The sequence below is a fragment of the Mesorhizobium salmacidum (SeqCode) genome, from assembly GCF_037179605.1.
Classification (GTDB): Bacteria; Pseudomonadota; Alphaproteobacteria; order Rhizobiales; family Rhizobiaceae; genus Mesorhizobium; species Mesorhizobium salmacidum.
In genome coordinates this window covers 280262-383028 of record NZ_JAPYKS010000002.1, presented here as the reverse complement: position 1 = coordinate 383028, position 102767 = coordinate 280262, and the positions used below count along the sequence as shown (strand labels likewise).

General features: G+C 64.7%; 109 protein-coding genes, 1 tRNA gene and 6 pseudogenes. 57 read left to right on the top strand and 59 right to left on the bottom strand.

What is annotated here, in order from left to right; translation table 11 throughout:
- Positions 1-135 (top strand): annotated as a pseudogene (locus tag O7A60_RS04520) (histidine kinase); the annotation flags it as partial.
- A gap of 54 nt (positions 136-189) precedes the next feature.
- Here the strand turns inward: O7A60_RS04520 and O7A60_RS04515 are convergent.
- A pseudogene (locus O7A60_RS04515) lies at positions 190-728 on the bottom strand (DUF6428 family protein).
- 42 nt (positions 729-770) lie between these two features.
- On the opposite strand from O7A60_RS04515, the gene O7A60_RS04510 reads away from it, so the two are divergent.
- From O7A60_RS04510 to O7A60_RS04490, 5 genes are all read left to right on the top strand, one after another.
- Positions 771-1124: an ArsR/SmtB family transcription factor gene (locus tag O7A60_RS04510; RefSeq protein ID WP_140509414.1), complete on the top strand. Its 354-nt coding sequence runs from the start codon at positions 771-773 to the stop codon at positions 1122-1124.
- Positions 1121-1828, top strand: coding sequence for an MIP/aquaporin family protein (locus tag O7A60_RS04505; RefSeq protein ID WP_337105191.1), 708 nt, complete (start codon positions 1121-1123; stop codon positions 1826-1828). Before O7A60_RS04510 ends, O7A60_RS04505 begins: the two co-directional genes overlap by 4 nt.
- Positions 1825-2238 (top strand): arsenate reductase (glutaredoxin), encoded by a 414-nt coding sequence (arsC, locus tag O7A60_RS04500; protein ID WP_337105190.1) that lies wholly within the window; start codon positions 1825-1827, stop codon positions 2236-2238. The genes O7A60_RS04505 and arsC overlap by 4 nt, the downstream gene beginning before the upstream one ends.
- A 35-nt stretch (positions 2239-2273) precedes the next feature.
- Positions 2274-2612, top strand: coding sequence for a hypothetical protein (locus tag O7A60_RS04495; protein ID WP_337105189.1), 339 nt, complete (start codon positions 2274-2276; stop codon positions 2610-2612).
- Positions 2613-2748: 136 nt separating this feature from the next.
- Positions 2749-3630, top strand: coding sequence for a DMT family transporter (locus O7A60_RS04490; RefSeq protein WP_337105188.1), 882 nt, complete (start codon positions 2749-2751; stop codon positions 3628-3630).
- Between the two features lie 44 nt (positions 3631-3674).
- On the opposite strand, the gene O7A60_RS04485 is transcribed toward O7A60_RS04490, so the two are convergent.
- Positions 3675-8393 (bottom strand): autotransporter domain-containing protein, encoded by a 4719-nt coding sequence (locus O7A60_RS04485; RefSeq protein ID WP_337105187.1) that lies wholly within the window; start codon positions 8391-8393, stop codon positions 3675-3677.
- Between the two features lie 231 nt (positions 8394-8624).
- Positions 8625-8726, bottom strand: a pseudogene (locus tag O7A60_RS04480) (AraC family transcriptional regulator); the annotation flags it as partial.
- Positions 8727-9069: 343 nt separating this feature from the next.
- Between O7A60_RS04480 and O7A60_RS04475 the strand changes: the two are divergent.
- The 3 genes from O7A60_RS04475 to O7A60_RS04465 all read left to right on the top strand — a co-directional run bounded on the left by O7A60_RS04475 (position 9070) and on the right by O7A60_RS04465 (position 11873).
- On the top strand, positions 9070-9429 hold the full coding sequence (locus O7A60_RS04475; RefSeq protein WP_140762141.1) for an SPW repeat protein: 360 nt from the start codon (positions 9070-9072) through the stop codon (positions 9427-9429).
- 282 nt (positions 9430-9711) lie between these two features.
- Entirely contained in the window at positions 9712-11115 is a 1404-nt protein-coding gene (locus O7A60_RS04470) for an NfeD family protein (protein WP_337105186.1), read from the top strand.
- Positions 11112-11873, top strand: coding sequence for a slipin family protein (locus tag O7A60_RS04465; protein ID WP_337105185.1), 762 nt, complete (start codon positions 11112-11114; stop codon positions 11871-11873). The genes O7A60_RS04470 and O7A60_RS04465 overlap by 4 nt, the downstream gene beginning before the upstream one ends.
- A gap of 50 nt (positions 11874-11923) precedes the next feature.
- Here O7A60_RS04465 and O7A60_RS04460 read toward each other — a convergent pair whose 3' ends face one another.
- Entirely contained in the window at positions 11924-12853 is a 930-nt protein-coding gene (locus O7A60_RS04460; protein WP_337105208.1) for a LysR family transcriptional regulator, read from the bottom strand.
- Positions 12854-12951: 98 nt separating this feature from the next.
- Between O7A60_RS04460 and O7A60_RS04455 the strand changes: the two genes are divergently transcribed.
- Entirely contained in the window at positions 12952-13962 is a 1011-nt protein-coding gene (locus tag O7A60_RS04455; RefSeq protein WP_337105184.1) for a zinc-dependent alcohol dehydrogenase family protein, read from the top strand.
- A gap of 191 nt (positions 13963-14153) precedes the next feature.
- Here O7A60_RS04455 and O7A60_RS04450 read toward each other — a convergent pair whose 3' ends face one another.
- The 6 genes from O7A60_RS04450 to O7A60_RS04425 form a co-directional block, all read right to left on the bottom strand.
- Positions 14154-16448 carry a xanthine dehydrogenase family protein molybdopterin-binding subunit gene (locus O7A60_RS04450; protein WP_337105183.1) on the bottom strand — a complete coding sequence of 765 codons (2295 nt, stop codon included), beginning with the start codon at positions 16446-16448 and terminating at the stop codon, positions 14154-14156.
- Positions 16445-17428 (bottom strand): FAD binding domain-containing protein, encoded by a 984-nt coding sequence (locus tag O7A60_RS04445; protein ID WP_337105182.1) that lies wholly within the window; start codon positions 17426-17428, stop codon positions 16445-16447. Before O7A60_RS04445 ends, O7A60_RS04450 begins: the two co-directional genes overlap by 4 nt.
- On the bottom strand, positions 17425-17907 hold the full coding sequence (locus O7A60_RS04440) for a (2Fe-2S)-binding protein (protein WP_027146334.1): 483 nt from the start codon (positions 17905-17907) through the stop codon (positions 17425-17427). The genes O7A60_RS04445 and O7A60_RS04440 overlap by 4 nt, the downstream gene beginning before the upstream one ends.
- Before the next feature lie 90 nt (positions 17908-17997).
- Positions 17998-20256, bottom strand: coding sequence for a xanthine dehydrogenase family protein molybdopterin-binding subunit (locus O7A60_RS04435; RefSeq protein ID WP_337105181.1), 2259 nt, complete (start codon positions 20254-20256; stop codon positions 17998-18000).
- Entirely contained in the window at positions 20246-21304 is a 1059-nt protein-coding gene (locus O7A60_RS04430; RefSeq protein WP_337105180.1) for an FAD binding domain-containing protein, read from the bottom strand. The genes O7A60_RS04435 and O7A60_RS04430 overlap by 11 nt, the downstream gene beginning before the upstream one ends.
- Positions 21301-21798, bottom strand: coding sequence for a (2Fe-2S)-binding protein (locus O7A60_RS04425; RefSeq protein WP_337105179.1), 498 nt, complete (start codon positions 21796-21798; stop codon positions 21301-21303). Before O7A60_RS04425 ends, O7A60_RS04430 begins: the two co-directional genes overlap by 4 nt.
- A 245-nt stretch (positions 21799-22043) precedes the next feature.
- Between O7A60_RS04425 and O7A60_RS04420 the strand changes: the two genes are divergently transcribed.
- Positions 22044-22661, top strand: coding sequence for a TetR/AcrR family transcriptional regulator (locus O7A60_RS04420; RefSeq protein WP_337105178.1), 618 nt, complete (start codon positions 22044-22046; stop codon positions 22659-22661).
- Positions 22662-22715: 54 nt separating this feature from the next.
- On the top strand, positions 22716-23714 hold the full coding sequence (locus O7A60_RS04415) for a bestrophin family protein (RefSeq protein WP_337105177.1): 999 nt from the start codon (positions 22716-22718) through the stop codon (positions 23712-23714).
- 15 nt (positions 23715-23729) lie between these two features.
- Here the strand turns inward: O7A60_RS04415 and O7A60_RS04410 are convergent, their stop codons facing one another.
- Together O7A60_RS04410 and O7A60_RS04405 are read right to left on the bottom strand one after the other, a co-directional pair.
- Entirely contained in the window at positions 23730-23987 is a 258-nt protein-coding gene (locus O7A60_RS04410; RefSeq protein WP_337105176.1) for a hypothetical protein, read from the bottom strand.
- Between the two features lie 97 nt (positions 23988-24084).
- Entirely contained in the window at positions 24085-24831 is a 747-nt protein-coding gene (locus O7A60_RS04405) for a DUF899 domain-containing protein (RefSeq protein WP_337105175.1), read from the bottom strand.
- A gap of 299 nt (positions 24832-25130) precedes the next feature.
- Between O7A60_RS04405 and O7A60_RS04400 the strand changes: the two genes are divergently transcribed.
- From O7A60_RS04400 to O7A60_RS04390, 3 genes are all read left to right on the top strand, one after another.
- Positions 25131-26351, top strand: a complete 1221-nt coding sequence (locus tag O7A60_RS04400) for a helix-turn-helix domain-containing protein (RefSeq protein WP_337105174.1) — start codon at positions 25131-25133, stop codon at positions 26349-26351.
- Between the two features lie 70 nt (positions 26352-26421).
- Entirely contained in the window at positions 26422-27054 is a 633-nt protein-coding gene (locus tag O7A60_RS04395) for a Vgb family protein (RefSeq protein WP_337105173.1), read from the top strand.
- Positions 27055-27142: 88 nt separating this feature from the next.
- Entirely contained in the window at positions 27143-27973 is an 831-nt protein-coding gene (locus O7A60_RS04390) for an aldo/keto reductase (RefSeq protein WP_337105172.1), read from the top strand.
- A 15-nt stretch (positions 27974-27988) separates the two neighbouring features.
- On the opposite strand, the gene O7A60_RS04385 is transcribed toward O7A60_RS04390, so the two are convergent.
- The gene (locus O7A60_RS04385; protein WP_027146346.1) at positions 27989-28297 is read right to left on the bottom strand and encodes a hypothetical protein; all 309 of its coding nucleotides are present in this window, start codon (positions 28295-28297) and stop codon (positions 27989-27991) included.
- Between the two features lie 198 nt (positions 28298-28495).
- Here O7A60_RS04385 and O7A60_RS04380 point away from each other — a divergent pair, with 198 nt between their 5' ends.
- Positions 28496-29206: a glutathione S-transferase family protein gene (locus tag O7A60_RS04380; RefSeq protein WP_337105171.1), complete on the top strand. Its 711-nt coding sequence runs from the start codon at positions 28496-28498 to the stop codon at positions 29204-29206.
- A gap of 337 nt (positions 29207-29543) precedes the next feature.
- Positions 29544-31046, top strand: coding sequence for an ATP-binding protein (locus O7A60_RS04375; protein WP_337105170.1), 1503 nt, complete (start codon positions 29544-29546; stop codon positions 31044-31046).
- A 101-nt stretch (positions 31047-31147) separates the two neighbouring features.
- Here O7A60_RS04375 and O7A60_RS04370 read toward each other — a convergent pair whose 3' ends face one another.
- Positions 31148-31426 carry an usg protein gene (locus O7A60_RS04370; protein WP_337105169.1) on the bottom strand — a complete coding sequence of 93 codons (279 nt, stop codon included), beginning with the start codon at positions 31424-31426 and terminating at the stop codon, positions 31148-31150.
- A gap of 342 nt (positions 31427-31768) precedes the next feature.
- Here O7A60_RS04370 and O7A60_RS04365 point away from each other — a divergent pair, with 342 nt between their 5' ends.
- From O7A60_RS04365 to O7A60_RS04345, 5 genes are all read left to right on the top strand, one after another.
- The gene (locus O7A60_RS04365; RefSeq protein ID WP_015316962.1) at positions 31769-32083 is read left to right on the top strand and encodes a co-chaperone GroES; all 315 of its coding nucleotides are present in this window, start codon (positions 31769-31771) and stop codon (positions 32081-32083) included.
- Between the two features lie 57 nt (positions 32084-32140).
- Positions 32141-33772 carry a chaperonin GroEL gene (gene groL, locus O7A60_RS04360; RefSeq protein ID WP_337105168.1) on the top strand — a complete coding sequence of 544 codons (1632 nt, stop codon included), beginning with the start codon at positions 32141-32143 and terminating at the stop codon, positions 33770-33772.
- A 61-nt stretch (positions 33773-33833) separates the two neighbouring features.
- Positions 33834-34058, top strand: a complete 225-nt coding sequence (locus tag O7A60_RS04355) for a hypothetical protein (protein ID WP_027146351.1) — start codon at positions 33834-33836, stop codon at positions 34056-34058.
- A 97-nt stretch (positions 34059-34155) separates the two neighbouring features.
- Positions 34156-34446, top strand: coding sequence for a DUF982 domain-containing protein (locus O7A60_RS04350; RefSeq protein ID WP_140509472.1), 291 nt, complete (start codon positions 34156-34158; stop codon positions 34444-34446).
- A gap of 113 nt (positions 34447-34559) precedes the next feature.
- A complete protein-coding gene (locus O7A60_RS04345; RefSeq protein ID WP_337105167.1) occupies positions 34560-35162 on the top strand; it encodes a cupin domain-containing protein in 603 nt (200 codons plus the stop codon).
- 320 nt (positions 35163-35482) lie between these two features.
- Here the strand turns inward: O7A60_RS04345 and O7A60_RS04340 are convergent, their stop codons facing one another.
- A complete protein-coding gene (locus O7A60_RS04340; protein WP_337105166.1) occupies positions 35483-35713 on the bottom strand; it encodes a hypothetical protein in 231 nt (76 codons plus the stop codon).
- Positions 35714-35919: 206 nt separating this feature from the next.
- On the opposite strand from O7A60_RS04340, the gene O7A60_RS04335 reads away from it, so the two are divergent.
- Positions 35920-36141, top strand: a complete 222-nt coding sequence (locus tag O7A60_RS04335) for a hypothetical protein (protein WP_140509479.1) — start codon at positions 35920-35922, stop codon at positions 36139-36141.
- Positions 36142-36210: 69 nt separating this feature from the next.
- Positions 36211-36519: a DUF1236 domain-containing protein gene (locus O7A60_RS04330; RefSeq protein WP_140509481.1), complete on the top strand. Its 309-nt coding sequence runs from the start codon at positions 36211-36213 to the stop codon at positions 36517-36519.
- 187 nt (positions 36520-36706) lie between these two features.
- Here O7A60_RS04330 and O7A60_RS04325 read toward each other — a convergent pair whose 3' ends face one another.
- The 9 genes from O7A60_RS04325 to O7A60_RS04285 all read right to left on the bottom strand — a co-directional run bounded on the left by O7A60_RS04325 (position 36707) and on the right by O7A60_RS04285 (position 47069).
- A complete protein-coding gene (locus O7A60_RS04325) occupies positions 36707-37681 on the bottom strand; it encodes a nucleoside hydrolase (RefSeq protein WP_337105165.1) in 975 nt (324 codons plus the stop codon).
- A gap of 57 nt (positions 37682-37738) precedes the next feature.
- Entirely contained in the window at positions 37739-38719 is a 981-nt protein-coding gene (locus O7A60_RS04320) for an ABC transporter permease (RefSeq protein WP_337105164.1), read from the bottom strand.
- 229 nt (positions 38720-38948) lie between these two features.
- On the bottom strand, positions 38949-39920 hold the full coding sequence (locus O7A60_RS04315; protein ID WP_337105163.1) for an ABC transporter permease: 972 nt from the start codon (positions 39918-39920) through the stop codon (positions 38949-38951).
- The gene (locus O7A60_RS04310; protein WP_337105162.1) at positions 39917-41461 is read right to left on the bottom strand and encodes a sugar ABC transporter ATP-binding protein; all 1545 of its coding nucleotides are present in this window, start codon (positions 41459-41461) and stop codon (positions 39917-39919) included. The genes O7A60_RS04315 and O7A60_RS04310 overlap by 4 nt, the downstream gene beginning before the upstream one ends.
- A 249-nt stretch (positions 41462-41710) precedes the next feature.
- Entirely contained in the window at positions 41711-42745 is a 1035-nt protein-coding gene (locus O7A60_RS04305) for an ABC transporter substrate-binding protein (protein WP_027141426.1), read from the bottom strand.
- 90 nt (positions 42746-42835) lie between these two features.
- Positions 42836-43750 (bottom strand): sugar phosphate isomerase/epimerase family protein, encoded by a 915-nt coding sequence (locus O7A60_RS04300; protein WP_337105161.1) that lies wholly within the window; start codon positions 43748-43750, stop codon positions 42836-42838.
- Between the two features lie 35 nt (positions 43751-43785).
- Positions 43786-45318, bottom strand: a complete 1533-nt coding sequence (locus tag O7A60_RS04295; protein ID WP_337105160.1) for a mannitol dehydrogenase family protein — start codon at positions 45316-45318, stop codon at positions 43786-43788.
- Positions 45315-46097, bottom strand: a complete 783-nt coding sequence (locus tag O7A60_RS04290; RefSeq protein ID WP_337105159.1) for an SDR family oxidoreductase — start codon at positions 46095-46097, stop codon at positions 45315-45317. Before O7A60_RS04290 ends, O7A60_RS04295 begins: the two co-directional genes overlap by 4 nt.
- Positions 46098-46175: 78 nt before the next feature.
- The gene (locus O7A60_RS04285) at positions 46176-47069 is read right to left on the bottom strand and encodes a MurR/RpiR family transcriptional regulator (protein ID WP_337105158.1); all 894 of its coding nucleotides are present in this window, start codon (positions 47067-47069) and stop codon (positions 46176-46178) included.
- 303 nt (positions 47070-47372) lie between these two features.
- On the opposite strand from O7A60_RS04285, the gene O7A60_RS04280 reads away from it, so the two are divergent.
- Positions 47373-48557, top strand: coding sequence for a Gfo/Idh/MocA family protein (locus tag O7A60_RS04280; protein WP_337105157.1), 1185 nt, complete (start codon positions 47373-47375; stop codon positions 48555-48557).
- Between the two features lie 31 nt (positions 48558-48588).
- Here O7A60_RS04280 and O7A60_RS04275 read toward each other — a convergent pair whose 3' ends face one another.
- From O7A60_RS04275 to O7A60_RS04260, 4 genes are all read right to left on the bottom strand, one after another.
- Positions 48589-51225 (bottom strand): bifunctional diguanylate cyclase/phosphodiesterase, encoded by a 2637-nt coding sequence (locus O7A60_RS04275; protein ID WP_337105207.1) that lies wholly within the window; start codon positions 51223-51225, stop codon positions 48589-48591.
- 179 nt (positions 51226-51404) lie between these two features.
- Positions 51405-51668: a hypothetical protein gene (locus O7A60_RS04270; protein WP_337105156.1), complete on the bottom strand. Its 264-nt coding sequence runs from the start codon at positions 51666-51668 to the stop codon at positions 51405-51407.
- 53 nt (positions 51669-51721) lie between these two features.
- Positions 51722-52252, bottom strand: coding sequence for a class I SAM-dependent methyltransferase (locus O7A60_RS04265; protein WP_337105155.1), 531 nt, complete (start codon positions 52250-52252; stop codon positions 51722-51724).
- A 277-nt stretch (positions 52253-52529) separates the two neighbouring features.
- Complete coding sequence (locus tag O7A60_RS04260; RefSeq protein WP_337105154.1) at positions 52530-52994, bottom strand: NUDIX hydrolase; 465 nt, start codon at positions 52992-52994, stop codon at positions 52530-52532.
- 184 nt (positions 52995-53178) lie between these two features.
- On the opposite strand from O7A60_RS04260, the gene O7A60_RS04255 reads away from it, so the two are divergent.
- Positions 53179-53712, top strand: coding sequence for a sterol desaturase family protein (locus O7A60_RS04255; RefSeq protein ID WP_337105153.1), 534 nt, complete (start codon positions 53179-53181; stop codon positions 53710-53712).
- Between the two features lie 63 nt (positions 53713-53775).
- Here O7A60_RS04255 and O7A60_RS04250 read toward each other — a convergent pair whose 3' ends face one another.
- Positions 53776-54159: a YkvA family protein gene (locus tag O7A60_RS04250; protein ID WP_337105152.1), complete on the bottom strand. Its 384-nt coding sequence runs from the start codon at positions 54157-54159 to the stop codon at positions 53776-53778.
- A 385-nt stretch (positions 54160-54544) separates the two neighbouring features.
- On the opposite strand from O7A60_RS04250, the gene O7A60_RS04245 reads away from it, so the two are divergent.
- The gene (locus tag O7A60_RS04245; RefSeq protein WP_337105151.1) at positions 54545-54736 is read left to right on the top strand and encodes a hypothetical protein; all 192 of its coding nucleotides are present in this window, start codon (positions 54545-54547) and stop codon (positions 54734-54736) included.
- Positions 54737-54978: 242 nt separating this feature from the next.
- On the opposite strand, the gene dinB is transcribed toward O7A60_RS04245, so the two are convergent.
- Together dinB and O7A60_RS04235 are read right to left on the bottom strand one after the other, a co-directional pair.
- Positions 54979-56223, bottom strand: coding sequence for a DNA polymerase IV (dinB, locus tag O7A60_RS04240; protein WP_337105150.1), 1245 nt, complete (start codon positions 56221-56223; stop codon positions 54979-54981).
- A 116-nt stretch (positions 56224-56339) separates the two neighbouring features.
- A complete protein-coding gene (locus O7A60_RS04235) occupies positions 56340-56756 on the bottom strand; it encodes a winged helix-turn-helix transcriptional regulator (protein WP_337105149.1) in 417 nt (138 codons plus the stop codon).
- A 121-nt stretch (positions 56757-56877) separates the two neighbouring features.
- Here O7A60_RS04235 and O7A60_RS04230 point away from each other — a divergent pair, with 121 nt between their 5' ends.
- The 6 genes from O7A60_RS04230 (at position 56878) to O7A60_RS04205 (ending at position 61876) form a co-directional block, all read left to right on the top strand.
- Positions 56878-57750 carry an NmrA family NAD(P)-binding protein gene (locus tag O7A60_RS04230; RefSeq protein ID WP_337105148.1) on the top strand — a complete coding sequence of 291 codons (873 nt, stop codon included), beginning with the start codon at positions 56878-56880 and terminating at the stop codon, positions 57748-57750.
- A 36-nt stretch (positions 57751-57786) separates the two neighbouring features.
- Complete coding sequence (locus O7A60_RS04225; protein WP_337105147.1) at positions 57787-58374, top strand: dihydrofolate reductase family protein; 588 nt, start codon at positions 57787-57789, stop codon at positions 58372-58374.
- Between the two features lie 123 nt (positions 58375-58497).
- Positions 58498-59367, top strand: a complete 870-nt coding sequence (locus tag O7A60_RS04220) for an SDR family oxidoreductase (RefSeq protein WP_337105146.1) — start codon at positions 58498-58500, stop codon at positions 59365-59367.
- 108 nt (positions 59368-59475) lie between these two features.
- Positions 59476-60414, top strand: a complete 939-nt coding sequence (locus O7A60_RS04215; RefSeq protein ID WP_337105145.1) for an alpha/beta hydrolase — start codon at positions 59476-59478, stop codon at positions 60412-60414.
- Positions 60415-60416: 2 nt separating this feature from the next.
- Positions 60417-60947 (top strand): dihydrofolate reductase family protein, encoded by a 531-nt coding sequence (locus O7A60_RS04210; protein WP_337105206.1) that lies wholly within the window; start codon positions 60417-60419, stop codon positions 60945-60947.
- Complete coding sequence (locus O7A60_RS04205) at positions 60944-61876, top strand: sigma-70 family RNA polymerase sigma factor (protein ID WP_337105144.1); 933 nt, start codon at positions 60944-60946, stop codon at positions 61874-61876. Before O7A60_RS04210 ends, O7A60_RS04205 begins: the two co-directional genes overlap by 4 nt.
- Positions 61877-62177: 301 nt before the next feature.
- Here the strand turns inward: O7A60_RS04205 and O7A60_RS04200 are convergent, their stop codons facing one another.
- From O7A60_RS04200 to O7A60_RS04180, 5 genes and pseudogenes are all read right to left on the bottom strand, one after another.
- Positions 62178-62921, bottom strand: coding sequence for a 2OG-Fe(II) oxygenase (locus O7A60_RS04200; protein ID WP_337105142.1), 744 nt, complete (start codon positions 62919-62921; stop codon positions 62178-62180).
- Positions 62918-63469, bottom strand: a complete 552-nt coding sequence (locus O7A60_RS04195; RefSeq protein ID WP_337105141.1) for a methylated-DNA--[protein]-cysteine S-methyltransferase — start codon at positions 63467-63469, stop codon at positions 62918-62920. Before O7A60_RS04195 ends, O7A60_RS04200 begins: the two co-directional genes overlap by 4 nt.
- Before the next feature lie 173 nt (positions 63470-63642).
- Entirely contained in the window at positions 63643-63870 is a 228-nt protein-coding gene (locus O7A60_RS04190) for a hypothetical protein (protein WP_337105140.1), read from the bottom strand.
- A 12-nt stretch (positions 63871-63882) separates the two neighbouring features.
- Positions 63883-64980, bottom strand: a complete 1098-nt coding sequence (gene ada, locus O7A60_RS04185; protein WP_337105139.1) for a bifunctional DNA-binding transcriptional regulator/O6-methylguanine-DNA methyltransferase Ada — start codon at positions 64978-64980, stop codon at positions 63883-63885.
- A gap of 66 nt (positions 64981-65046) precedes the next feature.
- A pseudogene (locus tag O7A60_RS04180) lies at positions 65047-65738 on the bottom strand (winged helix-turn-helix transcriptional regulator).
- A gap of 174 nt (positions 65739-65912) precedes the next feature.
- Here O7A60_RS04180 and O7A60_RS04175 point away from each other — a divergent pair.
- The 3 genes from O7A60_RS04175 (at position 65913) to O7A60_RS04165 (ending at position 69258) form a co-directional block, all read left to right on the top strand.
- On the top strand, positions 65913-66239 hold the full coding sequence (locus O7A60_RS04175; RefSeq protein WP_027141451.1) for a DUF1330 domain-containing protein: 327 nt from the start codon (positions 65913-65915) through the stop codon (positions 66237-66239).
- A 115-nt stretch (positions 66240-66354) separates the two neighbouring features.
- Positions 66355-66891 (top strand): hypothetical protein, encoded by a 537-nt coding sequence (locus O7A60_RS04170; RefSeq protein ID WP_337105138.1) that lies wholly within the window; start codon positions 66355-66357, stop codon positions 66889-66891.
- A gap of 261 nt (positions 66892-67152) precedes the next feature.
- Positions 67153-69258, top strand: coding sequence for an EAL domain-containing protein (locus O7A60_RS04165; RefSeq protein ID WP_337105137.1), 2106 nt, complete (start codon positions 67153-67155; stop codon positions 69256-69258).
- Positions 69259-69362: 104 nt separating this feature from the next.
- On the opposite strand, the gene O7A60_RS04160 is transcribed toward O7A60_RS04165, so the two are convergent.
- Complete coding sequence (locus tag O7A60_RS04160) at positions 69363-69557, bottom strand: hypothetical protein (protein WP_032934891.1); 195 nt, start codon at positions 69555-69557, stop codon at positions 69363-69365.
- 265 nt (positions 69558-69822) lie between these two features.
- On the opposite strand from O7A60_RS04160, the gene O7A60_RS04155 reads away from it, so the two are divergent.
- The gene (locus O7A60_RS04155) at positions 69823-70548 is read left to right on the top strand and encodes a 3-keto-5-aminohexanoate cleavage protein (protein WP_337105136.1); all 726 of its coding nucleotides are present in this window, start codon (positions 69823-69825) and stop codon (positions 70546-70548) included.
- Positions 70549-70680: 132 nt separating this feature from the next.
- Positions 70681-71244, top strand: a complete 564-nt coding sequence (locus O7A60_RS04150) for a cytochrome b (RefSeq protein ID WP_337105135.1) — start codon at positions 70681-70683, stop codon at positions 71242-71244.
- A 6-nt stretch (positions 71245-71250) separates the two neighbouring features.
- On the opposite strand, the pseudogene O7A60_RS04145 reads toward O7A60_RS04150, so the two are convergent.
- The 3 genes and pseudogenes from O7A60_RS04145 to O7A60_RS04135 all read right to left on the bottom strand — a co-directional run bounded on the left by O7A60_RS04145 (position 71251) and on the right by O7A60_RS04135 (position 75371).
- Positions 71251-72346: pseudogene (locus O7A60_RS04145) on the bottom strand (serine hydrolase domain-containing protein).
- A 193-nt stretch (positions 72347-72539) separates the two neighbouring features.
- A pseudogene (locus tag O7A60_RS04140) lies at positions 72540-74188 on the bottom strand (ABC transporter substrate-binding protein).
- Positions 74189-74237: 49 nt separating this feature from the next.
- A complete protein-coding gene (locus O7A60_RS04135; protein WP_337105134.1) occupies positions 74238-75371 on the bottom strand; it encodes an NAD(P)/FAD-dependent oxidoreductase in 1134 nt (377 codons plus the stop codon).
- A gap of 142 nt (positions 75372-75513) precedes the next feature.
- On the opposite strand from O7A60_RS04135, the gene O7A60_RS04130 reads away from it, so the two are divergent.
- Together O7A60_RS04130 and O7A60_RS04125 are read left to right on the top strand one after the other, a co-directional pair.
- Positions 75514-76131, top strand: coding sequence for a helix-turn-helix domain-containing protein (locus O7A60_RS04130; RefSeq protein ID WP_027141459.1), 618 nt, complete (start codon positions 75514-75516; stop codon positions 76129-76131).
- A gap of 305 nt (positions 76132-76436) precedes the next feature.
- Positions 76437-77141: an SDR family oxidoreductase gene (locus tag O7A60_RS04125; RefSeq protein WP_337105133.1), complete on the top strand. Its 705-nt coding sequence runs from the start codon at positions 76437-76439 to the stop codon at positions 77139-77141.
- 199 nt (positions 77142-77340) lie between these two features.
- Here the strand turns inward: O7A60_RS04125 and O7A60_RS04120 are convergent, their stop codons facing one another.
- Positions 77341-78561, bottom strand: coding sequence for a cytochrome-c peroxidase (locus O7A60_RS04120; RefSeq protein ID WP_337105205.1), 1221 nt, complete (start codon positions 78559-78561; stop codon positions 77341-77343).
- Between the two features lie 211 nt (positions 78562-78772).
- Between O7A60_RS04120 and O7A60_RS04115 the strand changes: the two genes are divergently transcribed.
- Positions 78773-80308 (top strand): acid phosphatase, encoded by a 1536-nt coding sequence (locus O7A60_RS04115; RefSeq protein WP_337105132.1) that lies wholly within the window; start codon positions 78773-78775, stop codon positions 80306-80308.
- A 51-nt stretch (positions 80309-80359) separates the two neighbouring features.
- Here O7A60_RS04115 and O7A60_RS04110 read toward each other — a convergent pair whose 3' ends face one another.
- Positions 80360-80986, bottom strand: a complete 627-nt coding sequence (locus O7A60_RS04110) for a DUF922 domain-containing Zn-dependent protease (protein ID WP_337105131.1) — start codon at positions 80984-80986, stop codon at positions 80360-80362.
- A gap of 58 nt (positions 80987-81044) precedes the next feature.
- Here O7A60_RS04110 and O7A60_RS04105 point away from each other — a divergent pair, with 58 nt between their 5' ends.
- From O7A60_RS04105 to O7A60_RS04095, 3 genes are all read left to right on the top strand, one after another.
- Entirely contained in the window at positions 81045-81536 is a 492-nt protein-coding gene (locus O7A60_RS04105; protein ID WP_337105130.1) for a hypothetical protein, read from the top strand.
- A 310-nt stretch (positions 81537-81846) separates the two neighbouring features.
- A complete protein-coding gene (locus O7A60_RS04100; RefSeq protein ID WP_337105204.1) occupies positions 81847-82305 on the top strand; it encodes a GNAT family N-acetyltransferase in 459 nt (152 codons plus the stop codon).
- Positions 82306-82489: 184 nt separating this feature from the next.
- On the top strand, positions 82490-83659 hold the full coding sequence (locus tag O7A60_RS04095) for an aminotransferase-like domain-containing protein (protein ID WP_337105203.1): 1170 nt from the start codon (positions 82490-82492) through the stop codon (positions 83657-83659).
- 6 nt (positions 83660-83665) lie between these two features.
- Here the strand turns inward: O7A60_RS04095 and O7A60_RS04090 are convergent, their stop codons facing one another.
- Positions 83666-83920 (bottom strand): hypothetical protein, encoded by a 255-nt coding sequence (locus O7A60_RS04090; protein WP_337105129.1) that lies wholly within the window; start codon positions 83918-83920, stop codon positions 83666-83668.
- A 172-nt stretch (positions 83921-84092) separates the two neighbouring features.
- Between O7A60_RS04090 and O7A60_RS04085 the strand changes: the two genes are divergently transcribed.
- The 5 genes from O7A60_RS04085 (at position 84093) to O7A60_RS04065 (ending at position 88272) form a co-directional block, all read left to right on the top strand.
- Positions 84093-84512: a VOC family protein gene (locus O7A60_RS04085; protein WP_140713722.1), complete on the top strand. Its 420-nt coding sequence runs from the start codon at positions 84093-84095 to the stop codon at positions 84510-84512.
- Between the two features lie 238 nt (positions 84513-84750).
- Entirely contained in the window at positions 84751-85710 is a 960-nt protein-coding gene (locus O7A60_RS04080; RefSeq protein WP_337105128.1) for an AraC family transcriptional regulator, read from the top strand.
- Positions 85711-85954: 244 nt separating this feature from the next.
- Positions 85955-86470, top strand: a complete 516-nt coding sequence (locus tag O7A60_RS04075; protein WP_337105202.1) for a hypothetical protein — start codon at positions 85955-85957, stop codon at positions 86468-86470.
- Between the two features lie 81 nt (positions 86471-86551).
- Positions 86552-87169, top strand: coding sequence for a C39 family peptidase (locus tag O7A60_RS04070; protein ID WP_337105127.1), 618 nt, complete (start codon positions 86552-86554; stop codon positions 87167-87169).
- Positions 87170-87192: 23 nt separating this feature from the next.
- Complete coding sequence (locus O7A60_RS04065; RefSeq protein ID WP_337105126.1) at positions 87193-88272, top strand: D-alanine--D-alanine ligase family protein; 1080 nt, start codon at positions 87193-87195, stop codon at positions 88270-88272.
- A gap of 54 nt (positions 88273-88326) precedes the next feature.
- On the opposite strand, the gene O7A60_RS04060 is transcribed toward O7A60_RS04065, so the two are convergent.
- Positions 88327-89328 (bottom strand): aldo/keto reductase, encoded by a 1002-nt coding sequence (locus tag O7A60_RS04060; protein ID WP_337105125.1) that lies wholly within the window; start codon positions 89326-89328, stop codon positions 88327-88329.
- A gap of 548 nt (positions 89329-89876) precedes the next feature.
- Entirely contained in the window at positions 89877-90185 is a 309-nt protein-coding gene (locus O7A60_RS04055; RefSeq protein ID WP_337105124.1) for a hypothetical protein, read from the bottom strand.
- A 264-nt stretch (positions 90186-90449) separates the two neighbouring features.
- Between O7A60_RS04055 and O7A60_RS04050 the strand changes: the two genes are divergently transcribed.
- Positions 90450-90692: a hypothetical protein gene (locus tag O7A60_RS04050; protein ID WP_337105123.1), complete on the top strand. Its 243-nt coding sequence runs from the start codon at positions 90450-90452 to the stop codon at positions 90690-90692.
- Between the two features lie 91 nt (positions 90693-90783).
- Complete coding sequence (locus O7A60_RS04045) at positions 90784-91851, top strand: sensor histidine kinase (protein ID WP_337105122.1); 1068 nt, start codon at positions 90784-90786, stop codon at positions 91849-91851.
- Between the two features lie 58 nt (positions 91852-91909).
- On the opposite strand, the gene O7A60_RS04040 is transcribed toward O7A60_RS04045, so the two are convergent.
- The 8 genes from O7A60_RS04040 to O7A60_RS04005 all read right to left on the bottom strand — a co-directional run bounded on the left by O7A60_RS04040 (position 91910) and on the right by O7A60_RS04005 (position 96813).
- Entirely contained in the window at positions 91910-92155 is a 246-nt protein-coding gene (locus O7A60_RS04040) for a DUF982 domain-containing protein (protein ID WP_337105121.1), read from the bottom strand.
- Positions 92156-92263: 108 nt separating this feature from the next.
- The gene (locus O7A60_RS04035; protein WP_027141476.1) at positions 92264-92470 is read right to left on the bottom strand and encodes a hypothetical protein; all 207 of its coding nucleotides are present in this window, start codon (positions 92468-92470) and stop codon (positions 92264-92266) included.
- A gap of 277 nt (positions 92471-92747) precedes the next feature.
- Complete coding sequence (locus tag O7A60_RS04030) at positions 92748-93038, bottom strand: hypothetical protein (protein WP_337105120.1); 291 nt, start codon at positions 93036-93038, stop codon at positions 92748-92750.
- Between the two features lie 171 nt (positions 93039-93209).
- Positions 93210-93455 (bottom strand): hypothetical protein, encoded by a 246-nt coding sequence (locus O7A60_RS04025; protein ID WP_337105119.1) that lies wholly within the window; start codon positions 93453-93455, stop codon positions 93210-93212.
- A gap of 1106 nt (positions 93456-94561) precedes the next feature.
- Positions 94562-94993, bottom strand: a complete 432-nt coding sequence (locus tag O7A60_RS04020) for a GNAT family N-acetyltransferase (protein WP_337105118.1) — start codon at positions 94991-94993, stop codon at positions 94562-94564.
- Positions 94994-95111: 118 nt separating this feature from the next.
- Positions 95112-95185, bottom strand: a tRNA-Gln gene (locus O7A60_RS04015).
- A 35-nt stretch (positions 95186-95220) separates the two neighbouring features.
- Entirely contained in the window at positions 95221-95517 is a 297-nt protein-coding gene (locus O7A60_RS04010) for a hypothetical protein (RefSeq protein ID WP_140510659.1), read from the bottom strand.
- A gap of 393 nt (positions 95518-95910) precedes the next feature.
- Positions 95911-96813: an alpha/beta fold hydrolase gene (locus O7A60_RS04005; RefSeq protein ID WP_337105117.1), complete on the bottom strand. Its 903-nt coding sequence runs from the start codon at positions 96811-96813 to the stop codon at positions 95911-95913.
- A gap of 73 nt (positions 96814-96886) precedes the next feature.
- On the opposite strand from O7A60_RS04005, the gene O7A60_RS04000 reads away from it, so the two are divergent.
- The gene (locus O7A60_RS04000; protein ID WP_337105116.1) at positions 96887-97042 is read left to right on the top strand and encodes a hypothetical protein; all 156 of its coding nucleotides are present in this window, start codon (positions 96887-96889) and stop codon (positions 97040-97042) included.
- A gap of 126 nt (positions 97043-97168) precedes the next feature.
- A complete protein-coding gene (locus O7A60_RS03995; RefSeq protein ID WP_337105115.1) occupies positions 97169-97465 on the top strand; it encodes a hypothetical protein in 297 nt (98 codons plus the stop codon).
- Between the two features lie 117 nt (positions 97466-97582).
- On the opposite strand, the gene O7A60_RS03990 is transcribed toward O7A60_RS03995, so the two are convergent.
- The 4 genes from O7A60_RS03990 to O7A60_RS03975 form a co-directional block, all read right to left on the bottom strand.
- Positions 97583-97828, bottom strand: coding sequence for a DUF982 domain-containing protein (locus O7A60_RS03990; RefSeq protein WP_140510665.1), 246 nt, complete (start codon positions 97826-97828; stop codon positions 97583-97585).
- An 11-nt stretch (positions 97829-97839) separates the two neighbouring features.
- Complete coding sequence (locus O7A60_RS03985; RefSeq protein ID WP_337105114.1) at positions 97840-98076, bottom strand: DUF982 domain-containing protein; 237 nt, start codon at positions 98074-98076, stop codon at positions 97840-97842.
- Between the two features lie 125 nt (positions 98077-98201).
- On the bottom strand, positions 98202-98645 hold the full coding sequence (locus O7A60_RS03980) for a GFA family protein (RefSeq protein WP_337105113.1): 444 nt from the start codon (positions 98643-98645) through the stop codon (positions 98202-98204).
- Between the two features lie 212 nt (positions 98646-98857).
- Positions 98858-99037, bottom strand: coding sequence for a DUF3606 domain-containing protein (locus O7A60_RS03975; RefSeq protein ID WP_337105111.1), 180 nt, complete (start codon positions 99035-99037; stop codon positions 98858-98860).
- Positions 99038-99689: 652 nt separating this feature from the next.
- Here O7A60_RS03975 and O7A60_RS03970 point away from each other — a divergent pair.
- Positions 99690-100118 (top strand): DoxX family protein, encoded by a 429-nt coding sequence (locus O7A60_RS03970; RefSeq protein ID WP_140713693.1) that lies wholly within the window; start codon positions 99690-99692, stop codon positions 100116-100118.
- Positions 100119-100172: 54 nt separating this feature from the next.
- Here the strand turns inward: O7A60_RS03970 and O7A60_RS03965 are convergent, their stop codons facing one another.
- Entirely contained in the window at positions 100173-100478 is a 306-nt protein-coding gene (locus tag O7A60_RS03965; protein ID WP_127870393.1) for a hypothetical protein, read from the bottom strand.
- An 83-nt stretch (positions 100479-100561) separates the two neighbouring features.
- On the bottom strand, positions 100562-100831 hold the full coding sequence (locus O7A60_RS03960) for a hypothetical protein (protein WP_140510672.1): 270 nt from the start codon (positions 100829-100831) through the stop codon (positions 100562-100564).
- 456 nt (positions 100832-101287) lie between these two features.
- On the opposite strand from O7A60_RS03960, the gene O7A60_RS03955 reads away from it, so the two are divergent.
- The 3 genes from O7A60_RS03955 to O7A60_RS03945 are packed head-to-tail and all read left to right on the top strand — an operon-like array spanning position 101288 to position 102720.
- The gene (locus O7A60_RS03955) at positions 101288-101674 is read left to right on the top strand and encodes a hypothetical protein (RefSeq protein ID WP_337105110.1); all 387 of its coding nucleotides are present in this window, start codon (positions 101288-101290) and stop codon (positions 101672-101674) included.
- Positions 101667-102068 carry a hypothetical protein gene (locus O7A60_RS03950; RefSeq protein ID WP_337105109.1) on the top strand — a complete coding sequence of 134 codons (402 nt, stop codon included), beginning with the start codon at positions 101667-101669 and terminating at the stop codon, positions 102066-102068. Before O7A60_RS03955 ends, O7A60_RS03950 begins: the two co-directional genes overlap by 8 nt.
- Positions 102025-102720 (top strand): terminase large subunit domain-containing protein, encoded by a 696-nt coding sequence (locus tag O7A60_RS03945; RefSeq protein ID WP_415926796.1) that lies wholly within the window; start codon positions 102025-102027, stop codon positions 102718-102720. The genes O7A60_RS03950 and O7A60_RS03945 overlap by 44 nt, the downstream gene beginning before the upstream one ends.
- The last annotated feature ends 47 nt before the right edge of the window (positions 102721-102767 follow it).

Here is a 102767-nt window from a genome sequence, read left to right as displayed (position 1 = left end):
AAGCGAGGCAAGCTCGGCGCGCTCATCGCACAGTCGCTGAGCGAGAACGCCAAGGCGGAGTTCCATGTGACTTCCAGCGCTGACGAAGGCACCCGGGTCACAATCGTGTTCAAGCGCTCTGCCGCTGCAGCCTAGACTGGATACTGAAATGGCGCTTCACCCACGCTGGACCGGCCAGCCTGCTGTGATCTATCCGCAGCAAGGTTGCGAGCCGGCGGAAGGCTCGCAACAGGCCTTGGCTTTCCGCTCTTCCTCCAGCCAACGGTCGCGCGGCTTGCAGCTTGCCGGCCGGGGCGAAAGCTCGACATGCACCGCGCCCTCGACGAGCCGGGGAAGGGCGGCCCGATAAAGCGCGATCGGGCGCACACCGTCGCTGACCTCAAAGGTCAGCCGGGCGGAAGGGTCGAGGTCGACATGCTCCGTTACCTTGCGGATGATCGCGGAGAATTTCCCGGCCGGCATATGCGTGCGGTCGCCCTCGTCAACGTCCCAGAGCTGCACGAAGATCTCGGCCCAGGCTTCCGGATTGGCCCGCAGTCCAGCGCCGCGAACGTGCCCGCCTTCACCTCGGTGACGTGGTAGCCGGGTTTTACCGGCCGGCCATCGTAGAAAAACACCAGCGGCCTGTCCTTGTGGCCGGCCAGAAACCCCAGCAGGCCAGCGATGGTGATGTCCTCGGGATCGCTGACGATGGAGAGTTCAAATTCCCGATTGTCAGAGGCAAGCATGTGCGGTAATCCTTGTTTCAACATTTCTAGGATTGTTGAAATATGGATGAACGTCAAGCCCTGTCCGCCTTCGCGGCCCTTTCGCAGGAGACGCGTCTGCGCATCCTGCGGCATCTGGTGATCGCGGGTCCGGATGGTATTGCCGCAGGCGCTATCGCCGAGAAGGTCGAGGTCTCGGCGTCGAATGTGAGCTTCCACCTGAAGGAACTCGAACGGGCTGGGCTGGTAAGCGTGCGCCGCGATTCCCGGTCCATGGTCTACAGCGCCGAATATGAAGCGCTGAGCGGGCTCATCCGCTTTTTGATGGAGGATTGCTGCTCCGGACGGCAGGAGATTTGCGCGCCGGCGCTGGCGCCGGGCTGCTGTGCGGCCGACGCGCAAGAGACGGCTCAATGACAGTCGAGCGCCAATTCGACCTGCCGCGCCGCCTGGTCGCCGAGAGCCTCGGCACGGCGCTGCTGGTGGCTACGGTCGTCGGTTCAGGCATCATGGCGCAGTCGCTGACGACCGACGGCGCACTGGCACTTCTGTGCAACACACTGCCAACCGGTGCGAGCCTGGTCGTGCTGATCACAATCCTCGGCCCAATATCCGGTGCCCATTTCAATCCGGCCGTGTCGCTCACTCTCGCTCTTTCGCGCCGCCTGTCGGCCAGGGATTGCACCTTGTATATACTGGCCCAGCTTGCCGGCGGCGTTGCCGGAACGATGATCGCGCATCTGATGTTCGGGCTGGCGCCGCTGGCGCTGTCGACGCATGGCCGCACCGGCGCCGCGCAATGGCTTTCGGAAGGCGTTGCGACTTTCGGCCTGCTCGCCGTCGTCCTGGCCGGCCTGCGCTTCGAACGCGCGGCCGTGCCCTGGCTGGTCGGCCTTTATATCACCGCTGCCTACTGGTTCACCGCCTCGACGTCCTTCGCCAACCCGGCGGTCGCGGTGGCGAGGGCGTTCACCGACACGTATTCCGGAATCAGCCCGGCAAGTCTTCCCGGCTTCATCGCCGCCGAGTTCGCCGGCGCCGGCTTGGCCTTGGTCCTGATGACCTGGTTGCTGCAGCCGCAATCCGAAATCCAACCTCTTGCCGTCAAGGCCGCGCCATGACCGTCACCATCTACCACAATCCCGACTGCGGCACCTCGCGCAACACGCTTGCCATGATCAAAGCGAGCGGCGAGGAGCCGGTCGTCATCGAATATCTGCAACATCCGCCCAGCCGGGACCGCCTGCGCCAGCTTATCGCCGCCATGGGAATTCCGGTGCGCGCCTTGCTGCGCGAAAAGGGCACACCCTATGCCGAGCTTGGCCTGGCTGATCCCGAATGGACCGACGAGCAGCTGCTCGATGCCATGCTGGAGCATCCGATCCTGATCAACCGGCCGATCGTCGAGACGCCCCGGGGGACGCGGTTGTGCCGGCCATCCGAGCTCGTGCTCGACCTGCTCGACCATCCGGCGACCCACTTCACCAAGGAAGACGGCGAGGTGGTAACCGGTGACCGTGGCATCAAGTGATCGGGGCCTTTCCGAGCTCGATGCCTCGGAGCCTGATGACAACCGGTGTGGTCGTGCTGGATAGCACCGCGCCTTCCATCGCCGGGGCCATGGCGTTCGCCGTCATCTTCGGCATGGGCAACGGGCTTTTCAGCATCGTCACTGGCTCGCTGCCGCTCACACTGTTCGGCAGCGAGGGCTACGGCCGGCTGCAGGGGCGGGTCATGTCGGCCCGGCTGATCGTCTCGGCCGTGGCGCCCTTTGCCCTGGCATTCGCCATCATGCATATCGGCATTGCCTGGTCGCTCGGAGCGATGGCGCTTCTGGGCGCCGCCGCGCTGCTCGTCCTGGTGGCGATCACGAGACTGCCGAACGCCCGCAGCGACCGGGTGTGATGTCCGATAGCGTTGCCCGCCGGTTATGGCCGTGCCCTCATCGAGGCATCCGCGCTGTCTCACGACAGCAAGGCCGGTTCACCCTATTGCGTTGCTGCCGGGCAGGTTCGCCTCGCGGCATGGAGGATGAACCAAAGTGACATCAATGCCGGTTGCTAGCCGCGAAGCAGCACCCTTGCCGATCGCGGCGCTGATGGGCGCCATGGTGTCGATCCAGATCGGCGCCACCTTCGCCAAGACGCTGTTCCCGGTGATCGGCGCGCAAGGCACGACGACGCTCAGGCTGGTCATCGGCGCGCTGATGCTGATCGCGGTGCTGCGGCCCTGGCAGACGCGGCCCTCGCGCGCTACTCTGCCGTGGCTCGTCGCCTATGGGGTGACGCTGTGCGCGCTCAACCTTCTGTTTTACGCGGCACTTGCCAGGATCCCGCTCGGCGTCGCGGTGGCGCTGGAGTTTTCCGGTCCCCTGCTGGTGGCGACGCTGACCTCGCGGCGGGCCAGCGACTTTGCCTGGATCGCACTGGCGGTCGCCGGCATCGTCCTGTTGTCGCCCTTCATCCGTTCGCTGCAGCCGCTTGACCCGATCGGCGTGATGCTGGCGCTGGCGGCTGGCGGCTTCTGGGCGCTCTATATCGTGCTGGCGCAGAAGGCGGGCGCGGAACTCGGCACCCGCACTACCGCCTATGGCATGGCCATCGCCGCCATGCTGGTGCTGCCCTTCGGCGTCGCGGAAGCAGGATCGGCGCTGCTCGCGCCCTCGATCCTGGTCAGCGCGCTGCTCGTCGGCCTGTTTTCCAGCGCGCTGCCGTTCTTCCTGGAGATGGTGGCGCTGACCCGCATGCCGGCGCGCATCTATGGCACGCTGACCTGCCTGGAACCGGGGCTCGGCGCGCTGGCCGGGTTTTTATTCCTGCGGGAAAACCTGACCATGCCGCAACTGGCCGGCATCGCCGCCGTGATCGTGGCCGCCGCCGGCACCGCGCTGACCTCGAAGCCGCCGGTGCCTTCGCCGGAGTAGGGTGGGTCGAGGAAGGCGCAGGCTCACGCTGCACGGCCGGTTGTTCAAAACCGCAGGCCCAGATTGATCTTCGCGCCCTGGTCGACCGTGCCGCCGCCGAACTGCCCGGTGTAGGACAGGCCGAGCGTCGCATTGGCCGACATGTCGAGGTCGAGGCCGGCCTCGATCACCGCGGCGTCCCTGGCGACAGGCACGCCGGCGATCGTGAAGGCGTCACCGCCGGTGAAGGCGAAGCTGGACGTCGGCGTGACATCGCCGAAGGCGTGGCGCCATCCGAGCATGCCGCGCGCGGTGGCGTCGATGCCGCCAAGCATGAAGCCGGTCGAGCCCCGCAGGCCCAGTGTGGTGAAGGTGGCGTTGGTGCTTGCGCCGGTGCTGGTCAAGGCCGCCGCACCACCCGTTTCGGTGAAGCCGTCGCTATGCACACTGACATAAGCGAGATTGGCGAAGGGTTCGAACTTGAAGCGCCCGGCATCGGCCTTATAGGCGAGTTCGCCGAACACTTGCGCCGTGCCGGCGTCGTAGTCGGCCGAGAGCTGATCGGCAAAACCGTTGAAGGCAACCGAGCGTTTTGTCGAGAGGCTGTTCCAGCTGTAGGCCGCACCGGTGCGGAAGGCGATGGCACCCCAATTTGTGCCGCCATAGAGGCCGAGATGGTAGCTGTCGCTCTTGCCGGATGACTGACGCTCATCCACCTCAAAGGAGGAATGGCTGTAGCCGCCGATGAGGCCAATGCGCCAGCCGCCGACCAAAGTGTCGGCACCGGCCAGCAGGCCACCGGTCGAGCGGTCGAAGGCGGCGGCGTTGCCGTCGGAATCCGTCTTGCCCCAGGAGCCGAAGCCCTGGCCCCAGACGGCGAAGCGGTCGGTATCGGCGGCGACCATTTCGGGCCCGCCTTCGCCATAAGCCATGACCGGCAACGCTGCCGCACCAATATCGCCGAAGGCGGCGCTGATGCGATTGTTGGCGGCGTCGCGGATGAAGCGGCTGTCCTCCAGCAGCATGCCCTTGGCCGAGGCGTGAATTTCGCCCGAAAGCTGGTCGAAAGCGTCCTGGGCGGCGGCTTCACTCGGCAGGGCGAAGATGGCATCAAACAGCGGATTGCCGCTGCCAAGGCTTTCGGCGCCGCCGCCGGTGGCGATCTGATTGGGCGTCAGGCCGACGTCGGCGAAGGCCTTTGCCTGCATCACGTCAAGATAGACATGCGTCGGGTCGTAACTGGCGAAAAGGCCGCTGAACGGGCCCAGCCCGCTGATCGTGTAGGTGCCGGTGACGCCGGCGTCGGCCTCCAGTACCGTATAATGCGTGCCAACCACGTAAGGCGCGGCGTCCGTCTTGACCAGGTCGAGAATGGCGCCGGATGCGATGGTCGCCGTACCCGTCGCATCAATAAGATCGGACTGGCCGGTCGAGGTCAGCTCGACTTGGTAAATCGAGCCCGCCGCCTGGTCGAGACTGCCCGCGACATGCAGCGTGCCGATCGAATTGCCCGGCGCGATGATGCCGCCCGATTGCGCCGTGATGGCGCCCACCGTGCCGTTGCCGCCCAGTGTGCCGCCAAAGACTGTCACCAGCGAGTTGGCCAGCGAACCGTTCACGGCCAGCCGTCCGCCGCTCACGTTGGTGGCGCCGGTGAAGGCGCTCGAATCGGCGGTGAGATTCGTATTGCCGGCGATCTGGTTGATCGAGCCGACGCCGCCGATCGCCGCCGCGAAGGCGTAGTTCGTGTCGGTGTGGTTGAAGTTGATCGCACCCGCGCCCGATCCGAACTGGATGCTCGCCGCATTGAGCGTACCCGCGCCGGTCGCCGGCGATCCGCTCGCCGCACCGATGTTCAGCGTGCCCACCGAACCCGCCAGGACGGCGATGTCGACCGCGCCGCCGGCGGCCACCGCGCCGCCATTCGCAATCGTCAGCGCGCCTGTGCCACCAGCGCCGAGATTTAGATCTCCGCTGCTGGTCCAAACCGAGCCGGTGCCGCTGACGTTAGCCGTACCGATGGACCCGGCATCAAAGCCCAGATAGCCATCGCTGTTGGCGACGTTGCCGCCGTTCGAGATGGTCAATGAGCCCGTACCACGCTGACCGACGAGAAGGAGGTTGCTGCTGGTCCAGGTTGAGCCCGCGCCGCTGACCATTGCCGTACCCATGGACACGACCTCAAAGCCCAGATAGCCAGCCGCGCTGGCGACCGTACCGCCGTTTGAGACCGCCAGCGTGCCGGTGCCGTTTTCGCCGACATAGAGGGAAGAATTGTTGGTCCAGACCGAGCCGACACCGTCGACCGTCACGGATCCGATGGCGCCCACGGCGGAGCCTACGGTGCTCACCAGATTGACGACGCTGCCGCCGTTCGAGATCGTCAACTTGCCCGTGCCGGAATCGCCGATGCGCAGGTCCGAGAAATTGATCCAGCTCGAGCCCGGGCCGTCGACCGTGGCGGTGCCCATGGAGCCCGCGGCATTGCCCACATAGCCGATTTGATTGCTGACGGAGCCACCGTTCAAAATGTTCAGTGTGCCAGTGCCGAAATTACCCACAGACAGATCGACACTATTGGTCCAGGTCGACCCGGTACCTTCTATTGTTGCCGTACCGGTTGATCCGACCAGATCACCGACATTGCCATCAGTGTCGCTGACCGCGCCGCCATTACTCACAACCAGCGTGCCGGTGCCGAATTCGCCAACATCAAACCAACCCGACCCAGTGAATGCTGATCCGGCACCATCGACCGTCATTGTGCCGTGCGAAGCCGCGTCATATCCCAGGCCTGTCTGCACAGCCACGTTGACTTGGCCACCGCCACTGATGTCCAGCGTGCCGGTGCCGGTGCCATAATTGCCCACATACAAACTGGCTGTGTTCCAGACCGAGCCGCCACCATCGACGGCGACATGGCCAACGCCGCCCGCAAGGCCGCCAACCTCACCGTTGATACTGCTGACCGCGCCGCCATTGGCGATGTTCAGTGTGCCGATGCCAGAATTGCCGACGACCAGGTTATGCGAGTTCGTCCAAGTTGACCCAGTGCCATCGATGGTCGCTGTGCCGGTCGAGCCCGCCGAATAGCCAAGATAGGCCATGTCGTTGCTGACGGCACCGCCATTGATGATCGTCAGGTTGCCGGTGCCTTGGTCGCCCACGGTCAACGACCCGCTGTTGGTCCAGGTCGAACCCGCGCCGTCGACCGTCGCCGTGCCGACGGAACCTGCATTGTAGCCAACGAAGCCCGAGCCACTGCTGACCGCGGCGCCGTTCGAGATCGTCAGCATGCCCGTGCCAAGACCCCCGACATAGAGGTCACCGCTATTCGTCCACTTCGATCCCGCGCCGTCGACCGCCGCCGTGCCGGTCGAACCGGCAATGTAGCCAAGATAGGCCCATCCATTGCTGACCGTGCCGCCGTTCGAGATCGTCAGCATACCCGTACCGTAGCCGCCGACGAACAGGTCCGAACTGTTGGTCCAGGCCGAGCCGAGGCCATCGACCGCCACCGTGCCGATTGTGTCCGAGTACATGCCCACATAGCCCGTATTGCTGCTGACGGCGCCACCGTTCGAGATCGTCAGCATGCCCATGCCGTGATTGCCGACGAACAGGTTGGAAGAATTTGTCCAGGTCGAACCCGTACCATCGACGGTCACCGTGCCGGTGGAACCTGCATTGAAGCCAACGAAGCCCAGTTGATTGCTGACCGCGCCGCCGTTCAGGATGGTCATCGTGCCGGACCCCTGATCGCCGACGAGCAGGTTGGAGCTGGTCCAGGTCGAGCCGACACCATCGACGGTGACTGTGCCCGTGGAGGCTGAACTTTTGGCAATCGTCCCTAGGTCGTCGGTCACCTTGCCGCCAGCGGAAACGACCATCGCGCCCGTGCCATTCTGTCCGACCGTCAAATCGCCGCTATTCGTCCATGTCGATCCCGTGCCGGAGACATTCACCGTGCCATGGGAGCCGGCATTCGCAGCCACGACGCCGGTCACATCCGTTGCGGTGGCACCGGTGAATATGTCCAGAAAGCCGGTGCCCTGATCGCCGACGGTCACTTGGGAACTGTTCGTCCACGTCGATCCGGGACCTGTCACCACAACGGTGCCGAATGCCGAGAAATCTCCGCCGATATTGGCAAGATCGTCCGACAACAAGCCGCCATTTGAAACCGTCACCGAGCCGGTGCCGCCGAAACCGACATAGAGATTGCCCGTGCTGTTCCATTGCGACCCGACGCCGTCGACCGTGGCCGTACCAGAGGAGCCGGAAACGTAGCCGACATAACTATTGAGGTTATTCACAACGCCGCCGCTGGCCACGTCCAACGTAGCGGTGCCGCCATATCCGACTATGAAATTGGCGAAAGTACTCCACGAGGAGCCGGCACCCGTAACAGTTGCCGATGCATTGGCGGTTGCCGAATATGCCAATGTACCGTCTTGGCTGGTGAGAGTGCCAGCATTCGAAATGGTCAGATCACCGGTCGAAGAAGAGCCATTTGCTATGGTGACACCGGCGGCAAAAGCATTTGCGCCGTTGATGACGGTCGGGTTGACGGCGCTTGTGTTGATAGTGACATTATCCGCCGCTGTCGGCACCGACGTTGGGCTCCAGTTTCCGGCCGTGAACCAGTTCGTGGAGGCGGCGCCGGTCCAGACCTCGGCTGCCGATGCAGGGATCGGCTGGCCAAGGCCGATCAGCGCCGTCGACGTCAGCGCCAGATATTTCAACGCCTGCGCCTTGCGGCCTTCAAATCCATTCTGCGGCATTCAATCCCCTGACATGACAGTCATTTCGCCCTGAGGCTGACATGTCATCGACGCCCGGCTGTTGTCTTGGGCAAGGCCGCACTGGAATTGGACTGGAGTGAGGTGCCTTGCCTTTTTCGCGCATTGTGGCGGTTTGGCCCACTGATTGCCGCTGGTGCCCTGGCTTTCGGTCTCTCACGGAGGGAATCGGGCATGGCCGCGTCGGTTCACCAGTCGCGGAGGTGCCCGGGTCTATCTGGCGCTCGGCGGCGTACGGCCGAACCGGCGGCGGAAGCAGCGGTTGAAGTACGACACATCGCTGAATCCGCTTATCATGGCGATGTCGCTGACCCGCATGCCGGCGCGCCTCCATGGCACGCTGACCTGCCTGGAACCGGGGCTCGGCGCGCTGGCCGCAACTGGCCGGCATCGCCGTCGTATCGTGGCCGCCGCCGCACCGCGCTGACCTCGAAGCCGCCGGTGCCTTCGCCGGAGTAGAGGAGAGGCCGTCTCTTCGTCGCCGATCTCCGACGTCTGCTCCTTCATGGACTTCGCAAGAATACAACCCCACCTACGCCGGCCGAGGCTGCCGCCGAGCAGGTCTTGAAGGCCACGCGAAGCATAATTACATCAATGACTAAGCGTGCGTCGCACGCGAATGTAATGCTTTGGTCAAGCTTCATCTATGGAGGTTGTCATGGCTAATATGCTCATGGAAGGAAAGAAGGGTCAGGACTGGCTCAATCTGGTCCTTGCCATCTGCCTGTTCATCTCACCTTGGGTAATCGGCTTCGCTGCTGAAACCGCGCCTGCATGGAACGCCTGGGTTGTTGGCGTCGTGCTGGGTGTCATGGCTCTGGCAGCGCTTACCGCGTTCGCCGAGTGGGAAGAATGGGTGAGTGTCGTTCTCGGGCTCTGGCTGATCGTTTCGCCCTGGCTACTCGGTTTCATGGCGAACACACATGCGATGGCCACTGACGTCGTTCTCGGCGTGCTGGTGGTTGCCGTATCCGGCTGGGCCGTCTGGGACTTCCGTCACCCGCACGCGCACGCGTGATTGGGACGGACCAAGGGTGGGGGCTCGGCGCGCGAGTGACGGGCTCCTCCCGCAGATATGGAATGCGCGTCCAAGGTATGCGAAATTTGGGCTGGCGCCCTGGTGCCGCGAGGGCGATGGATGACGCTGTAAAAGTTCGGTCACCGCCCCGATTTTGTGAATGTCCGCCGGCATCCGTTTGCCGGGTCCGCCCGTGCCGATCTGGCCACCCGCTTGCGATCGGGAGGCCGCGCCCATGGATTTCGGTGAGATCGAACCCATATCTTGGGTAGGAGTTTGAGCGTGACCTTCGCGCGGGTGGCCCTTTTCGCCGCGGCTTTCGTCGCCGTGGCTGTCGTTTCTCTCTTCCCTTCGGCCGGGAGCGAGAAGGTTGCGTTGAGCGTCGCCATTGACGGCGCCATCGGGCCGGCAAGCAGCAGGCAGCTCAAGGAAGCGCTCGATGCCGCGGCCAGGCGGGACGCGGCGGTCCTCATCCTGCAGCTCGACACGCCGGGCGGGCTGGTCACCTCGATGCGCGAGATGATCGCCGACATCCTGGCGTCGCCGGTGCCTGTCATCGGCTATGTCGCACCGGCCGGCGGCCATGCGGCAAGTGCCGGCACCTATATCCTCTATGCCACCCATGTCGCGGCGATGGCGCCCGGCACCAATCTTGGTGCGGCGACGCCGATGGAGATTGGCGGCATGCCGTCGCTTCCGGGCGGCGACAAGGGCGATCAGAAGGACGTGGGTGACCAGAAGGGCGGGGGCGACCAGAAGGAAACCGGCGGGCGGCCGGCGGGCGACGCGATGATGGCCAAGGTGACCAATGACGCGGTCGCCCTGATCCGCTCTCTTGCCGAACTGCGCGGGCGCAACGGCGACTGGGGCGAGAAGGCCGTGCGCGAAGCGGCGAGCCTTTCGGCCAATGCGGCATTACAGGAACATGTGATCGATTTCGTCGCCCGCGACACCACCGAGCTGCTGCAACTGGCCGATGGGCGCACCGTCGATGTGGCGGGCAAGAAAGTGGTGCTGGCGACGAAGGGGCTGCCGGTCGAGACGCTGGAGCCGGGCTGGTTCATCCAGCTGCTTTCCGTCATCACCGATCCGAACACCGCCGTCATCCTGATGCTGGTCGGCGTCTATGGCATCGTCTTCGAGTTCACCAGCCCGGGCGCGGTCGCGCCTGGCGTCATCGGCACCACCTGTCTCGTGCTCGGCCTCTATGCGCTCGATTTCCTGCCGATCAACTATACCGGCCTTGCCCTGATGCTGCTCGGCGTCGTTTTCCTGATCATCGAGGCCTTCAATCCCACCGTCGTGCTCGGGCTCGGCGGCGTGGCCGCCTTTCTGTTCGGTGCCGCCATGCTGCTGCGGGTCGAGGGGCCGGGCTTTGCCCTGTCATGGGCCGTCATCGGTCCCGCCGCCGCGCTGACGCTTGGATTGGCGCTGCTAAGCGGCACCTATCTCTGGGCGGCGCGCCGGAAGCCGCCGCGCGTCGGCGGCGAAGCAATGCGCGGCCAGCCGGCCGAGATCCTCGACTGGCAGGGCGGCGAGGGCCATGTGCTGGCCTTGGGTGAGCGCTGGCGGGCCAGGGCCGATGAACCCGTCGCGGCCGGCGACAGCGTCGAGGTGACCGAGATCGCCGACCTCGTGCTGACCGTGCGACGGCGCGACGCGGGAAGGAATGGAGCAAGGCAATGAACATCGGTTATGTGGCCTACTTGGTACTTGCGCTTCTTGTGGTCATGTTCCTGTCCGCGGCTATTCGCATCCTCAGGGAATATCAGCGCGGCGTGGTCTTCACGCTCGGCCGCTTCACCGGGGTCAGGGGACCCGGCCTCATCGTTCTGATCCCCTTCGTCCAGCAGATGGTGAAGGTCGACCTGCGCGTGGTGGTGCAGGACGTGCCGCCGCAGGATGTGATTTCGCGCGACAACGTCTCGGTGAAGGTCAATGCCGTGCTTTATTTCCGCATCGTCGACGCCGAGCGGGCGGTCATCCAGGTCGAGGACTACATGGCCGCCACCAACCAGCTGGCGCAGACCACGCTGCGATCGGTGCTCGGCAAGCACGAACTCGACGAGATGCTGGCCGAGCGCGACAAGCTCAACAGCGACATCCAGGAAATCCTCGACCAGCGCACCGATGCGTGGGGCATCAAGGTGTCCAATGTCGAGATCAAGCATGTCGACCTCAACGAGAACATGGTCCGCGCCATCGCCAAACAGGCCGAGGCCGAGCGGCTGCGGCGCGCCAAGGTGATCAATGCCGAAGGCGAGCAGCAGGCGGCGGCGAAACTGGTCGAGGCGGGCCGCATGCTGGCGGCCGAGCCGCAGGCCATGCAGCTGCGCTATTTCGAGGCCTTGCACGACATCGCCGGCGAGCGCTCGTCCACGGTGGTGTTCCCGCTGCCGGTGGACTTGCTCAGCCAATTCCTGAAGCACGGGAAGAGCGCGTAATTCCCCCACGAGGGGGCGATCGGCGGCTTCGCCAGTCCCGCCACTTCACTTCACCGCCGCCAGGGCGGCTCCGGCGCGAAGCGCTTGCCGATCCAGTCTGTGAAGGCGCGGGTCTTGGCGGCTTTTCCCTTGGCCGAGGGCGTGACGACGTAGACCGCGCCTTCGTCCGCCAGCGTCCACTCCTCCAGCACGGGCACCAGCCGTCCGTCGGCAAGCTCACGGCCGACCAGCCAATCGGTGCTCATCATCAAGCCGACGCCTTGCACGGCGGCGTCGACCAGCACCTCGGCATCGTCGGTGACCAACGGCCCCGAAACCTCGATGCGTGCGCGCCGGCCCTCGCGGTCGGTCATCTCCCAGGCTGGAAAGGTCTGGAAGCCCGAGAAGCCCAGGCAGGCGTGGTCGAGCAGCGCCTGGGGTGTCTCCGGCCTGCCCTTGCGGGCGAGATAGGATGGAGCAGCGCAGAGCAACCGGCGTCGCGTCGCCACCTTGCGTGCCACCAGGCGCGAATCCTCCAGGCTGCCCAGTCGCACGGCCACATCGAAATTCTCGGCGACCAGATCGGTGAAGCGGTTGGAGAATTCGGCCTCGATGCGGACATCGGGAAATTCGGCGAGGAACCGAGGCAACAGCGGCCCGATCCACATGCGCCCGAACGTGCCGGGCAGCGCCAGCCTGAGCACGCCGCGCGGGCCGCCCCCGGCATGCGCGGACGCGACGGCCTCAGCCTCGTCGACGGATGCGAGGATGGCGCGCACACGCACCAGGAATTCGGCACCCGCTTCGGTCAGCGACACGCTGCGCGTCGTGCGCGAGAGCAACCTCACCCCAAGCCGCGCCTCCAGCGATTGCAGGCGCCGCGACAGGATGGTCGCGTCGCGCCCGACACGTGCCGCCGCCCGGGTGAAGGAGCGCGCCTCGGCGATAGCGGCGAAGGCGGTCATCTCGGCAAGGGCCGCGGGTTCGTGAGATTGCTGCATCATTCACAGTTCTCAATTGCAGAAAGCAAGGATTATCCAGAGATAGCGCAGCAAATAGGTTCACTCAATCGAACAAATTGTCCCACCGGAGTGAAACCATGAAAGCCATCGAACTCAGCCAGCCCAGGCTGGACGCCTTCCGCGCCGCCATCGTTGCAACCCCTGAACCGCAGCGCGGCGAGGTGCTGATCCGCCAGCGTGCGGCGAGCCTCAATTTCGTCGATGTGGCGGTGGCGAGCGGCAATTATCCCGGACCGAGTTTCCCGCTCATCCCCGTCGCCGACGGCGCCGGCGAGATCGTCGCGCTGGGCGAGGGCGTTACCAGATTCGCCATCGGTGATCGCGTCGTCGCGCATGCCAAGCCGCGCTGGATCGGTGGGCCGCCGCGGCCCTACGAAATGACGCAGATGCGCGGCGTCTCGATGCCGGGATCGCTGGCCGAATATGTGGCGCTGCCGGCCAATTCGCTGGTGGCGGTCCCGGCGCATCTCTCCTTCGAGGCGGCGTCGACCCTGCCGATCGCCGGCACCACCGCCTGGAACGCCATCCGCGCCGCCAATGTCGGGCCGGGCTCGGTCGTGGTGCTGCTTGGCACGGGCGGCGTCTCGATCTTCACCCTGCAGCTCGCGAAAGCCGCCGGCGCCATCGTCATCATCACCTCGTCGTCGGACGAAAAGCTGGAGCGGGCGAAGGCGCTCGGTGCCGATCATCTCATCAACTACCGCGCGACGCCCGACTGGGACGGCAAGGTGCTGGAGCTGACCGGCGGCCTCGGCGCCGACCTCATCGTCGAGACCGGCGGAACCGCCACTTTCGCCCTTGCCGTCAACGCCACCGCGCCCGGCGGCACGCTGTTCACCATCGGCTTCGTCACCGGTGCGGAAGCCACGATCAATCTGCTGCCGATCATCATCAAGGCGCTGAAGGTGGTCGGCAACAACACCGGATCCGTATCCGATCTTTTCGACGCCGCCCGTGCCATCGGCGCGGCCAGGATCGAACCGGTTGTCGACAAGGTGTTTTCACCTGATCAAGCGAGCGAAGCCTACACCCACATGGCCGCCGGCGGCCTGCATTTCGGCAAGCTGGTGTTCGGGCTGGAGTGGTGAAGCAGCTGATCTCCCTCTCCCTGGGGGAGATGCCCGGCAGGGCAGAGGGGGCGCGAAGGATCGCGGCCTTTCGGTCAATCTATAAGCGCTGAGGAGCTTGCGCTTCGCAACCGCTGAGACGCCGGCGGGACAGCGCCCCCCTCTGGCCTGCCGGCCATCTCCCCCTCAAGGGGGAGATGGCAGTTCCACCCTCAGATCAGCTTCTCCAACGTGATGGGCAGATCCCGGATCCGCTTGCCCGTTGCGTGGAACACGGCATTGGCAATGGCCGGCGCCATGCCGACGATCGCCAGTTCGCCGACACCCTTGCCGCCGAGCACGGAGGAGTGCAGGTCGGGGATGCCGACCGAGATCACCTCGATCTCGGGGACGTCGGCGTTGGTCGGGACGAGATAGTCGGCGAGGTTGTTGTTGACGATGCGGCCGTGGCGGCGGTCGACGATGCCTTCTTCGAGCAGCGCCTGGCCGATACCCATGATGATGCCGCCTTTCCACTGGCTTTCGGCCAGCTTCGGATTGTAGAGCCGGCCCGAATCCAACGCCGACACCACGCGCGATACGCGCACCGTGCCGAAATCCTCGTCGACGCGCACCTCGACGAAATGCGCGCACCAGGAGTGGCGGGAATAGTCGCCCTCGGTGTGCGGCAGCGCCATGGCGATGGTGGTGTAGTTCTTGTAGCGATCCTCTGCCGTCGAATTGGCCGGCATGGTGTCGGCGGTCGCCTCGATGCGGTCGCGGTCGATGCTTTTGAGCAGTTCGGCGATCGAGACATCGGGACCGTCGCCGCGAGGCGCGCCGATGCGGCCATTGGCGACGACCAAAGTGTTGGCCTGCAGCGTGTGGAAGGGCGAGCGCGGATCGCTGATGGCCAAGCCGATCAACTGGTCGAGCGCCGAGGTCGCCGCCTTGTAGACCGCGCCCGTCATCACGCCGGCCAGCCGTGAGCCGCCAGTGACGCCGGCGCGGGGAAACCGGGAATCGCCGAGCTTCACCACGACGTCGTCTGCGCTCACGCCAACCGTTTCGGCGGCGGTCTGCGCCAGGATGGTGTAGGTGCCCTGGCCCATGTCGATCGAGGAGCTCTCGACCTCGACCGAGCCGTCGACCAGAATGCGCACCATCGCTTCGCCATAGGCGCGCCGCACCGGATAGGTGCCGGCGGCGACGCCCCAGCCGATCAGCTGGTTGCCATCGCGCATCGAGCGCGGTTCGGCTGTGCGCCTGGCCCATCCGAAGCGTTCGGCGCCTGCTGCGAAAGCTTCGCGCAACTGTCTGGTCGACCAAGCTTTTTTCGCGTGCGGGTCCTGTTCGGCGTAGTTCTTCAGCCGGATCTCCAGCGGATCGATGCCGACCTCGTAGGCGAGCTCGTCGATGGCGCTTTCGATGCCGAAGGCCGATGGGTTTTCACCCGGCGCGCGCATGGCGCCCGGCACCACCGAATTCACCCGCACGACATTCTGTTTCGACGAGAAGTTCGGCGTCGCGTACATGATCGAGGTGACCGAACCCAGCGGCTCGACCCACATGCCGTCGATGGACGTTTCGTTGACGCCGCGATGCACGATCGACTGGATCATGCCGTCACGGTGGGCGCCGATCGTCACCGTCTGGCGGGTTGCGGCGCGGCCGCCATAGCCGGTGAAGGTCTGCGGCCGCGTCATCACCAGCCGCACCGGCCGGCCGAGCATTTTCGCGGCACTCGCGGCAATCGCGCCATGGCTGAGCGCCAGTGCCTTGGAACCGAAGCCGCCACCGATATAGGGCGACACCAGCCGCACATTCTCGAACGGCACGGCGAACCATTCGGCATAGGTGCGCGCCATGCCATCCAGCCATTGGCTCGGCTCCCACACGGTGAGGTGGTCACCCTCCCAGCGGGCGATCAGGCCATGCGGCTCCATCGGCGCCTGGTATTCGCGCGGCGTGTTATAGGCGGCGCAGATGCGCACCGGGGCGGAGGCGAAGGCGGCGGACGCGTCGCCCCATTCCTTGGTCATGGCATCGACCGGAATGCCGTCGCCGGCCTTGCCGTCGCTGAGGTCGACGATTGCCGGGGTCTCGTCATAGCTGACCTTGACCAGCGCCGCCGCGGCGACCGCCTGCTCGAAAGTCTCGGCGACGACGGCGGCGACGTGCTGGCCCGAGAAGGTGATGTCGCGCGCCAGCGGGCAATAGGGTTTGTCGGGCGGCGGGGTGCCGAACCAGTCCGAGGCGGTTCTCAGGCTGATGATTGTATCCGGGGTCAGCACCTTGAGTACGCCCGGTGCTGCCTCGGCCGCCTTGCTGTCGATGGCGCGCACCTTGCCGGATGCGATGGTGCTTTCGACCAGTGCGGCGTAGGCGAGGCCTTCGAGCTGCTGCTCGACGGCGTATTTGGCGGCACCCGTGATCTTGGCCGGACCGTCGACGCGCGATAGCCGGCCGCCGACCGCATCCGCGCCGCCGTCGAACGCATCGCCATGTCTGATGTTGTGAACGGTCATGCCGTTTCTCCCATCTTGAGAATAGCCCGTGCGACGACGCGCGGCGCGAGCTCGATCTTGTAGTGGTTGGCGCCTTGGTCGACGGCGCCTTCGACGGCGAGCAGGCTGGCGGCGCGAACAGCTTCGGGCTCCAGCACCTTGCCTTTCAGCGCGGCTTCCACGGCTCGCGCCCGCCAAGGTTTGGTGGCGACGCCACCGAGCGCCACGCGCAGGTCGCGGATGGTGCGTCCGTCGGATTCCAGTTCGAGCCCGACTGCGGCACTGGCCGCCGCGAACTCGTAGGACTGCCGGTCGCGGATCTTCAGATATGTCGAGCGGCGAGCGGCTGCGGAGGAGGGGATTTCGATGGCGGTGATCATCTCCCCCGGCTCGATCGCGTGTTCCCTGTCCGGCGTCGTGCCGGGCAACAGGAAGAAGTCATCGACCCGGATGCGCCGATCGCCGAGACGGATTGTCGCGTCGAAGGCGACGAGCACGGTGGCGAGATCGCCTGGGTACATGGCGATGCAGGCGTCGCTGGTGCCGAGCACGGCATGGCCCCTGGTGACGCCGCCGATCGCCGAACAGCCGCTGCCTGATACACGCTTGTTGCAGGCCGAAAAGTTCGAGGGATCGCGGAAATAGGGGCAGCGCGTGCGCTGCATCAAATTGCCGCCTATGGTCGCCATGTTGCGGATCTGCGCCGAGGCCGCTTGCCATAGCGCCTCCGAGATGGCGGGGAAGCGGCTCTTGATATCGTCGTGGTCGGCGACATGGCCCATCCTGGCGAGCGCGCCGATGATGGCGCCGCGCTTGCCGATCTCGATCCGGTCCAGTCCCTTGAGATGGGTGATGTCGACCAGCATGTCGGGTTCGGCGACGCCGCATTTGGCGAGGTCGATCAGCGTGGTGCCGCCGGCGAGCAGCATCGCGCCGGGGAGCGCGGCCGCCTGGCGGGCGGCGTCGACCGAAGTGGCGCGAAGATAGGAAAAATCCCTCATGACGCGGCCTCCAGCGCTGCCTGGCGCACGGCGGCGACGATGTGCGGATAAGCGCCGCAGCGGCAGAGATTGCCGGCCATGTATTCGCGGATTTCCTCGTCCGAGCCGGCATGGCCCTCGCGAATGCAGGCCACCGCCGACATGATCTGACCTGGCGTGCAATAGCCGCACTGGAAGGCGTCCTGTTCGAGGAAGGCAGCCTGCACGGGATGCAGTTCGCCCTCCCGTGCAAGCCCCTCTATGGTGGTGATGGTGCGACCCGCGGCCTGTGCGGCCAATGTCAGGCAGGCCAGCACGCGCTCGCCGTCGACATGGACGGTGCAGGCGCCGCACTGGCCATGGTCGCAGCCCTTCTTGGTGCCGGTCAGGCCGAGCCTGTCACGCAAGGCGTCGAGCAGCGTGACACGCGGTTCGAGTTCCAGCGTGTGACGCTGGCCGTTGATATCGAGATGGACAGGAATTGTGGTCTTGCTCGTCATGGGCGTCTGGCTCCAGTTGCTTGACGCTTGGGGGAATGAATTGGAGTTAGGGTAGGGAGGCTCCAACCGTTGCTTCGGACGGACCGCTCCTCACCCCAACAGGTCCTCGATCCGGATCGGAAAGCGCCGGGGGCGCACGCCGGTCGCGTGCCAGACCGCATTGGCCACGGCGCCGGCCGTGCCGGTGATGCCAATTTCACCGACGCCCTTGATGCCGAGTGCGTTCACGTGAGGGTCGTCCTCGTGAACCAGCAGCGCCTCGACCGACGGCACGTCGGCATTCACCGGGACATGGTATTCGGCGAGGTTGGCATTCTGGATCCGGCCGGAGCGCCGGTCGGTGACGGCTTCCTCATGCAGCGCGAAGGAAACGCCCCAGATCATCCCGCCATAATACTGGCTGCGCACCAGCCGCGGATTGATGACCCGTCCGGCAGCGAATGCGCCGACCAGCCGGGTGACGCGGATCTGGCCTAAATCCGGGTCGACCTTCACCTCGGCGAAGACGGCCCCATGCGCGTGCTTGGCGTAGGTCTCCTGCGACGCCGGATCAGGAGCGCCCTTGCCATGGCCTTCGATCTCGGCAAGACCCGCGCGGGCGAGGATCTCGGAATAGCTTTCACCGCGGCTTTCGTCGTCGCGCCGGTAGAGGCGTCCGCCGCGCGCCAGGACACCTTCATTGCCGGCGCCGAACAGCGGCGAGGCTTCGTTGCCCGTGGCGAGATCGGCAAGCCTGGCGATGACGGCCGCACCCGCATTGTGGATGGCCATGCCGGCCGTCGCCGTGTGACCCGACCCGCCGGCGATGCCCGCATTGGGCAGGTCGGAACTGCCGGCCCTGAAATCGACCTGGTCGATGTCGAGCCCCAGCCCGTCTGCCGCAATCTGGGCAAAGGCCGTCCAGGCGCCTTGGCCCATGTCCTGAGCGCCGGTCTCCATCAAGCCGCTGCCGTCGGCCCTCAGCACCGCGCGTGCCTCGGCCTGGAACATGAGCGCCGGGAACGTCGCCGTGCCCATGCCCCAGCCGGTAAGGAAACCGTCCGCGTCACGCATCCGCCGCGGCTGCAGCGGGCGGCTCGCCCAGCCAAACACCTCGGCCGCCTGTTCGTAACATTCGCGCAGCGCCTTTGAGGAGAACGGCTTGCCCGTCATAGGCTCGACTTCGGCATAATTCCTGAGCCGGAATTCCAGCGGGTCCATGCCGCAGGCATGGGCCGCCTCGTCTATGGCGCTTTCCAGCGCGATCGATCCGGTGGCCTCGCCCGGCGCCCGCATGAACAGCGGCGTGCCGGTGTCGAGCCGCACGGCATCGTGCGAGGTGGCGATGGCCGGACTGGCATAGAGCGTGTGCGAGGCGTCCGCCGCCGGTTCGAAGAAATCGTCGAACGTGCTCGATGTGGTCCGGGCGTGATGGGAGAGCGCGGTCAGCCGCCCTTCGCCATCCATGCCCATGCGCAACGTCTGGCGGGTCGGGGCGCGATGGCCGACCGGGCCGTACATCTGCTCGCGCCGCAGCACCAGCTTGACCGGGCGGCCGACGAGACGCGCCGCCAGGATGCCGAGCACCTGTGGCCCGGAGATCATGCCCTTGGAGCCGAAACCGCCACCCAGGAATGGGCTGCGGATGTGGACGTTCCGCGGCGCGATGCCGAACAGGCCGGCGATGCGTCCTTGCGCCATGGCAAGGCCCTGGCTCGGCGTGTCGATCGACAGCTGGTCGCCATCCCAGGCAGCGACGATTGCGTGGGGCTCCATGGCGTTGTGATACTGTGCCGGCGTCTCGTAAGCCGCCTCGATCCGCGTCCTTGCCGATTCGAGGCCGGCCTCGACATCGCCCTTCTCCTGCACCGCCGGGTTGCCGACGCCGACGCCGCGCGGCACGAAGCTTTTGCCGCCATCGAGACCGACCCGCGCCGGCAGCGTTTCATAGCGCGGCGACAGCAGCGCCGCGCCTTCGGTCGCCGCTTCCAGCGTCTCCGCGATCACCACGGCAATGCTCTGGTTGGGATAGCGAACCCCATCGTTCTGCAGCAGGTCGAGCCGGAACATGAAGGGATGGTCCTTGGCATCCGGATCGACGGCGAGCGCCGGCCGGTTCAGTGGCGTCATCACCTCGACCACGCCCGAATGCGCCTTGGCCGCCTCGATATCCAGCGACACGACCCGGCCGCGCGCGATGCTCGAGACGGCGAGCACGGCATAGAGCATGCCGGGCGGGTGGTTGTCGGCGGCGTAACGCGCCGCCCCGGTGACTTTCAAGAATCCGTCGCGGCGGGTCAGCGGCTGGCCGATGCTGGAGCCCTGCCGCGTATGGGCGGGTTGCTGGTTGAGGCTGAGTTCAAGCGTCATGGCGCACTCCGGGAATGGAGGAAAAGGGGGAGGCAGGAAGAGCCGGCATCCGCTCGGGTGTTCCGGCCTTTGCGGCCATCAGCGCCCTGACGACAATGCGGCGGGCAAGCTCGATCTTGAAGGCATTGTCGCCGGAGGGGCTGGCGTCGGCCAACGCGGCATCCGCGGCGCGAACGAAGCTCGCCTCGTCGGCATCGGCGCCAAGGAGCGCTGCTTCCGCCGAACGCGCGCGCCACGGCTTCGCCGCCACGCCGCCCAGCGCCAGCCTTGCGCCGCGGATCTTGCCGCGATCGACGACAAGTGCCGCGGCCGCCGAAACGACCGCGAAGGCATAGGAGGTGCGTTCGCGCACTTTCAGATAGCGGGCGTGAGCGGCGAAGGAAGCTGCTTCCGCCGGCAGGCGCACCGCAACGATCAGCTCGCCCGGCTCCAGCACGGTCTCGCGCTGCGGGGTGTCGCCCGGAAGCCGGTGAAATTCCTCCAGCGTCACATGGCGCCGGCCTTCCTTGCCCTCGATCTCGACCACGGCGTCCAGCGCCACCAAGGGCACGCAGAAGTCGGAGGGATGGGTGGCGATGCAGGCATCGCTCCAGCCCAGGATGGCATGCAGGCGGTTCTCGCCGCCAAGGGCCGAGCAGCCGGAACCGGGTTCGCGCCTGTTGCAGGCGCTGGCGGTGTCATAGAAGTAACTGCACCGCGTGCGCTGCAACAGATTGCCGCCAACAGTGGCGGCGTTGCGAAGCTGCGCCGAGGCGCCCGACAGCAGCGCCTCGGCCACCGCCGGATAGGCTTTGGCGAAGGCCGGATCGTGTGCGAGATCGGCATTGCGGACCAGCGCGCAGATGCGCAGGCCGCCATCATCGAGCGTTTCGATGCGATTGAGTTCCGGCAGCCGGGTAATGTCGACGATCCGTTCGGGGCTGGTAATGCCGCCCTTCATCAGATCCAGCAGATTGGTGCCGCCGGCGAGATAGGCCGAGCCCGGTCCGGCCGCCGCCGCTATGGCGTCGGAGATGGTGGCCGGCCTGATAAAATCGAAGTCCCTCATGCCGCGGTCCTCCGGTCGGTTCCGGCAAGTTGTTGCCGGGCCTCCAGAACGGCCTCGACGATGCCGGCATAGGCCGCGCAGCGGCAGATGTTGCCGCTCAGCCCCTCGCGGATACGCTCGGGATCGTCTCCAGCCTGTCCTTCGGCGATCAGGCCGAGCGTGCTCATGATCTGGCCGGGTGTGCAGAAGCCGCACTGGAAGCCGTCATGGGCGATGAAGGCGGCCTGCACCGGATGCAGTTCTTCACCGTGGGCGACGCCTTCGATGGTCAGCACCTCGGCGCCGTCATGGCTGACCGCCAGCGCGAGGCAGGAGTTTATGCGCTTGCCGTCGACCAGCACCGTGCAGGCGCCGCACTGGCCGCGGTCGCAGCCCTTCTTGGTGCCGGAGAGCTCAAGCCGCTCGCGCAGCAGGTCGAGCAAGGTGACGCGGGTGTCGACCTCGAGTTCGTGGCGGTGTCCATTGACGGTAAGCGAGATGGGAAGGGTGGTCATGGGCGTCTGGCTCCAGTTGCTTGACGCTGAGGGGGATGATCTGGCGCTTGGGAGGACAAGGTCAGGCGGCAGCCAATCCGCCGCGGGTGGGGAAGGTGACAGCTTGCGGCTTCTAAAGACGTGACATACCGGGCTTCCTGATTATATGATAAAGGTGCTCCACTAAAACGGAGGCGCCTCCGTTTATTTACGTGGGGGCTGGCCGGGCATGGTTCAAGCCCCCATATCCCTGGTGGAGAAAAAAATTGGCTTTTGAGCCCGTCACAACTGTCGACCAAAAACCCGCCGCCGCCGAAAAGCCATTGCGGGCGGATGCGCGGCGCAACCGCGACCGGCTGGCCGAGGTCGCGGCGGCCGTGTTTGCCGAGCGCGGCATCGATGCCTCGCTGGAGGAGATCGCGCGCCGCGCCGGCGTCGGCATCGGCACGCTCTACCGGCATTTCCCGACGCGCGAACATCTGGTCGAGGTGGTCTACCGCCGCGAGGCGGAGGCGCTATGCGCGGCGGCCGGCGAGCTTGCGGCGAAACATCCCTCCGATGTCGCTCTGGAAGAGTGGATGCACCGCTTCGTCGACTATATCGCCACCAAGCGCGGCCTGGCGACCAGCCTGCGCATCCTGTTCACCACCAATTCGACGCTGTTCTCCGACACGTCGGGTAGGGTTTCGCAGGCCTTGCGGCAACTGGTCGAGGCGGCGGTGGCCGACGGCACGATCCGCGGCGACGTCGATGCCTCCGATGTGCTGCATGCGCTCGGCGGCATCTACTCGGCGCCCGACACACCTGAGTGGCGCGACCGTTCGCGTCGGTTGGTGAAGCTGTTGATGGACGGCTTGCGGTTCGGGGCGGGGAAGGCTGGGTGAACGGGGACAATGGCCGCGCAACCGTGCGCGACAGGATGAGTTGAGGGGCATTCAATGTATGTAGGCCGTTCCTACAAGGTGGTCGATTTCGCGCTGTGGTCGCGGCGCAGCGTGCTCTACATGGTGGTGGTGAGCGGGCTGGCCGTGGCGGCCTACCGCCTGCCGGGCATTGCCGGGTTCTCCGTGCCATGGTCGGTGGTGCTGGTGCTCGGCACCACCGTATCGCTCGTCGCCGGCTTCAAGAATTCGCAGGTGCTCACCCGCAGCGGTGAGGCGCTGCAGGCTTTCACGCAGATCACGGCCAGCAGCCGGATGTGGTCCAATTTCTGCCGGGACTTCCTCGATGCGCCGACGGCTCGGAAGCTCATCTACCGCCACATCGCCTGGATGACGGCGCTGCGATACGCGCTGCGGCGGCCGATGCCGTGGGAATCGATGGGGAAGCCCGCCAATATCGAATACCGGCGGCGTTACCACATCCAGGAGGACGGGGGCTCGATCGCCGACGAATTGCGTCCGCTGCTGGGCGACCAGACCGTTGATGTCCTGAAATCGCCTCGTCCGGCGATAGCCTTGCTCGAATTGCAGTCGGTCCAGGTCAACGGACTGCTCAAGGACGCCAAGGTTCCGGCGCAGGTCTATGTCGAACTGACGAAGCTGATCCGCGACTTCCACGACCAGCAGGCGCGCTGCGACCGCATCAAGAACAATCCCTATCCCCGGCAATACGCCATCGTCAGTTCCATGTTCGTGATGATCTTCTGCACGCTGCTGCCGTTCGGCGTGGTTCCGGTCTTCGCCGATATGGGCAAACTGGACGGCATGCTCGGCTCGATCGCCATCTGGCTGACGATCCCGTTCAGCACGCTGCTGGGCTGGGCCTACATGTCCCTCGACCAGGTCGGCGAGAGCAGCGCCAACCCTTTCGAGGGCAACGCCAACGATGTGCCGATCTCGCAAATCTGCCGCGACATCGAGATCGAGATGCGCGCCGGGCTCGGCGAGAGCGACCTTCCCAAGCCCTTGCTGCCGGTCAATGACATCGCGATGTGAGGCAGGAGCAGGCGCCTACCGGCGGGAGATCACCCGCAGCCAGGGCGCCAGGTGGAAAGCGCTCATCAGCAGATACATGGCCGGCATTCCGGTCAGGATTGGGCCGGCCAGCGGCGAGGCGCCCATGCATGGCATGGCGGTATCGCCGCCTTGAAGGCGGGAAAGCAGCGCCATCAGTGCGAAGGTGGGCGCTGCTGCCAGGCACAGCCAGTCGGCGATGCCACGAGGGGCGGCATTTTCGGCGCTGCCGATGCCGGAATGGATATCGCTCATGGTCTTATTCCCTTGGTGGATTGCGACCCGTCAGGACCTGGGTCCTCGGCCCTGCCGAAGGCGGGAGAGGAACCCAGGCTGGACAGGCTTGCGCCGGTTACTGCTTGTCCTTGTCGCGGAAGGCGGCTTCGCCGGCGGCGGACACTTCGGCCCATTTCTTGTCGGCTCCGGCTTCGTAGTTGTCGTGCCAGTTCCACCAGCTGTAGAGCGGGGTCTGCGGGTAGCCTTCGGGCGAGTCTTCCCAGACCTCCTGGCGGCCGAGCGGCGTGACGTCGAGATAGCTCCAGACGGTGCCCAACGCCTCGTCGCCGCGGTTGTTGATGAAATAGGTGCGGAAGATGCGGTCGCCATCATGAATGAACACGTTGTGGCCGTGCCATTCGTCGACGCCGAAATCCTTGTCGAAGCTGTCGGTGATCGTGTACCAGGGCATCTCCCAGCCCATCCGTTGCTTCAGCCGCGCAATGTCGGCCTGCGGCGCGCGCGAGGCATAGGCAAGCGTGGTGTTGCGGGCGTTGAGATGGGCGAGGTGGCCGACCTGGTCGGCGCCGAGCGAGCAGCCACGGCAGGCGTGCTCCGGCCAGCCATAGACGCCAGGCTCGAAGAAGGCGCGGTAGACGATCAACTGGCGGCGGCCTTCGAACAGGTCGAGCAGGCTCACCTTGCCGTCGGGGCCCTCAAAGACATAAGCCTTGTCCACTTCCGTCCATGGCATGCGCCGGCGTTCGGCCGACAGCGCGTCCCTGGCGCGCATCGTCGCCTTCTCCTTCACCAGCATCTTTTGGTGCGCGGCTTCCCAATCTTGCCGTGAAACGATCGGCGGGGTCTTCATCGTCATGGTCATTGGTCTTCTCCTTTGCCAGTCGTGGCGTCGTTGCGGTGTGGTGTTGCCTGGGCAGGTCGGGGTGCCGCAGGCGCGGCGGAATCCAAGAGATCCGATCCGGCGCAGCAGGGGTGGCGTGCTGCGTGCTTGGCCGTATCATTGGCCGTGTCGAGGTCGAGGTCGGTGGAAGCAGGCATCTTTGTATCTCCTATGCGTGCCGTCATTGCCGACTTGCTGGGCCGACTTGCTGGTTGACGGTACTGACGTAAGTTAGGGCGGCTCGGTGCCGAGGTGGGAGTTACAAGTGTGACGGGATTTGAATGGACTCGCTGATCACCTCGGCAGCGCTGGCGCTGGCGGCCGGCGATCCGCTCGGCGCGCTCGACCGCGTCGCCCTGCGCGAGGATGCGCCGGCGCTGGCGCTGCGCGGCATCGCCATGGCGCAGCTCGGCGATTTCGATCGCGCCAAGCTCTTGTTGCGGCGGGCCGTGCGCGCCTTCAGCCCGAAAGAGGCGGTCGCGCGCGCCAGATGCGTCGTTGCCGAGGCCGAGATCGCGCTGGTCTCGCGTGATCTCGGTTGGCCGGCCAAGGCGCTCGACGCGGCCCGCACGGCGCTGGAAAAGCACGGCGACCGGTTGAACGCGGCGCATGCCGGCCACCTCAAGGTGCGGCGCCTGCTCCTGATCGGCCGCCTCGACGAGGCCGAGCATGTGCTGGCCGGGCTCGACCCGGCGCCGCTTCCGCCGGCGGCCAGGGCCGCGCACGAGCTCGCTGTCGCCGGCATCGCCATGCGGCGCCTGCGGACCAGGCCGGCACGCGCGGCACTGGAGTGGGCGCGACATGCCGCCCGCAAGGCCGGCATTCCCGGCCTGATCGCGGAGGTCGACAGCGCATGCCTGGCACTGGAAACACCCGCGGCGCGATTGATCACGCAGGGCAGGGAGCAGCCGCTGCTGCTTGAAGAGGTCGAGGCGCTGCAGGGATCGCCGGCGCTGGTCGTCGATGCTTTCCGCTACGCCGTGCGGGTTGGGCGGACCACGGTTTCGCTGGCAAGCCGGCCTGTGCTGTTCGCCTTGGCGCGGACGCTCGCCGAAGCCTGGCCGGGGGATGTGTCGCGGGGCGAACTCGTGGCGCGGGCCTTTGGCGGCAGGCGTGCCGATGAATCGCATCGCGCGCGCCTGCGCGTCGAGATCGGGCGGCTGCGTGCAGAGCTTCGCGCACTGGCCGGCATCAGCGCCACCAAGCATGGCTTCACGTTGGCGCCGCGCCAGGCGCGCGCGGTGATGGTGCTGGCGCGGCCGATCGAGGAGCGGCACGCGGCCGTGCTGGCCTTGCTGGCCGACGGCGAGGCCTGGTCGAGTTCGGCCCTGGCGCTTGCGCTTGGAACCGGCCAGCGCAGCGTGCAACGGGCGCTCGAGCCGCTTGCCGAGGCCGGTAAGGTCCAGTCCTTCGGCCAAGGCCGGGCGCGCCGCTGGATGACGCCGCCGGTGGCGGGTTTCACGACCACCTTGTTACTCCCGGCGCCGCTGCCAAACGGCTAAGTGTGTTGATATTCAGGTGATGCCGGCCTGCAAGGTCAGCGGGATGACGACCACACTAAGGGATCAGGAAATGAAACATTCAGCGGCCGAAATTTTGAGGGAATACGGACCCTTTCCCGGTGCCAAGACGGTGGCCGGGGTGAGCTTTGACGGCAAGAACGTCTGGTTCGCCTCGGGCGACAGGCTGAACGCCTTCGACCCGGAGAGCGGGCAGGCCTTGCGTTCGATCGATGTCGCGGCGCACGCCGGCACCGCCTATGACGGCCGGCATTTCTTCCAGCTCGCCAAGGACCGCATCCAGAAGATCGATCCCGACACGGGCGAGGTGCTTTCCACCATTCCGGCACCCGGCAATGGCGGCGATTCCGGTTTGACCTGGGCTGAAGGCACGCTGTGGGTCGGGCAGCACCGGGAGCGCAAGATCCACCAGATCGATCCCGAGACCGGGGCGATCCTGCGCACCATCGAATCCAATCGTTTCGTCACCGGGGTGACCTGGGTCGATGGCGAATTGTGGCACGCCACCTGGGAGGGCGACGAAAGCGATCTGCGCCGCGTCGACCCACGGACGGGCAAGGTCCTGGAGAAGCTCGACATGCCTGCCGGCATGGGCGTCTCGGGGCTGGAGTCCGATGGCGGCGACCGCCTCTTCTGCGGCAGCGGAAACGCGGGCGTGGTGCGGGCGGTGCGCCGGCCGAAGTGAGGGACCGCGAATTTTCCCTTGGCGACTGGCCGTTGCGCGATCTCGGGCCTAGATAGGCTGGACCATCCCCCCGCAAAAGGACCAGATCATGCCCGAACAGATCACGTTGAACGACGGCGCCGCCATTCCCCAGCTTGGCCTTGGCGTGTGGCAGGTCGATCACGACATCACCGCGCAGGTAGTGGGCTGGGCGATCGAGGCCGGTTACCGGCTGATCGACACCGCCGAGGGTTATCAGAACGAGGAAGGCGTCGGCGAGGCGATCCGCGCCGCCGGCGTGCAGGCAAGCGAGCTGTTCATCACCTCGAAGCTGCGCAACGGTGCTCACCAGCGCGATGCGGCGCTTCGTGCCTTCGACGACACGATGCAGAAGCTCGGCGTCGAGCAGCTCGACCTGTTCCTGATCCATTGGCCGGTGCCCAGCCAGGACAAATATGTCGAGGCGTGGAAGACGCTTGTCGAACTGAAGCAGGCCGGCCGCATCAAGTCGATCGGCGTCTCGAATTTCAATCCTGATCATCTGGAACGCATTATCGGCGAGACGGGCGTGACACCAGTCGTCAACCAGGTCGAGTTGCATCCGCGCTTCCAGCAGCGCGCGCTCAGGGAGTTTCACGCCCAGCACGACATTCATACGGAAAGCTGGAGTCCGTTGGGCAGCGGCCGCCTGCTGAGCGATCCGACCATATCAGGCATTGCCCGCAAACACGGCAAGTCCGCCGCGCAGACGATGATCCGCTGGCATGTCCAGCAAGGGCTGATCGTCATTCCGAAGTCGGTCCGCCAGGACCGTATCGCGGCCAATTTCGACGTCTTCGATTTCGAACTGGACGCGCAAGACCTGGAGACGATCGGCGGCATGGATGCGGCCGACGGCCGCAACGGGCCGAACCCGGCCACGGCTTCCTTTTTGTTCTGAGTGTGCGAAGCGGCGTTAAATCCCCGAGCCGTCCAGCTGTTGCGCGTCGTCGCCTTCCCATGGCGCCGGCATCGAGGCGCCCCGGCTGAGATTGGCCGAGGGCATCGGCATCCAGCACTTCAGCTCCGGCTCGGCGTATTCGACGACGCGGCCGGGCGAGGAATCGGAGGCGCGCCAGCCTTCCTCGCCGAACTGATCGGCGCGTGACCAGTAGGCGAGGTCGACTTCCGCTGGCCCCTGTTCGGACGGGCGGACCGTAACGAGTATCCGGCTGCCGTCTTTTGGCGCGCTGGACATGTGGCGCCAGCGGTCGGGCTCATCCATCGTTTTTCCTCCTGCCTTGCTGCGGGATGAAGTGTCGCCTCGCCATCGGAGGCGGTCAACCCAAACTTTGCACGATCCGGCCTGTTTCAATGGGCTGCTCGTTCCGGCCGGTCCGCCGGGAATGTATGATTTGTAGGATTGCACCAGCCGTCTTCGTCCTTGATCTGGCGATGGTCGCCGGAACAAGGAGAGGCATTCATGAGTGACAAGGTCGAGCCGACGCCGGCTGGGGTGGAAACAAAACTGTACTTCAGCCGCAACCCCAATCCGCGCCTGGGGGTCGCGGTGGCGCGTCATCTCGGGGCGAAAGTGACCTTCGAATTCGCGTCGCCGTTCGCGCCGGGGCAAGCGGAGCGATTCCGGCCGCTCAATCCCAACCTTTCCCTCCCCATACTGGCGTGGCCGGGCGGCAGCCTGTGGGAGGCCGACGCCATAGCCTGCCGGTTGTCGCGCGACATGGGTTCGGATTTTTGGCGCACCGGCGACGATGAGCCCGACATGATCCGCTGGCTGAGCTGGGGCAAGGAGAATTTCGTGCGGGCCTGCGACATGGTGCATTTCGAGCGCGGCACCAAGCAGCGCTATCACATCGGGCCGATCGATCGGGAAAAAGTCGCGGAGGGACTTGCAGAATTCCCCAAGGCCGCCGCGATCCTGGAAGCGGTGCTTGCCGACCAGCCATGGCTGGTCGGCAATTCAGTCTCCTATGCCGACTTCCGCATGGCGACGTTCTTGCCGTTCAACGACGTCGCTGGGCTGCCGCTTGGTGATTATCCCGCGCTCACCCGCTGGTACGGGCGGCTTGAAGCCATCGACGCCTGGCGTGATCCCTTCGAGGGTCTGGAAGCGCCGCGATTGCCGCCAGTCCCAGGACAGATCGAGCCGCATGAGGCGGCACCGAGGCTGTAACCGAAAGGGGTGGCGACCGGCGTATACGTTTGGAGAGAAACTTGAAGACGCCGGCCGCCATTTGGGGGCGTTGGGTGCATCACGTTGGGGCACGATGCAGGGTCAGGTTAGGCGGATGCCTGGTGTCCGCAATCGGAACACCGGCCCATGGTGAACAAATGGTTACTATCCACAGGTCAGGGCTGTAAACGGCAGGCGGCCCGCCGGTTTCGGCCGTCCATCGCGGCCACGTCGTCGTTGTCTCGGCTGTGCGCAACGCGAATCGCCGGCCATGCCACGCTCGACGGGCCGCGATCGGGTTGATAAGCCCGTCTGCGAAGGAGTTGATGAGTCTGGCATGACCGTTGCGATCGAGATGGGACACACGACGGCGGGCGACCGGGCGATGCTCGATCTCGAGGAATTGCTGGCGACCCGCCTTCTGGTGCAGGGCAATTCGGGCTCCGGCAAGTCGCATTTGTTGCGGCGGCTCCTGGAGCAGAGCGCGCCTTGGGTGCAGCAGACCATCATCGACCCCGAAGGCGACTTCGTTTCGCTGGGCGAACGCTACGGCCATCTGGTCATAGATGCCGAGGAGCATACCGAGCGCGGGCTGCAGGCGGCCGGCGAGCGGGCGCGTATCCATCGCGTCTCGACCGTGCTCAACCTGGAAGGGCTCGATGCAGAGAACCAGATGCGGCGGGCCGCCGCCTTTCTCGGCGGGCTGTTCGAGGTCGCGCGCGACCACTGGTACCCGATGCTGGTGGTGGTCGACGAGGCGCAGCTTTTCGCGCCGGCGGTGGCCGGCGAGGTGTCGGACGAGGCGCGCAAACTCTCGCTCGGCGCCATGACCAATCTGATGTGTCGTGGCCGCAAGCGGGGGCTGGCTGGCATCATCGCCACGCAGCGGCTGGCCAAGCTCGCCAAGAACGTCGCGGCGGAAGCCTCCAACTTCCTCATGGGCCGCACCTTCCTCGATATCGACATGGCGCGCGCCGCCGATCTCCTGGGCATGGAGCGGCGGCAGGCGGAAGCCTTTCGCGATCTGGAGCGCGGGCAGTTCATGGCGCTGGGGCCGGCGCTGTCGCGCCGCCCGCTCGGCCTGCGCATCGGCCCGACCGACACCAGCCCGCGCAACGGCACGCCCAGGCTGATGCCGCTGCCGGAGGCGGGGCTCGAGGATGCCCGCGCCATCATCCTGGCCGCCCCGCCGCCGGAGACGATGCGCGCGCCACGCCGGGTGGCGTCGCCGGACCTGCTGGAGCAGCTGATGGCGGCGAAATCGGCGCCGCGCGACATCCGCCCCGAACCGGCGGAGCCGCAAATCAGCGCCGAGGATCTGGCGGAGCGGCGCGAGCGGGTGGACCGCGTGCTGCGCGCTATTCTTGCACAACCTGACGCAGGCTTCCGCGTGATCGGCGTGCTCTACCAAGAGTTCGTCGTACGCTGCCGCATCGAGGGTCTCGCCTCGGTCGTGCCTGATCTGCCCGCATTCCGCCGCATGTTGACGCGCGCCCGTGCCGGGCTGGGGTCTGAAACTAGCGAGGACGATGTGTGGCGCGACGTCTCGGTGCGCGCCTCGCTGCTGCCGGAGGACATGCAGGGCGTGTTCATGATGATCGCGCGCGCGGCGAAGGAGGGCTGGCCGTGCCCGAGCGATGGCGCGATCGCCCGCGCCTATGGCTCGCACTCCATGCGCCGGGCCCGGCGGCTGCTCACCTATATCGAGGAGCAGGGTCTCATCGTCTGCCAGCTCGACGGCGCCGGCCGGCGCACCGTGACGCTGGTCGAACTCGCCTGGGCCACGGCGCCCGGCGACCCCAACGCCGAGGAGGCGGAGCAGGGGAGCCTTGCCCTTTGAGAGGGCTATGAAGCGTTCAACCTCGGGCTGACCAGCAGGCACCTTGGCAGCACCGGCCGGTCGCTTATCGTTCCGGTGAGGGTCAGCCGTGCGAGGACGCTTTACTGGATGGTGATGACGCCCTCGATGGCTCGCCATTCCGATGGGGTGATCAGCCGGTGGTGGGCGACGCGGACGGAGTGAAGCGGTCCCTCGAGTTCGCGCTCCCAATAGGAGAGGAACCCCTTGAGTTCGGGGAACTCCGGCGCTAGGTCGTAGTCCTGCCAGACATAAAGCTGCAGCAGGCTCGGATGGTCGGGCAGGCGATAATGAATCTGCGCCGTGGTCAGGCCATAGCCTTCCATCTGGAGGCGGAACTCCTTGCTGACATTTTCAACCATTCATGTCTCCTTTCGGCGGCCGTCTTCAACCAACTCCCTGAGCGGGCGAGCGGTTCCGGCGCCCGCGATTGCGCCGGCCGCGGATATTTTGTTGAACCGCGGCGGAACTTCAAGCGGCAGCTCCCGGCGCGAGGCAGAATAACCACGCGATAACAGCCGGTTGGCACTCTCTCAGGGTGAGTGCTAAAATTTTTTGGCCGACCTCTTGAAACCCAAAAATGGCAAGACTAGCTCGATATGCGCGCGCGATGCCTGACAAAGGGTCGCCGCACCCCGCACCGGTCCAATTGCCGGTCCGGTGCGGAGGAACCTCAAACCTGTTTGTCCCAAGAGGAGAACGACATGGCGTTCCGTCCATTGCATGACCGTATCCTGGTCCGCCGCATCGAGGCCGAGGAAAAGACCTCCGGCGGCATCATCATTCCCGATACCGCCAAGGAAAAACCGCAGGAGGGCGAAGTCATCGCCGTCGGTCCCGGCGCGCGTGACGACAGCGGCAAGCTGACCGAACTGGATGTCAGGGTCGGTGACCGCATCCTGTTCGGCAAATGGTCCGGCACCGAGATCAAGCTCAATGGCGAGGACCTGCTCATCATGAAGGAAAGCGACGTGATGGGCGTGATCGAACAGACCGCGCAAGTGAAGAAGGCCGCCTGACGGGTTCTTCGAAAATCCACCAGTCAACGAATGCTGCCTAGATAGAGGAGTGATCCAATGGCTGCCAAAGAGGTAAAATTCCATACCGAAGCGCGCGAGAAGATGTTGCGCGGCGTCGATATCCTGGCCAATGCGGTGAAGGTGACGCTCGGCCCCAAGGGGCGCAATGTCGTCATCGACAAATCGTTCGGCGCGCCGCGCATTACCAAGGACGGCGTCACCGTCGCCAAGGAAATCGAGCTCGAGGACAAATTCGAGAACATGGGCGCGCAGATGGTGCGCGAAGTCGCCTCCAAGACCAGTGACATTGCCGGCGACGGCACCACGACCGCGACCGTTCTGGCTCAGGCGATCGTCAAGGAAGGCGCCAAGGCCGTTGCCTCGGGCATGAACCCGATGGACCTGAAGCGCGGCATCGACAAGGCGGTGGAGGCTGTCGTGGCCGAGTTGAAGGCCAACGCCCGCAAGGTGACCCACAACGACGAGATCGCACAGGTCGGCACGATCTCCGCCAATGGCGACGCCGAGATCGGCCGCTTCCTCGCCGAGGCGATGGAGAAGGTCGGCAATGAAGGTGTCATCACCGTGGAGGAAGCCAAGACCGCCGAGACCGAACTCGAAGTCGTCGAGGGCATGCAGTTCGACCGCGGCTATCTCTCGCCCTATTTCGTCACCAACCAGGACAAGATGCGCGTCGAACTCGAAGAGCCCTACGTGCTGATCCATGAAAAGAAGCTTTCCAACCTGCAGGCGTTGCTTCCGGTGCTGGAAGCGGTGGTGCAGTCGGGCAAGCCGCTGCTGATCATCGCCGAGGATGTCGAGGGCGAGGCGCTGGCGACGCTGGTCGTCAACAAGCTGCGCGGCGGCCTCAAGGTCGCGGCCGTCAAGGCGCCGGGCTTCGGCGATCGCCGCAAGGCCATGCTGGAGGATATCGCCATCCTCACCGGCGGCACGGCGATTTCGGAAGATCTCGGCATCAAGCTCGAGAATGTGACGCTGGAGATGCTGGGCCGCGCCAAGAAGGTGGTGATCGAAAAGGAAAACACCACCATCGTCGACGGCGTCGGGCGCAAGGAAGAGATCCAGAGCCGCGTCGCGCAAATCAAGGCCCAGATCGAGGAGACCACCTCGGACTATGACCGCGAGAAGCTGCAGGAGCGGCTGGCCAAGCTTGCCGGCGGTGTCGCGGTGATCCGCGTCGGGGGCTCGACCGAGGTCGAGGTCAAGGAGCGCAAGGACCGCGTGGACGATGCCCTGCACGCGACCCGCGCGGCCGTCGAGGAAGGCGTGCTGCCCGGTGGCGGCGTCGCGCTGCTTCGAGCCAGCAAGGTGCTCGATGCTGTCCAGACGGACAATGCCGACCAGAAGACCGGTGTCGAGATCGTGCGCCGCGCCATCGAGACGCCTGTTCGCCAGATCGCCGAAAATGCTGGCGCGGAAGGCTCGATCATCGTCGGCAAGCTGCGCGAAAAGAGCGAGTTCGGCTGGGGCTGGAACGCCCAGACCAATGAGTTCGGCGATCTCTATGGCCAGGGTGTGATCGATCCGGCCAAGGTGGTGCGCACGGCGCTGCAGGATGCCGCGTCGGTCGCCGGCCTTCTGGTGACCACCGAGGCGATGGTGGCCGAGAAGCCGAAGAAGGAAGCCGCCGCTCCGGCGATGCCCGCCGGCGCCGGGATGGACTTCTGAGGTCCCGGTCAGTCCGCCCGCTCCCTCGACAGGGAGCGGGCATCAGTTGAGGGAGAGAGACATGGATGCAATGGCTGGCCTTGGGCCCGTGCCCGCGCCGACACATCAGGCAAAGGAGTTCCTGGCCTATGAAACCGAATGCCGCAGCGTGCTGAAGCCGCTGCTGGCGGGACTGCTCGACATGGCCGAAGCCGCCGGCTGGAAGCGGCGCACCGCTGCCGCGACCCTGATGTTCCTGGCGGCGAAACAGGTGTCGGAGGAGTCCGAGACATCGGCTAGCGGCTGAACGCCAAAAGGCGGCCAATCACCCTGTCCGCGGCGGGCCGCGCTTTCCGGTATTCGGTCCGCCGCGGGGCCTGCACAATCGAAAGGAGGCACAAGCCATGAATCGCGGGCAGTTTGAAGAACCGGTCACCCTTCTGGTCGGAATGGGCTTTCCGAGGAAGATCGAAAGCGTGATGGAAGCCTACGTGCTGTTGCAGGACTGGCCCGCCGTCAGCCGCAACGGCGCCCATGCCATCGCTCTCAATGCCTGCAAGGCGGGCATCGCCGGCGAGATCGACCCGGAGACGGTGCGGGCGACGCTGGTCACCTTCGCACGCCGCAACGACATATTGCTGCCGGATGCGGTTTCGCCGGCCGCGGCGATGGGCAATGAGATGCATGCGGGGTGAGGCGGTCGGTCCGTCCGATGTGCGGCGATCGGTTCCCGGCTTCGCGGGCGCCGGGAACCAGCGACGGCCACGCAGGTTGAATCAGCGTTGGTTTCCCGAGGCGAGGCGACGTCATGAGCATCGTGCAAAGCATCAAGAAAGCAGCCGAACAGGTCACCGGTGCCGCAAGACCGGACAGGCAACACGCGGCCGATCTTGTCAGGCCACGAAAATCGAACGAGTTCAGGTTTGGGGATGATGGCCTGGTGCCCAACCATCCGTCCTGGCCGCTGGTGGTTTATCGCGGTGCCGTCATGCTGCCGGAGGACTTCGATCCCGCGGCCGTCATGGAGGAGCTTTTCTCGGCCAATGGCTGGGGGGAAAGCTGGCGCAACGGCATCTACGACTATGTCCACTACCATTCGCGCATCCACGAAGTGCTGGGCGTGGCGCGCGGTACGGCGAAAGTCCGGTTCGGCGGCAAGAAGGGACGAACGCTGGCGCTGAAGGCCGGCGATGTCGCGGTTCTGCCAGCCGGCACCGGGCATCAGCGCATCTCCGCCTCAGACGACTTTCTCGTGGTTGGCGCCTATCCGCCATCCGGCACCTATGACGAATGCACGACCACCGCCGACCACGCCAAGGCAGTGGCGACGATCCCCAGGGTCGGCCGGCCGCGCAAGGACCCGGTCTACGGAAGCAAAGGCCCGCTGCTGGCGGCGTGGAAGAAAGACTGAATTCGCAGAAGCCCAGGAGAGCAAAACTCATTGGCGCAAGCCCTGCCTCGGCACGAGCGCCCGAGCGGATCGACGCAATAGTCATCACGTCGGTGGAACGCTCTCGGAGATTGGAGGTTGGTAGGCGTCGATTGCTTCATTGGACTGATAAACAGAGAGCGTCCGTCTTCGGTTAACGCCGGGCGGGTTCTTTTTTCAGTCCAGGCTTCTCCGGGTGACCACGGCGTGCGGAAAACATGTCCGGCAGCCAGGCGCAAATATTGGGAGCAAAGCATAGATTGCGCCTGCCTCGAAAGGCGGAAGACGCCGGATTATATGGTCTATATTCCGTAGGTCAGGGCAACATAGATCACAGGGATAAGGGCCAGGCAGATCGCCATTCCCACGACAACCGCAATGGCCAAGCGCTCGGTTCGCCTGACAAGATCGGCAATATTGGCGTCGTCACTCAAAGAGACGTGCAGGGCCGGAGGCATTTCCGGAACCTGAGCATCATTGTCATTTGCGGGGTGATTGTCGTCGCGGGTAATCGGTCTCTGGGCTGATGTCACTGCTTGCCTCGCTCTCAAAATATCCGGCAGTCCAGCTCCGTCCGTGAGGGTGGGCGACCGGCAATCGTAACGTGTGGGCAAGACATTGGGTTGCGCCATAAGACTTCAGTCGGATCATTTCCTGGACCTAAGCCTTGCCGGGGAACGCAATGCAGCGGAAGTCGTTGCTCATCGGTGACAACTCAAGAATAGGAGAGGAGAAAGCCATGGCTGACGGCCCAACTGTTGTTAATTCTGGAGGTGGCGGCGGCACTGCGGTCGCTATTGTTCTTGCAATCATCGCCATCGTGGTCCTGCTGATATTTACCGGTGTCATCAATATCCATGGCGGCGGAAAGGATATCAACGTGAAGGTTGAAGCGCCAAAGGTGGAAGCCCCGGCCACTTCAGCGCCGGCGAAGCCCGCAGCACCGGCCAATGGCGGCTGATGTGGCGGCAGTAGAGGCCAGAATAGTTCTGGCATTCGCTTCTCAATTCACAACAATGAAGGACTTGTCATGAAAAGATATCTTGCCGGCGCAGTCGCCGCAGTCGCATTTGTGGGTGGAATTGGCGCTTCCTACGCGGGAGACGTCGTAGTTCTCAAGCCTGAGCAGCAGACGGTCGTTCGCGAATACATCCACAAACAAAAGCTCGCATCGGTCAGCCTGCTCGGTGTCGAACTCAACGTCGGCTCCGCTCTCCCCGACACTGTCGAGCTTCACACAATCGACGTCCCCGACGTCAGGTACAAATATACCGTCGTCGGAGATCATGCGGTCCTGGTGGACCCCGATACACGCAGAGTCGTGCAGATCATCGAGTGATGCCGGTAGTTAGCCCCTGATCGGCAGGGGACGGCCCGCCGTCGCCGCAAATGGCACGGCGGGTTTACTATTGGGGAGCCACTTCATCCCTATGAACATCGCGGGGGGCCCGTTTGCGAGTGCATGTGGTCTTCAACCGAGAATGGGCTGCCTGTTACCCGCCCAGGTCTGCGGGTAACGCGAGCCGTCATGCCTTGCTTTTGGTCAGGCGCTCGAGCGCATCGACGATCAGGTCGCAGAATTTCGGATGGTCGAGCTTCATCGCCACGGTATGGCGGAAGTCGACCTGCTCGCTTGCCGTGCCGCCGAAATGGTGCATGCCGCCCATCTTCTCGAAATTGCAGACCGTCATGCCCTTGGTCCACCGGCCGGCAATCTCGACGCGGATATCGGCCTTCTCGGTGGTGAAGACGGTCGGGTCGATCATGGCCGCGACGCAGCATGCATCATGGATGGCGGGATACTCGATCTGCAGGAGGCCTCCATGCGTGGTCGCTATGAACTCCCAGATATCGAGGATGAACCTGGCAATCGGGCCGCCGACCGCGCGCACCCTGTTTTGCAGGTCCGGAGTGGCCAGCGCCTGGTGCGTGAGGTCGAGCCCGACCATGGTGACGTCCCAATCGGCGCGGAACACGACGTCGGCGGCCTCCGCGTCGGCATAGACGTTGAACTCCGCCGCCGGCGTGATGTTGCCGCGTGTGTAGGCTCCGCCCATCGCGACGACACGCTTCACCCGCCCGATGATGCGTGGATCCTTGCGGATGGCGAGCGCGATGTTGGTGTAGGGACCGACCGGCACGAGCGTGATGGTTTTCGGCTCGTGCGCCATGACGGTGTCGATGATGAAGTCGACGGCATGCCGCTTGTCGAGTTCGAACGAGGCGGGCGGCAGGACGGGGCCGTCGAGCCCAGTATCGCCGTGGATCTCGACGGCCAGCACCTGGTCGCTGATCAGCGGGCCGGGGGAGCCCTTCGCCACCGGCACTTTGATGCCGTAGGCGGTGCATACGGCAAGAGCATTACGCGTGGTGTTCTCGACATTGTGGTTTCCCGAAACCGTGGTGATGCCGAGAAGGTCGATATTCGGGTTCCCCGCAGCGAGCAGGATGGCGATGGCGTCGTCGTGCCCGGGATCGCAGTCCAGGATGATCTTGTCCATGATGGCATCTCCCTTGTCGCCTGCGGCGATTATTGTCGAGCGGCCGAATATTGCCCGCTACCGCTCCTCGATAATCCGCAAATACGCCGCCGTCACGAACAGCACGATCAGCCCAAACAAGATCCGCCTCGCACCTTCCGGCATTTGCAAGATGGTGAGCAGCGTGGTCAGCACGGTGAGGATCAGCGCGCCGATGATGGTGCCGGTGTAGCCGCCGCGGCCGCCGAAGATCGAGGTGCCGCCGATGACGGCCGCCGCCACCGAAGGCAGCACCAGCGGCTCGGCGAGCGAGAGCGAAGGGGCCTTGATCAGGCCGATATAGAGCAGGCCGGTGATGCCGGCGAGCATGCTGGAGGAGATGTAGAGCGCTGTTATGACCTGCCAGTACTGGACGCCGGAGAGGCGGGTCGCGCGCTCATTGTCGCCGACGGCGTAGAGCAGGCGGCCGAAACCGGTGCGGGCGAGCGTGAAGACGATGAGGGCGGCCAGCGGCACGAACAGCAGCAGGGCGTTTGGAAAGCCGGAGGTGACGCCGGTGCCGAGCCAAGCGAGGAAGTCGGGGACCTTGGCGCCCGACGCGATCACCGTGCGCTGATAGACCTGCAGGCAGCCGGTGCCGATCAGGCTGGTGCCCAGCGTCATGATCAGCGGGTGGACGCGGAACACGCCGACGCCGATGCCGTTGACGAGGCCGATCAGCACCGCCGGTAGCATCGCCAGCAGGAACGCCACCGCCGGGTCCTGGTTCATGACTTGCGTTGCCATGATGAAGGCGCTCATCGTCGCCACCGTGCCGACCGACAGGTCGATGCCGCCGGTCAGCATGGTCATGGTCTGGCAGCCGGCGAGGATCGCCAGCGGGATGGCGAACTTGATCGTGTTGGCGATCCAGCGCTCGTTGACGATGCCTGGGCGCAGGATCTGCAGGATCACCACCAGGATCACCAGCAGGATGATCAGCGGGATAAGGGGCCGGTCGGCCATGAAACGCTTCAGGCGGCGGCCGAAGGGAACGGGCGTGATCGCGGTGCTGCTCATGGCGCGGCTCCTGCTCGCGATGGGGTGGGATAGGTGGTGCACGCGACGCATTTCTCCCTTCTCCCCTTGTGGGAGAAGGTGGATCGGCGCGCAGCGCCGAGACGGATGAGGGGTGTGTGACGGAATGAGGCGTTTGCGTTCCCTGGAACACCCCTCATCCGACCTCGCTTCGCGAGGCCACCTTCTCCCACAAGGGGAGAAGGAAGAAGGGCGCGTCGATGTCCACTCATCATTGCCGCCCCCTCATCGTAATAAACGCGCCGAACATCACCACGGCGACCATGATCAGGCCTTCGATGATGGCGGTAACGTTGGGGTCGATGGCGAGCAAGGTGAGATCGGTGCGCACCAGGCGCAGTACGAAGACGGCGACGATGGGGCCGAGCAGGCCGCCCTTGCCGCCGCCGAGCGCCACGCCGCCCAGCACGACCGCGGCGACGCTGGCGAGCAGATAGGGGCCGGGGATGGGCGCGCCGATGCCGGTGCTCATGGTCAGCGCCAGCCCGCCCATGGCCGCGAACAGGCCCGACAGTGCATAGGCGATGACCCTGGTGCGGGCGACAGGCACGCCGCTGCGGAACGCCGCCAGTTCGCTCGAGCCGATGGCATAGATGGAAAGGCCGAGGCGCGAGCGCCGGAGCGGGATCCAGATCACGCAGAGGCAGACGACCAGCACCAGCAGCGCCTTGGGCAGCCAGGCATCGATGGTATCAGGCAGGCCCGGTATCGGCACGGTGCCCAAGATCAGCGCCTTCAGCCATTCGGCCGCCGCGCCGCCCGGCGCGCCGAGCACCAGAAGGGCGGCGCCCTGAAGCACGAACAGCATGGCGAGCGTGACGACGATGTCGGGCACACGGGTGACGACGATGAGCAGGCCGTTGAGCGCGCCCAGCACAAAACCCATGGCGAGCACGAAGGGCACCACGAACAGGGCGTATTCCTCCGAGGCGCCGTTCATCATCGAGGCGGCGGTGACGCTGGTCAGCGCCATCATGGCGGCGACCGAGAGGTCGATGCCGCCGGCGATGACGACAACGGTCTGCGCGGCGACGGCAAAGGCGTAGGGTAGCACGGCCCGCGCCAGCGAGCCGAAATCGCCGCTGCCATAGCCGGGCTGGATCAGTTTTGTCGCGATGAACAGAACGATCAGCAGGGCAAACAGGCCTGTTACCCAGCCTTGGCGGCGCAGGAAATGGCTCATGGCGTCGCCCGCGGCGCATCGGAGGTGTTGGCGGTGGGATCGGCCAAAATGCCGATATCGGCCTTGGCGCCGCGCGGCAGGCCGTAGGCGGCGCGCATCAGTGCCGGTTCATCCGCTTCCTCGACAGGGAAGACATCGACGAGGCGGCCGCCGAAGATGACGATGACGCGGTCGCAGACGCGCTGTACCTCTTCGAGTTCGGAGGTGTAGAACAGCACCGACTTGCCATTGCCGGCGAGCTCGCGCAGCAGCTTATAGATCTCCTGCTTGGTGCCGACATCGATGCCGCGTGTCGGGTCGAAGCAAAGGATTGTGCGGGCATCCGCCGCGATCCAGCGGGCGATGGTCACCTTCTGCTGGTTGCCGCCGGAGAGGCGTTGCACCTCGCCCTGAGCGCGAGTATCGATCTGCAGGCGCTGGATGGCGCTCGCCACCGTGGCGCGCTCCTTGCGCATGGCAATTGGTCCCCAGTTGCGCAGGGCGGCGCTGAAGGGGAGCGCAATGTTCTCGCGCACCGAGCGCTGCATGGCGAGCGCCTCGGACCGGTCGCCCGGCACATAGGCGATGCCGGCGCGGATGGCGTCGATCGGGTGGGCGAACTTCATCGGGCTGCCGTCGACCTCGATCGTGCCGCCCGACGGTTTGATCGAACCGGCAAGAGCGGCGAACAGCTCGTCCTGGCCCTGGCCTTCCAGCGCCACCACGCCGGCGACCTCGCCATCCCCGAGATCGAAGGAGACGTCGCTGAGCTTGGTACCGACGCGCAGGTTGCGTACGGCGATACGCGGACGGGCAGGGGGGCGGGCCTTCTCGCTGGCGCCGCGGCCGGCGACATGGGTCTTGAGAATGCGGCTGCCGAGCATCAGCTCGACGATCTTTTCTTCCACGCCCGGCACGATGTCGACGACGCCGACGGTTGCGCCGTCGCGCAGCACCGTGGCGCGGTCGCATAACGCGGCGATTTCGACGAAGCGGTGCGAGATGAAGATCACGGCGCGGCCGGCGTCGCCCTGGCGGCGCACCACCTCCAGCACTTTTTCGGCAAGGTTGGCGGGCAGTGCCGCCGTCATCTCGTCGAGCAGCAGCACGTCGGGCTCGACGGCCAGCGCACGGGCAAGGTCCAGCACGCGCAGTACGGCCAGCGGAATGTCACGCGCGGTGTCGCGCAGGTCGAGGTCAGGAATGCCGAGCTCGCGCACCCAGGCGCGGAACGGCTCGACCGGCGTGCCGGTCAGCCGCAGATTGGACAGCACGTCGAGATCGGGGATCAGCGAGGGCTCCTGGTAGACAGGCAAAAGCCCGGCGCGCCTCGCGGCGGCGGGCGAGCGTATGTCGCGCGCCTCGCCACGGATCAGGATGCGGCCCGCATTGGCTGATATGGCGCCGGTCAGGATCTTCACCAGCGTCGACTTGCCGGCGCCATTGGCGCCCATCAAGGCGTGCACCTCGCCCGGCAGGACGGAGAGCGACGCGTTACGGAGAGCCGCAACCGCGCCGTAATTCTTGGCGACGCCCGTGGCGTCGAGGAGGAGATTGGTCAAATCGTGTGGTTCTCGATTTATGTGGCCTGCTTAATGCAGCAGTGCGCCACGCTTGCGCGCGGCGTACTGCTGAGTGGGAAACCCCTTCTCCCCTTGTGGGAGAAGGTGGCCTCGCGAAGCGAGGTCGGATGAGGGGTGTTCCAGGAAAACACCGACGCCTCACTCCGTACCGCACCCCTCAACCGTCTCGGCGCTGCGCGCCGATCCACCTTCTCCCACAAGGGGAGAAGGAAGAAGCGTGTGCAGCCCTTACTCCCCCGGGCCCTTGCAGGCCACGATCTGGTCCTTGGTGTAAGTCGTCCAGTCCGGGATCGAGATCGAGACCGGCCATTCCGGGCTGAGCGACGGGTCGGCGGCGGCCTTCAGCTTGGCCTTGCCTTCGTCGGTGGCGTTGTCCCACAGCTGCGGGTCGACCAGCACGGTCTGCTGGGCTGGCTTCTTGCCGTCGAGGATCTGCAGGGCGAGCGTTACACCCGCACCGCCGATCGAGCCGGGGTTGGTGACGGCAGCGCCGACGAGGCCCTTGACGGAGCTCAGCTGGCCGACGAAGCCGGCATTGTCGGCGCCGACCACCGGCACCAGCGGCGCCTGCGATTCGACCAGCGCGTCGACGATGACGTTGTCGATGCCCGACGTCCACACGCCGTTGAACGGCGTGCCGGTGGCGAGGAACGACAGCATCTGCTGCTTGGCCTGGTCCTGCTGCCAGCCGGTGAAGACTTCCTGCGCGACCTTCACGTCGGGGAATTCGGCCAGCGCCTTCTTGAAGCCTTTGTCGCGATCGCTATCGGCGGACGCACCGGCCGCACCGCGCATATAAAACACCTCGCCCTTGCCGCCCATCTGGCCGAACAGCCATTTGGCGCCGAGATAGGCATATTGTTCCTGGTTGTTGGAAATGATGTAGGCCGACGGTTCGGTGACCGCCTGGTCGACGGCGACGACGACGATGCCGGCCTTGGTGGCTTCTTCCAGGCCGGCCTTGATGCCGGCCGGATCGGCGGGGTTGACGACGATGGCGTCGACCTTGGCGCTGATCAGGTTGCGAATGTCTTCGAGCTGGCCGGCGGCATCGGTGTTGCGGTGGGCGATGTTGAGCTTGGTCACTTCGCCGGAGGCGAGCGCCTGCGCCTTCATGGCGCACACCATCTCTTCGCGCCAGCCATTGCCCTGCACGGTGTTGGAAATGCCGATCGTGTATTTGCCGGCGGCGGACGACACGCCCACCGAGGCCAGCAGGGCCGCGCTGGCAAGCAGCGGGACCATGGTCAGATATTTCTTCATTTCAGTCTTCCTCCACATTTGTTTTTCAGTTCAGTTTTAATCCGTTAAGCCGCACCACTCACAAACAGAGTCAAGTGGCCCGCTAAGCTGTCACTTGACGAAGGGACGCAGCACGTCGCGGGCGAGCAGAAAGCCCCGCTTCACCTGATCGTCGCTGCCTTCAAATCGCCTGTCCTCGTGTTCGATGATGACCGATCCGTCATAGCCGGCGCGATAGAGGTCGGAGAAGAAGCCGCTCCAGTCGACATCGCCCAGCCCCGGCATGCGCGGCACCTGCCAGCCTATGCCGGACGAAAGGATTCCGCGCTCGTACAAACCATCATGATCAATCATCAGGTCCTTGGCGTGGACATGCAGCATGTAGGCGCCGAATTCCCTGATGAAGCGGGCTTGGTCGATCATCTGCCAGACCAGGTGCGAGGGGTCGAAATTCATGCCGACATCGCCGCCCCAGGTCTCCAGGATGCGGCGCCAGACCTGCGGCGAATAGGCGATGTTGTGCCCGCCCGGCCATTCGTCATAGCTGAAGATCATCGGGCAGTTCTCGAAAGCGAGTTTTACCCCGTGGTCGCGCGCATGGGCGACGATTTCAGGCCAGACTTTCAGCGCGTCCTGCCAGTTGACGTCGACGGTCTTGGACGCATCGCCGCCGCAGAAGGTGTTGACCACTGATACACCCATGTTTGCGGCCAGCACGATGACCTTTTTGAGGTGGCCGATGACCGCCTCGCGGTGCGCGGGATCGGGATGCAGCGGGTTGGGATAATAGCCGAGGCCGGAGATGGACATGTTCTTTTCCGCCAGCGCGGCGGCAATCTCTTTTGCCTGCGAGGCCGAGGTGCCGGCAGCGTCGATGTGGCTGGTCCCGGCATAGCGGCGGGTCGCGCCGGAGGTTTTCGGCCAGCAGGCGATTTCCAAGGCCTCGAAGCCGACGGAGCTTGCCCAGCCGGCGACCTCGCCAAGCGGCGTCTCCGCGAACGGTGCGGTGAGCAGTCCAAGTTTCATCATGCCTCCCCTGACCGCGAACCCGCGATCGATGCCTATAATGCCGATTGTTTGGATCGCTTCAACCTTGAGACCTCGTCTTGTTCGAGACCGTGACGGACTGCCGCCATCGGATCGTCCGACAGCAGTTCGCCAAGCGCCGAAGCCGCGGCCTGCCGGAACGTCTCGTTTGCGGCAAGGTCGGGATCGAAAATCGTGTCGATGGCCAGGATGGCGGAAGCCAGAGCCGGCGCATCGTTGCCCGTCGCGTCGGCTATTGCCGCGACCTTGCCGGCATAGGGATCCGACACCGGCCAGCCTTTGCCGAAACGGGCCGAGGCCAGGATCAGATAGGCCATCCAGCCGGCGACCGGCACCGACAAAAGGCCGATGCTGGCCCCCTGGTTCAGCCGATCGCGGATCGGGTTGAGCAGGCGCTGGACGATCTTCTGCGAGCCATCGGTGGCGATCTGGTGGTTGCGGTGGCGGATGGCGGTGTTGCGCAAGCGGCCGAGGCTCTGGTCGACATAAGCCAGCGGCTCCATGCCAGGCACTGGCATCAGCGTCGGCAGCGTTTCCTCGACCAGCATGCGCCTGACGAAGACCGACAGCAGCGGGTCGGCGATGGCATCGAATGTGTGTTCCAGCCCTGCCAGTACGCCGAGCGTGGCGAGTGTCGTCTGCGCGCCGTTCAGCACCCGCATCTTGAGATGCTCGAAGGGCGTGACATCGTCGACGAAGGTCGCGCCGGCCAGGTCCCAGCGGGGCACGCGGCCGGCGAACTTTTTCTCGATCACCCATTGCCGGAACGGTTCGCCGACGGCGACGGCGGCATCGCGGTAGCCGAACCACTGTTCGACGCTGTCGAGGTCGTCCCGCGTCACCGCCGGCGCGATGCGGTCGACCATGGCCGAAGGGAAGGTGGCGTTGGCGGCGACCCAGTCGGTCAGACCATTGCCGCGCTGTTCGGCAAAGCTCCGCACGACATTTTCCAGGATGACGCCGTTGGTCGGAATGTTGTCGCAGGAGAGCAGTGTCAGCTTCCGGCCATGCGTGGCCCGGCGCATCTCCAGCGCCCGTGTGAGGATGCCGGGCACGCTGCGCGGTGTGTCCGGGTTGGCGAGGTCATGGACGATGTCGGGATGGGCGAGGTCGAGTTCACCGCTCGACGGGATGTGGCAATAGCCTTTTTCCGTCACCGTCATCGTCACCAGTTCGATGTCGGGCGAGGCGAGCGCGGTGAGCGCCGGTGCGGCGCTGTCCTGGCTGTCGATCACCTTCACGATGCTGCCGATGACGCGTGCCTCGACATAGCCGTTCTCGCGGATCAGCCTGGTGTAGAGGCCGCCTTGCCGGCCGAGCGTGTCGGCGAGGGCGGGCGGGCGGATGTTGATGCCGACAATGCCCCAGCGGTCGAATTGCAACGACAAGAGGTCGTCGGTGTATTCGGCTTGATGGCAGCGGTGGAAGGCGCCGACGCCAAGATGGGCCATGCCGGGTGACAGCGACGCCCGGTCATAGGACGGCCTTTGCACGGCGCCGGGCAGCCGCTCCAGCAGCCCAGGGTCAAGTGTTTCGATGGCATTCACCGGTTCGCCCCGATCACCGACTGCTCCTGGTCGATCACCGCACCGGTCATCGGCCCGGCCGCGTCGGAAAGCAGGAACACGGCGAGGTTGGCGATATCGTCCGGCCTGAGTAGCCGGCCAAAGGGCTGCGCGGCATTGGCGGCGTCGAGCCAGCCCGGGCCGTTGCCCAGCGTCTCGGCCTGCATGATGCGTTCGGCCGGCGTGTCGGTCCAGCCGACATTGATGCCGTTGACGCGGATGCGGTCGAAGCGGTGGGCGTTGGCGGCATTCTTGGTCAGCGTCGCCAGCGCGCCCTTGGTGGCGGAATAGACGGCAAGCTCCGGCGAGCCGCAATGGGCGTTGATCGACAGGATGTTGACGATCGCCCCGCTTTGGCCGCGCTTCTTCATGTCGGCGATCGCGGCCTGCATCAGGAAGAAGGGTGCGCGCGCATTGACCGCGAACAGCGCCGCCCAGTCGTCCAACGACGCGTCGAGAAAGGAGGCGCGGTCGGTCAGACCGGCGGCGTTGACCAGGCCGTCGATGCGGCCGAAGTGGTCGATGCAGGCCTGCGCCAGAGCGGCGGGGGTTGCCGGATCCTCCAGGTCGGCGGCGACGAAGAGCGTCGGCGTACCCAATCGCGAAAGCTCCGCCGCCACGGCATTGCCGCGCTTGCTGTCGCGCCCCGTGATCAGCAGGCCAGCAGCGCCGGAACGCGCCAGCGTCTCGGCAATGGCGCGGCCGATGCCTTGCGTCGACCCGGTGACCAGTATCACCTTGCCGTCGAGCCTGGTCTCCATTCCTCCTCCCGGAACAAAGTTTCTATTTTTTGAAATATGGAACGATAATTCCCGCTAGTCAATTGTGCCAGCAGCGCCTCATGCACCACGGCGCGCGGCGACGCCTTGGACCAGCGCCATGCCGACCGCCAGCGATGCCGCCAGCGAGCGGAAACCGGCGAAGTCGGATTCCACCACCTCCAGCCAGCTGTCCGAGAGCTGGATCAGCGGGGAGAAGGTGCTGTCGGTGATGGTGACGATGCGGGCGCCGCGTTCGTGCGCCACCGCGACGAGGTCGGGCGTGATTGAATTGTAGGGGCTGAAGGACACCGCCAGCACCGCATCCTGCCTGCCGATGCAGCCGACCTGGTCGAGCGCGGTGGAGCCGACATTGTCGACCAGCACATTGCGTACGCCTTGCTGCGAAAGCGTCAACGACAGGTAGGTGGTGACGGGGAAGGCGCGCTTGGAGCCGATGACGTAGATCAGGTCCGCTTGTGCCAGCGTCCCCACCATCTTCTCGAAGCTTTCGACATCGAAGCCGCTTTCGATGCGGCCGAGCGAGGCCTGCGAGGCGCCGACCATGCCGTGCAGGAAATGCAGGGCAGCGTTTGGCTCGGTCTCGGCGCGCTGCTCGCCGCGTCCTTCCGGCCAGGATCCCTTGATGTGGTCCTTGAACAGACCCTGGAAATCGGAAAAGCCGGAATAACCGAAGATCTGGGCAAAGCGCACCAGCGTCGAGGGCTGCACGCCGGCCTGCGCCGCCACCTGGGCGATGGTGCCGAACGCCACCTCGCTCGGATGCTGCCACAGGAAGATCGCCACCTGGCGCAGGCGCTTGGGAAAATGCACCGTGCCGGAAGACAGCACGGCGCGCAGCTCCTCATAGTTTCGCGGCTGTATATAGCCAAGCGCCGCCAGGGAACGCCCGCGCTTGCGCGTCGCGGCTTCCTCGGCACTCGATCGTCCGGATGGTTTTCTTGCCCCGCTCATGAATTCAGGCTAGCGCGATACGATCGTTTTACAATATGGAAATTGGAAATCCTGTTCGAAGCGTGTCTTGGAGAGGGATGTAAACGGTTCAAAGTGGGCGCTCTACGAGGCCCCCCTCTGTCCTGCCGGACATCTCCCCCTCAAGGGGGGAGATCGGACGTCGCCTATGCTTTCGCCAACCATGAGCGTTGCAGGAAGGGCGCCGCGATCAACGCTGCAAATCTCCCCCGAAGAGGGGGAGATGTCCGGCAGGACAGAGGGGGGCGCCGTAGAACTCGACGGGGATAGCCAGGAGGAGAAAACATGGTCTACGCAACATCGGATGGATCGACGCGCCAGCGTCTGCGGGTCGGGATGGTCGGCGGCGGCCGCAATGCCTTTATCGGCGCCGTGCATCGGCTGGCCATGCGCCTCGACGACCAGATCGCGCTGGTTGCCGGCGCGCTATCGTCCGACCCGGACAACGCCGCCGCCTCGGCCGCCGAGATCGGCATCGCGCCGGAGCGCAGCTATGCCGATTATCGCGCCATGGCCAAGGCAGAGGCCGCGCGGCCGGATGGCATCGAGGCGGTCGTCATCGTCACGCCCAACCATCTGCACGCGCCGATCGCCACCGCCTTCCTCGAAGCCGGCATCGACGTGATCTGCGACAAGCCGCTGTCGACGACGCTCGGTGACGCCGAAGCGCTGGTGGCGCTGGCGCGCGCGAAAAAGCGCCGCTTCGTCGTCACGCTCAACAACACCGGCTACGCCATGGTGCGCCAGGCGCGCGAAATGGCGATGGCGGGCGAGCTTGGCCGGATCGTATCGGTGCATGGCGCCTACATCCAGGACTGGCTGACCAAGCCGATCGACGCCGACGGCCAGAAGCAGGCGGAGTGGCGCACCGATCCGGCGAGGGCAGGGCAGTCGGCGGTGCTGGCCGATATCGGGGTGCACGCCTTCAACCTGGCAAGCTTCATTTCCGGCCGCGAGGCCGAGACGGTGTCGGCCGACCTGTTCACCGCGGTGCCCGGACGCCGGCTGGACGACAATGCCCACGTGCTGGTGCGCTGGACCGACGGCGCGCGAGGTACGATCCTGGCCAGCCAGACATCGCCCGGCCATTACAACGACCTCTCCGTGCGCATCTATGGCGACAAAGCCGGGCTCGAATGGTCGGGCGCGCGGCCGGAGGAACTGCGCTTTTCCGTCCATGGCGAGGAAACCCGCACGCTGGTGCGCGGCGGTCATGGCTCGACGGCTGAATCCCGCCGCGTGTCGCGCATGCCGGCGGCACACCCGGAGGGTTATATCGAGGCCTTCGCCAATTTCTACCGCGACGCCGCCGACATCATCCGCGCCCACCGTTCTGGTGGCGCGGTCGATCCGGCGCGCGCGGCGCAGGTGCCCGACGTGATCGATGGCGCGCGCGGCGTGAAGTTCGTCGCCGCCGCGGTGGAGTCGAACGCGGCCGGCGGGGCGTGGACGGCGGCACGGTTCGGGTGAGGTCACTCCAAGCCTAGGACTTGGAACGGAATTAGCCGGCGACGGACAACCGACGAGATCGCACGAATCTTCTCAGTCCGTCGGAATCCAAGGGCTGCCCGAAGGCATAGCCTTGCAGAATGTCGCAGCCAAGCGCTTTAAGCAGACGGGCGTGCTCCATCGTCTCCACACCCTCCGCTACGATCTCGATGCCGAGGGATTTGCCGATTTCGATGATCGAAGACACGACTTGCCTCTGCTGGGGCGAATTCACAATTGGATCGACCAACTGGCGGTCTATCTTCAGGCGGCGAGGTTGCAATTTGAGCAGACTGACGATTGAGGCGTAGCCGGTGCCGAAATCGTCGATTTCGATGTCGATGCCGAGTTGCTTGATCTGCTCGACGTTCCATGTGACCAGGTCATCGTTGTCGTCGAGGAAGATGGATTCGACGAGCTCAAAGGAGAACGTTCCCTTCCTGATGTTGAGATCTCGCAAACTCGCTATGAGTTGCTCATCGTGAAGGCGTCGTGCCGAAACGTTGACTGACATGCGCGGAACGCCAATCTTCTGCGCGGACCATGCTTCGAAATCCAAAAGCGATTGCTGGAGGATTTTCTGGTCTATTATCGAGACGACGTTCAGTTCTTCAGCGGTCTTCAGGAAAACGTCGGGTGTTAGAATGCCCTTCTCAGGGTGGTTCCATCGCGCCAGCGCTTCAACTCCCACGATCTCCCGCGTCCTGGCGCTAAATTGAGGCTGGTAGAATACGATAAATTGATTTCGTTCGAGGCCGGCGAGAATTTCGTCGGCAATTCTCTTCGTGTTGACGATTTCGCTTTGCAACTCGCCGCTGAAGAATTCATGCCGGTTGCGGCCACGTCTCTTGGCCCGGTAGAGGGCGATATCGGCATTTACCAGCAGCTGTCTGGTATCGGCGCTCGTACCGTCGTCGATTGCAATTCCGACGCTGACGCCAAAACGGCACTGGTGACCGTGGTAATAAACGGGCCTGCGCATCTCTTCGATAATGCGGTCCGCGAGCGCGGCCGCCTGGGCATCGTCATCGTCTATCGTGCAGAGCACGATGAATTCGTCTCCTCCAACCCGAGCGACGAAACCTCGATCGCCGACGTTGGACTTGAGAACGGATGCCGCATGCACCAGCATCGCGTCGCCCGCTGCGTGGCCGAGCGTATCGTTGATGTGCTTGAAGCGGTCCAAATCGACGTGAAGCAGTGCGGCATGGCCGCCATTCAGCCTGGCCTTTGCCGCGTAATCATACAGTACCTGGTCCAGGTAGCGCCGATTGGGCAAATCCGTCAGCGAATCGTGCATGGCGACATGTTCCGTGCGCGCCTTGGCAACTTCGAGTTCCCCATTTTTCGACTCGGCCAGCTGTTTTGCGCGAACCAGATCGGTGTTCAGCATTACATCGGATGTCACGTCCCATTCGGCCCCCACCATTCGTGGCGAATTGTTCGCGGTCTCATAAAAGATCGCCCTGGACCGGACATGGCGAATTTCGCCGTCTGGACGAACAACCCGGTATTCCGATGAATATGTGCCTCGCCCGGTCACGGCACTTTCGAAGTCTGTAAGCGCCTGAGGCAGATCGTCGGGATGAATGGCCCCGGCCCAGTCGGAATATCCGCGCGGTCCGCCATCAGCCTCCCTGCCATATATCTCGTTGACGCGGTCGTCCCAAGCAAGATGGTTGGTTTGGAGGTCGTGTTCCCAAACGCCAATGGCCGAGGCCTCCAGGGCAAGTTCCAGCCGTCGCGACAGCCGATTCAGTTCCCAGTAGTTTCGCTGCCTTTCATTGATCAAGCGGCCCGCCGCCAGGAAGGGAATCAAAATCAGCGCCGCTGCTGCCGCCATGAGCGCCCGGAGCCGCCAGGCGTTGGCGGGCGTGGCGGGCCAACCGCCCTTGGGAATCGCAGCGATCTGCCAGGAGCCCGATGGAAAAAGAACGTCGGCTGTCACCGGATCGCTTTTGACAACCTGTTCGTCACCAAAGAACCGCATTCCTTTAGTGCCAAGGGCGTCATTGCCGATGAGGGCTATGTCGATCCCGAGCTCCTTGTCGAGAAGACCGCTTGCCTGGTAGAGGCGCTGCACGTCGACGACTGCGGAAACGATGCCCCAGAACCGTTCGGTGTTGCCCGCGCTTTTAACGAACACCGGAAATCGGCCGATGAAGGCCTGCCCTCCCTGCGCCAGATCGACCGGGCCGGCAAGAATGAGCTTGCGCTCGTCGCGCGCACGCAACGCCGCCGCACGCTGCTGGTCGTTATTGCGGTAGTCGAGGCCGATAGCCTTCTCGTTGCCGGCCATCGGGTACATCAAGGAAATGACCAGGTCGGGCGCGCCGGCAATGTTGCGAAGCTGGGACTCTTCGTTGAACAGTCTGCTGGCAAGCTCAGTGAAACGTTGCTGTCCCATGTAGGGTTCGGTCGTGACTGCCGCGACCAGTCCTCGCGCCAGCTGAAGGTTGCCGTTGATCTTCCCTTCGAGCTTGGCGCGAACGACATTAACCTTGGCCAGGACGTCCGCGCGGGCGACCTGATCCGAAACGATCTTGTTTTGGTGGTCGGCGAGCACCGCGCAAACGGCAATAACCACAACCGCGATCGCCACCGGAATCCTTGCCGGTGAAAAGACGCCCGCCTTAACGCGGGCGGTCATACTGGCGAAAAAAGCCAATAAAGCAATGTTCCCTGTGCTTCTCAGGCCCTCTGGTCGAGCCTCATCAAGGGAATATTAGTTCGCAACAACTTAATTTTGACCTTCACAATCTTTAAAAATTTTCCGCCTTCGGAGGCTGCTGCGTGGAGAACGCACACCAGAACCTGCCAAATACGGAACTAGTGGCTGTCGAGCTTCTTCTTGACGATCCGATACGTCCCGACGCCGCGCTTGGTTGCCCCGATTGAATAGGCCATCGGAATCTTGGGAGCGTTTTCGGGAAGGCCGTACATATCCTTGCCGGCCCTTACCGCGAATGAAAAGTGCTGCCAGGAAACAGTGTCGTGCTCATTGAGGAAATCAAGCGTCAGGCCCGCAGCGATCAAGGCGTTCACCACGTCGCTGATCGGATGAATCCATTCATAATAGCGGGGATGCTTCAAGGTGCGCTCATCGCCGGTGTAGGTTCGCTTCTCGTTCCAGACGAGCGGTCGCGCTACAGGCGTTCGCCAACGTCCTTCAATTCGAGCGCAGCAGCCTTGCGATTGCACTGGAACATCAAGGGATGGCCTTCGGCCATATAGAGCCGGCCGCCGGGACGCAGAAGATCGGCAACCACCCGGGCCCAACGGAAGACATCGTCAAGCCAGTTCACCGATCCCCAGGTAACGTAGACGATGTCATAGGTCCGGTCGAGCGCTTCGACAGCCTCGTACAGTGGCGCTTCCACGAAGCGAACGTCGCTGCCCGCCTTGGAGGCGAAAACTCGCGCCGCGGCTATCGCCCTTGGTGAAAAGTCCAGGCCGGTCACACTGCCCGCGCCGAGATTCCTGAGGCTGATCGTGTCGAGCCCGATGTGGCACTGCAGATGGACGATGTCCTTGCCGAAGAAGTCACCGATCTCGCGCGTTTCCAGCTCATAGAGATTGGATCCACCAGCCAGCACGTTCTCGATACGATAGCTGCCGGTTCTGTCGGTCGCGTGCAGTTCGGCCCGATCGTCCCAATTCAGGAGGTTCGTATCCATGAACGGTTCCAAACTGACCCCCGATCTCAGCCGCGGCATGGTAAACAGCTGGTTAACGCAGATTGCAGTGGGCGGGCGTGCACGTCAATCCCAGCGCCTTGCGATGTGTCACAACTGGCAGGGTAACTGGCGCGGTCATCGCAGATGCGGCGCCCGGTGCCACTTCCGCCGGTACGTATCGCGCATGCCGATGGCGCACTGGGACGGGGCGACGAAGTTTGGGGACGACAGCCAATCTCCCGCTCCTAGGGGTGGTTGGCAGCTTATCGCGACCGCATCAGGCCGCCCCTAACTGCCCTGCCAGATCCGTCAGCATCGGGCGCTGGCCCTTCAGGATCTTCACCTCGGCTTCGGCCAACGTGAACCAACCGGCTCTGTCGACCTCCGGGAATTCCTTCATCCTTCCGGACCTCGGCGGCCATTCCATGGTGAAGATGTTGCTCTTGACAGTGGCCACGTCGATGTCGGCCTCGACGGACCAGGCCATGACGAGCTTGCCGCCCGGTTGCCGGTAGTCGCCAAGGCGGGCGAAGGGGCCTTCGACCTTTATACCGAGCTCTTCCTCGGCCTCGCGTCGTGCCGCCGCCAGTTCGTCCTCACCCTCGTCGACAAGGCCCTTCGGGATCGACCAGGCGCCATCGTCCTTCTTCGCCCAGAACGGGCCGCCGGGATGGACCAGCAGCACCTGGATGCTATTGCCGCCGCGGCGATGGATCAGCAGGCCCGCGCTGCGTTTTGCCATGTTTGCACGTCCGTTTGCGGCACTGGTGCGAAGCCGGCCGATCCTGCGTTGACCATTGCCGACCTTGCACCGGGAAATTGCGACGCTATGTCAGTCGCGTCTGCATTGCACCTCATGCGCGAGTCCGGCAATCTGATAGCATCGTTTTTTTGGGGCGGCGTCGAAAGTCAGGTGAGGCGTCTGAATGCAGCTGGGTCTGATCGGCTACTACAGCGACTTCGTGGTCTATCCCCTGGTGATCGCCATATTGGGCGTGGCCGGGCTGATCGAGGCCGGAGAGGAAGGCGCGCCGGACTGGATCGGCACGGCGCTGATCTGCCTTGGCCTGTGGACGCTGATCGAATACGTCCTGCACCGGTTCGTGCTGCACCACGTCCCCTGGATCAGGGACCTGCACGACCGTCACCATGTCGAGGAGCGCAGCCCGGTGGGCACGCCCACCTGGCTCAGCCTCGGCGTGCATGCGCTGGTGGCGTTCCTGCCTGTCTGGATGGTCTCGGACTTCGCGACCGCCAGCGCGGTGAGCTGCGGGTTGATGTTGGGCTACCTCTGGTACATCAGCGTCCACCACATGATCCATCACTGGCATCCGGCCCATCCGACCTATCTCTATACGCTCAAGCGTCGCCACGCGGTGCACCACCATATCGACGACAACGCCAATTTCGGCGTGACGTCGATATTCTGGGACCGGATTTTCGGCACCGCGCGGCTTTGACGTGGGTCTTTCGACAGGCCACCAACATCATTTGTGGTCCGCCGTGCGGTCGAGCGATGAAATTTAATCCGAGCGATCTGGCCAGAATAGCCAGATGAGCGCGGCGGCCATCAGAATCCAGATTCCGACGATGAATGCGAGGCCGCCTCGGCTGGTCGGTTTGGATCGGCGAATGGCCTCCGCGCGAAACTCCGCCATCAGATCGGCGGGGATCAACTTCACCGCAAGCAGGATGCCGAGTGGTACGATGATCAGATCGTCCAAATATCCGAGTACGGGAATGAAATCGGGTATCAGATCGATAGGACTGAGCGCGTAGGCGGCGACCGCGCCGGCGGCAAATTTGGCGTACCAGGGAACGCGAGGATCGCGGGCGGCCAGCCACAGGGCTACCACATCGCGCTTGATGGCCCTCGCCCATTGCTTTGCCTTGTCAAGGACAGTCAAACGGCAACTCTCTTTTTGTAGGACCCAAACCGTAGGCGTCTCCGCTCCTTACAGCATGTCGCGGCGAATAGGATTCGCCCGACCTGCCACAAGATTCTGATTTGATGCTTGTCGTTATCCCGAAACCGAGGACACTTCCGGGTGACATGCATTGCTTCGATCATTGCAAGGATGTCCGCGATCCGCAAACTGAGCCGCCACCCAACTTCGGTAGTGGGTCAGTTTGAAAATTCAGACGCTCGCAGAGCCTCAGACTTCAGTCCCATGGAATTGACTCGTTTCTGACTTTTTCTGGGTGTATCTTTTCCATGTCGTCCGCACCGAGTAGAGGCAAGCGGACGGTTGGGAGCGGCTATTATGCTTTCGCCCTATGAGGGAGGCAGGCATGTTGCCATACGGAGTGGCGGATTCCGCCGATCTGGAAGCTCTTGCGAACGTTTTCAACGACTACTGCGCCAAGCATCGAATTGTCAGAGAGGACGAGCGCGAACAGGTCGCGATCAAGATCATGTGCCTTTTCAAGCGTGGCATCATTGACCCTGACCGGTTATCGGCGGAACTTGAAAGGGTAGGCTAGACTAGGCAGCACTCGCCTTACTGGGCGTCCGGCCGGCAAATCCTGTGTCACCTCGCTGACCCACTATCCAATTTCGCGTCTTCTTGACAAGCCGTCCCTGCCGGATGGCTTGGGGAGTTGCCGTGAAGAAGACATATCAAAGCCGGTGCTGGTGAAGCGCGAATTGCTATCGGCCGTGACCGCCGCCGCGCCGGCTGGTTCCGGACCCGGAAGGTAGCGGCGAGGGGCTGAGGCTCCTTCGCTCACAGTTCCTTCTCCGCCAACTCCCTGAATTCGTCGGGCACCGAGCGAGCCGCTTCCAGTGCCACCGTGCCGTAGCCGACCGCCTGTTTGCCGAAGCGCTCGCGGATCTTGTCGATGGCGCGGTCGGCGCCGAAGCGCGCCAGGCCTTTTTGGCTGCCCGGGCGGCGCTTCTCGTCGGCGAGGCCGAGCGGCAGGTCGAGCTGCAGTTCGGCGCTTTCCTCCAGATGTGACACCGAGATCGCCAGCAGCGAGATGGTCTCCCGTGGATGATCGGCGAGCACGCCGCGCACCAGGTCGCCGGCGATCTCGGCCAGCATGGCGGTCGCCGAGATCGGCTGCTCCAGCGTGATCGAGCGGGTGACGGCGCTGAGATCGGCGAAGCGCACGCGCACCGTCACCGTGCGGCCGGGGCGGTTCCTGGCGCGCAGCCGGCTGGCGACGCGGTCGGCCAGATGCAGCAGTGTCGGCACGATCACCCGCGCCACGGCCGGTTTTTGCCCGAGCGCCGACTGCGCGCCGGCCGAGTGCGCCCGGCGCTTCGTCTCCAGCTTGCGCGGATCGCGGTTCCAGGACAGGGCCGCAAGCTTTTCGCCGGCGGCGGGGCCGAGCAGCCGGGTCAGTGCGCCGCTGTGCGTCCGGGCCAGCTCGCCGATGGTCTCGACGCCGATCTCGGCCAGCCGCGCCCTGGTTGCCGGCCCGACGCCCCACATCAGCGCGACCGGCAAATCGTGCAGGAAGGCAAGTTCGGTGCCTGGATCGACCACCACCAGCCCGTCGGGCTTGGCGACCTGCGAGGCGATCTTGGCCAAATGCCTGGTGCGCGCCACGCCGATCGAGATCGGCAGGCCGAGTTCGGCCCGCACACGGCGGCGGATCACGGTCGCGATCTCCCGGGGAGAGCCGAACAAATGCGTGCAGCCGGCAACATCGGCGAAGGCCTCGTCGATGGAGATGCGCTCGACCACCGGCGTGAAATCGTCGAGCACCTTGATCGCCGCGTCCCCCAGCCGCTGGTAGTGGCTGAAATTGCCGCCGACGAAGATCAATTGCGGGCAAAGCTCGCGCGCCTTGCGCCCCGGCATGCCGCCGCGCACGCCGAAGGCACGGGCCTCATAGGAGGCAGCGAGCACCACGCCGCCGCCAACCGCGATCGGCTTGCCGCGCAGCGTCGGGTCGAGCAACTGCTCGACCGAGGCATAGAAGGCGTCGAGATCGGCATGCAGGATGGTGGCCGTCGTTTCCATCCTGTTCCGCTCATCCGCGATTGCTGATAGACCGAAACAAATAGAGAACAAATGCAGATCGTTGTCAATGCGGGGCCGTAGGATGCGTCCTTCTTCCACAGGGGAGGAGGAAAGGCCTAGACAATATGCTCCGCCCGCAGCGCTGCCTTCATCCGTTCCAGCGCCGGCTCGCCGCCGGCCGCCAGTTCTTCTGCGATGCGGGCAAGTTGACCGTCGGCCTTGCGGTGCCTGCTGCCCCACGCGCCAAGCGTGGCCAGCACCGGCAAGAGGTCGATGCCGGCTTCGGTCAGCCGGTAGATCGCCTTCAGCCCGTGGCTGGGATCGTCGCTGCGGGTGAGGATGCCTTCACCCTGCAGCGTCTGCAGCCGCTCGGCCAATGTGCGCGAGGAGATGCCTTCATCGGATTGCAGGAACTCGCGAAAATGCCTTTTGCCGGCGAAGACCAGATCGCGGATGATGAGCAGCGTCCAGCGGTCGCCGAGCAGTTCCAGCGACAGGTTGATCGGGCAAGCGGATCTTTCACGCGTCGACATCTCTATGGTTCCGTTTTTATAGCACTTTACTATTGACACCATTATCCATTTGCGTCAAATGGTTCCATAAGTAAATCATTTTCGGCCGAAGAGCTCGCGGTCTCGACAGGAGGAAGACATCATGGACCAGGGGAAAACCAGCGCGCCAAGGACCGTCGTGGTTGTCGGCGCCACCAGTGAGGTCGGCGCGCAGGTCGCTTCCGTGCTCACGGGGCAGGGGCATGCGGTGCGCGGCGTGGCGCGCGGTCTGGGTGTCGCGCTCGACGATGCCGCGGCACTCGCATCCGCCTTCTCCGGCGCCGACAGCGCCTATGTGATGATCCCCTTCGATGTCACCGCGCCGGATCTCCACCGCTTCGAGGACGAAGTCAGCGGGCGCCTGGCGACGGCGATCAGGACTTCGGGCGTGCGCCGCGTCGTGCTGCTCAGCGGCCTCAATGCCCATCTCAGGATGGGGACTTCGCTGGGCGCCGCGAGGATGGAGGAGCGGCTCGAGGCACTCGGACTCGACGAGCTGGTGTTCTTGCGCGCCTCCTTCTTCATGGAGAACTTTGCCAGAGGCATGGGCTTTGTCGAGCAGGCCGCTTCCGGTGTCTTCGCCACGCCCTTCCGCGGCGACCTGCCGATGCCGCTGATCGCCACGCGCGACGTCGGTCAGCGCGCCGCCGCCTTGCTTGGGTCGGAGCATTTTCCGGCCGGGCGCGTCGTCGAGCTGCATGGTGGCGGGTATCATCCTTTCGAGAAGGTGACCGAAATTCTCGGCAAGGCGATCGGGAAGGCGGTGAGCTACCATGCGGCACCTTTCGCCGATGCTCGCGCCGGCATGATCGCCGGCGGCCTGTCGGCGAGCTTCGCCGATGCGCTGGGCGAGACGGCGGCGAGCTTCAACAAGGGCGAGCGATGGGCGTTGGAAGCGCCGTCGCCCGACAATGCCACGCCGACTACTTTCGAAGCCTGGGCGCGCGACTTCGCCCGCTCGCGTGGCGCTGCCTGATCCCTCCCATACTGAATCCGGAAACGAGGACACCCGATGAAAAAGCTCATTCTTCAGATGCAGATGTCGGTCGACGGTTTCGTCGGCGCCGATGCTGATCAGCCGTGGCAGCTCTGGGAGTGGGGCGACGACAATGGCTGGGACGCCGAGCTGAAACAGGATTTCAACGCCGTGTTCGCCGGCATCGACACCATCCTGCTCAGCCGCAAGATGGCCGAGGAGGGTTATCTCACCCATTGGGGCAATGCGGCGAGGAAATATCCGGCCGATCCGTTCTATGCCTTCGCCCGGCGAATCGTCGACGCGCGCAAGGTGGTGCCGAGCGACAGGCTCGAGGCCTCGCGTTGGGAGCGCACGACAGTGGTGAGCGGCGACCTGCCGCGCGAGGTCAACGCATTGAAGGCGGGCGACGGCGGCGACATGGCCGTCTTCGGCGGCGCCGGCTTTGCGTCGGCGCTGATCGCGGCCGGGCTGATCGACGAGTTCCAGCTGTTCGTCAATCCTGCCGTGCTGGGAGCCGGCCGTCGCATCTTCGACCAAGGCGGGTTCCGAAACCTGCGGCTGCTCGGCTCGAAGGCCTATGCCTGCGGCATGGTGGTCAGCCGCTACGCGCCGGCAGGCTGATCGGCGCACAGCCCTCGCGCCGACAAAAAGACGTTTGGGCGGAATCCTTTGCCCGGTTCTCTTCGTCTTCAAGGTGCGGTCGTCGCAAGGGCGGCCGCATCAATCTGAATGGAGAGACAGACCATGATCCTGGTGACAGGCGCCACCGGCTTGAACGGCAAAGCAATCGTGCGCGAGTTCGCGCGGCAGAAGCATAAAGTGAGAGCGCTGGTTCGCGATCTGGACCGGGCATCGGCGGCGGGGCTCGGCGGACTTGCCGGCGTCGACCTGATAGAGGGCGATATGCGCCGGCCGCTTGGCGCGGCACTTAGTGGCATCGATCGCGTGTTGATGATTTCGACCGCGGCCGAAGACATGGTCGAGACGCAGTGTCGTTTCATCGATGCCTGCAAGCAGGCCGATGTCGCGCATGTGGTGAAGTTTTCCGGCGCCGAATCCAACATCGGCTATGACGCGACGAAGTTCCGCTTCACGCGCATGCATGAGGAAATCGAGCGCTATCTCGAAGCGGCCGGGATGGCGTGGACCCACCTTCGCCCCAGCCAGTTCATGCAGGTCTATTTGCGCGATGCGCCGACCATCGCCACCGAAGGCGCCTTCCATCTGGCGCTTGGCGACACCGAACTGTCGCCGGTCGATGTCGAGGATATCGCCAAGGTCGCGGTCCGGCTGCTGTGCGACGGTGGCCACGAAGGCGAGAGCCTCGACATGACCGGACCCGAGGCGCTGACGATGAGCGACATCGCGGCGCGGATATCGCAGGCGATCGGCAAGCCGGTCCGCTACGTCGATATCAGCCCGCGGGAGCGCCGGCGCAATCTGCTGGCCGCCGGTGTCCCCGCCGACTTCGCCGACGCACTGGACGAGCAATTGGCGGAGCGGCGGCGGCGGCCGAAATCGCGTGTGCATCTGGCGACGCATGAGATGTTCGGCGTGCGGCCGACGCCGTTCGTCGAATTCGCCCGGCGGTATGCCGCGATGTTTGGAGGCTGAGCGCGTCCGCAAAAAAGCGCCCACCGTCACGTATCCTTTTTGCCTGCCCGTACGTCTCTGCCTTCCGAAGGTCGCGTCTTCCGCGATCCGCAACCCGAGGAGAATATCATGGCGAGCATCGAGAGCGAGGCAAACAGGAACCATTACGCTGTTATGGCGGCCAATGCGGACAAGCTGACCAGCCCGCAGGCGATCATCGACCACAACGATATCCACTGGACGGCGCTGACCGGCGAGCCGCGCGGCGTCGACTATATCGAGGTCGATGCCGGCGGCGTGCCGGCGATGTGGGTGGTGCCGAAAGGCGCCGACGAGCAGCGGGTGCTGTTTTACGCGCATGGCGGCGGCTTCATCGGCGGCTCGATCTACACCCACCGCAAGCTGGTCGGCCATCTCGCCAAGGCCGTCGGCTGCCGGGCGCTGCTCTACGACTGTCCGCTGGCGCATCAAGCCAAGCATCCGGCCCAGCTCGAGGCCGCGATATCGGCCTGGAACTGGCTCGTCGACCAGGGCTTCGACCCCGGGCGGATCGTGATTGCCGGCGACTCCTGCGGCGCGGTGCCGACCTATGGCGTCCTGCAGCGGCTGCGTGCGCAAGGGCGGCCACTGCCGGTCGCCACGCTGATCATCTCCGGCTGGTTCGACATGGCGCTGACCGCCGCCAGCTATGAGACCAACCGCGAAAAAGACCCGGCGTTCGCCAGGGAAGCCGTCGACTGGCTGGCGGCCAATTTCATCGGCGATGCCGATCGGCGTGATCCCGAGGTCAGCCCGCTCTATGCCGATCTCTCCGGCTTTCCACCCGTCTTCCTGCAGGCCGGCGCCGACGAGACGCTGGTCGACGAAAGCCGCATGTTCGCCGAGCGGGCGAGGCAGGCGGGGGTCGAGACGCGGCTCGATGTCTTTGACGGCATGCTGCACTCCTTCCAGATGATGGCCGGGCGGGCGCCGGAGGCCGACGATGCCATTGCCCGCTTCGCCGCCTGGGTACGGCCGAGATTGGGACTGACGGCTGCCGGTGAGAAGACCCGGGAAAAGGCGGCGTGAGCATGCGACGGCTGATCGTGTCGAGTTTCGTCTCGCTGGACGGCGTCATCGAGGGGCCGATGACATGGGCCTCGCCGTTCTTCGTCGGAGAGAATGTGGACCACGCCTTGCAGGCGCTTTCGAACGTCGAGTTCTTCCTGCTTGGCCGCGCCACCTACGAGATGTTCTTCGCGCGCTGGCCTGAGATCAAGGGTCCGTACATGGACCGCATCAACGGCCTGAAGAAGCTGGTCGCCTCGACGACGCTGAAGACGGTGTCGTGGAATGCCACGCTCATCAACGGCGACGTCGCCGAGGCGCTCGCGGCGCTGAAACGCCAGCCGGGCGGCGACATCCTGAAATATGGCGTGTCGCAGCTCGACCGCACCTTGCTTTCCGCGGGGCTGGTGGACGAGTATCATCTGTCGATCGTGCCGACATGGGTCGGGCACGGCAAGCGCGCCTTCGACGATGTTGGCCCCATCAACCTCGATCTTGTCGGCACGCATCGTTTCGACAATGGTGTGGTGACCCTGATCTATGTGCCGCGATGAACCAGCAGATCCGCAAATCTCTCGACACGGCGCAAGGCATGCGGGCCTGGCCTGAGCCCGACCGCGTTTTCGACCTGCGCTATGCCGCGTTCCTGGAGACCGTTTCGCATCTGCGCGCCAGGCTGCATCGCTATTGCGCGCGCATGACCGGCTCGGCGCTGGATGGCGAGGACATCATGCAGGAGGCGCTGTTCGAGGCCTATCGCAAGATCGAGCTGCTCGACGACGCGCAGGCGCTGCGGCCGTGGCTTTTCCGCATCGCGCATAACAGGTGCATCGATTTCATCCGCAATCGTCGCACGCGGCATGCGGCCGAGGCCTTCTATGCCGGCGACGACATCGTGCTGCCGGTCGAGCCGGCCGGTCCGGGGGCCGGCCGCGCCATCGAGCGGCTGGTCGTGCATCTGCCACCGAAGGAGCGCGCCTGCGTGCTGCTCAAGGATGTCTTCGACCATTCGCTGGAGGAGATCGCCGACCTCGTCGGTTCGACATCGGGCGGCGTCAAGTCGGCGCTCAATCGCGGCCGCGCCAAGCTCGCCGCCTTGCCGGCGCAACCGGTCGCGGCGCCGCCACACGATCCTGAACTGGAGCGACTGCTCGACCGCTATGTCGCGCTCTTCAATGCCAGGGACTGGGACGGTGTGCGGGCGCTGACCAGCGCCGATGCGCGCCTGCAGGTTTCGGACTGCTACAACGGCCTGCTCTCGGCCTCGCCCTACTTCGTGGAATATGAGCGCAACGAGCTGCCCTGGCGCATGCGGCCAGGCGCGTTCGAAGGGGAGATCGTGCTGGTCGTCGACAGGCAATATGGAGAGGTCTGGCGGCCGGCCTATCTGGTGCGGGTCCGTGCCGATGGCGACGTCGTCAAAAGCATCGCCGATTATTACGCGTGTCCCTGGATCCTGGAGATGGCGGCCGCCGACGGATGAGGAAGCTCGGCATCGAAGACCTTCGGAAATATCGGAGGTTTGACACCAAAGGCGCAACGTGGCCGTATTCGGAGCAGGTGTAGATGCGGACTGGACGGGGAGCGGCGCGCGTGGCCATCAAGAGATTGCCGTATTGGATGGAGGCTGCTTCAGCGGCTTTGTTTCCTCCGGGGTCGTTTTTTCCGTCCAACGCCATACCCCAACTTTCGGATTTGAAGGCTGGCAAGCCCAGCTCGCGGGATGTCGGCAATTGCGCTCCGGCGAAATGATCCGCCGAGGCCGGCGGGGACTTCTGTCGCACTCACTTCGCGTCATGAAAAATGATGCCGACGGTATGGCGTATACCTGAGCGCAGGCGGCTGACGCCGTGGCGCAGATTGACGCGGTAATTGCCTTTGGTTCCCTGCACCGGCCGGTTGTGGACGGCGAAAGCCACCGCGTCGCCCTGGCGCAAGGGCACCACTTCGACCCGGCTCTGCATGCGCGGCCTCTGTTCGGTCAACGCGAATTCGCCGCCGGTGAAATCCTCGCCGGGCTCGGAAAGCAGGATCGCCACCTGCAGCGGGAAGGCGAGGTCGCCGTAGAGGTCCTGGTGCAGGCAGTTGAAGTCGCCAGGCACATATTGCAGCAAGAGCGGCGTCGGCCTGACCTGGCCGGCGGCATGGCACTGTTCGAGAAACGCTGCATGCGTAATGGGGTAGCGCATGGCGATCCCCATGCGCTCGTTCCACCGGTTGGCGACCTTGGCCAGCCTCGGATAGAGCGCGCCGCGCAGGCCGCCGATGAGATCGGGCAAGGGATAGCGGAAATAACGGTATTCGCCCTTGCCGAAGCCATGCCTGGCCATGTGGATATGGCTGCGGAAATGCTGCTCCTGGGGGTAGAGGCCGGCGAGTTGCCGGCACTCTTGCGGTGACAGCAGCTTTTCCATCACCGCGCAGCCGAAGCCGTCGAGCTCGGCCGTGAGCGCCGGCCAGTCGTAGGCGGCGATGCATGTCTCGGCGGCTTCGACCAGCAATGGTGCAACCCTGGCGTCGGCGTTCATATCGCGGCCTCCCTTTCCAGCAAGGCGCGCTTGCGTTCGATCCCCCAGCGGTAGCCGGACAGCGAGCCGTCGGCGCGCAGCACGCGGTGGCAGGGAATGCCGAGCGCTATGGCGTTGGCGGCACAGGCCGTCGCCACGGCGCGGGCGCCGTCCGGCATGCCGAGGCGCCGGCCAAGGGCGGTGTAGGTGGTGGTGGCGCCGCACGGGATAGTGCGCAGCACCTTCCACACGCGCTGCTGGAAGGGCGTGCCGTGACGCATGTCGAGCGGCAGGTCGAGACCGGCGCCGGGCGTTTCGATAAAGCGCGCTGTCGCCGCGACATCGTCGCGCAAGCCGGCCTTGTCTTCGAGCAGCACCCTGCCGGGGAAGCGGTCGGCGAGGTCCTGTTCCAGTGTAATGGTGTCGAAACCGATCAGGATGGCGCAGACGCCGACGGGGCTGCGCGCCACGAGGATGGTTCCAAGCGCGCACTGGCCGATGGCATAGGTGACGGTGTCGAGGGCGACGCCGGCGGCTGTCGCCGGCATATGGGTTTGCATGTGGTTCATTGCCTTCACTCCTTGTTGTGCCTGAACCCTAGCCACGGGCCGGATGTTCCTCACTCCGGTGCTTGCTTTCAAATTGAAATTTCAGCTCACGAGCGCTCACCACGACCGCCGAGTTCTGTGGCCCCCCTCTGTCCTGCCGGACAGAGGGGGGCGCCGTAGAGCGCTAAGTGTATCTAAGCGACACGCGTGACGGACACTTCGCCGAGCACGAACACTTCGCCGGTCATCAACCGCAGCTCGAACTCACCGCTCGCCGTGCGGCTCCACTCGGCCTTGCCATCCTCGACCAGCTCTCCCATGGCGGCCATCACCAGCGTCTTCGCGTCTTCTCTACTGACGGCAGCGCCGTTAGCGATCTGGCTGTTCGCACCGGCGGTGGAAGACCTGGCCATCGCGCGCATTGCCGGGTCTCCTCAGGCCCGCGAAGGCCGGCCGGCTTCGCGGTCGAGCAGCGCGCGTTTGCGCTCCGCGCTCCAGGCATAGCCCGACAGGGCGCCGTCCTTCCTGATCACGCGGTGGCAGGGAATAGCGACCGCAAGGGTGTTGGCCGCACAGGCGGCGGCGATGGCGCGGGTCGCCTTCGGCGCGCCGATGCGCCGCGCGATCTCGGCGTAGGAGACGGTGCGGCCGGCCGGGATGTCCCGCAAGGCCTGCCAGACGCGCTGCTGGAACGCAGTGCCGCGCACATCGAGCGGCAGGTCGAGACCGAGCGCCGGCGCCTCGACGAAGCCGACGACGCGGGCGACCAGCGCCTCGTAGTCGCTGTCGCCGCCGATCAACCGTGCCTTCGGGAAACGGTCCTGCAGGTCGCGCACCAGCGCGTCGGGATCCTGGCCAAGCAGGATCGAGGCGACGCCCTTGCGGCTCGAGGCGACCAGGATGGTGCCGAGCGACGTTTCGCCGACGGCGAAACGGATCTCCTCATTGGCGCCGCCGGCGCGATAGCGCGTCGGCGTCATGCCGAGCATGCCGGTCGATTTTTCGTAGAAACGCCCGCTCGAATTGAAGCCGGCATCGTAGATCGCCGATGTCACGCTGACGCCATCTTCCAGGCCCTGGCGGACCCTGGCGGCACGTTGGGCCGCTGCATAGTCTTTCGGCGTCAGCCCGGTGACCGCCTTGAAAACGCGATGGAAATAGCCGGGGCTGCGGCCGGCGGCATCAGCCAGTTCGGCGAGCGACGGTTCCGCCTCGCTCGCCTCGATCCTGCGGCACGCATCGGCGACCATCGCGGCGTTGGCGGCCTCGAGCGAAGGGCTGTCCGGATTGCAGCGCCGGCATGGGCGAAAGCCTGTCGCCTTCGCCGCCTGCAAAGTGTTGTGCAATTGGACATTGGCGGGGTTGGCGCGCCGCGACGGACAAGACGGCCGGCAATAGACGCCGGTCGTCGCCACCGAATACCAGAATGCGCCGTCGGCCGACTTGTCGCGTGCCACGATGCGCGCCCAGCGCGGATCGTGGGCCACCGGCAGCGGCGCGGGTTGCAGATGTTTGGCCAGGGTGATGAACATAGTCCATTGAAGCCGCCAAAAGCCGGCCTCGCCACCCGTTTCCTGACAAAGGCTTCTCGAACTGTCCTACGCCGCGCGTTTGGGCTCCACCGCGAACGGGCTGAGGCCAAGCCAGGTCTGCATTTGCCTGCCGATGGCCTGGTCGCCGGTCAGGACGACCTTCGCGCCGGCCTTTTCGACGGTGAGCACTCCCATCCAGATCGCCGTCATCGTGTGCAGGTCGGTCGAGACATAGAGGTCGACGTCGAAGCCCGGATCGTACCAGCACAGGTCGACTTCACCGTGCTTTTCGACGATCAGCCACCAGGAGCGTTTGGAGGCGGGGAGTTCCTGATACAGAAATTGTATCACCGTGCGTCCCTCGGGCAGCGGCGAGGGGTTCAGGTTGCGCCGCATGTCCCACATCAACAGCGACGGATCGAGGTTCTTCAGGGACAGCCTGGATTCGACCATTTCTGGCCCCAGAAGCCCATCGCCTCGACCACCGGACGCAGATCGCGGCCGGCCTCGGTCAGCCGGTAGTCGAAAATGCCTTTTTCTTCCTGGACCTCCTTGCGCTCGACGATCCCCGCCAGCTCAAGCTCCTTCAGCCGTTGCGACAGAAGGGTCGGCGACATTTTGGGCACGCCGCGGCGCAGGTCGTTGAAGCGGGTCGACCCCGCCACGAGCTCGCGCATCAGCACCATCGTCCAGCGGGTGCACAGCACCTCGGCGGCCATCGATAGCGGGCAGAACTGTTTGTATCCGTGCTGGGTCATGGCTGTGCCCCTCCCCCGAACCTTAGGGCAACATTAGCCCTTCGCGATCGAGGCGGCGAGTACAGAAACTGTACCGGCCCAGTACAGATCGCGGACTGGCTGGCGCGGGCCTTGCCATGCGAGCCCTTTGGCCGTGCACGGGATACCCCTGTGCGCCGCAACCAGGAGACCACAATGACTGCTTACGTTATCGCCGACATCAAGATGAGAGACCCGAAATGGGTCCCGGCCTATGCCGCCTCGGTGCACGACCTCGTCCACAAGCATGGCGGCAAATATCTGTCGCGCAGCGGCAATGTGAAGACGCTCGAAGGCATGCCGCTCGACACGACGCTGATCGCCCTGATGGCTTTTCCGTCGGAAGCCGCGGCGCGCGCCTTCACCAACGATCCGGCCTATGCGCCTTTCGTTTCGGCCCGTCAGGACGGCAGCGACAGCCGTTTCCAGCTGATCGACGACACCGATCTGGCCGGAACGATCCCTTATCTGCCGAAGGGATGACCGGCATTCGCCGCGTCATTTTCGGGATCTCCAAGCAGCAACAGACACGGCGCTTGCCTGTCGCGCCGCCGTATTGTCGGCGGCCGGCCAGCCGTGCTTTTTCAACAGGAATGGAATGGATATGAAATCAAACTTTCGCAACGGGCTTCTCATGGCGGGGACCATGCTGGCCGTCTGCACGACCTTTGCCCAGGCGCATCAGGAGGCGGCGGCGGGCGCGCCGGATGCCAGTCCGCTGGCCGGGAAGGTGCGAGCCGCCAACAGCCGGTTTCTCGACGTCAACGCCGCGACGGCGGAAGGCTATGCGCCTGTTCCCTGCGCCAGCGGCATCACCGGCGGCGCCATGGGCATCCACTATGTCAATGGCGGGTATCTGAAGGACGACAAGATCGACATCGCCCGTCCCGAAGCGGTGATGTACGAGCCGATGGCCGACGGCACGCTGAAGCTGGTGGCGGTCGAATACATCACCTCGAAGGGGCCGGCTTCGCTCGAGGGACAGCTGTTCAACTTCAACAGCGCGCCCAACCGCTATGGCCTGGGTGAATTTTACGAGCTGCATGTCTGGGCCTGGAAAGGCAACCCGACCGGCACGTTCGCCGACATGAACCCGAAAGTGTCATGCGAGCACGCGATGGCGCCGAGCCAGTAACCGGCACGGCCAGGCGGCGCCAATGCCGCCTGGCCGTTGTCCGAAAGTTCCTGTCGACCCCATGAAATCAGCGATGCGGGCGTAGCAGACGGCTCTTGTTGCCTCCGACGAAGCCAGACAGGCCGCGCCTCCGCCGCAATCGAAGAGGGCATCGCTGTCCAGGCGATCGAGCAGACGTTCCAACCCCTCCGCTGCCCGGTAACTGTTTCTTCTCTGGTTTTGCCGCAGATTGCCGGTGGGGCGGGGCAGGCGAAACGGACGATGGCGGGTCAGGGCAAGAAAAGTCGCAACGGAGCGTTCTGGGCCAAGGCCCTGGAGAGCGCCGATCTTGGCGTCTGGGACTGGAATCTTCGCACCGGCGACTGTTTCTATTCGGCGACCTGGGCGCGGATGCTGGGTTACGAGGAGGGCGAACTCGCCAATACCAGCGACCTGTGGCTGCAACTGACCCATCCCGACGACCGGGAACGGGCGCAGGCCAGCGGCGACCGCCACATTGCCGGGCTGACCGACGCCATCGAGACCGAACTCAGGCTCAAGCACAAGCAGGGCCATTGGATATGGGTGCTCGACCGCGGCGGCATCGTCGAGCGCGACGCCGACGGCAAGCCGCTCAGGCTGATGGGCGTGCAGACCGACATCTCGAAGCAGAAGGCGGCCGAAGCCGCGCTCGAACAGGTCAATATCCGCTTTCGCCTGGCGCTCGCCGCCAGCGGCAGCGGCATCTGGCACTACGACATCGCCACCAACAAGAGCTATTGGGACGCGCGCACAAGGGAGATATACGGCCTCGTCGCCGTGACCGATGAGGTGACGGCCGATCTCTGGCACAGCTACCTGCATCCCGACGACAAGGACGCCGCCGAACGCGCGCACAGGGTGCCGTTGGAAACCGACGGCGTCATCGCCGCGCAATACCGCATTATCAAGCGCGACGGCCAGATCCGCCATGTCGAATCGCTGCTGCGCTTCGTCGCCGCGGCGGGCGCGGCCGGCCTGGTTCTCGGCACGGTGCGCGACATCACCGAGGACAAGGTGCGCGAACAGGAACTGGCCTTCGCCGCCCGTCACGACGCATTGACCGGACTGTGGAATCGCACCGCTTTCGACAGGCTGCTCGCCGGCCAAATCGCCACCGGCGCGTCTCTGGCGGTGTTCTACATCGATCTCGACTACTTCAAGGCGCTCAACGATTTCGCCGGCCATGCCGCGGGCGATCTGGCGCTGAAGAGCGTCGCTGCGGGTATTGGCCGCTGCCTGCCGCCGTCGGCGCATGCGGCGCGGCTCGGCGGCGACGAGTTCGCGCTGATGGTGCCCGATTGCGACGCCGTGCAAGCCGAACGGCTGGCCGGCGCCATCCTGGCGGCCGTGCGCGACGCCGATCTCGGCCTTGCCGCCACGTCACGCCGGCTGGCGGCCAGCATCGGCATCGCCATCGTCCGCGACCGTGTCACCACGGTTGCCGACGCCCTGGCCTGCGCCGACGATGCCTGCTACGCGGCCAAGGCCGCCGGGCGTGATCGCTTCGCGCTGTTTTCGACCGATGCCGTCTCCGGTTCGGGCGGCCTCAACGCCGCACGGCTCGCCGCGGACACGGTGGACGCCATGGACGACGGCAGGCTGAAGCTGTTCGGCCAGGAGATCCACCGGCTGGGCAGGCCTTGGGAAGAGAGCCGCCATGTCGAGGTGCTGGCGCGGCTTGACGGAAAGACCGGCCGGCTGATCCCGCCCGGCGAATTCATACCGGCGGCGGAGCGCTTCGGCGTTGCCGCGCGGCTCGACCGCTCGATCATCCGCACCGCGCTGTCGCGGCACGGCGCGGCGATGAAATCCGGCGCGATCACGCTCGGCTTCAACCTGTCGGCGCAGACGCTGAGCGATCCCGGGCTGTGGGACTTCGTCGACAGCATCATCGAGGAAACCGGGGCGCCGCATTCGGGCATCGGCTTCGAGATCACCGAAACCGCCGCCGTCACCAATTTCGATGCCGCCGAAACCTTCGTGCGCAAGGCGCGCAAGCGGCGCTGCAAGGTCAGCCTCGACGATTTCGGCGCCGGCATGAGCTCGTTCGAATATCTCAGGCGCTTTCCGGTCGATGCCATCAAGATCGACGGCTCCTTCATCGAGCACGTCACGGAAAGCCGCTTCGACCGCGAGATCGTGCTGGCCATCGCCAGCATTGCCCGCAGCCTCGGTTGCGCCGTCGTGGCCGAGAAGATTGAGCGGCAGGACACGGTGGCCATGCTGGACGATATGGGCGTCGAGTTCGGCCAGGGCTTCCTGCTGCACCGGCCCGAACCGCTGGAGCGGATCGTGGCACGCGCGGCGCAACTAGCGGGTGCCGCATCGAGTCGCAAGGCGTCCTGACGGACAACATGCATGTCGCTCCGAAAGCAGTCTGGATAACGACATTCGTGAAGACGAAGACTTGATGCGCGCAGCCCGAATCCGCTCAGCGCGGCGGGTTTTGTTCAGCCGTGTCGGCGCGCCGCTGGTCGGGGAAATTCCAGCACCCCGGGTTCCGGCTTCCTGTGCTGTGCTTCCGCCACCGTCTCGATCAACAGATCGAGGGCCTCGCATGTCGAACGGCTCGTCTCGTCATTGCCGCGCAGATAGTGGTAGGCGCGTTCGAGATGAAGACGGGCGGCTGAAAAATCACTGTTCAATGGTCCCTCCATGATACCGCCCTAATGTATCTTGGCCGCCCTGGCGCAATTTGAGGTAAATATCCACAAACGCCTTTTATTCAAATGCCGGCGGATGCCTCGCGGCTGGCGGCGGCACGTGGTGTCAGGAGTGGCGGCGCCGTGGCCTTGCGCGGTCTGGCGGCGCGCCTACAGCTTCTGATTTTATGCATGTCGTTGTCCCGGAACCGAGGACACTTCCGGGCGACATGCATTAGACTGCGCTCTTTTGTCCGAGGTGAAATCGATGATCGTCCAGGCCTGCATAAACGGCGCGCGCCCGCGCGATTTCCATCCCGGGCTGCCGCTGACGGCGCAAGCGATGGCCGGCGATGCGGCTTCCTGCGTCGCCGCGGGTGCCGCCGAACTGCACATCCATCCGCGCGGCGCCGACGGGCGCGAAAGCCTGGCGGCGGTGGATATGACGGTGCTTGCCGTGCGCCAGGCCTGTCCGGGTACATTGATCGGTGTGTCGACCGGCGCATGGATCGAGAACGATGTGGCGCGGACCCGCGCGGCGATCGCCGCCTGGCGCGAGCTGCCCGACTATGCCTCGGTCAATCTCTCGGAACCCGACGCACCCGATGTGATGGAACTGTTGCATAAACAGGGCGTCGGCATCGAGGCGGGGCTTGCCACGACGGATGATGCGGAGCGCTTCGTGGCGCTTGCCGATCATAGCAGGGTGCTGCGCATCCTGATCGAGATCGACATACCGGACCTGCCCACAGCCCTCGACGAGGCGCGCGGCATCGTCGCCGTGCTCGAACGCGCGGGCGTGCGGCGGCAGATCCTGCTGCACGGCGTCGACGGCACAGTCTGGCCGTTCGTGGACCTTGCCCGGCAAAAGCGCTGGTCGACACGGGTCGGGCTGGAGGACGGCAAGACGCTGAGCGATGGAACGGTGGCGAGGGACAATGCCGAGATCGTGGCCGCGGCCGCCGCGAACTTCCGCCCCACGAGTATGAGCTGAACCTTGTCAGGCCGCGCCGCCGGCGAACTCGGCGATGCCATTCGCGCAGCAACCCATGTCGCCCGAGGAACAGCTGAAATAAGGCCACATTCGAGGGCGAGGGGAGATGTCCAACTGTTTCGGAGCTCTCGCATGTCGCTGTCCGGCACGGCAACCCGCTATGGACGCCTCGCCCAGGCATTTCATTGGCTGACGGCACTGCTGGTGCTCATTGCTTTCCTGGTCTCGGCGGGTGGCCCTCCGGAGCGGGTCTATTCAGCGGCCAGGGCGCCCACGCTGCTGCTGCATGAGTCGCTCGGCTTTACCGTTTTCTGCTTGCTGGTCATTCGCCTGGTCTGGCGCCGGTTCGATCGCATTCCCGATGCGCCGGCCATGCCCGCCTGGATGGAGGTCGCCTCGAAGGCGACGCATTGGGCGCTCTATGCGCTGCTGTTCGCGGTTCCGGCGACAGCCATGGTCGGCACCTTGTTCGGCGGCCACCCGGTCACTGTCTATGGGTTGGGCGCGATCGGTCCGTTTTCCGGCACCTGGGGCGCGCCGCTGGCGGAGATCCATGGCACGCTTGGCGATATCATGATGTGGCTCGCTGGCCTGCACGCGGCCGCTGCCATCTTCCATCACGTCTTCCTTCGCGACCGGGTGCTGAGCCAGATGCTGCCGGGTCTGCCCGATCCATCGTCCGGGCAGGGCGGCTGAGCGCTGTCAGTCGAGGATGATGCGGATCGCCTGGTCGACCACCGGGTGCAGGCCGCTGGCCTGGAAAGACAAGCGGTTGCCGGAACCGACATTGCTGGTCATGGCGACGGTGAGGTCCGTCTCGGGATCGTGCAGCATGACGGCGACATAACCCGGAATGCTGCCCTGGTGGCCGTAGAAGGCGCGGTCGGCATAGGCGTTCTGGAACATGCCCGCGCCGGTCTCGCGCATGCGGGTGCCTGGAAAGCTCGCCGGCACGCGGTGTTCGAACATCTCGGCGAAGAACGGCGGTGACAACAGCTTCCCAGAAAACAGGCCGCGCATGAAACCCACCATATCCGATGGCGTCGACACCATGTCGCCGCAGCCATAGGCGGCGCCGAACGGGAAGGAGTCGGACGAGTCCTGCAGCTCGTCGGAATAGGGCAGCACGCCGTCCATGCGCCACATCTCGCCGCCCGAGGCGATGTCGGTGGGCGCGTTCGGCGCCGGCGGCGGCCGGTGGTAATAGCCGCGCACCATCGACTTTTCCGGAAACGCTTCGGTCGCCGGCGACCAGGTGTTCTTCAGGCCGAGCCGCTCGAGGATCGCGCTTCTGACATAGGCGCCCAGCGGCTGGCCGGTGACGGCCTCGATCACCATGCCGGCCAGGACATAGCCGGTGTTGTTGTAGACGGCTGGCCCGCCCGGCGCCTTCTGCTTGTCGGAGGCAAAGGCGATGTCGACCAGCTGCCACGGCGTCCACTGCCGGCCCGGGTCCATCGGAATGTAGTATTCGAACTCCGGCAGGCCGCTGCGGTGGTTGATCAACTGGCGCACCGAAATGGTCGCCCGGCAGGTCCGGAAACCAGGAGGAGATCGGCGCGCCGAGGTCGAGCTTGCCGGTCTCGGCGAGCTTGACCAGGGCGGCGGCGACGAAGGTCTTGGTGCAGCTGCCGATCTTGAACAGCTGGTCTGGCGTGACCGATGTGCCACGCGCGCGGTCGGCGAGGCCGGCGGTAAGGGCGGTCGGTGTTGAGTCACCCTTGGCGTAGGCCAGCGAGGCACCCACCGCGCCGTCGGCAAGGTAGCTGTTTAGGAGGGAGGTCAGGTTTTTTGGCATGGTTCACCTTTCTTCCTTCTCCCCCTGTGGGAGAAGGTGGATCGGCGCGCAGCGCCGAGACGGTTGAGGGGTGTTCCAGCGGAGTGAGGCGTTGGCTTTCCCTGGAACACCCCTCATCCGACCTCGCTTCGCGAGGCCACCTTCTCCCACAGGGGGAGAAGGGAAGGGCAGCCCAGCCCAGCCCCGCCCAGCCTCACTCCGCCATGTCGACGGCGGCGAAATTCTGCCGGCCGAAGGGGTCGAGCACGTAGTTGAGCACGCTTTTGCGGATCGGGATCGCCACCATCGAATGGGCGATCGGCGCCACCGGCACTTCGGCCTTCAGGATCGCTTGCGCCTTCCCGTAGATCGCGGCGCGCTCTTTCGGGTCGGCTGCGACGCGGCCCTCGTCAAGCAGTTTCTCGAAATCCCTATCGCACCAGCGCGATCGGTTGGAGCCGCCCTTCACGCCGTCGCAGGAGAGGAGATAGCTCAGCATGTTGTCGGGGTCGCCATTGTCGCTGCTGCCGCCGAGCAGAAAGGTGTCCTGTTCGCCCGCCGCGGTGCGCTTGAGATATTCGCCCCATTCGAAGCTGACGATCTCCGAATGCACGCCGACCTTGGCCCAGTCCGCCTGGATCATCTCGGCCATGCGCTTGGCGTTGGGGTTATAGGGGCGCGACACCGGCATCGCCCACAGGCTGACCTTGAGGCCGCTTTCGTGGCCGGCTTCCTTCAGCAGTTTCTTCGCGCCCTCGGGATCATAGTCGATGCCGGCATCGGTGACGGCGCCGAGCTGCGCCGGCGGCACGACGCTGCCGGCCACCGTGCCGGCGCCGGCGTAGACGGCATCGACGATCGCCTTGCGGTCGATGGCCTTGGCCAGTGCCGTGCGCACGCGCACGTCGCCCAGCGGCTGGTGCTCGACATTGAAGCCGAGGATGCCGATGTTCTGGCCCTTGAGATCGAGAACCGTGATGTCGGGATCGGCGCGCAGGTCGGCGACCGCACTTGGCGGCGGCGGCGCGGCGACCTGGCATTCATTGGCCTTGATGCGCTCGACGCGGGTGGTCGGCTCGGGCGTGACGGCGAAGACCAGCGTGTCGATCTTCGGCGCACCGCGCCAGTAATCCTTGTTGGCGGCGTAGCGGACCTGGCTGTCGGGCACATAGGCCTGAAGCACGAAAGGCCCGGTGCCGACCGGCATGCTGTCGATCAGCTCCGGCGTGCCGGCCGCGACCATCTTTTGCGTCTGCTCCAGCGACAGGATCGAGAGATAGTCGAGCGCCAGCCCGGCCAGGAAGGTGACATTGGCTGCCGTCAGCGTGAAGCGCACCGTGTAGTCGTCGACCTTGTCTATTCTGTCGATCAGTGTGCCCATGCCGAGCGCGTTGAAGTACTCGTAAGCGCCGCCGCCGAGCTTGTGAAGGGATTGTTGGCGTCGCGCTGGCGGTTGAACGTGTAGAGCACGTCATCCGCGTTGAAATCGCGCGAGGGCGTGAAATGCTCGTTCGACTGGAATTTCACGCCGTGCCTGAGATGGAAGGTGTAGGTCTTGCCATCCGATGAAACATCCCAGCTTTCGGCCAGCGCCGGCCCGACCTCCGTCGTGCCCGGCTTGAACTCGACCAGCCGGTTGAAGATCGTCTTGGCGGCGGCGTCCATGGTGGAATCGGCGATGCCGATCGCCGGGTTGAAGGTCTCGGGATTGGCCTCCGAGCAATAGACCAGCGTCTTGGCGTAGGCCTGCCCGCCGACGAGGACGGATGAGGCCAGAAGCGTCGAGGCCAGAAGGGACGAGGCCAGAAGGGACGAGGCCAGAAGGGACGGGGCAAGCACTGTGCGCAGAACGGTGGATTTCATCGCAAAACGCTCCTGATGACACTTTACGGGTTGAGGGAAGGTCTGAAATTCATGGGGCCGCCGCCGGGACAAGAAAGCGATCGGGCGCCAGCGCCGCGGCGGTGACGCCGAGCGCCGTGACATCCCCCGGGATGGACTGCCCGCGCAGCAGCGCCGCGCTCAGCCTGGCCAAGGTCAGCGAAACCTGGAAACCGTAGCCGCCCTGGCCGCCGAGCCAGAAGAAGCCGGGAAGGCGCGGGTCGAAGCCGGCGACCGGCGTGCGGTCGGGCGCGAAGGTGCGCAGGCCTGCCCATGGCGTCGACGGACGCCCGATGCGCATCGATGTTGCCTGTTCGATGCGGTCGACGGCGATGGCGACGTCGAGGTCTTCCGGCCAGGCGTCGCAAGGCTCGGAATCCGTCTCGTCGGCGAGGGAACCGATCAGCCTGCCGGCATCGGGCTTGAAGTAGAACTGCTCGTGCAGGTCGACCACCAGCGGCCAGCCGGCGATATCCATCCCGGCGGGCGGATCGAACAGGAAGGCGGTGCGCCGTTTGGGCTGGAAGCCGAGGCCCGGCAGCCCCGCCATCCCGGCGACGACATCGACCCAGGCGCCGGCGGCGTCGACCACGATGTCGGCCGAGTAGACGCCGGCGCTCGTTTCAACCCGAAAAGCGCGGCCGTCGCGTGATATGGCGCGGACCTCCTCGCCGGTGCGGATGATGCCGCCGCGGGCCTTGAGCGACGAGGCGCTGGACCCCAGCATCTTGCCGGTGTCGACATCCACCGCGTCCGGCTCATAGACGCCGCCGCAGGTGGTTTCCCTGGCAATGACCGGAACCAGCCCGTGGAGCTCGGCCGCCGACAGACGGCGCACGCTCGGCACCAGCGCCTGCAATTCATGAGCCAGCTTGTCGATGGCGGCATCGTCGCCGACCCAGCCGACGTGCAGCGCGCCGCGCCGGTGGGCGACGAAACCGCCCTCGACAATCGCCTGCCGGCTGGCCAGCGTCAGCCCGCGCACCAGCCGGTTGCCATAGGTTTCGGTGAACAGAGCGGCGGAGCGGCCGCTGGCGTGGTAGCCGAGATGCGGTTCGCGCTCGATGACGGTGACATCGGCCCAGTCCGCCACCTCGGCGGCAAGGGAGAGCCCGGCGATGCCGCCGCCGATGACGATGATCTTCGCGGGAGAATTCGACTGCATCCCTCAGTCGTAAAAATAATTTCGTATCCAGTCAATATTTAGCGTATAAGAAAATTGTTGGTGTTGTTGATGGCCCGCTCGAGTTCGACTACCTAGGGTGAACCCCGCGGTAGTGACGTGCCGCCGCTTCATGGAGCTGACAATGTCGGAGCAACCGAATCTCGGTGATTGTCTGCGTGCCCTGAGAAAAAGACATGGCTGGACCTTGCAGGAGGTCAGCTCTCTCACCGGCGTCGCGGTGTCGACACTGTCCAAGGTCGAGAACGACCAGATGTCGCTGAGCTACGACAAGCTGTTACAGATCTGCGAAGGGCTCGGTATCCATGTGACGGAGCTGCTCAGCGGCGACCGCAAGCAGCCGGCGGCGCGCACCCGCCGTTCGGTGACCTCGCAGTCCAACACACTGCGTCAGCTGACCCGCAACTACGACTACCGGTATCTCGCCACCGATCTCGTGCGCAAGCGCATGGTGCCGATCCACGCCTATGCACGCGCCCGCACGCCGGAAGAGTTCGGTCCGCTGACCCGGCATGCCGGCGAGGAGTTCCTGATCGTGCTCAAGGGCGAGATCGAATTGCACACCGACCAATACGCGCCGGTGCGGCTGAAAGCGGGCGAGAGCGTCTACATCGATTCCACCATGGGCCATGCCTATCTCTCGGTGGGCGAGGGCGACGCCGAGATGCTGTGCGTCTGCTCCGGCGACGAGCCCGATATGGAAGGCACGCTGCTCTCCGTGCTGGAGACGGTGGAGGGGTAGGGCTGAATGTCAGCGCTGCCCCTCACCTGCCTGCCGGCATCCTCTCCCCGTATAGAGACGGGGAGAGGGGCGCTGTCATCTGTGATTTCGCCAATCATCAGCGTTGTCAGGAGTCGAGCCGGCGTTGCAGCCAGCTTCTTTCTCCCCGTCACTATACGGGGAGAAGGTGCCGCAGGCGGATGAGGGGCAGCGCTGCCGGCTCTCGTTTTTCTGCAGGTCCATTCTGTCTTTCTGGTTCGAACTGGCCGACGAAACCAGCTATATGACTCGCTGAAAACTCCCGCCAACTCGATGAGGAAAACCCAATGAATTCAGAAAAAACAGCTGTCATCGTGGCCGGCGGCAGCGGCATGGGCGCGGCGGCGGCCAAGCGCCTGGCGGCGGATGGGTTCAAGGTGGCGATCCTGTCCTCGTCCGGCAAGGGCGAGGCGCTGGCCAAGGAGCTTGGCGGGCTCGGCGTCACCGGCTCCAACCAGTCGAACGACGACCTGCAGCGTCTCGCCGACCTGACGCTGGAGCGCTATGGCCGTATCGACGTGCTGGTCAACAGCGGCGGCCATGGGCCGCGCGCGCCGATCCTGGAGATCACGGATGAGCAGTGGCACACCGGCATGGACGTCTACCTGATGAACGTCATCCGGCCGGTGCGCATCGTGGCGCCGCAGATGGTCAAGCAGAAGGGCGGCGCCATCATCAACATCTCGACGGCCTGGGTGGCCGAGCCGAGCGCGATGTTCCCGACCTCGGCCGTGTTCCGCGCCGGCCTTGCCGCCTACACCAAGATTTTCGCCAACACCTATGCATCAGACAATGTGCGCATGAACAATGTGTTGCCAGGCTGGATCGACAGCCTGCCCACCACCGAAGAGCGCCGCGACAACGTGCCGATGCAACGCTACGGGACGAGCGAGGAGATCGCCGCGACCATTGCTTTTTTGGCTTCGGAAGGGGCCGGGTATATTACCGGGCAGAGTATCCGCGTGGATGGGGGTGTTATCCGGGCGCTGTGAGGCGCACTTCCCTTCTCCCCTTGTGGGGCCCGAAGGGCGGGCGAGGCCCGTGACTCGCCCAGGGCGGTGGCCTCGCGGAGCGAGGTCGGATGAGGGGTGTTCCAGCTTGGCAAGGATGGCAACCCGTCACTCACCCCTCATCCGTCTCGGCGCTGCGCGCCGATCCACCTTCCCCCACAAGGGGGGAAGGTAAGAAGCGTCACCGCTGATCCGCATCCGTCAGCGTCCGCAGAAACGCCGCGATATCGTCGATCTCGGCCTCGTTGAGCGCCGGCTTGTCGCCGGGTTTCTTGCCGTTGAAGGGTGGGTCCTGGTTGAGATTTCCCCAGTAAGCCTTTGGCAGATCGTCATATTGCCTCACCGTGCCGTCTGCATTCCTGGGATACCAGTGGCCGGGGTCGGTGTCGCGGCTGGCGTAGAAGGCGACGGCGTCGCGCAGCGTGTGGAAGTAGCCGTTGTGGAAGAAGCTCTTGCGCAGCGCGACATTGCGCAGCGTCGGTGTCTTGAACAGGCCGCAATAGCCGGTGCGGCCGTGAAAATCGGTGCGCAGCGGGCCGCACAGGCCGAGATCGGCATAGGCGGGGTCGGCGTTGGCCGGGATCGCCGGATTGCGCGGCACGGCGATGGCGATCAGGCCGAAATCGGTGAATTGCGGCGGCTCGCCGTCATTGGCGGGTTCGCTGAGGTGGCAGGAGGCGCAATTGCCTTTCGCCTCGTCCTCGAACAGGGCGCGGCCGCGCCGTTCCTGCGCCGACAGCGTCGCCTTGCCGGCGAGGAAGGCGTCGTAGCGGCTGGAATAAGGATAAAAATCGGCGGCGCTCTGCTCGAATGTGCCGAGCGCCTCGGCGGCGGCGTCGAAGGCGTCGCCCGGGCGGTCGAAGACATCGTTGCCGAAGGTTGCCTTGAACTCGTCGGCATAGGCCGATTTACGCAGGGCGGCGGTGACAGCCCCCGCATCCTTGTTGGCCATCTCGAAGGGCGAGAGCAGGGGAATTTTCGCCTGATCCGTGCCGTGGTCGGCGCGGCCATCCCAGGTCAGGCCGCCGGTCGGACCGTTGTCGACGCTCTCGTCGCCTTCGTCCTCGGAATCGTAAAAATGCTCGGTGAAGGCGGGAGCGGCCTGGAGATAGCGCAGCGAGGGCACCGCACGCACGCCGGGCTGGTCGAGATGCGGCCCGCCCATCTCGACCGGAGCTGCCGAGGCCGGACCGAAAGCGTGGCGCGGATCATGGCAGGACGAGCAGGCCTGCCTGCCCGAGGCCGACAGCGCCGGGTCGAAGAACATCTTTCGGCCAAGCATGGTCAGGACCTCGGCGCGCGCGAAGGCTTGCGCGCGCGATAGCGGACCGGGATGAACGCCATCCGCCGTATTCGCGGGCGCGGCACAGCCAAAGGTCGAGATCGCGGCAATCGCGATCATCAGGCTTTTCCATCGTCTTCTGGTCATGGAGCATGGTCCGCTTTGGCCGGGAAATAGGAATGGAGTGCAACGGATTGATGACCGGCTCCAGTGCTCACGAAACCGTGTTCGCCGCGGCGGCGGATGTCACAAAGGTGACAAGGCATCCACGTTAGCTGCCCCTATGGTTCCCGCGCCCCTCCAGCCACAGTCAAGCCACGAGGTCTTCCCGATGACGAGGCTCAAACTCCTCACTTCCTTTTGCCTGGCCGGTTCGGCCCTGCTTCCCCTCGCGGCGGCCAATGCCGCCCCTGCCGGCTTCGACAAGATCGACACTGTCGTCGTCATCTATGCCGAGAACCGCAGCTTCGATAACCTCTATGGCGGCTTCCCCGGCGCCAGCGGGCTGGCCAATGTCTCGGCCGATCAGGCGCGCCAGCTCGACCGCGACGGCAAGCCGCTCACCGAGCTGCCGCCGGCCTGGGGCGGGCTGACCGGAAAGGGCGTCACGCCCGTGGTGACGGAGGCTGAGACCGCGCATCTCGCCAACGCTGCCTTCGCCATTGACGATCCCAAGGGCTTCAACGAAGGCACCAACGTCATCACCCATGATCTGTGGCACCGCTTCTACCAGGAGCAGATGCAGATCGACGGCGGCAAGAACGACAAATTCGTCGCCTGGGCCGATTCCGGCGGCCTGGTCATGGGCCATTACGACGGCTCCGTCCTGCCGATGTGGCAGGTCGCGAAGAAATACGTGCTGGCCGACAATTTCTTCCAGGGCGCCTTCGGCGGCTCTTTCCTCAACCATTTCCAGCTCGCCTGCGCCTGTACGCCGGTCTACCCGCACGCCGACACCAGCCCGATCAAGGGCCAGATCGCCGTGGTCGAGGCCGATGGCACAACTCTGAAGGTCGCCGACAATTCGCCGGCCTCGGCACTGGGCGGCGTACCGAAATTCGTCAACGACGGCGCCATCACGCCCGACTTCCATGCCGTCAACACCATGCAGCCGCCCTATCAGCCGAGCGCCAACAAGCCGGCCGAGGGCGGCGACAAGGCGCTGGCCGACCCGGCCGCGCCCACCACGCTGCCGCCGCAGCACGACATCACCATCGGCGATCTGCTGTCGCTGAAGGGGGTGAGCTGGGCCTGGTATGCCGGCGCCTGGCAGGCAACGCTCGACGGCAAGAACGCGACGCCGGTGCCGAACTTCCAGTTCCACCACCAGCCGTTCAACTATTTCGCCGCCTACGCGCCGGGTACCGCCGCGCGCACCGAGCATCTGCGGGACGGCGGCCTGGACGGCACCGACTTCATCAAGGCGATCGACGACGGCAAGCTGCCGCAGGTCACCTTCTACAAGCCGCAAGGCAATCTCAACGAGCACGGCGGCTATGCCGACGTGGCCAGCGGCGACCGGCATCTGGCCGACCTCATTTCGCATCTGGAGAAGAGCCCGCAATGGGGCCACATGCTGGTGGTCGTCACCTATGACGAGAATGGCGGCTTCTGGGATCATGTCGCGCCGCCCAAGGCCGACCGCTGGGGCCCGGGCAACCGCATCCCGGCCTTCATCGTCTCGCCCTATGCCAGGATGGGCATGGTCGACCACACGCAATACGACACGACGTCGATCCTGCGCTTCATCACCGCGCGCTACGACCTGCCGGTGCTGACCGGCATCGTTGCCCGCGACAAGGCGCTGGCCGCCAATGGCGAGCCGCCGATGGGCGATCTGAGCGCGGCGCTGGACTTCAGCCGATAGGCCGGAGCGAACCGCGGATGCGCCGCCGCGCCGCGGGGCGCGGTGGCCTTCTCAGCCGCCATTCACAAGCGCAAGAATGAGCTTCTGCAGATTGCCGCCCTGGCCGAGTTCGACGCGGTCGAAATCGCGGCTTGCCTGTCGCTGCGCCTGCGAGAGCGCGGACAGGCGCTTGGTCATCTCGACCCGGATCTTGCTGCATTTTGGGTCGTCGGGAACGGTCAGGCCGACTGTCGCCGCCTCGATCTTGCGCGCCATGTCGACAATGGTCGCGCCGTGCACCTTTTCGTGGGCGCTGACGCCGGCGAGGAAAATCTCCCAGTTCTTCTGGATGGCGGAGGGCAGCGGCGATGAGGGGCTGGGCAAGGTGTAGGTGATGATGAGCTTGGGCTTCGCCGAAACCAGCACGCAGGCTCCGGCACGCGCCTGATAATCCCTGGTCCAGGTCAGCTTGAAATTGGTGTGGGCGATGGCGCGGGCAATGCCGGCATTCGGCCCGTTCTCGCCGATCGACCGGTAGAGATCCAGCCCGGACTGGCCTGAAATGGCGTAGGTCTCGACCTTCTCGACCGGCTTCCATTCGGCCTGCGCGGCGAGCCGCGAGGCCACCAGGGCGGCTGTCACAAGACACAGGCGAATACAAGCTCTCAACACCAAGGCGCCCCGCACATGCAATGCCATTCAACGCCTTTTCCTATATGCTGCCGGCGGGTGCTGCAAATGCCCGAAGGGGGAAGTCATGAAAAGATATATCGTTGCCGCCGGAGCCTTGGCGGCATTGCTTGGCGCGCAGCCGGCCTTTGCCGCGTCCTGCGGCTGGAGCGCGAAGATGGAAGAAGACGAGGGCGGCAGCGTGCTGACGGCTTCCGTCTGCGGCGGGCCGAAAGGCGACGCGCATCTGATGTTGACCTGTTTCGACAATCCGGTTCTGAGCTACGACCTGGGTGCCAGCGGCCAGCAGCTGGAACCGGGCATCAGCGGTTCGTTCGACTTCAAGGCCGATGGCAAGACGGTGACCAAGACGCTGCAACTGGAGGCCATGTACAATGATTTCGTGGTCGATCTCGCCAAGGCCGATCCGCTGCTCGACCTGCTGCGCTCGAAGGGGGATGTGTCGGTCAGCGCGGCCAAATATGGCGCTATCAACTTTCCGCTGAAGGGATCGAGCGCGGCCATCGGCAAGGTGCTGGCGCAGTGCGGCAAGGCCAAGCCTGCGACGGACGGGGATTGATCGGTGCTGTGCGGCAGCTGTGGCGGCTATAGTTGCTAGCCCATTGTCACATCCAACTTCGCGAGCGGTGACGCCTCTTCCTTCTCCCCTTGTGGGAGAAGGTGGATCGGCGCGTAGCGCCGAGACGGATGAGGGGTGCCGAAAGAAATAATCCGTTGATAATTCAGCGTAATGTGGTGTCGCGAGAAGCATGTTGCCAAGCTGGAACACCCCTCATCCGACCTCGCTTCGCGAGGCCACCTTCCCCCACAAGGGGGGAAGGGGGAGCTGAACCTTGCCGCCGGGGACGGCTGGCCGTATCTCATCCGCTATGGCCAACATCCAATTCCGCAAGGCACACGCCTCCGACCTGCCAGCCATCGTCGCCATGCTCGCCGACGATCCGCTGGGGGCGACCCGCGAGGATGCCTCGTTGCCGTTGGCGCAAGGCTATCTCGATGCCTTCAACGCCATCGACGCCGATCCCAACCAGTTGCTTGCCATGGCTGTGGATGGGGCCGAGGTGATCGGCACCTTGCAGATCACCTTCCTTGCCGGGCTCTCGCGCAAGGGTGCTTGGCGGGGGCAGATCGAGGCGGTTCGCGTTGCCAGCGGCAGGCGCTCCGACGGGATGGGCAAGAAGATGTTCGAATGGGCGATCGACGAATGCCGGGCACGCGGCTGCGGCCTTGTCCAACTCACCACCGACAAGGGCAGGGCGGACGCCCACCGCTTCTATGAAGGCTTGGGCTTCACCGCCAGCCATATTGGTTACAAGAAGAGCCTTTAGCGGACGCGCGCACGCTGTCGCCGGTTCCGGCTTGGCGGCGACTGGCGTATAGCGGAAGCCTTTCAGGCACTATTCAAATCGCCCGGCAAAGCGGATATAGGTCAGTTAGGTTGACCTATATAAGAAAACGTCGGGGAGGCATGTCTTGACCCTTTTGAACCTGTTGGCTTCGCGCTCGTCGCGTATGAAGGCGTCGGAAATCCGCGAGCTGCTGAAGCTGCTCGACCAGCCCGACATCATTTCGTTCGCCGGCGGCATTCCCGATCCGTCGCTGTTTCCGTCCGACGCCATCCGCGATGCCTATGGCGATGTGCTGGGCGGCGCGGAAGCCGGGGCGGCCCTGCAGTACCAGGTTTCGGAAGGCTATCTGCCGCTGCGGCGCTGGCTTGCCGGGCAGATGGGCAAGCTCGGCATTGCCTGCGACGAGGCCAACATCTTCATCACCTCCGGCTCGCAGCAGGCGCTGGATTATCTCGGCAAGCTGTTCCTGTCGCCGGGCGATACCGCGCTGGTGACATGGCCGACCTATCTCGGCGCGCTGCAGGCCTTCAACGCCTACGAGCCGCGTTACGACCGGCTGCGGCCCGAAGGCGGCAACATGACACCGGCGGCCTACCACACCGCTGCCGCCGCCAATGGCGGGCGGGTGAAATTCGCCTATCTGGTGCCCGACTTCGCCAACCCGACCGGCGCCACGCTGGATCGAAAGCAGCGCGAGGCCGTGCTCGACCTTGCCGGCGAGCTCGACATCGCCGTCATCAAGGACGCCGCCTATCGGGCGCTGCGCTATGACGGCGAGGGTGTGCCGCCGATCCTGGCGCTCGACTGCGCGCGGTCCGGCGGCATCGACAAGGCGCGCACGCTCTATTGCGGCTCGTTTTCGAAAATCCTGTCGCCGGGCATGCGCGTCGGCTGGGTCTGCGCGCCGCGCCACGTGGTCGAAAAACTGGTGCTGATGAAGCAGGCTTCGGACCTGCACAGCCCGTCGGTCAACCAGATGGTGATGCATTGCGTCGCCGAATCCGTGTTCGACAGCCAGGTGGAAAAACTCATCGGCGCCTATCGCGAGCGCCGCGACGGCCTGCTCAATGCGCTGGAAGTCAATATGCCGGAGGGCGTGAGCTGGAGCCGCCCGGAAGGCGGCATGTTCGTCTGGGTGACGCTGCCGGAAGGCACCGATGCCGCGGAACTTCTGGCGCGGTCGGTGAAGGAGGCGCGCGTCGCCTTCGTGCCCGGCAATGCCTTCTACGCCGACGGCACCGGCCGCAACACGCTGCGGCTGTCGTTCACGCTGGCCGACCGCCGCGCGGTGAGCGAGGGCATTCCACGGCTGGCGGCGCTGCTCAAGGGTTAGCCAAGCTTACGCCGGCACGTTCACCAGTTGCTTGAGCTTCGCGAGCCTGGCGCGGGCGAGCTTGCGGATCGGCTTTTGGAAACCCTCTTCGCCGGTTTCGACGACGAAAACCAAGGTCTTGAAGTCCAGCATGAACTCGTCGATGGCCCGCGCCGTCTTTTCGGACCTGTCCTTGAACCGGTGCAGCAATGCGTTCGCTTCCTCGATGCCGTCGGCGCCGGCGCTGTCGACCAGCGCTTCAAGCCTCTGAAAACAATCCAATCGCCATCCTCCCGCCGCGCCACCAAACTTCCGGTCAGCCGAAAAGTTCCGTCGGGCCCAAAAATTGTCGCTGATTGTCAGCAGATGCAGGCGCTCCGCGTTGACGCCTTGCCGCCCGCGCCTAAATTCGAGGCCTTGCGAGGAGGAGCTTTCCTTGCGAGGAGGAGCTTTCATGGAACTGCATCGCGGCCGGCTCATCGACCACCTCCAGCTCGTGGTCCGGGATCTCCCCGCCAGCCGGCGTTTCTACGAGGCGCTCTTCCAGGTGCTCGGTATCCCGATCGGCGGCACCGGCGAGGACTATTTCTGGGCGGACGAATTGTTCATCTCCAGCGTCGACAGCCGGGCCGCACAGGGAAAGCTGACCGGCCGCCATCATCTGGCCTTCCAGGCCAGGGATCACGCCATGGTCGATGCCTTCCACAAGGCCGGGCTGGCGGCTGGCGGCACGGACAATGGCGCGCCCGGCGAGCGGCCCTATCATCCCGGCTATTATGCCGCCTTCCTGCTCGACCCGGACGGCAACAACATCGAGGCCGTCCACCACGGCCCGGCCAACCGGAGTGCGGCTTCCGTGAAGATCACGTTCTAGCAACACCCGGCCGGCCGGGCGACCGCGATGCGCGCGTCGGATAGTGATTCTCATGCCGCTGCATGTTCCGCGCATTTGAAAAAACGCGGGGCCGGCGAATCGGATCGGATCCTTGATCTGGGCGGCACTGAAATTGTCCCGCAGGGCATGGATAGCGTCGCCTCTGGACAAGAGGCAAATCGGTCCCATACGGTGCGGCTTCAGGGAAGACGCGTGCGCGGGAAAGGCCGGTTGGTCGTTGAAAAAGAATGTCTTCTCGTCGGTCGACCTGCCGCCGCATCTCGACGACCGCGCGCGCTTCGCGCTCTGGCAGGACATCCATGTCGCGGAGATATGGTCGGTCGAATACGCCATCTCCGGCAACGTGCCGTTCCAGGCGGATATCGAAGCCACCGCCATCGGGCCGCTGGTGCTGGGGCGGATGGCAGGGACGATCAGGCATGCCAGCCGCAAGACGCGCAACATCGCCGATGACGGCCGCGACGGCTACCTGCTGCTGGTCAACGACGGCGACACCAAGCTGAGCGGCGTGCAGACCGGCCGCGACTACAGCATCGGCAGGGGCGAAGGCGCGCTGGTCTCGGCTTCGGAAGCGCTGGAAATGACCGGCGGCGACCGAAATGTCTGGACCAATGTCGTGGTGCCCCGGGAAATCCTGGAAAATGCCTTCCCCCATATCGAGGATCGCCTGGCGCTGACCATCGGCGCCGACAATGAAGCGCTCGATATGCTCAAGCGCTATTGCGGCTTCCTGGAAGCGGGACCGGCATTGCTCTCGCCCGACCTTGTCGCCCACGCCACCGAGACGATCGTCGACCTGATCGGGCTGGCGACCGGCGCCAAGGGCGAGATCGCCGAACTGGCGGGCGTGCGCGGCCTGCGCGCGGCAAGGCTGCAGGCCATCCTGCAGAAGATGCGGGACAACTTCGCCGATCCCGCTATCTCGGCCCAGCACATCGCCCAGCATTTGCGGCTTTCCGCGCGCTATGTCCATGATCTCTTGCAGGAAACGGGCTCCAGTTTCGCCGAGCATATTCTCGAACTGCGCCTGCAGAGAGCCCATCGCATGCTGCGCGACCGGCGCAACGACAGCATGCGGGTCAGCGAGATCGCGCTGTTGAGCGGCTTTTCCGACGTCTCCTATTTCAATCGCTGTTTCCGCCGCCGCTTCGGCTCGACGCCGAGTGGCGCCAGGTAGAGCGGTTCATCGTTTCATTGAATCGCAAGCGGGCTTTTCCGGCGCCGGCACGTTCGCAAGCAGCTCGAGATGGCGAAGACTGGTTCCGATCAGCTTTGCCGATCGCTGCCTTGCGTTGCCAATTCGGTGGCTCCGGTGCTAACCGTGAAAATGGCGGATGGGAATCGGCGAAGCAAAGCGCGCCGCGTTTTTCAATAACATCCCGAACAGAACGTCTCTTGCCCACCGTGGAGAACCGATTTTTATGCAGAAATCAACCAGGGCGATCCGTGTCGCCGCGCCGTTGCTTGCGATTTTGGGCATGGCCTTACCATTTATATTACCATTTACTCATATATCTTCCGCGCAGGCTCAGGAGGAATATCTTCCGACCCAGAAGGACTTTGTCGGCAAATGGCAACTCAGCGGCGCGACCACCCGGCCGCCGCGCGACTTGAAGGATGCGCCCACGCCGGAACAGGAAGCGGCCGCCAATGAGTTCCAGCAGACGGTGGCCGCGTTTTACGGCGCGTTCGATTATCTGGAGATCACCGCGGACGGCCGCTACAATTTCCATCAGCCCGGTGACCCGACATCGGGTTCCTGCGTCTGGTGCGGGACCTGGTCCTTCAGCAAGAGTTCGCTATGGCTCAAGCTGGACACGGCGCCCAGGCTCGATATCTACGCCAAGGGCGGCGACATACAGATGACCTACACCGCCGAACCCGATGAAAAATCGAAATACGCCTGGCTGGTGTTCGGCTGGACGAAGGTTGAGTAGACGGCGCGCGACGCACCGGGAAATTCGGCGGGTCCGAGCGGCTTTTCATCCATCTCGTATTCGGCGGCCCGAGGAGTCCACATGAGTCCATTGCCTGAAGCCGTGCCGTTTTTCAGTCAGTGGGAGACGCCCGACATGACGCTGGCGGTGCTCGCCGACGGCGCCGAAGCCGCGTTGCGGCGGGATCCGCTGTGGCAAGGATCGGGTGCCGCCACGCTCGACGAATACGCGGTCTGGGCCGCCAATGTCTGCGGCATGGCTTGTCTCAAGATGATCCTGGCGGCGCGCGGCCAGATCGTGCCGACGATCGAGCTGGCAAGGCGGTGCACCGGATATGGCGGCTATGTCGTCAATGAAGGCTCGATCAAGGGCCTGATCTACGCGCCCTTCGTCACTTTCGTGAAGCAGGAATTCGGCCTCGAGGCCGAGGTGATGACCAATGTCGCGGCAGCGGACGTCCCGGGGATCCTCGCCCGGTCGCGCTTCTTCATCGCTTCGGTCAGCAGTTCGATCCGCTGGCCGGAGCGCGAGCCGCCGTCGAAGGGCGATCATCTGGTGCTGGTCACGGCGGCGTCGGACGATGGTTTTCGCTTCCACAACCCATCCGGCCATACCAGCGCCACACAGGCAGACGCAGTGTTGGCGCCCATCGATTTCGATCGTTTCTTCGCCAATCGCGGCATTGCCGTCAGCATTTGATTTTTGACAGTTGAGGGATTTCGATGACCGGAAAGATCAGGGTTGCCATCCTCTATGGCGGTCGCTCGGCCGAGCACGAGGTGTCGCGGCTGTCGGCGGCCAATGTGCTGAAGGCGATCGACCGGACCCGGTACGAGGTGGTGCCGATCGGCATTTCCAGGGACGGCAGATGGCTGCTGCAGCCGGCGTCCGAGGCCGTCGGCGAAGGGGCGGGGGCTCCAGTGTCGGAGGACGGTGTGGAAGTCGCCCTGCTGCCCGGCGGCAAGGGCCGGCTGATCTTAGCGTCGCACAAGGAAACTGACCTGCCGCCGGTCGATGTCGTTTTTCCCGTGCTGCACGGTCCGTTCGGCGAGGACGGCTCGGTGCAGGGCTATGCCGAGATTGCCGATGTCGCCTATGTCGGCTGCGGCATCCTCGCCTCGGCCGCCGCCATGGACAAGGACGTCGCCAAGCGGCTGCTGCGCGAGGCCGGCCTTGCCGTCGCCCGCTCGGTCACCGTGCTTAGAGGCGATGTCGGTTCGTTCCAGGAAATCGCCGGGGCGCTTGGGCTGCCTTTCTTCGCCAAGCCGGCGCGCCAGGGCTCGTCCTTCGGAGTGAGCAAGGTGAACGACAGGGATGGCTTCGAAGCAGCCATCGAAACCACTTTCCGCTATGACGGCAAGGCGTTGATCGAGGAGTTCGTCGAAGGCCGCGAGATCGAGTGCTCGGTGTTGCAACGGGCAGACGGCTCGCTCACGGTGTCGCTGCCAGGCGAGATCATCCCGGCCGGCAAGCATGGCTTCTACACTTACGAGGCCAAATATCTCGATGCAGAAGGCGCGGTGGTCAAAGTGCCCGCCGATATTCCCGCCGCGGTCGCCGACAGAGCGCGGGACATGGCGGGGCAAGCCTTCAAGGCGCTCGGCTGCGAGGCCCTGGCGCGCGTCGACTTCTTCCTGCGCGCCGACGGCTCCCTGCTGGTCAACGAGGTCAACACGCTGCCCGGCTTCACCGATATCTCGATGTACGCCAAGGCGCTGGCGGCGATCGGCATCGGCTACAGCGAGGTCATCGACGCGCTGATCGAGCACGCGCTGGCAAGGCATGCGGTGCGCACAGTCTGAAGTCTTCGCCGATCGAGATACAAGCCAGGATGATCCCGTTTGCGCTCTGAGCGCCTACCGATCGACCATCGCTATGCCGCGCTCGGTGTAACGCGGGCCGGAGATTTTTCCCGGCGCCAGGGCATCGTCGAGCGCGGCCATTTCGGCGGCGTCGAGTTTCAATGATGCGGCGGCGACGTTTTCCTCCAAATACCTGATCCGCTTGGTGCCGGGGATGGGCACGATGTCGACGCCAAAGCCGTTGCCCTTCTCCAGCAGCCAGGCCAGCGCGACCTGGCCGGGCTTGACGCCCCGGGTTGTGGCGATGTCGCGCACCTTGGCCGCCGCGTCGACATTGGCGTCGTAGTTTTCGCCCTGGTAGCGCGGGTCGTTGCGGCGGTAATCGCCCTCGGCATAGTCCTCCGCGCGCTTGACCTCGCCGGTGAGAAAACCGCGGCCGAGTGGCGAGAACGGCACCAGGCCAATGCCGAGTTGCCCGAGCAGCGGGATGATCTCCGGCTCCAGATTGCGCTCCCAGAGCGAATATTCGCTCTGCAACGCCGACACCGGGTGAACGGCATGCGCCCGGCGGATGTTGGCGGCACCTGCCTCCGACAGGCCGAAGAACCGCACCTTGCCTTGTGCGACCAGCTCGCCGACAGCGCCCGCGACATCCTCCAGCGGCACCGCGGGGTCGACGCGGTGCTGGTAGAGCAGGTCGATATGATCGGTGGCGAGACGGCCGAGCGAGGCTTCCACGACCTCGCGGATATGCCCGGGCCGGCTATCGACTCCCACCTGTTTACCGTTTTCGATGCGGAAGCCGAACTTGGTGGCGATGGTCACCTTGTCGCGCTTGCCCTTCAACGCCCGGCCGAGCAGGGCCTCGTTGGTGTACGGGCCATAGACCTCGGCGGTGTCGAGGAACGTGCAGCCGAGTTCGATGGCGCGGTGCAGCGTGGCGACGGATTCGGCCTCGTCAGCCGGGCCGTAGGACTGGCTCATGCCCATACAGCCGAGACCAATGGCCGAGACTTGCAGCCCCTGGCTGCCGAGCTTGCGTGTGTCGAGGGTCATGGGTGGAACTCCGGGAGGGAAGGAAGGAGATGACCGGGATTATATAAGGCGCTCGCTCAATTCCCACAGGGTGTCTCGGCGCGGTCTCGACGGTATTGGGCATGACGCTGTACGCGCCGGCTTCGCCATCAAGCTACCGGCTGGTCGCGCGTCACGCTGCAGCAAATGTGCGAAAGGACATCTGGGCCCCAGGGCTTCGAAGATAGTCGGGCTTCATTCCGATTTGGGTGTGGTTGCCAGCAGGACCGCTCAGCCCAAGTCTGGCGGTAAGCGCACTGTGCTCACATATCTACGCGCCATCGCGAGAGGAGGGCGGCTTTGGCTTTTGCGCCGGTCGCGTTCTCGCGGTCTGGTGGGCACGGGAAACGGGTTTGACCGGATTCCCGGCTGGTTTGCGCGTCTTGCGGCGTTGAAGCCAGTTGGCCGACAGTTCGGCTAGCAGGCTGCGCAGGGCCTTCACAACATCCTCCTCTATCGGACGATCCAGTAATTTCCGAAGGCTGGACTCGTTCCATGGCCTATGGATCTGTCGCCGTCTCGGGCTTTGGCTATTGCATCGAGCCTGGTCGATGAAGATCGCGATGGGCTGTCGCACTCTCATCGCCGTTCTCGACGAGACCGGGTGCGGGCGAAGCCAATCCGTCGCCAAAAGTGTCGAATTCGATCGCCGCGCCAAGCAGTTGAGCAGCCTGCATGACCAGATGTTCAATGTCCTCGAGGGCGACATTCTCGGCCAGGTTCCTGAGCCTGATCCTTTCCGCCACTGCCGTCAGTTCAATGATGCCAACGGTCCTGAACACTGCGCGGACAGTCGAATAAACATCTTCACGCAGCCGTGTGGAATAGTCGTATCGCATCGAAACCTCCCAAAGCGAGTTGGTTTCCTCAAGGCGGCAGGATGCGCCCGATACCCGGGCCTGACAAGTTTAAAATTGAAAAATTCACAAATAAAATCAGCTAGTTAGCAGAGTTACACGAACATGCAACCTGCGTTCGATGATCATCATTGATACAACGCTACATCCGCCCATTGGCCGCGCTTGACGTAAGATGAGGAAGTTCCTAACTGTAAGTGCAATGAGACAGTTACTAACTTTGCAAATCTTACGCGGGAGGCCCATATGGTTGAACTGGAACGCCCGGAACGATTGCAGGTCATGTTGACCCAGGATGAGCTGGCAGCGCTGGAAAATTGGCGTTTCGACAAGCGCATGCCCAGCCGTTCGGCTGCGGTGCGCGAATTGCTGCGCCGTGGCCTTGCCTCCGACGGGTTCCTGACGGCCGAGATGGGCGCCAAGTCGCAGCAATTCGGCGTGCTCAGGCCCAATGGCGATGGCAAGACGCCGCCGGAACAGGCGGAGTGAAATGCGTTAAGGCCTATCCATCCTCGCGCCGGCGATTGCCTTGATCCGTTTGCGCCTTATCTGATTGGGGAAGATGCAATTGCGGGTGGCGATGAGCGACAGCGACAGACAGGGGGCGACCGCCGATGCCCGGCTCGCGGCAATCGTCGATTCCTCCTTCGATGCCATTATCAGCAAGGACCTGAACAGCATCATCCAAAGCTGGAACCGGGCGGCGGAACGCATGTTCGGCTATGCCGCCGAGGAGGCGATCGGCCAATCCATCCTCATGCTCATTCCCGATCACCTCAAGAACGAGGAGATCGAGATCATCAGCAAGATTCGCAGCGGCGACCGGGTGGCGAGCTTTGAGACGACGCGCAAGCGCAAGGATGGCGTGCCGATTTCCGTCTCGCTGACGATCTCGCCGATCAAGAACAGCAATGGTGAGATCATCGGCGCCTCGCAGATCGCCCGCGATATCTCCGCCGCCAAGGAGAGCGAGCGCCGCATCAGGCTGCTGATGCGGGAGGTCAACCATCGCGTCAAGAACCAGTTCGCGGTCATCCTGTCGATGGTCAGGGAGACCAGCAAGCGCTCGACCGATCCAGGCGAGTTCGAGGAGTTGATCCGCGCCCGCATCATGGCGCTGTCGCGGTCGCACGATCTGCTCGTCACCTCGGAATGGGCGGGGGCGAGTCTGTTCGACCTGATCCAGGAGCATCTCAAGCCCTTTGGTCTCGAGGAGCAGATCCTGCTCTCCGGCCCGGTCCTGACGCTGCAGTCGAACGCGGTACAGAACCTCGGCATGGCCTTCCACGAACTGGGCACGAACTCGTCCAAATATGGCGCGCTGGGCAGCGAAGGCGGCCGGGTGGAGATCACCTGGACAATCGACTCCGGCGCGCAAAACCCCGGCTCGGTGGGCGAGCGTGAATTCCAGTTGACCTGGGAGGAGACGTCGACGCCGCATCCCGGCGACCGGCGGGACCAGACCGCGCGCAAGGGGTTCGGCACCGTTGTGCTGCAGCGGGTGGCGCCGCAATCGCTGGGCGGTTCCGCCATTCTGGAGCGGTCGCCCGGCTATTTCAAATGGCGGCTGAGCGCGCCCTTGGCATCCATCGTCGTGGCGCCGATCGGTAGCGAGGCTGACGGCGATTCGCCGGGTTCCGGCATCTAGGGCGATCCGCCGGTCCGGAATGCCGCCCAAAATCCGTGGCCCAAAATCCGTGCTCGACCTACTCGACCAGGATATGGGCCTCGCGCGCGGCTTCGACAAAAGCCTCCCTGGCGACATCGGGCGGCACGTCGCCGCTCGTTGCGCGGCGGCAGGCGCGCAGCGCGGACTGATGTTTCAGGCTGCCGGCATCACGCCAATGTGTCGTCAGCAACTCGATGGCCTGTTGTGTGTTGGACAGGTTGCGGGTGGTTCCGGTAACGCCGACCGAAACCACGACGGGCTTGGAGAACCACGCGGTTTGCATTGGAACCTGGACCCTGTTGCAGGCATGGAACGTGTTTGGCCGCGCGAGGTTTCATTGCCGCCGATCACTGTAGCGTGAACTCTCCGGCATCTCCCGGCGAAACAATGCCTAGAGGATGTTGGTCGTCACCTCGACGACAATCGCGGCGCCTTCCAGTCCGCCGTTGGGAACATGCACGACGCGCGAGACCCTGAGGTCCTGTGGGCTGCCGTCGACCGACAGGGAAACGCTCTCGCCAATGCGCGGCACGGCCTGGAAAGTGACGTTGGTGGCGTCAGGCCGGTTGTCGATGGATATGCGGCAGTTGACGGTCATGGGAATGTCTCCTGTGTCTGGCCACGCCGGTCGTTAACGCCGGGTCCCTGAAATGGTTTCAGGAGGGCCGGATCAAACCCGAGAGCCCGCCGATGTCTACCCCGTTCGCCAACTGGCGACGTTGGTCGCGGCCCGGCGGCTTCGGCATCCGGACTTGTCGTTGCTGGCGGGCTTCTAAAGCGCGTCGCGTCGAAACGGATTGATGCGACGCGCTTTAGGTCCTTATTTTGATGCATGTCGTTCCCCCAAAACCGAGGTCACTTTTGGGCGACATGCATTAGTTGCTGGCTCTCGGAACGAAATAGTTGGTGGTGACCGCATCGCTGCCGGTTCCCCGCGTGACTTGAACCGCGGCATAGCCTTCCGGAGGAATCGAGCCAGTCGCCGTCTGGTCGACCTGCTTGCATCGGCCGACCATTTCGCCGTTCGGCCACGGTGCCAGTCTGGCTTCAAGTGCCGCTTCGCATTCCTCCATCGATGAATAGACGACCGGGCGCGACTCCGTGGGCCGGCAGAGCGATGCGCTGCATGAAAGCATCACCATCACCGCCACGGTTCCCGGATCCATGGAATTCTCCTGTTGGCCGACAATGAACGCGCAATTGGCCGCGAGGTTTCATGCGGGCCCAGCGCGCCGCGAAGGCTAGAGTCAAGCACGAGGTCTGATAGCGCCCTCACGTTTTACAAAGACCCAGCGCCTCGGTCTCCGGGCCTTTGGGTAGAGGAAATGCTGGGAACGTTAAAGGCCGAACGAGGGTAACGTCCAAGCGTTTTCGTACCCAAGGTGCGGCTTGGCATTCGTTGCGTCAGTCTGGGTTGCTGTGGCGGTTCCCGTTGCAATGCAGTCCAATTTTGCCGCCACTGGCGCCTTGATCGACAGACAAGCACATGCCTTGGCAGCAGTGACGGTTGCCTTTTTTCCATGCGCCGCAGCGACACTCGACCCGGCGAGGACAAGCGCCAGGCAAACGAAGGCGATCTTCATGAGGATGATCTCCTATTTTAGTGTTGGCTAATTTAAAGTTAACGTAACGTTAACTGGCCGTCAATCGCGAGCGAGGTCCTGGGGCTGAAGCCACCTTCCTCCTGCCGGAAAGGATCACGGCCGGTTTTTTACCTGTCCCGGATTGTGTCCGAATCGATGGGAGAGGAGCGGGAGCGACATGACCTTCGGCGCCGCACGCTCGCGCGCTCCGGCAGGCGGTGATCAGCACCTCTATACGATGGCCTCTTCCCAAGCCCCTCCACTCCCCGAAGCAGAGAATGCTTCCGTTGCGGGAGAGAGTCTAGACAATCATTAGTAAGTGCTAAAGAGCGACTGGAAGACGTGCCTCGGCTGAATTACGATTTAGCCATGAGCTTTTTAACAACTTCAGTAACGGTTGATTCAACCATTGCTGGTATTTATTCCAGAGTGTGGTGGCGGCTCCGACAAAAGCGGGCGGGGCTAGTTGCCGAAGCCGCCTGCGCAGTCCGGTGGGATCTGACCGCGCTGTCTCAGAATAGGACAGCGCGGTCAACGATCCGTTAATCGGGCGTCAACCGCCACTTGTCGGCTTTCCCACCATGGTGATGATGGCCTCGGCTCTGTTGGATCGGCCTTTGCCCACGTGGATAGCTCGGGCGGGCCCCGGTAGAGCTTGAGCATAGCGTCCTAAGCTCGGGAGCCGCGTGGAACATTGTTGCGTACGGTGTCCGGCGAGCTGCGCGGAGCTTGCAGAAGCTTTAGCCCTCGATCTCAATCTTGAATGCTCGCACGCCGGCGTGGCAAAGCGCATGCCGGCTCGGCATCCAAGAAGGAGAGTTGCCTGGAGGACGCCGAGCCTAACCGACGAGATTAGCGGGGGGCCGCGTCGTCTCGCCGGCTAAGGGTTTATGCGCTCTTTAAGGCAACTCGCACAAAGCATCCGAACGAACTAAGGGATCAGCCGATCGGTGGTGCATCACCGACCGCTGTTCTGGTGCTGCTGGTTCCTTAGAGGGTGCTTCCTGTAATAGATGCCAAGCATCCGAATGACATCCTTGCGCTTCGCAAGGCGTAGGACCGCCGGGCGGCGGTAACCGCTCTCCGGCGGGGTTTGCCAGCCCCTGTTAATAGTTCTTCATTGCTCGGTGCGGGATGCCGGCTTCCTCGAACTCGTCGCCACATGCGACGAAGCCCAGCTTTTCGTAAAGCGCGGTCTTGTCGGCCTGGGACGTGAGGTAGAAGCGGTTCTCGCCACGTGACCGCGCTATCTGCATCCCCGCCTGCATCATCCGCATGGCGATGCCATTGCCCCTTGCCTGGCGTAGCACGGCGACGCGGCCGAACTTGGCATGTTCGGTCAGAAAGACAATCCGCAGCGTGCCGACGACATCGCCTCCGTCGATGGCGACGACGTGAGTGGCCTCCGCGTCATAGGCATCCCGTTCCACCGTCTCGGGCACGTTCTGCTCGACAATGAACACTTTGCGCCGGACTTCCAGGGCGAGGGCTCCTAGGTCAGAGGCAATGGAGACGGGTAGAATTGTTAGATTGGCCATAACCGTTGTTCCCATGGCTTACCAATAAGTGGCGCCTTATGTCCTCTGCGTTTCAGTAAGAAATGTGGCGACCTATTCGATGAAATCGGCTTTGAAGCGCCTAAGCTGTTGAAGTTGTTGGTTCCCGCTCATGGGCTCGAACCACGATTCACGCCTTCAAAGGGCGCTGTCCTACCATTAGACGAAGCGGGAAAGCCGGCACGTTATGGCGCCCAGGCAGCTTGCGGTCAATTCGGGAAATTGTTGACCGGCTCTTCGCAGCGATAGACCGGGCAGTCGCCATCGCGGGACGGGACATAGGCCGACATCGGCACTTCAGGCCAGTCGCACTCATTGCCGAACTGCCTGACATAGCGGTCATAGGTGTTGCGGCCGGTGGTCAGCACCACGGCGCGATGGCTCTGGATCATGGCCCGGATCTCGCCGCAGCCCATGGAGCGGCTGTCGGGGCGGGCATCGGCCAGACCGGTCGTCGCGAGCACGGCGCCGATGGCCGTCAACAGGGTCAGAACGCGAGCGGACATGACGGTTCTCTTTGGTTCGACAAAATTGGACAGGCGGCCGGTCCGGATTCGCACTGGAACGGCCGCTTGCATTGTCGCACACAACCCCTTTCGTGTCCGTTGGTTCCGCGACCGGCCGTGCGGCGCGCGCGTTCGGGCGCGGCGCCGGCGGGTGCGCAACCAAATCAGGCGTTGCGCATTGCTGGGCATGGACGGCAGGAAGCCCTACGAAACACCGCAATGGCGGCCCGGAAACGAGGGCCCTCCGGCGATGTGCTGTTCCTTCTGCGGCGGCCGCGACCATGGTTTCGAGGAGTGTCCGCGCATGCCCGATCCTCTCCGGCCCGGTGGACCCGAAGACGAGTCTACATCGGAAGAATCAGCCGGCCGATCCGAGGCGCCCTTGGCGGGTGGCTAACCGGCGCCAGCCGCGCCGAAGAAATCGATCAGCGCGCCAGCCGTTTGCCCGGGCGCTTCCTCGGGGAAGAAATGTCCGCCTGACACCGCGCGGCCACGCACGTCGTCGGCCCAGTTCCGCCATAGCGCCAACGGTCCGCCTTCGCCGGCATACCATTCGGCGAGCGCGCCTTGCCCGCTCCACAAGGCCAGCACCGGACAGGCGATGCGCCGGCCGGCGGCCTTGTCCGCTCGGTCGTGGTCGCGGTCGAGCGTTGCCGCCGCCCGGTATTCCTCGCAGATCGCGTGGATGTGGGCGGGGTCGCGCAAGGCATCGACATAGGCCTGGCGGATGCCGGCGGGAAAGACATCGGGCGGCGAACCCCAGCCGCCCAGCGCATTGTCGACGATGGCGTCGGCGGCGCCCGCCAGGATCTTTTCCGGCAAGGGTTCGGGCTGCGCCAGCAAGGACCACGGCCAGTAGCCGAGGGCCAGCCGGGCATCCGCCCGGTCCCAGGCGTCGGCCGTGGGCACGATGTCGAGCACGGCGAGCTTTTCGATGCGGTCGGGATGGTCGAGCGCCAGACGGTAGGCGACACGCCCGCCGCGGTCATGGCCCGCGACCATGAAGGAGGTAAAGCCGAGTTTGGCCATCATCGCCACCATGTCCGATGCCATGGCCCGCTTGGCATAGGGCGCATGATCGGCGCTCGAGGCCGGGCAGGCGCTGCGGCCATAGCCGCGCAGGTCGGCGCATATGACGGTGAAACGCTCGGCAAGCACCGGCGCGATATCGCGCCACATCAGATGGGTTTGCGGAAAGCCGTGCAGCAAAAGCACCGCCGGTCCGGCGCCGGCGCGGCGCACGAAAATGCCGGCGTCCCCGGTGTCGACGTTTATGGCTTGGAACTGCTCGAACATAGCTGGCCTCCGGCACAGGCAACGACTGGAGAACGGGGTTGGTTGCAGCGCCTTTCGCGCAAGCACCGGCTCTTTGTGCCGCGACAAGTGGTCCCGGGCAAAGCCGGGCGGCACGCTGATCGTGCTGATCGTGGTGGTGCTTCCGCACCGGGCCGAACGCAAGGCCGGCCTTGCGCAAGAGGGCGACAAGAAAGCCGCTCCGGCTCCAACGGGCTGGTCACGCGAATAAGCCTCTTTTCCAACCGTTGGAGCCAACCTTGGGGGCCAACCCTTGGGGCCAACCTTTTGGGCCGACGGGCGTTGTCTCCATGAAGGGAAGGCCGCCGCGGGCGGCCATTCAACGAAGGAGGCCGAGATGAAACCTCTCGCCATTGCGTCATGCGCCGCGATGCTGGCCCTGGCGGTGCCGGCAGCGGCACAGGCGGATCAACCGATACCGAACCAGCAAACCGACAAATGCCGGGCGCAAACGGATCAGGGCGGCAAGCAGCAGCCCGGCGGCGGCGACCTCAGCGAAAAGCTCAACGATTGCGGCGGCGTGCTGAAGCCGCCGCCCACCGGCGACCAGGGCATGGCCGCGCCGGCGCCCGACGAAGGCAAGACGCCGATAATCAAGCCGGGCGAAGTGCCGCCCCAGCCGCCGAAGCAGTAGAGCTGGTCAGGCGACATCGTCATCGAGGCAGCGGAACCTCGCAGATCAGGAACAATGATCGAACCTGGTTCTACGAAAAGCAGGCGAGTTCGCCTGCTTCTTTTGGATTTGCTTGACTTACCTGACCAGAAGGCCGGCGTGATCGCACAGCGCGGTGAAGGCCTCCTGCGCCTGTGCCACGCCTTCATTGTTTTGCAGCGCCGACTCGATCTTTTCGCGCGCGGCTTGGTAGAAAGGGCCGCGCTTGGCTTGTGGCCAGTCGATCAGGATTTCACTGGCGTCCTGGAGCGTGGCCACGTCACGGATCGTGTCCGACCCATGCGGCTTGACCCGCAGCGGTGTCGACAGCATCAAATACGCCATTTTTATTCCCGCTATTGGAGGATGCGCGCTTCGCGCGCGGCGTCGATCATCGCCCGCATCGCCTTTTCAGGCGGCGCCCAGCCATCCAGGGCATCGCGGCAGCTGCGCAGTGCCGCCCGGTAGCGCCGGCCTTGGCCGACCGGCCAATCGCCAAGGCATTCCAGTCCTTCCCAGGCGCTTCGCACCACGCGCTCCCGCTCAGGGGCGAATTTGAGGCGGATCGGTCGGGGAAATATCTTGTCGTTCAACGGCCGTCTCCATGAATGGTGCAATCGGCAAACCGGCTGAAGCCGACATGCACCGAGGAAGCGGCGGATAACGTGGCCAACAGGGGAGGGTTCCAGGCCCGGACGATCAATTTTCAATCTTGCTTTCAGTCGCGCGCGACGGCGTCCGACAATGGCCTGGGCGCGGGCAGATCCGCGCCCTGCGCCCGCGGCCGGTCATGCTCGAACTGCTCGGCGCCGGGCAAGGCATGCAGCCAGGTTTCGCGCCGGCCAGTCCACAATTCATATTGCGGTGCCAGGTCCGTCGGCGCGACGTCGAGACTGCCGAGCATCACCTCGGCCTCGTTGTCGTCGACCCAGGCGACGCGGCTGCCGCAGGTCGGGCAAAAGCTGCGTGTGCCGTAGCTGGCCACTTGGCCCGATGTCTCGAAAGCATCGCGCGGCCAGATGGCAAAGGCCGAATAGACCGAACCGCCCGCCTTGCGGCAGTCCTTGCAGTGGCAAAGGCCGACCCGCGACGGCTGGCCGGTGACGACGAACTGCACGCCGCCGCATAGGCAGCTGCCGGTCCTGCTTGATATCTCGGACATGGTTGCGGCCCCTCCCTTTTTCGCCAGTCTGGCTTCGTCAGTTTGGCATACTGCGGGCCGGGCGGGACAGATGCTCGTCTGCCATTTCGTTGGCCAGGATGAGAAACCGGGAAAAAGACATCCTGTTCACCGTACCGCCGGGCCCGGTTGACGCGGCCCGCAGCATCCTCCAACGCGACGCCGGCGAAATGGTTGCCGCCTCGCGCCTTCTTCTATCCTCGCGCCGCCATGTGGTTGTCGAGCTTCTTGCGCGAGGGGCCGTAGCGCTTGATGATGGTCTGCGCCTCGCTCTGCGAAATGCCGTATTTGCGCGCGAAGGCGGCGACCTCGTAAGTGTCCTCGCTCGAGACCAGCTTGCGGTCCTGTTTGGTCTTCGATTTGTCGTCGGGCATGGCGGGCCTCACTTTCTGTAAGCCGCATGGTCGCGCGGACGTCTAGATGTCGCGGTCAGACATAACACGGATCGGCCATGGTGGTTCCATGGCGGGTGGCGGTGACCGCCGGGCAGGACCGCCGGCCGTTCATGCCGATGGAGGGGCCGGGTCGGCGCTGTGGCTGTCGGGCGCCCCGCATTCGGCGCAGCGCGCGCTGGCGCCGGGGCAGCCGCGGGAATGCGTGCCGGCGGGACAGCAAAGGCCGTTTGAACTCGCCCAACGCGGGCACTGGAAAACCTGTCCGGTGCCGGCGCAGCCATCGCACTCCAGGACCGGCGACCGGACCAGATAGGACTTCGTCCCCAACCTGACGTTTGCGCCCAAAACTCGACCCACCCAAAATTACTGCACGGAACACGCCGTGCATTAGCCCCAGCTAACAATATCATGTTGCCGGTTACGGACAAGTTTCAGGATCGTTAATCGTTCGTGAACGCCTGGCGCGTGTTACGGCGACCGGCAATCGGCGCCTTGGGCCTGCTTGCTTCCCCTTCGAGGGATGCCGTACACCAGCCGTCAAACCGAAGTCGGAGAGAAAAATCGCTGGCTGATGTCGGATCCGCGCGCGGCGGTGCGTCCTTGGGGCTGATGAAACTGGAGGAATACAACCATGCCGTCGCAAATCACACAATCGCCGTGGCAGACCGCGGCCCTTCTCGTCGCCCGCCTGATCTTCGCCGCCGTCTTCCTGATGGCGGTGACCTTCAAGTTCATGGGCATGGAGGCCACGGCGGGCTATATCGCGGCCGCCGGTTTCCCGTTCCCGCTCTTCCTCGCATGGTGCGCGGCGATCCTGGAGGTTGCGCTGGTGCTGTGTTTCCTCAGCGGTGCCTTCTTCACCCAGGCCGCGCTGGTCGCCGCCGCCTATGTGCTGTTCCTGGCCTTGGCCTTCCACGGACCCAGCCATTGGGCCGGCAACCAGGCCGAATTCGGCTTCTTCGTCGACCATTTTTCATTCCTGGCCGGACTGCTTTTCGCGGCGGTCCATGGACCGGGAAGAATTCTGGCGCTGAACCTGGGATGGCCGGGCAGGGCCTAACGGCCCGCCCGGGGCAGGGCGTAGGAGTCCGCCCGACAGGCGAGGCGTGAGGCCTCACATCTGGTCGTTATAAGGCTCCTTCATCTGCCCGACCATGCGGGCCAGCTTCGAAAAGGACGGCATGTCCGCCTCCGGCTGGCACTGGTTGGCAAGTTCCAGCAGCCGGATCGGGAAGTTGACGGCGTCGCGGCTCGACGCCGACATGCCTCCTGACCGCTCCTCGCCGGTTTCCGAGGCCTCGGCCTTGCGGAGCGCGATGTCGATCTCCTCCGATGTGAGCACCCCCTTTTTGACCAGGACGTGGTTGATCGAGGCGACGGCCATCAGCAGGCCTTCGAGTTGCAGATTGGCGACGTTCATGGCGATTGCTCCAGTGGCTGGGTTCCAAACGCGCGAGCGGCATTTCCGATCCGACGTGGAGAAGCGCCGCGGCCTTTTGGCGTCTACTCCTCCGTCAGGCGCTCGCCATATTCGCGCCACAGCGCCCTGACCTCCAGGCTGCCGAGGCGCGGGATCGAGGGGTCGCCGCAATCTATGGCAACGGTGCCGATGTCGTAGTTGGGGTAAGCGCCGGCGACGAAGCGGATCGCTTCGCCAAGCGAGTGCACCCGGATGATCGGATCGGCCTGGCCCTGGCCAGTGCTGCGCACACCGGAAACCGTGGCCGGAGCATGCCGCATCCTGAAGACGGATGCCATGGCTGGTCTGTCCATCGTCCTCTCCACAAGGCCGTGCGACGGGAATCATTCCATGAGCTGCCGCTGATGATTTCACAGGAGCCGGCTGATGAAAAGCCGGATGGCCAATTGTGAATTTTTTCCTAGAAGCCGTTGACCGGTTGAGGGCAGCCATGCTATAAATTCGTCCATGGTGCTGATTTGCGCCAACGACCCGCCGCCAAGGCGGGTTTTGTGTTTCTGCCGCCATGCCTAGGGACGCTACTGCGGTTGCAAATTTGAATGCTGGCGGGACAGCGCCCCCCTCTGGCCTGCCGGCCATCTCCCCCTCTTGGGGGGAGATCAGATACAATCGCGACCTTCGCCAACCGCCTGCGCTCCAAGACTGGGCGAGGCGTCCAACCTGCCCATCTCCCCCCAAGAGGGGGAGATGTCCGGCAGGACAGAGGGGGGCGCCGTAGAGCGCTACCTCCGCGAGATGCGAGAAATCCCATGACACGCTACGCCACCATCATCACCGGCGACGACGGCCTTGAGGTCGTCAGCGCCATCGGCGAATTCGAGGGCGCGGCGCCTCGGGCGCGCCTCGGCCGTGTCGAAGCGGTAGCGCCTGGCGTACTGATCGGCATGGTGCGGGACGAGGCGGGCGGTTTCTGTTTTCCGCAAGCAGGCATCGGCGGGCAGCTCATAGGCCTCGCCAAGGCGCGGCTCAAGGCTGCAAGGCCCGTTGGAGTGGCGAGGCTCGCACCGGCCGCGAAGACGAAACGCGGCGGGAAGGCCAGGAAGAAATCCGCCCGCTCGAGAAAGCCGGCCAGGCGGGCCAAGCAGGCGCTGCCGGAGGCTGCCGCCGGTGATGCCAAGGCGCAGATCCATGACTGACGAAACCGGGCCGTCGCGCGCCAAGGCAAGGCCGGCGAGGCGCAAACCGGTCAGCTCGCCAGCCACGAAGAGACCCCGCCCAAAGCGGACGAAGAAGACGCTGGGCGACGATTTTCTCGCCGCCGTGCGGGCCGATTTCCGCATTCACGGCGCCGGTGTCCTGGCCGAGGTGCGCACCGAGAAGCCGGACCAGTATCTCAAGATCGTGCTTTCGGTACTGCCCAAGGACATCGATGTCGCCATCAACCAACTGGACACGCTGAGCGATGAGGAGATCCGCACCCGCATCCGCGCCCTCGAAGCCATCCTCCGGCCGTTCCTCGACGAGCCCGCCGATCCCGGCGCCGCTGATGCCGGCGAGCGCGGAATATCTGGCGCTGCTGGCGGAGCTTGACCGCCGGCAGCGCACAAACCAGCTCGCTGCCTACAAGCCGTATAAATGCCAGGCTGAATTTCACGCGGCTGGCGCGGTCAACCGCGAACGCCTGTTCATGGCCGGCAACCAGCTCGGCAAGACGAGGGCAGGCGGCGCCGAATGGGCGATGCACCTGACCGGGCGCTATCCCGCGTGGTGGAAAGGCAAGGTTTTCGAGAGGCCGGTGCGGCTGTGGGCCGCCGGCGTCACAGGCGAGGGCACGCGCGACAACCCGCAGCGCGTGCTGGTCGGCCCGCCGCAGCAGCAGGCGGCATGGGGCACCGGCATGATCCCGGCCGATGCGATCGCCGACACCATCATGGGGCGCGGCGCGCCGGGCGCGCTCGACAGCGTCGTGGTGCGCCATGGCGGCGGCGGCGATGTGCAGGCCGGCGAGAGCGTGCTGTCGTTCAAGAGTTTCGAAAAGGGCCGCGAGAAATGGCAGGGCGAGACGCTGCACGGCGTCTGGTTCGACGAGGAACCGCCGCTCGACATCTATTCCGAAGGCCTGACCCGCACCAACGCCACCGGCGGCATCACCATCGTCACCTTCACGCCGCTGCTCGGGATGAGCGATGTGGTGTTGCTGTTCCTGTCGGCGGGGCAGGTAGAGGGGATGGGGAAGGGGTGAGGCCGCCTTTTTCCTTCTCCCCCTGTGGGAGAAAGTGGATCGGCGCG

Bases quoted from the DNA above. Each gene is read 5' to 3' on its own strand.
- O7A60_RS04400 (WP_337105174.1), top strand. From the start codon at position 25,131: ATGGACTCGCTGATCACCTCGGCAGCGCTGGCGCTGGCGGCCGGCGAT.
- ada (WP_337105139.1), bottom strand. From the start codon at position 64,980: ATGTTCATCACCCTGGCCAAACATCTGCAACCCGCGCCGCTGCCGGTG.
- O7A60_RS04100 (WP_337105204.1), top strand. From the start codon at position 81,847: ATGGCCAACATCCAATTCCGCAAGGCACACGCCTCCGACCTGCCAGCC.
- O7A60_RS04040 (WP_337105121.1), bottom strand. From the start codon at position 92,155: ATGCAAACCGCGTGGTTCTCCAAGCCCGTCGTGGTTTCGGTCGGCGTT.
- O7A60_RS04435 (WP_337105181.1), bottom strand. From the start codon at position 20,256: ATGACGCTTGAACTCAGCCTCAACCAGCAACCCGCCCATACGCGGCAG.
- O7A60_RS04410 (WP_337105176.1), bottom strand. From the start codon at position 23,987: ATGAGCGATATCCATTCCGGCATCGGCAGCGCCGAAAATGCCGCCCCT.
- O7A60_RS04290 (WP_337105159.1), bottom strand. From the start codon at position 46,097: ATGGAGACCAGGCTCGACGGCAAGGTGATACTGGTCACCGGGTCGACG.
- O7A60_RS04465 (WP_337105185.1), top strand. From the start codon at position 11,112: ATGAACATCGGTTATGTGGCCTACTTGGTACTTGCGCTTCTTGTGGTC.
- O7A60_RS04455 (WP_337105184.1), top strand. From the start codon at position 12,952: ATGAAAGCCATCGAACTCAGCCAGCCCAGGCTGGACGCCTTCCGCGCC.
- O7A60_RS04125 (WP_337105133.1), top strand. From the start codon at position 76,437: ATGAATTCAGAAAAAACAGCTGTCATCGTGGCCGGCGGCAGCGGCATG.
- O7A60_RS04200 (WP_337105142.1), bottom strand. From the start codon at position 62,921: ATGAACGCCGACGCCAGGGTTGCACCATTGCTGGTCGAAGCCGCCGAG.
- O7A60_RS04030 (WP_337105120.1), bottom strand. From the start codon at position 93,038: ATGGATCCGGGAACCGTGGCGGTGATGGTGATGCTTTCATGCAGCGCA.
- O7A60_RS04085 (WP_140713722.1), top strand. From the start codon at position 84,093: ATGGAACTGCATCGCGGCCGGCTCATCGACCACCTCCAGCTCGTGGTC.
- O7A60_RS04230 (WP_337105148.1), top strand. From the start codon at position 56,878: ATGGACCAGGGGAAAACCAGCGCGCCAAGGACCGTCGTGGTTGTCGGC.
- O7A60_RS04165 (WP_337105137.1), top strand. From the start codon at position 67,153: ATGGCGGGTCAGGGCAAGAAAAGTCGCAACGGAGCGTTCTGGGCCAAG.
- O7A60_RS04350 (WP_140509472.1), top strand. From the start codon at position 34,156: ATGAATCGCGGGCAGTTTGAAGAACCGGTCACCCTTCTGGTCGGAATG.
- O7A60_RS04445 (WP_337105182.1), bottom strand. From the start codon at position 17,428: ATGAGGGATTTTTCCTATCTTCGCGCCACTTCGGTCGACGCCGCCCGC.
- O7A60_RS04330 (WP_140509481.1), top strand. From the start codon at position 36,211: ATGAAAAGATATCTTGCCGGCGCAGTCGCCGCAGTCGCATTTGTGGGT.
- O7A60_RS04380 (WP_337105171.1), top strand. From the start codon at position 28,496: ATGAGTGACAAGGTCGAGCCGACGCCGGCTGGGGTGGAAACAAAACTG.
- O7A60_RS04130 (WP_027141459.1), top strand. From the start codon at position 75,514: ATGTCGGAGCAACCGAATCTCGGTGATTGTCTGCGTGCCCTGAGAAAA.
- O7A60_RS04355 (WP_027146351.1), top strand. From the start codon at position 33,834: ATGGATGCAATGGCTGGCCTTGGGCCCGTGCCCGCGCCGACACATCAG.
- O7A60_RS04235 (WP_337105149.1), bottom strand. From the start codon at position 56,756: ATGTCGACGCGTGAAAGATCCGCTTGCCCGATCAACCTGTCGCTGGAA.
- O7A60_RS04370 (WP_337105169.1), bottom strand. From the start codon at position 31,426: ATGGTTGAAAATGTCAGCAAGGAGTTCCGCCTCCAGATGGAAGGCTAT.
- dinB (WP_337105150.1), bottom strand. From the start codon at position 56,223: ATGGAAACGACGGCCACCATCCTGCATGCCGATCTCGACGCCTTCTAT.
- O7A60_RS04510 (WP_140509414.1), top strand. From the start codon at position 771: ATGGATGAACGTCAAGCCCTGTCCGCCTTCGCGGCCCTTTCGCAGGAG.
- O7A60_RS04325 (WP_337105165.1), bottom strand. From the start codon at position 37,681: ATGGACAAGATCATCCTGGACTGCGATCCCGGGCACGACGACGCCATC.
- O7A60_RS04105 (WP_337105130.1), top strand. From the start codon at position 81,045: ATGAAAAGATATATCGTTGCCGCCGGAGCCTTGGCGGCATTGCTTGGC.
- O7A60_RS04020 (WP_337105118.1), bottom strand. From the start codon at position 94,993: ATGGCCAATCTAACAATTCTACCCGTCTCCATTGCCTCTGACCTAGGA.
- O7A60_RS04475 (WP_140762141.1), top strand. From the start codon at position 9,070: ATGGCTAATATGCTCATGGAAGGAAAGAAGGGTCAGGACTGGCTCAAT.
- O7A60_RS04265 (WP_337105155.1), bottom strand. From the start codon at position 52,252: ATGGATACGAACCTCCTGAATTGGGACGATCGGGCCGAACTGCACGCG.
- O7A60_RS04245 (WP_337105151.1), top strand. From the start codon at position 54,545: ATGTTGCCATACGGAGTGGCGGATTCCGCCGATCTGGAAGCTCTTGCG.
- O7A60_RS04205 (WP_337105144.1), top strand. From the start codon at position 60,944: ATGAACCAGCAGATCCGCAAATCTCTCGACACGGCGCAAGGCATGCGG.
- O7A60_RS03965 (WP_127870393.1), bottom strand. From the start codon at position 100,478: ATGAACGTCGCCAATCTGCAACTCGAAGGCCTGCTGATGGCCGTCGCC.
- O7A60_RS04395 (WP_337105173.1), top strand. From the start codon at position 26,422: ATGAAACATTCAGCGGCCGAAATTTTGAGGGAATACGGACCCTTTCCC.
- O7A60_RS04225 (WP_337105147.1), top strand. From the start codon at position 57,787: ATGAAAAAGCTCATTCTTCAGATGCAGATGTCGGTCGACGGTTTCGTC.
- O7A60_RS04220 (WP_337105146.1), top strand. From the start codon at position 58,498: ATGATCCTGGTGACAGGCGCCACCGGCTTGAACGGCAAAGCAATCGTG.
- O7A60_RS04425 (WP_337105179.1), bottom strand. From the start codon at position 21,798: ATGACCACCCTTCCCATCTCGCTTACCGTCAATGGACACCGCCACGAA.
- O7A60_RS04495 (WP_337105189.1), top strand. From the start codon at position 2,274: ATGACAACCGGTGTGGTCGTGCTGGATAGCACCGCGCCTTCCATCGCC.
- O7A60_RS04365 (WP_015316962.1), top strand. From the start codon at position 31,769: ATGGCGTTCCGTCCATTGCATGACCGTATCCTGGTCCGCCGCATCGAG.
- O7A60_RS04260 (WP_337105154.1), bottom strand. From the start codon at position 52,994: ATGGCAAAACGCAGCGCGGGCCTGCTGATCCATCGCCGCGGCGGCAAT.
- O7A60_RS04210 (WP_337105206.1), top strand. From the start codon at position 60,417: ATGCGACGGCTGATCGTGTCGAGTTTCGTCTCGCTGGACGGCGTCATC.
- O7A60_RS03980 (WP_337105113.1), bottom strand. From the start codon at position 98,645: ATGTCCGAGATATCAAGCAGGACCGGCAGCTGCCTATGCGGCGGCGTG.
- O7A60_RS04460 (WP_337105208.1), bottom strand. From the start codon at position 12,853: ATGCAGCAATCTCACGAACCCGCGGCCCTTGCCGAGATGACCGCCTTC.
- O7A60_RS04415 (WP_337105177.1), top strand. From the start codon at position 22,716: ATGTATGTAGGCCGTTCCTACAAGGTGGTCGATTTCGCGCTGTGGTCG.
- O7A60_RS04505 (WP_337105191.1), top strand. From the start codon at position 1,121: ATGACAGTCGAGCGCCAATTCGACCTGCCGCGCCGCCTGGTCGCCGAG.
- O7A60_RS04175 (WP_027141451.1), top strand. From the start codon at position 65,913: ATGACTGCTTACGTTATCGCCGACATCAAGATGAGAGACCCGAAATGG.
- O7A60_RS04440 (WP_027146334.1), bottom strand. From the start codon at position 17,907: ATGACGAGCAAGACCACAATTCCTGTCCATCTCGATATCAACGGCCAG.
- O7A60_RS04135 (WP_337105134.1), bottom strand. From the start codon at position 75,371: ATGCAGTCGAATTCTCCCGCGAAGATCATCGTCATCGGCGGCGGCATC.
- O7A60_RS04065 (WP_337105126.1), top strand. From the start codon at position 87,193: ATGACCGGAAAGATCAGGGTTGCCATCCTCTATGGCGGTCGCTCGGCC.
- O7A60_RS04155 (WP_337105136.1), top strand. From the start codon at position 69,823: ATGATCGTCCAGGCCTGCATAAACGGCGCGCGCCCGCGCGATTTCCAT.
- O7A60_RS04485 (WP_337105187.1), bottom strand. From the start codon at position 8,393: ATGCCGCAGAATGGATTTGAAGGCCGCAAGGCGCAGGCGTTGAAATAT.
- O7A60_RS04120 (WP_337105205.1), bottom strand. From the start codon at position 78,561: ATGATCGCGATTGCCGCGATCTCGACCTTTGGCTGTGCCGCGCCCGCG.
- O7A60_RS04300 (WP_337105161.1), bottom strand. From the start codon at position 43,750: ATGAAACTTGGACTGCTCACCGCACCGTTCGCGGAGACGCCGCTTGGC.
- O7A60_RS04075 (WP_337105202.1), top strand. From the start codon at position 85,955: ATGCAGAAATCAACCAGGGCGATCCGTGTCGCCGCGCCGTTGCTTGCG.
- O7A60_RS04335 (WP_140509479.1), top strand. From the start codon at position 35,920: ATGGCTGACGGCCCAACTGTTGTTAATTCTGGAGGTGGCGGCGGCACT.
- O7A60_RS03955 (WP_337105110.1), top strand. From the start codon at position 101,288: ATGACACGCTACGCCACCATCATCACCGGCGACGACGGCCTTGAGGTC.
- groL (WP_337105168.1), top strand. From the start codon at position 32,141: ATGGCTGCCAAAGAGGTAAAATTCCATACCGAAGCGCGCGAGAAGATG.
- O7A60_RS04215 (WP_337105145.1), top strand. From the start codon at position 59,476: ATGGCGAGCATCGAGAGCGAGGCAAACAGGAACCATTACGCTGTTATG.
- O7A60_RS04045 (WP_337105122.1), top strand. From the start codon at position 90,784: ATGAGCGACAGCGACAGACAGGGGGCGACCGCCGATGCCCGGCTCGCG.
- O7A60_RS04025 (WP_337105119.1), bottom strand. From the start codon at position 93,455: ATGAAGATCGCCTTCGTTTGCCTGGCGCTTGTCCTCGCCGGGTCGAGT.
- O7A60_RS04405 (WP_337105175.1), bottom strand. From the start codon at position 24,831: ATGACCATGACGATGAAGACCCCGCCGATCGTTTCACGGCAAGATTGG.
- O7A60_RS04195 (WP_337105141.1), bottom strand. From the start codon at position 63,469: ATGAACCACATGCAAACCCATATGCCGGCGACAGCCGCCGGCGTCGCC.
- O7A60_RS04255 (WP_337105153.1), top strand. From the start codon at position 53,179: ATGCAGCTGGGTCTGATCGGCTACTACAGCGACTTCGTGGTCTATCCC.
- O7A60_RS04170 (WP_337105138.1), top strand. From the start codon at position 66,355: ATGGATATGAAATCAAACTTTCGCAACGGGCTTCTCATGGCGGGGACC.
- O7A60_RS03975 (WP_337105111.1), bottom strand. From the start codon at position 99,037: ATGCCCGACGACAAATCGAAGACCAAACAGGACCGCAAGCTGGTCTCG.
- O7A60_RS04005 (WP_337105117.1), bottom strand. From the start codon at position 96,813: ATGTTCGAGCAGTTCCAAGCCATAAACGTCGACACCGGGGACGCCGGC.
- arsC (WP_337105190.1), top strand. From the start codon at position 1,825: ATGACCGTCACCATCTACCACAATCCCGACTGCGGCACCTCGCGCAAC.
- O7A60_RS04050 (WP_337105123.1), top strand. From the start codon at position 90,450: ATGGTTGAACTGGAACGCCCGGAACGATTGCAGGTCATGTTGACCCAG.
- O7A60_RS04375 (WP_337105170.1), top strand. From the start codon at position 29,544: ATGACCGTTGCGATCGAGATGGGACACACGACGGCGGGCGACCGGGCG.
- O7A60_RS04035 (WP_027141476.1), bottom strand. From the start codon at position 92,470: ATGACCGTCAACTGCCGCATATCCATCGACAACCGGCCTGACGCCACC.
- O7A60_RS04190 (WP_337105140.1), bottom strand. From the start codon at position 63,870: ATGCGCGCGATGGCCAGGTCTTCCACCGCCGGTGCGAACAGCCAGATC.
- O7A60_RS04280 (WP_337105157.1), top strand. From the start codon at position 47,373: ATGGTCTACGCAACATCGGATGGATCGACGCGCCAGCGTCTGCGGGTC.
- O7A60_RS04060 (WP_337105125.1), bottom strand. From the start codon at position 89,328: ATGACCCTCGACACACGCAAGCTCGGCAGCCAGGGGCTGCAAGTCTCG.
- O7A60_RS04095 (WP_337105203.1), top strand. From the start codon at position 82,490: ATGAAGGCGTCGGAAATCCGCGAGCTGCTGAAGCTGCTCGACCAGCCC.
- O7A60_RS04275 (WP_337105207.1), bottom strand. From the start codon at position 51,225: ATGACCGCCCGCGTTAAGGCGGGCGTCTTTTCACCGGCAAGGATTCCG.
- O7A60_RS04305 (WP_027141426.1), bottom strand. From the start codon at position 42,745: ATGAAGAAATATCTGACCATGGTCCCGCTGCTTGCCAGCGCGGCCCTG.
- O7A60_RS04110 (WP_337105131.1), bottom strand. From the start codon at position 80,986: ATGGCATTGCATGTGCGGGGCGCCTTGGTGTTGAGAGCTTGTATTCGC.
- O7A60_RS04150 (WP_337105135.1), top strand. From the start codon at position 70,681: ATGTCGCTGTCCGGCACGGCAACCCGCTATGGACGCCTCGCCCAGGCA.
- O7A60_RS04315 (WP_337105163.1), bottom strand. From the start codon at position 39,920: ATGAGCCATTTCCTGCGCCGCCAAGGCTGGGTAACAGGCCTGTTTGCC.
- O7A60_RS04010 (WP_140510659.1), bottom strand. From the start codon at position 95,517: ATGTCCGCTCGCGTTCTGACCCTGTTGACGGCCATCGGCGCCGTGCTC.
- O7A60_RS04385 (WP_027146346.1), bottom strand. From the start codon at position 28,297: ATGGATGAGCCCGACCGCTGGCGCCACATGTCCAGCGCGCCAAAAGAC.
- O7A60_RS04345 (WP_337105167.1), top strand. From the start codon at position 34,560: ATGAGCATCGTGCAAAGCATCAAGAAAGCAGCCGAACAGGTCACCGGT.
- O7A60_RS04390 (WP_337105172.1), top strand. From the start codon at position 27,143: ATGCCCGAACAGATCACGTTGAACGACGGCGCCGCCATTCCCCAGCTT.
- O7A60_RS04115 (WP_337105132.1), top strand. From the start codon at position 78,773: ATGACGAGGCTCAAACTCCTCACTTCCTTTTGCCTGGCCGGTTCGGCC.
- O7A60_RS04450 (WP_337105183.1), bottom strand. From the start codon at position 16,448: ATGACCGTTCACAACATCAGACATGGCGATGCGTTCGACGGCGGCGCG.
- O7A60_RS04285 (WP_337105158.1), bottom strand. From the start codon at position 47,069: ATGAGCGGGGCAAGAAAACCATCCGGACGATCGAGTGCCGAGGAAGCC.
- O7A60_RS04430 (WP_337105180.1), bottom strand. From the start codon at position 21,304: ATGAGGGACTTCGATTTTATCAGGCCGGCCACCATCTCCGACGCCATA.
- O7A60_RS03945 (WP_415926796.1), top strand. From the start codon at position 102,025: ATGCCGGCGAGCGCGGAATATCTGGCGCTGCTGGCGGAGCTTGACCGC.
- O7A60_RS03950 (WP_337105109.1), top strand. From the start codon at position 101,667: ATGACTGACGAAACCGGGCCGTCGCGCGCCAAGGCAAGGCCGGCGAGG.
- O7A60_RS04070 (WP_337105127.1), top strand. From the start codon at position 86,552: ATGAGTCCATTGCCTGAAGCCGTGCCGTTTTTCAGTCAGTGGGAGACG.
- O7A60_RS04320 (WP_337105164.1), bottom strand. From the start codon at position 38,719: ATGAGCAGCACCGCGATCACGCCCGTTCCCTTCGGCCGCCGCCTGAAG.
- O7A60_RS04055 (WP_337105124.1), bottom strand. From the start codon at position 90,185: ATGCGATACGACTATTCCACACGGCTGCGTGAAGATGTTTATTCGACT.
- O7A60_RS03970 (WP_140713693.1), top strand. From the start codon at position 99,690: ATGCCGTCGCAAATCACACAATCGCCGTGGCAGACCGCGGCCCTTCTC.
- O7A60_RS03990 (WP_140510665.1), bottom strand. From the start codon at position 97,828: ATGGCGTATTTGATGCTGTCGACACCGCTGCGGGTCAAGCCGCATGGG.
- O7A60_RS03995 (WP_337105115.1), top strand. From the start codon at position 97,169: ATGAAACCTCTCGCCATTGCGTCATGCGCCGCGATGCTGGCCCTGGCG.
- O7A60_RS03960 (WP_140510672.1), bottom strand. From the start codon at position 100,831: ATGGACAGACCAGCCATGGCATCCGTCTTCAGGATGCGGCATGCTCCG.